Origin of the sequence: Sphingomonas sp., assembly GCF_965200105.1 — a bacterium.
Classification (GTDB): Bacteria; Pseudomonadota; Alphaproteobacteria; order Sphingomonadales; family Sphingomonadaceae; genus Solisphingomonas.
Genome location: NZ_CBDATN010000003.1, coordinates 384732 through 494825, shown reverse-complemented (window position 1 = coordinate 494825; position 110094 = coordinate 384732). Strand labels below are relative to the sequence as shown.

General features: G+C 69.3%; 108 protein-coding genes and 2 tRNA genes (2 of these 110 running past the window's edge). 69 read left to right on the top strand and 41 right to left on the bottom strand.

The window, feature by feature from the left end:
- On the bottom strand, positions 1 to 502 hold the 5' portion of the coding sequence (gene ctrA, locus ACOFKX_RS15240) for a response regulator transcription factor CtrA (protein ID WP_419827921.1). 200 nt of this gene lie to the left of the window's left edge; only the first 502 of its 702 coding nucleotides appear in the window; it begins with the start codon at positions 500 to 502; its stop codon lies off the left edge, out of view.
- A gap of 97 nt (positions 503 to 599) precedes the next feature.
- On the opposite strand from ctrA, the gene ACOFKX_RS15235 reads away from it, so the two are divergent.
- The 4 genes from ACOFKX_RS15235 (at position 600) to ACOFKX_RS15220 (ending at position 3042) form a co-directional block, all read left to right on the top strand.
- A complete protein-coding gene (locus tag ACOFKX_RS15235) occupies positions 600 to 1286 on the top strand; it encodes an RluA family pseudouridine synthase (RefSeq protein WP_419828278.1) in 687 nt (228 codons plus the stop codon).
- Complete coding sequence (gene arfB / locus ACOFKX_RS15230; RefSeq protein ID WP_419827920.1) at positions 1276 to 1686, top strand: alternative ribosome rescue aminoacyl-tRNA hydrolase ArfB; 411 nt, start codon at positions 1276 to 1278, stop codon at positions 1684 to 1686. Before ACOFKX_RS15235 ends, arfB begins: the two co-directional genes overlap by 11 nt.
- Positions 1687 to 1714: 28 nt before the next feature.
- Positions 1715 to 2200 carry a GAF domain-containing protein gene (locus ACOFKX_RS15225; protein ID WP_419827919.1) on the top strand — a complete coding sequence of 162 codons (486 nt, stop codon included), beginning with the start codon at positions 1715 to 1717 and terminating at the stop codon, positions 2198 to 2200.
- Positions 2201 to 2301: 101 nt separating this feature from the next.
- Complete coding sequence (locus tag ACOFKX_RS15220) at positions 2302 to 3042, top strand: RcnB family protein (protein ID WP_419827918.1); 741 nt, start codon at positions 2302 to 2304, stop codon at positions 3040 to 3042.
- Here ACOFKX_RS15220 and ACOFKX_RS15215 read toward each other — a convergent pair.
- Complete coding sequence (locus tag ACOFKX_RS15215; RefSeq protein WP_419827917.1) at positions 2987 to 3820, bottom strand: metallophosphoesterase family protein; 834 nt, start codon at positions 3818 to 3820, stop codon at positions 2987 to 2989. The two genes, ACOFKX_RS15220 and ACOFKX_RS15215, sit on opposite strands and share 56 nt — an antisense overlap.
- Before the next feature lie 36 nt (positions 3821 to 3856).
- Complete coding sequence (locus ACOFKX_RS15210; protein WP_419828277.1) at positions 3857 to 4330, bottom strand: universal stress protein; 474 nt, start codon at positions 4328 to 4330, stop codon at positions 3857 to 3859.
- Between the two features lie 104 nt (positions 4331 to 4434).
- Between ACOFKX_RS15210 and ACOFKX_RS15205 the strand changes: the two genes are divergently transcribed.
- The 33 genes from ACOFKX_RS15205 to ACOFKX_RS15045 all read left to right on the top strand — a co-directional run bounded on the left by ACOFKX_RS15205 (position 4435) and on the right by ACOFKX_RS15045 (position 26522).
- Positions 4435 to 5760, top strand: a complete 1326-nt coding sequence (locus ACOFKX_RS15205; RefSeq protein WP_419827916.1) for a pyruvate dehydrogenase complex dihydrolipoamide acetyltransferase — start codon at positions 4435 to 4437, stop codon at positions 5758 to 5760.
- A gap of 47 nt (positions 5761 to 5807) precedes the next feature.
- Positions 5808 to 6152, top strand: a complete 345-nt coding sequence (locus tag ACOFKX_RS15200; RefSeq protein ID WP_419828276.1) for an acyl-CoA thioesterase — start codon at positions 5808 to 5810, stop codon at positions 6150 to 6152.
- 14 nt (positions 6153 to 6166) lie between these two features.
- Positions 6167 to 7579, top strand: a complete 1413-nt coding sequence (gene lpdA / locus ACOFKX_RS15195; protein ID WP_419827915.1) for a dihydrolipoyl dehydrogenase — start codon at positions 6167 to 6169, stop codon at positions 7577 to 7579.
- A gap of 79 nt (positions 7580 to 7658) precedes the next feature.
- Positions 7659 to 7997 carry a hypothetical protein gene (locus ACOFKX_RS15190; protein ID WP_419827914.1) on the top strand — a complete coding sequence of 113 codons (339 nt, stop codon included), beginning with the start codon at positions 7659 to 7661 and terminating at the stop codon, positions 7995 to 7997.
- Between the two features lie 7 nt (positions 7998 to 8004).
- On the top strand, positions 8005 to 8928 hold the full coding sequence (locus ACOFKX_RS15185) for a cation diffusion facilitator family transporter (RefSeq protein ID WP_419827913.1): 924 nt from the start codon (positions 8005 to 8007) through the stop codon (positions 8926 to 8928).
- A 165-nt stretch (positions 8929 to 9093) separates the two neighbouring features.
- Positions 9094 to 9465 carry a 30S ribosomal protein S12 gene (gene rpsL / locus ACOFKX_RS15180; protein WP_252165652.1) on the top strand — a complete coding sequence of 124 codons (372 nt, stop codon included), beginning with the start codon at positions 9094 to 9096 and terminating at the stop codon, positions 9463 to 9465.
- Between the two features lie 24 nt (positions 9466 to 9489).
- The gene (gene rpsG / locus ACOFKX_RS15175) at positions 9490 to 9960 is read left to right on the top strand and encodes a 30S ribosomal protein S7 (protein WP_419827912.1); all 471 of its coding nucleotides are present in this window, start codon (positions 9490 to 9492) and stop codon (positions 9958 to 9960) included.
- 108 nt (positions 9961 to 10068) lie between these two features.
- Positions 10069 to 12144, top strand: a complete 2076-nt coding sequence (gene fusA / locus ACOFKX_RS15170; protein ID WP_419827911.1) for an elongation factor G — start codon at positions 10069 to 10071, stop codon at positions 12142 to 12144.
- Between the two features lie 93 nt (positions 12145 to 12237).
- Complete coding sequence (gene tuf / locus ACOFKX_RS15165) at positions 12238 to 13428, top strand: elongation factor Tu (protein WP_419827910.1); 1191 nt, start codon at positions 12238 to 12240, stop codon at positions 13426 to 13428.
- A gap of 108 nt (positions 13429 to 13536) precedes the next feature.
- Positions 13537 to 13848, top strand: a complete 312-nt coding sequence (gene rpsJ, locus ACOFKX_RS15160; RefSeq protein ID WP_252165656.1) for a 30S ribosomal protein S10 — start codon at positions 13537 to 13539, stop codon at positions 13846 to 13848.
- A gap of 235 nt (positions 13849 to 14083) precedes the next feature.
- Positions 14084 to 14962, top strand: a complete 879-nt coding sequence (gene rplC, locus ACOFKX_RS15155) for a 50S ribosomal protein L3 (protein WP_419827909.1) — start codon at positions 14084 to 14086, stop codon at positions 14960 to 14962.
- A 3-nt stretch (positions 14963 to 14965) separates the two neighbouring features.
- A complete protein-coding gene (gene rplD, locus ACOFKX_RS15150; RefSeq protein ID WP_419827908.1) occupies positions 14966 to 15592 on the top strand; it encodes a 50S ribosomal protein L4 in 627 nt (208 codons plus the stop codon).
- Complete coding sequence (locus tag ACOFKX_RS15145) at positions 15585 to 15902, top strand: 50S ribosomal protein L23 (RefSeq protein ID WP_419827907.1); 318 nt, start codon at positions 15585 to 15587, stop codon at positions 15900 to 15902. The genes rplD and ACOFKX_RS15145 overlap by 8 nt, the downstream gene beginning before the upstream one ends.
- Before the next feature lies 1 nt (position 15903).
- Entirely contained in the window at positions 15904 to 16740 is an 837-nt protein-coding gene (rplB, locus tag ACOFKX_RS15140; protein ID WP_419827906.1) for a 50S ribosomal protein L2, read from the top strand.
- A 6-nt stretch (positions 16741 to 16746) separates the two neighbouring features.
- Entirely contained in the window at positions 16747 to 17022 is a 276-nt protein-coding gene (gene rpsS, locus ACOFKX_RS15135; protein WP_419827905.1) for a 30S ribosomal protein S19, read from the top strand.
- Positions 17022 to 17399 (top strand): 50S ribosomal protein L22, encoded by a 378-nt coding sequence (gene rplV, locus ACOFKX_RS15130; protein ID WP_419827904.1) that lies wholly within the window; start codon positions 17022 to 17024, stop codon positions 17397 to 17399. The genes rpsS and rplV overlap by 1 nt, the downstream gene beginning before the upstream one ends.
- On the top strand, positions 17399 to 18094 hold the full coding sequence (rpsC, locus tag ACOFKX_RS15125; RefSeq protein ID WP_419827903.1) for a 30S ribosomal protein S3: 696 nt from the start codon (positions 17399 to 17401) through the stop codon (positions 18092 to 18094). Before rplV ends, rpsC begins: the two co-directional genes overlap by 1 nt.
- 58 nt (positions 18095 to 18152) lie before the next feature.
- Positions 18153 to 18590, top strand: coding sequence for a 50S ribosomal protein L16 (gene rplP / locus ACOFKX_RS15120; RefSeq protein ID WP_419827902.1), 438 nt, complete (start codon positions 18153 to 18155; stop codon positions 18588 to 18590).
- A gap of 3 nt (positions 18591 to 18593) precedes the next feature.
- Positions 18594 to 18800: a 50S ribosomal protein L29 gene (gene rpmC / locus ACOFKX_RS15115; protein ID WP_419827901.1), complete on the top strand. Its 207-nt coding sequence runs from the start codon at positions 18594 to 18596 to the stop codon at positions 18798 to 18800.
- A gap of 10 nt (positions 18801 to 18810) precedes the next feature.
- Entirely contained in the window at positions 18811 to 19083 is a 273-nt protein-coding gene (gene rpsQ, locus ACOFKX_RS15110; RefSeq protein ID WP_419827900.1) for a 30S ribosomal protein S17, read from the top strand.
- A 15-nt stretch (positions 19084 to 19098) separates the two neighbouring features.
- Positions 19099 to 19467 (top strand): 50S ribosomal protein L14, encoded by a 369-nt coding sequence (rplN, locus tag ACOFKX_RS15105; RefSeq protein WP_419827899.1) that lies wholly within the window; start codon positions 19099 to 19101, stop codon positions 19465 to 19467.
- Complete coding sequence (gene rplX, locus ACOFKX_RS15100) at positions 19467 to 19781, top strand: 50S ribosomal protein L24 (RefSeq protein ID WP_419827898.1); 315 nt, start codon at positions 19467 to 19469, stop codon at positions 19779 to 19781. Before rplN ends, rplX begins: the two co-directional genes overlap by 1 nt.
- Positions 19774 to 20355, top strand: coding sequence for a 50S ribosomal protein L5 (gene rplE / locus ACOFKX_RS15095; protein ID WP_419827897.1), 582 nt, complete (start codon positions 19774 to 19776; stop codon positions 20353 to 20355). Before rplX ends, rplE begins: the two co-directional genes overlap by 8 nt.
- A 24-nt stretch (positions 20356 to 20379) precedes the next feature.
- Entirely contained in the window at positions 20380 to 20685 is a 306-nt protein-coding gene (gene rpsN / locus ACOFKX_RS15090) for a 30S ribosomal protein S14 (RefSeq protein WP_419827896.1), read from the top strand.
- 9 nt (positions 20686 to 20694) lie between these two features.
- Complete coding sequence (gene rpsH / locus ACOFKX_RS15085; protein ID WP_419827895.1) at positions 20695 to 21090, top strand: 30S ribosomal protein S8; 396 nt, start codon at positions 20695 to 20697, stop codon at positions 21088 to 21090.
- Positions 21090 to 21623, top strand: a complete 534-nt coding sequence (gene rplF, locus ACOFKX_RS15080) for a 50S ribosomal protein L6 (protein WP_419827894.1) — start codon at positions 21090 to 21092, stop codon at positions 21621 to 21623. Before rpsH ends, rplF begins: the two co-directional genes overlap by 1 nt.
- A 1-nt stretch (position 21624) precedes the next feature.
- A complete protein-coding gene (rplR, locus tag ACOFKX_RS15075; RefSeq protein ID WP_419827893.1) occupies positions 21625 to 21978 on the top strand; it encodes a 50S ribosomal protein L18 in 354 nt (117 codons plus the stop codon).
- A gap of 1 nt (position 21979) precedes the next feature.
- Positions 21980 to 22753, top strand: a complete 774-nt coding sequence (gene rpsE, locus ACOFKX_RS15070) for a 30S ribosomal protein S5 (protein ID WP_419827892.1) — start codon at positions 21980 to 21982, stop codon at positions 22751 to 22753.
- Positions 22754 to 22758: 5 nt separating this feature from the next.
- Positions 22759 to 22938 (top strand): 50S ribosomal protein L30, encoded by a 180-nt coding sequence (rpmD, locus tag ACOFKX_RS15065; protein WP_419828275.1) that lies wholly within the window; start codon positions 22759 to 22761, stop codon positions 22936 to 22938.
- 45 nt (positions 22939 to 22983) lie between these two features.
- Positions 22984 to 23517: a 50S ribosomal protein L15 gene (rplO, locus tag ACOFKX_RS15060; protein ID WP_419827891.1), complete on the top strand. Its 534-nt coding sequence runs from the start codon at positions 22984 to 22986 to the stop codon at positions 23515 to 23517.
- 118 nt (positions 23518 to 23635) lie between these two features.
- Positions 23636 to 25006, top strand: a complete 1371-nt coding sequence (secY, locus tag ACOFKX_RS15055) for a preprotein translocase subunit SecY (protein ID WP_419827890.1) — start codon at positions 23636 to 23638, stop codon at positions 25004 to 25006.
- A 30-nt stretch (positions 25007 to 25036) separates the two neighbouring features.
- The gene (locus ACOFKX_RS15050) at positions 25037 to 25687 is read left to right on the top strand and encodes an adenylate kinase (RefSeq protein WP_419827889.1); all 651 of its coding nucleotides are present in this window, start codon (positions 25037 to 25039) and stop codon (positions 25685 to 25687) included.
- A 388-nt stretch (positions 25688 to 26075) separates the two neighbouring features.
- Entirely contained in the window at positions 26076 to 26522 is a 447-nt protein-coding gene (locus ACOFKX_RS15045) for a PilZ domain-containing protein (RefSeq protein WP_419827888.1), read from the top strand.
- Positions 26523 to 26551: 29 nt separating this feature from the next.
- Here the strand turns inward: ACOFKX_RS15045 and ACOFKX_RS15040 are convergent, their stop codons facing one another.
- Positions 26552 to 28000 carry a TolC family outer membrane protein gene (locus ACOFKX_RS15040; RefSeq protein WP_419827887.1) on the bottom strand — a complete coding sequence of 483 codons (1449 nt, stop codon included), beginning with the start codon at positions 27998 to 28000 and terminating at the stop codon, positions 26552 to 26554.
- Between the two features lie 191 nt (positions 28001 to 28191).
- Between ACOFKX_RS15040 and ACOFKX_RS15035 the strand changes: the two genes are divergently transcribed.
- Together ACOFKX_RS15035 and ACOFKX_RS15030 are read left to right on the top strand one after the other, a co-directional pair.
- Positions 28192 to 28956 (top strand): hypothetical protein, encoded by a 765-nt coding sequence (locus ACOFKX_RS15035; protein ID WP_419827886.1) that lies wholly within the window; start codon positions 28192 to 28194, stop codon positions 28954 to 28956.
- Positions 28957 to 29108: 152 nt separating this feature from the next.
- On the top strand, positions 29109 to 29558 hold the full coding sequence (locus ACOFKX_RS15030) for a hypothetical protein (protein WP_419827885.1): 450 nt from the start codon (positions 29109 to 29111) through the stop codon (positions 29556 to 29558).
- An 18-nt stretch (positions 29559 to 29576) separates the two neighbouring features.
- Here ACOFKX_RS15030 and ACOFKX_RS15025 read toward each other — a convergent pair whose 3' ends face one another.
- Positions 29577 to 30341, bottom strand: coding sequence for a class I SAM-dependent methyltransferase (locus ACOFKX_RS15025; protein WP_419827884.1), 765 nt, complete (start codon positions 30339 to 30341; stop codon positions 29577 to 29579).
- Between the two features lie 128 nt (positions 30342 to 30469).
- Between ACOFKX_RS15025 and ACOFKX_RS15020 the strand changes: the two genes are divergently transcribed.
- Positions 30470 to 30970 carry a hypothetical protein gene (locus ACOFKX_RS15020; protein ID WP_419827883.1) on the top strand — a complete coding sequence of 167 codons (501 nt, stop codon included), beginning with the start codon at positions 30470 to 30472 and terminating at the stop codon, positions 30968 to 30970.
- 247 nt (positions 30971 to 31217) lie between these two features.
- On the opposite strand, the gene ACOFKX_RS15015 is transcribed toward ACOFKX_RS15020, so the two are convergent.
- The 3 genes from ACOFKX_RS15015 to ACOFKX_RS15005 all read right to left on the bottom strand — a co-directional run bounded on the left by ACOFKX_RS15015 (position 31218) and on the right by ACOFKX_RS15005 (position 32222).
- Complete coding sequence (locus ACOFKX_RS15015) at positions 31218 to 31493, bottom strand: 3TM-type holin (RefSeq protein ID WP_419827882.1); 276 nt, start codon at positions 31491 to 31493, stop codon at positions 31218 to 31220.
- Positions 31494 to 31495: 2 nt separating this feature from the next.
- Entirely contained in the window at positions 31496 to 32035 is a 540-nt protein-coding gene (locus ACOFKX_RS15010; protein ID WP_419827881.1) for a glycoside hydrolase family 108 protein, read from the bottom strand.
- Positions 32036 to 32145: 110 nt separating this feature from the next.
- Positions 32146 to 32222, bottom strand: a tRNA-Pro gene (locus ACOFKX_RS15005).
- A 122-nt stretch (positions 32223 to 32344) separates the two neighbouring features.
- On the opposite strand from ACOFKX_RS15005, the gene yajC reads away from it, so the two are divergent.
- Genes yajC through ACOFKX_RS14985 form a run of 4 tightly spaced genes read left to right on the top strand, consistent with a single transcriptional unit; the run spans position 32345 to position 35651 of the window.
- Positions 32345 to 32677: a preprotein translocase subunit YajC gene (yajC, locus tag ACOFKX_RS15000; RefSeq protein WP_419827880.1), complete on the top strand. Its 333-nt coding sequence runs from the start codon at positions 32345 to 32347 to the stop codon at positions 32675 to 32677.
- Positions 32678 to 32682: 5 nt separating this feature from the next.
- Positions 32683 to 34278, top strand: coding sequence for a protein translocase subunit SecD (gene secD, locus ACOFKX_RS14995; RefSeq protein ID WP_419827879.1), 1596 nt, complete (start codon positions 32683 to 32685; stop codon positions 34276 to 34278).
- Between the two features lie 13 nt (positions 34279 to 34291).
- Positions 34292 to 35275: a protein translocase subunit SecF gene (gene secF, locus ACOFKX_RS14990; RefSeq protein ID WP_419827878.1), complete on the top strand. Its 984-nt coding sequence runs from the start codon at positions 34292 to 34294 to the stop codon at positions 35273 to 35275.
- A 1-nt stretch (position 35276) separates the two neighbouring features.
- Entirely contained in the window at positions 35277 to 35651 is a 375-nt protein-coding gene (locus ACOFKX_RS14985; protein ID WP_419827877.1) for an Mth938-like domain-containing protein, read from the top strand.
- On the opposite strand, the gene ACOFKX_RS14980 is transcribed toward ACOFKX_RS14985, so the two are convergent.
- Entirely contained in the window at positions 35636 to 36832 is a 1197-nt protein-coding gene (locus ACOFKX_RS14980) for a glycosyltransferase (RefSeq protein ID WP_419827876.1), read from the bottom strand. The two genes, ACOFKX_RS14985 and ACOFKX_RS14980, sit on opposite strands and share 16 nt — an antisense overlap.
- 82 nt (positions 36833 to 36914) lie before the next feature.
- Between ACOFKX_RS14980 and ACOFKX_RS14975 the strand changes: the two genes are divergently transcribed.
- Together ACOFKX_RS14975 and recN are read left to right on the top strand one after the other, a co-directional pair.
- Positions 36915 to 37721, top strand: a complete 807-nt coding sequence (locus ACOFKX_RS14975; RefSeq protein WP_419827875.1) for an outer membrane protein assembly factor BamD — start codon at positions 36915 to 36917, stop codon at positions 37719 to 37721.
- A gap of 43 nt (positions 37722 to 37764) precedes the next feature.
- Positions 37765 to 39423, top strand: coding sequence for a DNA repair protein RecN (gene recN / locus ACOFKX_RS14970; RefSeq protein WP_419827874.1), 1659 nt, complete (start codon positions 37765 to 37767; stop codon positions 39421 to 39423).
- Between the two features lie 3 nt (positions 39424 to 39426).
- Here recN and ACOFKX_RS14965 read toward each other — a convergent pair whose 3' ends face one another.
- The 3 genes from ACOFKX_RS14965 to ACOFKX_RS14955 form a co-directional block, all read right to left on the bottom strand.
- Complete coding sequence (locus ACOFKX_RS14965; RefSeq protein WP_419827873.1) at positions 39427 to 39720, bottom strand: PspC domain-containing protein; 294 nt, start codon at positions 39718 to 39720, stop codon at positions 39427 to 39429.
- 148 nt (positions 39721 to 39868) lie between these two features.
- Entirely contained in the window at positions 39869 to 40846 is a 978-nt protein-coding gene (locus tag ACOFKX_RS14960) for a class I SAM-dependent methyltransferase (protein ID WP_419827872.1), read from the bottom strand.
- Positions 40847 to 40919: 73 nt separating this feature from the next.
- Entirely contained in the window at positions 40920 to 41561 is a 642-nt protein-coding gene (locus tag ACOFKX_RS14955) for a DNA-3-methyladenine glycosylase family protein (RefSeq protein WP_419828274.1), read from the bottom strand.
- An 81-nt stretch (positions 41562 to 41642) separates the two neighbouring features.
- Here ACOFKX_RS14955 and ACOFKX_RS14950 point away from each other — a divergent pair, with 81 nt between their 5' ends.
- Positions 41643 to 41960 carry a 2Fe-2S iron-sulfur cluster-binding protein gene (locus ACOFKX_RS14950; RefSeq protein ID WP_419827871.1) on the top strand — a complete coding sequence of 106 codons (318 nt, stop codon included), beginning with the start codon at positions 41643 to 41645 and terminating at the stop codon, positions 41958 to 41960.
- A 3-nt stretch (positions 41961 to 41963) separates the two neighbouring features.
- Here the strand turns inward: ACOFKX_RS14950 and ACOFKX_RS14945 are convergent, their stop codons facing one another.
- The gene (locus tag ACOFKX_RS14945) at positions 41964 to 42716 is read right to left on the bottom strand and encodes a TrmH family RNA methyltransferase (protein WP_419827870.1); all 753 of its coding nucleotides are present in this window, start codon (positions 42714 to 42716) and stop codon (positions 41964 to 41966) included.
- Between the two features lie 77 nt (positions 42717 to 42793).
- Between ACOFKX_RS14945 and ACOFKX_RS14940 the strand changes: the two genes are divergently transcribed.
- Positions 42794 to 42879: transfer RNA gene (locus ACOFKX_RS14940), tRNA-Tyr, on the top strand.
- A 108-nt stretch (positions 42880 to 42987) separates the two neighbouring features.
- Here the strand turns inward: ACOFKX_RS14940 and ACOFKX_RS14935 are convergent.
- Complete coding sequence (locus ACOFKX_RS14935) at positions 42988 to 43482, bottom strand: hypothetical protein (RefSeq protein WP_419827869.1); 495 nt, start codon at positions 43480 to 43482, stop codon at positions 42988 to 42990.
- Between the two features lie 223 nt (positions 43483 to 43705).
- Between ACOFKX_RS14935 and ACOFKX_RS14930 the strand changes: the two genes are divergently transcribed.
- Entirely contained in the window at positions 43706 to 44107 is a 402-nt protein-coding gene (locus ACOFKX_RS14930; protein ID WP_419827868.1) for an HNH endonuclease, read from the top strand.
- A gap of 954 nt (positions 44108 to 45061) precedes the next feature.
- On the opposite strand, the gene uvrA is transcribed toward ACOFKX_RS14930, so the two are convergent.
- The 6 genes from uvrA to ACOFKX_RS14900 all read right to left on the bottom strand — a co-directional run bounded on the left by uvrA (position 45062) and on the right by ACOFKX_RS14900 (position 55742).
- Positions 45062 to 48010, bottom strand: coding sequence for an excinuclease ABC subunit UvrA (uvrA, locus tag ACOFKX_RS14925; protein WP_419827867.1), 2949 nt, complete (start codon positions 48008 to 48010; stop codon positions 45062 to 45064).
- Between the two features lie 84 nt (positions 48011 to 48094).
- Positions 48095 to 49894: a M10 family metallopeptidase C-terminal domain-containing protein gene (locus tag ACOFKX_RS14920; RefSeq protein ID WP_419827866.1), complete on the bottom strand. Its 1800-nt coding sequence runs from the start codon at positions 49892 to 49894 to the stop codon at positions 48095 to 48097.
- Between the two features lie 120 nt (positions 49895 to 50014).
- The gene (locus tag ACOFKX_RS14915) at positions 50015 to 50728 is read right to left on the bottom strand and encodes a hypothetical protein (protein WP_419827865.1); all 714 of its coding nucleotides are present in this window, start codon (positions 50726 to 50728) and stop codon (positions 50015 to 50017) included.
- Positions 50729 to 50730: 2 nt separating this feature from the next.
- Positions 50731 to 52065: an endo-1,4-beta-xylanase gene (locus ACOFKX_RS14910; RefSeq protein ID WP_419827864.1), complete on the bottom strand. Its 1335-nt coding sequence runs from the start codon at positions 52063 to 52065 to the stop codon at positions 50731 to 50733.
- Between the two features lie 833 nt (positions 52066 to 52898).
- On the bottom strand, positions 52899 to 54719 hold the full coding sequence (locus tag ACOFKX_RS14905) for a DUF885 domain-containing protein (RefSeq protein ID WP_419827863.1): 1821 nt from the start codon (positions 54717 to 54719) through the stop codon (positions 52899 to 52901).
- 93 nt (positions 54720 to 54812) lie between these two features.
- Positions 54813 to 55742 (bottom strand): 2-hydroxyacid dehydrogenase, encoded by a 930-nt coding sequence (locus ACOFKX_RS14900; RefSeq protein WP_419827862.1) that lies wholly within the window; start codon positions 55740 to 55742, stop codon positions 54813 to 54815.
- A gap of 179 nt (positions 55743 to 55921) precedes the next feature.
- On the opposite strand from ACOFKX_RS14900, the gene ACOFKX_RS14895 reads away from it, so the two are divergent.
- From ACOFKX_RS14895 to ACOFKX_RS14885, 3 genes are all read left to right on the top strand, one after another.
- Positions 55922 to 56386: a hypothetical protein gene (locus ACOFKX_RS14895; protein ID WP_419827861.1), complete on the top strand. Its 465-nt coding sequence runs from the start codon at positions 55922 to 55924 to the stop codon at positions 56384 to 56386.
- 66 nt (positions 56387 to 56452) lie between these two features.
- Positions 56453 to 56608, top strand: a complete 156-nt coding sequence (locus ACOFKX_RS14890) for a hypothetical protein (protein WP_419827860.1) — start codon at positions 56453 to 56455, stop codon at positions 56606 to 56608.
- 49 nt (positions 56609 to 56657) lie between these two features.
- Complete coding sequence (locus ACOFKX_RS14885) at positions 56658 to 56918, top strand: hypothetical protein (RefSeq protein ID WP_419827859.1); 261 nt, start codon at positions 56658 to 56660, stop codon at positions 56916 to 56918.
- A gap of 40 nt (positions 56919 to 56958) precedes the next feature.
- On the opposite strand, the gene ACOFKX_RS14880 is transcribed toward ACOFKX_RS14885, so the two are convergent.
- The 3 genes from ACOFKX_RS14880 to ACOFKX_RS14870 form a co-directional block, all read right to left on the bottom strand.
- Positions 56959 to 58299, bottom strand: a complete 1341-nt coding sequence (locus ACOFKX_RS14880; protein ID WP_419827858.1) for an HlyD family type I secretion periplasmic adaptor subunit — start codon at positions 58297 to 58299, stop codon at positions 56959 to 56961.
- Positions 58296 to 60020: a type I secretion system permease/ATPase gene (locus tag ACOFKX_RS14875; protein ID WP_419827857.1), complete on the bottom strand. Its 1725-nt coding sequence runs from the start codon at positions 60018 to 60020 to the stop codon at positions 58296 to 58298. The genes ACOFKX_RS14880 and ACOFKX_RS14875 overlap by 4 nt, the downstream gene beginning before the upstream one ends.
- Positions 60021 to 60121: 101 nt before the next feature.
- Positions 60122 to 65182, bottom strand: a complete 5061-nt coding sequence (locus ACOFKX_RS14870) for a glycoside hydrolase family 113 (RefSeq protein WP_419827856.1) — start codon at positions 65180 to 65182, stop codon at positions 60122 to 60124.
- Positions 65183 to 65435: 253 nt separating this feature from the next.
- Between ACOFKX_RS14870 and ACOFKX_RS14865 the strand changes: the two genes are divergently transcribed.
- Positions 65436 to 65873: a hypothetical protein gene (locus ACOFKX_RS14865; RefSeq protein WP_419827855.1), complete on the top strand. Its 438-nt coding sequence runs from the start codon at positions 65436 to 65438 to the stop codon at positions 65871 to 65873.
- Positions 65874 to 65876: 3 nt separating this feature from the next.
- Entirely contained in the window at positions 65877 to 67610 is a 1734-nt protein-coding gene (locus tag ACOFKX_RS14860; protein ID WP_419827854.1) for an SGNH/GDSL hydrolase family protein, read from the top strand.
- Between the two features lie 11 nt (positions 67611 to 67621).
- On the opposite strand, the gene ACOFKX_RS14855 is transcribed toward ACOFKX_RS14860, so the two are convergent.
- Positions 67622 to 68812: an acyltransferase family protein gene (locus ACOFKX_RS14855; protein WP_419827853.1), complete on the bottom strand. Its 1191-nt coding sequence runs from the start codon at positions 68810 to 68812 to the stop codon at positions 67622 to 67624.
- A gap of 204 nt (positions 68813 to 69016) precedes the next feature.
- Between ACOFKX_RS14855 and ACOFKX_RS14850 the strand changes: the two genes are divergently transcribed.
- Genes ACOFKX_RS14850 through ACOFKX_RS14840 form a run of 3 tightly spaced genes read left to right on the top strand, consistent with a single transcriptional unit; the run spans position 69017 to position 72617 of the window.
- On the top strand, positions 69017 to 70018 hold the full coding sequence (locus tag ACOFKX_RS14850) for an NAD-dependent epimerase/dehydratase family protein (RefSeq protein WP_419827852.1): 1002 nt from the start codon (positions 69017 to 69019) through the stop codon (positions 70016 to 70018).
- A 5-nt stretch (positions 70019 to 70023) separates the two neighbouring features.
- A complete protein-coding gene (locus tag ACOFKX_RS14845) occupies positions 70024 to 71490 on the top strand; it encodes a lipopolysaccharide biosynthesis protein (protein WP_419827851.1) in 1467 nt (488 codons plus the stop codon).
- Positions 71487 to 72617 carry a glycosyltransferase family 4 protein gene (locus tag ACOFKX_RS14840; RefSeq protein WP_419827850.1) on the top strand — a complete coding sequence of 377 codons (1131 nt, stop codon included), beginning with the start codon at positions 71487 to 71489 and terminating at the stop codon, positions 72615 to 72617. Before ACOFKX_RS14845 ends, ACOFKX_RS14840 begins: the two co-directional genes overlap by 4 nt.
- Positions 72618 to 72627: 10 nt before the next feature.
- Here the strand turns inward: ACOFKX_RS14840 and ACOFKX_RS14835 are convergent, their stop codons facing one another.
- The 6 genes from ACOFKX_RS14835 to ACOFKX_RS14810 all read right to left on the bottom strand — a co-directional run bounded on the left by ACOFKX_RS14835 (position 72628) and on the right by ACOFKX_RS14810 (position 80840).
- Positions 72628 to 73830: an endo-1,4-beta-xylanase gene (locus ACOFKX_RS14835; RefSeq protein WP_419827849.1), complete on the bottom strand. Its 1203-nt coding sequence runs from the start codon at positions 73828 to 73830 to the stop codon at positions 72628 to 72630.
- Positions 73831 to 73926: 96 nt separating this feature from the next.
- Positions 73927 to 75081 carry a glycosyltransferase gene (locus ACOFKX_RS14830; RefSeq protein ID WP_419827848.1) on the bottom strand — a complete coding sequence of 385 codons (1155 nt, stop codon included), beginning with the start codon at positions 75079 to 75081 and terminating at the stop codon, positions 73927 to 73929.
- Between the two features lie 4 nt (positions 75082 to 75085).
- Positions 75086 to 76201, bottom strand: a complete 1116-nt coding sequence (locus ACOFKX_RS14825; protein WP_419827847.1) for a glycosyltransferase family 4 protein — start codon at positions 76199 to 76201, stop codon at positions 75086 to 75088.
- A 59-nt stretch (positions 76202 to 76260) separates the two neighbouring features.
- Positions 76261 to 77616, bottom strand: coding sequence for a VpsF family polysaccharide biosynthesis protein (locus tag ACOFKX_RS14820; RefSeq protein ID WP_419827846.1), 1356 nt, complete (start codon positions 77614 to 77616; stop codon positions 76261 to 76263).
- A 13-nt stretch (positions 77617 to 77629) separates the two neighbouring features.
- Positions 77630 to 79735 (bottom strand): acyltransferase family protein, encoded by a 2106-nt coding sequence (locus ACOFKX_RS14815; protein WP_419827845.1) that lies wholly within the window; start codon positions 79733 to 79735, stop codon positions 77630 to 77632.
- Positions 79728 to 80840, bottom strand: coding sequence for an acyltransferase family protein (locus ACOFKX_RS14810; protein ID WP_419827844.1), 1113 nt, complete (start codon positions 80838 to 80840; stop codon positions 79728 to 79730). The genes ACOFKX_RS14815 and ACOFKX_RS14810 overlap by 8 nt, the downstream gene beginning before the upstream one ends.
- A 270-nt stretch (positions 80841 to 81110) precedes the next feature.
- On the opposite strand from ACOFKX_RS14810, the gene ACOFKX_RS14805 reads away from it, so the two are divergent.
- From ACOFKX_RS14805 to ACOFKX_RS14795, 3 genes are all read left to right on the top strand, one after another.
- Complete coding sequence (locus ACOFKX_RS14805) at positions 81111 to 82346, top strand: glycosyltransferase family 4 protein (protein WP_419827843.1); 1236 nt, start codon at positions 81111 to 81113, stop codon at positions 82344 to 82346.
- A gap of 135 nt (positions 82347 to 82481) precedes the next feature.
- Positions 82482 to 83375, top strand: a complete 894-nt coding sequence (locus ACOFKX_RS14800; protein WP_419827842.1) for a WecB/TagA/CpsF family glycosyltransferase — start codon at positions 82482 to 82484, stop codon at positions 83373 to 83375.
- A gap of 104 nt (positions 83376 to 83479) precedes the next feature.
- Entirely contained in the window at positions 83480 to 84751 is a 1272-nt protein-coding gene (locus ACOFKX_RS14795) for an O-antigen ligase family protein (protein WP_419827841.1), read from the top strand.
- Between the two features lie 3 nt (positions 84752 to 84754).
- Here the strand turns inward: ACOFKX_RS14795 and ACOFKX_RS14790 are convergent, their stop codons facing one another.
- Complete coding sequence (locus ACOFKX_RS14790; protein WP_419827840.1) at positions 84755 to 86182, bottom strand: oligosaccharide flippase family protein; 1428 nt, start codon at positions 86180 to 86182, stop codon at positions 84755 to 84757.
- 61 nt (positions 86183 to 86243) lie between these two features.
- Between ACOFKX_RS14790 and ACOFKX_RS14785 the strand changes: the two genes are divergently transcribed.
- Together ACOFKX_RS14785 and ACOFKX_RS14780 are read left to right on the top strand one after the other, a co-directional pair.
- Positions 86244 to 87410 carry a glycosyltransferase family 4 protein gene (locus ACOFKX_RS14785; protein ID WP_419827839.1) on the top strand — a complete coding sequence of 389 codons (1167 nt, stop codon included), beginning with the start codon at positions 86244 to 86246 and terminating at the stop codon, positions 87408 to 87410.
- 2 nt (positions 87411 to 87412) lie between these two features.
- Entirely contained in the window at positions 87413 to 88456 is a 1044-nt protein-coding gene (locus ACOFKX_RS14780) for a glycosyltransferase family 2 protein (protein WP_419827838.1), read from the top strand.
- On the opposite strand, the gene ACOFKX_RS14775 is transcribed toward ACOFKX_RS14780, so the two are convergent.
- On the bottom strand, positions 88440 to 89450 hold the full coding sequence (locus ACOFKX_RS14775) for a glycoside hydrolase family 5 protein (protein ID WP_419827837.1): 1011 nt from the start codon (positions 89448 to 89450) through the stop codon (positions 88440 to 88442). The genes ACOFKX_RS14780 and ACOFKX_RS14775 overlap by 17 nt on opposite strands.
- Positions 89451 to 89623: 173 nt before the next feature.
- On the opposite strand from ACOFKX_RS14775, the gene ACOFKX_RS14770 reads away from it, so the two are divergent.
- The 3 genes from ACOFKX_RS14770 (at position 89624) to ACOFKX_RS14760 (ending at position 92946) form a co-directional block, all read left to right on the top strand.
- The gene (locus tag ACOFKX_RS14770; protein WP_419827836.1) at positions 89624 to 90958 is read left to right on the top strand and encodes an O-antigen ligase family protein; all 1335 of its coding nucleotides are present in this window, start codon (positions 89624 to 89626) and stop codon (positions 90956 to 90958) included.
- A gap of 77 nt (positions 90959 to 91035) precedes the next feature.
- Positions 91036 to 91665, top strand: a complete 630-nt coding sequence (locus tag ACOFKX_RS14765) for a D-sedoheptulose-7-phosphate isomerase (protein ID WP_419827835.1) — start codon at positions 91036 to 91038, stop codon at positions 91663 to 91665.
- A gap of 159 nt (positions 91666 to 91824) precedes the next feature.
- Positions 91825 to 92946: a glycosyltransferase family 4 protein gene (locus tag ACOFKX_RS14760; RefSeq protein ID WP_419827834.1), complete on the top strand. Its 1122-nt coding sequence runs from the start codon at positions 91825 to 91827 to the stop codon at positions 92944 to 92946.
- Here the strand turns inward: ACOFKX_RS14760 and ACOFKX_RS14755 are convergent.
- Positions 92943 to 94307, bottom strand: coding sequence for a hypothetical protein (locus ACOFKX_RS14755; protein WP_419827833.1), 1365 nt, complete (start codon positions 94305 to 94307; stop codon positions 92943 to 92945). The genes ACOFKX_RS14760 and ACOFKX_RS14755 overlap by 4 nt on opposite strands.
- 105 nt (positions 94308 to 94412) lie before the next feature.
- On the opposite strand from ACOFKX_RS14755, the gene ACOFKX_RS14750 reads away from it, so the two are divergent.
- Complete coding sequence (locus tag ACOFKX_RS14750; protein WP_419827832.1) at positions 94413 to 96782, top strand: WD40/YVTN/BNR-like repeat-containing protein; 2370 nt, start codon at positions 94413 to 94415, stop codon at positions 96780 to 96782.
- Positions 96779 to 97687, top strand: a complete 909-nt coding sequence (locus tag ACOFKX_RS14745; protein ID WP_419827831.1) for a glycosyltransferase family 2 protein — start codon at positions 96779 to 96781, stop codon at positions 97685 to 97687. Before ACOFKX_RS14750 ends, ACOFKX_RS14745 begins: the two co-directional genes overlap by 4 nt.
- Here ACOFKX_RS14745 and ACOFKX_RS14740 read toward each other — a convergent pair.
- The 4 genes from ACOFKX_RS14740 to ACOFKX_RS14725 all read right to left on the bottom strand — a co-directional run bounded on the left by ACOFKX_RS14740 (position 97684) and on the right by ACOFKX_RS14725 (position 103059).
- Positions 97684 to 98769: an acyltransferase family protein gene (locus tag ACOFKX_RS14740; RefSeq protein ID WP_419827830.1), complete on the bottom strand. Its 1086-nt coding sequence runs from the start codon at positions 98767 to 98769 to the stop codon at positions 97684 to 97686. The two genes, ACOFKX_RS14745 and ACOFKX_RS14740, sit on opposite strands and share 4 nt — an antisense overlap.
- Before the next feature lie 28 nt (positions 98770 to 98797).
- Positions 98798 to 100930 carry a GumC family protein gene (locus tag ACOFKX_RS14735; protein ID WP_419827829.1) on the bottom strand — a complete coding sequence of 711 codons (2133 nt, stop codon included), beginning with the start codon at positions 100928 to 100930 and terminating at the stop codon, positions 98798 to 98800.
- 40 nt (positions 100931 to 100970) lie between these two features.
- Positions 100971 to 102308, bottom strand: a complete 1338-nt coding sequence (locus ACOFKX_RS14730) for an outer membrane beta-barrel protein (RefSeq protein ID WP_419827828.1) — start codon at positions 102306 to 102308, stop codon at positions 100971 to 100973.
- A 100-nt stretch (positions 102309 to 102408) separates the two neighbouring features.
- Entirely contained in the window at positions 102409 to 103059 is a 651-nt protein-coding gene (locus tag ACOFKX_RS14725; protein WP_419827827.1) for a polysaccharide biosynthesis/export family protein, read from the bottom strand.
- Positions 103060 to 103456: 397 nt separating this feature from the next.
- Between ACOFKX_RS14725 and ACOFKX_RS14720 the strand changes: the two genes are divergently transcribed.
- Positions 103457 to 104251 (top strand): metallophosphoesterase family protein, encoded by a 795-nt coding sequence (locus ACOFKX_RS14720; protein ID WP_419827826.1) that lies wholly within the window; start codon positions 103457 to 103459, stop codon positions 104249 to 104251.
- Positions 104252 to 104287: 36 nt separating this feature from the next.
- Here ACOFKX_RS14720 and ACOFKX_RS14715 read toward each other — a convergent pair whose 3' ends face one another.
- Complete coding sequence (locus ACOFKX_RS14715; protein WP_419827825.1) at positions 104288 to 105691, bottom strand: exopolysaccharide biosynthesis polyprenyl glycosylphosphotransferase; 1404 nt, start codon at positions 105689 to 105691, stop codon at positions 104288 to 104290.
- Positions 105692 to 106237: 546 nt separating this feature from the next.
- Between ACOFKX_RS14715 and ACOFKX_RS14710 the strand changes: the two genes are divergently transcribed.
- Entirely contained in the window at positions 106238 to 107308 is a 1071-nt protein-coding gene (locus ACOFKX_RS14710; RefSeq protein ID WP_419827824.1) for a mannose-1-phosphate guanylyltransferase/mannose-6-phosphate isomerase, read from the top strand.
- Positions 107309 to 107312: 4 nt separating this feature from the next.
- Here the strand turns inward: ACOFKX_RS14710 and ACOFKX_RS14705 are convergent, their stop codons facing one another.
- The 3 genes in view from ACOFKX_RS14705 to ACOFKX_RS14695 are tightly spaced (at most 56 nt apart) and all read right to left on the bottom strand, a layout consistent with a single transcriptional unit that may run on beyond the window.
- Positions 107313 to 108074: a metallophosphoesterase family protein gene (locus ACOFKX_RS14705; protein ID WP_419827823.1), complete on the bottom strand. Its 762-nt coding sequence runs from the start codon at positions 108072 to 108074 to the stop codon at positions 107313 to 107315.
- Between the two features lie 56 nt (positions 108075 to 108130).
- A complete protein-coding gene (locus ACOFKX_RS14700) occupies positions 108131 to 109132 on the bottom strand; it encodes an NAD-dependent epimerase/dehydratase family protein (protein WP_419827822.1) in 1002 nt (333 codons plus the stop codon).
- Positions 109133 to 109167: 35 nt separating this feature from the next.
- Positions 109168 to 110094, bottom strand: the 3' portion of a protein-coding gene (locus tag ACOFKX_RS14695; RefSeq protein WP_419827821.1) for a nucleotide sugar dehydrogenase. 402 nt of this gene lie beyond the right edge of the window; only the last 927 of its 1329 coding nucleotides appear in the window; its start codon lies off the right edge, out of view; its stop codon occupies positions 109168 to 109170.

Sequence of the window (110094 nt, the reverse complement as noted above, 5' to 3'; positions counted from 1 at the left end):
TCGTGCCCTTGCGGAGCGAGAGCAGCTCCAGCATCGCATATTCCTTGCCCGTCAGGTGGACGCGCGCGCCGTCGACCTCAACCGTCTTGGCATCGAGGTTCACCGACAGCTTGCCCGTCTTGATGACCGACTGCGAATGGCCCTTCGAGCGGCGCACGATGGCGTGGATGCGCGCCACCAGTTCGTCGCGGTGGAAGGGCTTGGTGACGTAATCGTCGGCCCCGAAGCCCAGCGCGCGGACCTTGCTGTCCATCTCGCTCACGCCCGACAGGATCAGCACCGGCGTCTGCACCTTGGCGACGCGGAGCTTCTTCAGCACATCGTAGCCGTGCATGTCGGGCAGGTTGAGATCGAGGCAGATGATGTCGTAGTCGTAGAGCTTGCCGAGATCCAAGCCCTCCTCGCCCAGATCGGTGGTGTAGGTGTTGAAACCTTCGGCACCGAGCATGAGCTCGATCGCCTTGGCCGTCGTCGGCTCGTCTTCGATCAGGAGAACGCGCATCGTTCAAAACCCCCTGCCATTCACAGCCGCGAGCCGCAGGCCCACTTCCGGCGTTAACCATGCCAGGAATGACGGGAAAAGGTTAACGGCGGGTAAAATGCGTCGCGAGGCACCGGATTTCGTGTCGCCCCTGCTCGACCGTGTCCTCTACGAGGATGCCGAGGCACTGGTGATCGACAAGCCGGCGGGGTTGCCCGTCGACCGGCCGCGCGACGGCTCCGATGCCGTCGAGATGCGCCTGGAGGAGTTGCGATTCGGTTTCGCGCGCCCGCCGTCGATCGTTCACCGGCTCGATCGCGACACCTCGGGCTGTCTCTTGTTCGCCCGGACCGAGCGCGCGCACCGCCGCTTCGCCGCCGCCTTCGAGGAGGGACTGGTGGAGAAGCGCTACCTCGCGGTCGTCGACGGCGTGCCGCGCGAAGCCGCGGGAGGGATCGAAATGGCCCTGGCCAAACGGTCCTCGCGCGAACAAGGCTGGCGCATGGTCCCGGACGCGCGCGGCAAGCGGGCGGTGACCGACTGGCGGCTGCTCGGCATCGCGAACGGCCGGGCGCTGCTGCTGCTCGCGCCCGCGACCGGGCGCACGCACCAGTTGCGCGTTCACATGGCGAGCGGGCTCATGCTGCCGATCATGGGCGATCCCATCTACGGAGCGGGCGGCGGCACGATGCTGCACGCCTGGAAGCTGACGGTGCCGCGCAGGGGCAAGCCCGTGATCGCCTGCGCCGCGCCGCCGCCGCCGGCCTTCGACGCCTGGCGGGAGTTCGTCGGCGATGCCGGCTGATCCGCCGCTACCGCCCGAGTGGGCGCTGTCCGAACGCTTCCTCGCGGCGACGGGACCGGGCGGGCAGAATGTCAACAAGGTGGCGACCGCGGTCCAGCTCCGCCTCGACGTGCCCGCGCTGGGCCTGCCCGCCTCCGTCATGGCGCGGCTGCGCGCGCTGGCGGGGAGCCGGATGACGGCGGACGGCCAGCTCAGCGTCACCGCGCGCGCGCACCGTACCCGCGAGGCCAATCGCGTCGCGGCGCGCGAGCGGATCGCGAAGCTGCTCGCCGAGGCGCATGTCAGGCCCGAGCGGCGCGTGAAGACACGGCCGACCAAGGCGTCGAACGAGCGGCGGATGCTCTCCAAGGCGACGCGCTCCGACCTGAAGGCGGGCCGCGCCCGGCCGCGCCTCGACTGACGGCGGCGCCGCGCCTATCCCGCCGACGATGTACGACTTCCGCATCGATCCCGCCGCCGACAAGGCGACGCATTGGGACGACCTTCTCTCCGCCGTCCGCGCGGTCGTCGCGGGAGAGCGCGACGCCGTCGCCAACATGGCCAACGTCGCGGCGCTCGCCTGGGAGATGCTGCCCGGTCTGAACTGGGCGGGCTTCTATCGCGTGGTGGATGGCGAGCTGGTGCTCGGCCCGTTCCAGGGCCGCCCGGCCTGCATCCGCATCGCGCTGGGCGCAGGCGTATGCGGCGCGGCGGCGGCTAGCGGCGAGGTGCAGTGCGTGGCGGACGTCCACGCCTTTCCCGGCCACATCGCCTGCGACGCCGCCTCGGCATCCGAGCTGGTGGCGCCGATCGTCGCGAAAGGTCGTGTGATCGCGGTGCTTGATCTCGACAGCCCGTCGAGGGCGCGCTTCGACGAGGAGGACGTCGCGGGCGCGAGACGGCTTGCTGCGCTATTGGCGGACGCGATCGCCTGATCGCGCCCCGAAGTGGGACGCGGGGGCGAACGCCACCCTTTCGCGCCGTCGCATCCTTCCTGTAACGCGCCTGACCGGGGGCGAGGCGAAAAGGACGGACGATGCGCGAGGCGATACTGGCGGCGGCTCTGGCGGCCGCATCGATGGGATCGGCCGCGCAGGCGCAATATGGCGCGCCCGCCGGTACCGCGCCGCAGCCCGGCGGTTGGGGTGCCGGTGGCTGGCAGTCGGGCGGGAACTACGCGCCGCCCGCGAACGCCGGGCCGACGGCCATGACGCCCGCCTATCCGCAGCCAAACGCCACGCAGCCGCCCCTGCCATATGGTGGCTACGGCTCGGGCGCGGCCGCCTACGCGATGCCGAGCAGCGGGATCTACAAGCCGATCCGCGTCGGCAAGAAGCTGCCCGGCGGCTATGCCGACCCGATCTACACCGTGACCGACTGGCGCGCCTACGGGCTGGAGCAGCCCTATCCGGGCACGCGCTGGATCCGCTACTTCGACGACGCGGTGCTCGCCGACGCGCGTGGCCGCGCCATCGCCGTGCGGCCGGTGGCTTGGAACATGGCGCGGCAGCGTCGGCCCGGCCCGCCGCCCGTCGGCATGCAGTCGGCCTGGACCCCGCCCGTCGCCTCCACCCGCATCGAGCGACAAGGCAATACGGTCGTGACGACGCAGGTGATCCCGCCGCCGCACGCCTATCATGGCGGCGGCTACGGCCCGGATTATGGCTGGGGGCCGGGCGTCACCGTCACGCCCTCCATCGTGACGACGACCACGACGACCGTCACGGAGCCGGCGTCGCGCGCCACCCGCCACCGGCGTCGCGCGCATAGGCGCTGACGCGCGCGGCCGCGAAGCCGGCGCCGTCGCTGGTCCACTCGGCCACGGTCACGCGGTTCCGCGCAGTCACCTCGATCAGGTTGAAGCTGTTGGGCAGGCCGCGCCTGCGCCATGAGGTGGCGGTGCCCGCCTGCACGACCATCACGGCCGGATCGATCGAGAGCGCCGGGCCCGCGAACAGAACGCCGTGCGCATGATGATGGCCGGCGAGGACGAGGTGGACGTCGGCACGGCGCACCGCCTTCAGCGCGCGCCGCGCGCCCGACAGCGCGGGCTCCAGTTCTTCCCGCCCGGCGTCGGGCAGCGGCACGAGTGGATGATGCGTGACGAGGATGCGGGTGGCGCCGCGCGGCGTGTCCGCGAAGCGGTCGCCGATCGACCGCACCTGCAAACGCGTCAGCCGCCCGTCCTTCACGGTCAGCCCGTGCGCGGAGGCGAGGCCGAGCACCGCCACCTCGTCGTCGGCGAAGAAGCAGGAACGCTCCCGCACCACGATACGTCGGTAGCGCCGCAGCGGCCAGAACAGTCGCGCGAGCGGCTTGTGCATCGGCACGTCGTGGTTGCCAGGCACCACCAGCACGTGCAACCCAGCCATCTCGAGCGCGGAGAGGAAGGCGTCCGCCGCCACGAACTGCTCGGTTCGCGCCCGCTGGCTGAGATCGCCCGAGACGACGACGAGGTCGGGTCGCTCGGCGATCAGCGTCTCGCGCAGCGCCGCCACCACCGTGGGATCTTCCGCGCCGAAGTGGAGGTCGGAGATATGGGCGATCCGGCGCATCGCCGTCCTACGGACGCGGGCGCGCGGCGGTTCCCGTCAGCTCAGCCGATCCAGCGCGGCGTCGTCCAGGCCGCCGGGCACCACCATCAGCGGGCAGGGCATCTGGCCCGCGTCGGCGGTGAAGTAGTCGACCAGCGGCCCCGGCCCACCGCTGCCCGGCTGCGCGCCCAGCACCAGCGCCGCCGTGGCGGGCCGTTCGGCGAGCGCGGCGCGGATCGCCTTCGCGGGATCGCCCTCGACGACCGTCAGCCGGGGCTGAAGGCCGAGCTCCTCTACGATGTCGCTCGATGCTTGGTGGAGCAGCGCCTCGGCGCCCAGCCGTGCCTCCTCGTCGATCGCGTCCTGTACGCCTGCCCACTGGACGAATTCGGCGGGCTCGACGACGGCCAGCATCTCCAGCGTGCCGCCCGTCTTGTACGCGCGACGGGCGGCGAAACGCAACGCGACGCGCGCCTCTGCGCTTCCGTCGATCACGACCAGATAGGCGCGGGGAGGAAGCGCGTCGTCCATCGCGGAACGCTGCGATATTGTACGGAAACGCGCAAGGCCGCCGCGCTTGACGGCCATGGGGCCGTCGTCGAAATAAGCGCGCCTTCACGGGAGCCGAACTCCAGATGCCGATCGAGCTCAAGATGCCTGCCCTCTCGCCCACGATGGAGGAGGGGACACTCGCCAAGTGGCTGGTGAAGGAGGGCGACGTGGTCGCCTCCGGCGACATCCTCGCCGAGATCGAGACCGACAAGGCGACGATGGAGTTCGAGGCGGTCGACGAGGGAACCATCGCCAGGATCCTCGTCGCGGAAGGCACCGAGAAGGTGAAGGTCGGGCAGGCGATCGCGATTCTCCAGGGCGAAGACGATGCGGTCGGGGCGCAGCCCGAGATCGCCGCCAGCAAGTCCGCCGCTGCCGCGACCGAGGCGACGGCGCCGCCGCCCGAGGAAAAAGGCTATGGCGCCTCTCCCGTCGACGATGCCGGCATCGAGGCGCCCGCGGCCGCGGGGCCTGGCGAACGCGTGAAGGCTAGCCCGCTCGCGCGGCGCGTGGCGGAGAAGGCGGGCGTCGATCTCGGCTCCGTCGAAGGCTCCGGACCCGGCGGTCGGGTCGTGCGCGCCGACGTGGTCGGCGTATCGAGCGGCAAGCCTGCCGCGCCCGAGGCGCCGATGGCTCCGGAGGCCAAGCCTGCCGCCCCGGAGGCGAAGGTGACGCCGCCAGCCACGGCGACCTCCCCGGGCCAGCCGCCCATCCCCGATGCTCCGCACCGGCTTACCAAGCTCACGAGCATGAGGAAGGTGATCGCGCGCCGCCTGACCGAATCCAAGCAGCAGGTGCCGCACATCTACCTGACGGTGGACGTTCGCCTCGACGCGTTGCTCGGTCTGCGCGCCGAGCTCAACAAGGCGCTGGCGGCGCGCGAGGTGAAGCTGTCGGTCAACGATCTGCTCGTGAAGGCGCTGGCCGTGGCGCTGATCGAAGTGCCGGCGTGCAACGTCATGCTGGCGGGCAATCAGCTCGTGACGTTCGAGCGGGCGGACATCTCCGTCGCGGTCTCGATCCCTGGTGGGCTCATCACGCCGGTGCTTACGGGCGCCAACGAGAAGCCGGTGTCGCAGCTCGCCACCGAGATGAAGGCGCTGGCCAGGAGCGCGCGCGAGGGCAAGCTCCAGCCGCACGAGTATCAGGGCGGCACTGCGTCGATCAGCAACATGGGCATGTACGGCATCACGCAGTTCGACGCCGTCATCAACCCGCCGCAAGGCATGATCCTGGCCATCGGTGCCGGCGAGAAGCGGCCGTGGGTGGAGGACGACCGGCTGATCGTGGCCACCGTCATGTCGGCTACCGGCAGCTTCGACCATCGCGCGATCGACGGCGCCGACGGTGCCAGGCTGATGGCGGCATTCAAGCGGCTGGTGGAGGCGCCGCTGGCGCTGCTGGCGTGAGCGAGGGCGCACCGCCGGCGGTCGCGCCGACGGTGCGCGTGATCGCGATGCCGGCGGATACCAACCCCTACGGCGACATCTTCGGCGGCTGGCTCGTGGGGCTGATGGACGCCGCCGCAGGCTCCGTCGCGTCGCGGCACAGCCATGGCCGCGCCGTCACCATCGCGCTCGACGGCATGACGTTTCACCGTCCAGTTTTCGTCGGTGATGAGGTCTCGGTCTACGCGACGCTCGTCGGCACCGCCCGCTCTTCGATGCGGATCGACGTGGAGGCATGGCGGCGCGCGCGTCATGAGGATCTAAGCTACAAGGTGACGGAAGCGCGCTTCACCTTCGTCGCGGTGGGCGAGGACAGGCGGCCGCGCGCCGTGCCTCCGGTCGCGGCAATCTGACGAAGGGAACGAAGATGGCGGACACCTACGATCTCGCGGTGCTGGGTTCGGGCCCAGGCGGTTACGTCGCCGCGATCCGCGCGGCGCAGCTCGGCCTCAAGGTGGTGATCGTCGAGCGCGAGCGGCTGGGCGGCATCTGCCTCAACTGGGGTTGCATCCCGACCAAGGCGCTGCTCCGCACGGCGGAGATCTACCATTATCTGACGCACGCCGGGGCTTATGGGCTCACCGCGGGCGAGACCGGCTTCGATCTGGCCAAGGTTGTCGAGCGGTCACGCAAGGTGGCGGCGCAGCTCAACGCCGGCGTGAAGGGGCTGTGCAAGAAGAACAAGATCGCGGTGGTCGAGGGTGTCGGCATGCTGGTGGCGGCGAACCGGCTAACCGTGAAGCGCGGTGACGAGACGGTGGATATCGAGGCGGGCGACATCATCGTCGCCACCGGCGCCCGCGCCCGCGAGTTGCCCTTCGCTCAGGCGGACGGCGAACGGATCTGGACCTATCGCCACGCGATGACACCCAGGGAAATGCCGGGCGAGCTGCTGGTGATCGGATCGGGCGCGATCGGCATAGAGTTCGCCAGCTTCTACTCCGACATGGGAGCTAAGGTGACGATCATCGAGATGCTCGACCGTATCCTTCCTGTCGAGGATGCCGAGGTGTCGGACTTCATGGCGAAGGCGCTGGCCAAGCAGGGCATGCGCATCCTGACCAAGGCCGGGGTCGAGGCGCTGACGCCGAGTGCCGACGGCGTCGAGGCGGTGCTGAAGCTCGCCGACGGCACGACCGAGACCACGCGCTACAGCCATGCGGTCGTGGCGGTCGGCATCGTGCCCAACTCCGAGGAGATCGGACTGGACGCGCTCGGCGTCGCGACGACCAAGGGCCACATCGACACCGACGCGATGGGTCGCACCAACGTCGAAGGCGTGTGGGCGATCGGCGACGTGACGGCACCGCCCTGGCTCGCGCACAAGGCCAGCCACGAGGGCATGACCACCGCCGAGGCGATCGCCGCCAAGCAGGGCAAAGCCGACGTCCACCCCCATCCGATCGACCGCCGAAACATTCCCGGCTGCACCTATTCGCGCCCGCAGGTCGCCTCCGTCGGCCTGACCGAGCAGCGCGCGCGGCAGGAGGGCCACGAGGTGAAGGTCGGTCGTTTTCCGTTCGTGGGCAATGGCAAGGCGATCGCGCTCGGCGAGCAGGAGGGCTTCGTCAAGACGGTCTTCGACGCCGCCTCGGGCGAGCTCCTCGGCGCGCACATGGTGGGCGCCGAGGTGACCGAGCTGATCGAGGGCTACACGGTCGCCCGGCAGCTCGAGACGACCGAGGCGGACCTGATCGCTACCGTGTTCCCGCATCCGACGCTCAGCGAGATGATGCACGAGAGCGTCCTTTCCGCCCATGGACGCGCGATCCACGTCTAAGCCGGTTCGGAACGACCGACGTCGGGCGGCGTTGCCGCGCCCTTGGAACCTCAGCAGTCATCGCAACGGAGACATGACGATGCGCAAGTCCCTCACGATCCTCGCCGCCTGCGGCCTCGCGCTCGGCGCGGCGGCCTGCGGCAAGCATGACGACAATGGCGGCGGCAACGTCTCCGCCTCCGACAACATGCTCGTCCCCGCCGACGAGAATGCGGCCGATGCCGGCATGAGCAACGACATGGGCGGCAATGTCGGCGCGACCGACAACTCCACCGCGGCGATGGGCAACGACATGGGCGCCGGCACCACCGGCGGCGCAACCGGTGCCGGCGGGATGAGCGGCGGGGCGACCGCCGGCAGCTCGATGGGCGCCGGCGCGGGCGGCACCGGCAGCGGTGCCAGCAGCGGCGGCCAGTGATCGCCCGGTGAGCGACGGCGGAGAGGTGGGCGAGAGCCGCCTCGTCATCTTCGCCGCGCTCGCCGCCAATCTCGGGATCGCGGCCGCCAAGTTCGTGGCGGCCGCGATCACCGGCTCGTCGGCGATGCTGACCGAGGGTTTTCACTCCGTCGTCGACAGCCTCAACCAGATCCTGCTGCTCTACGGACAGCACCGCGCCAAGCGTCCGGCGGACGAGAAGCATCCCGCCGGCTACGGCCGCGAACTCTATTTCTGGAGCTTCGTGGTCGCGATCCTGATCTTCGCCACGGGCGCCGGCCTCTCGGTTTACGAGGGCGTCGTCCATGTCCTCGCTCCCGAGCCGCCGCAGGACGCGACGGTCGCCTACGCCGTGCTCGCCGTTTCCTTCGTGCTGGAGGGCACGAGCTGGTTGACGGCGGTGCGCGCCTTCGGGCGCGGCAAGGGCCGGCAGGGCTGGTGGCAGGCGGTGCACCGCTCCAAGGATCCCGCCGATTTCGTCGTTCTCTTCGAGGATACGGCGGCGTTGGTCGGTCTGCTGTTCGCCGGCATCGGCATTTGGCTGAGCCACGCGACCGGCGACGCGCGGTTCGACGGCTACGCGTCGATCGCGATCGGTGTCGTCCTGGCGGCGGTGGCGGTACTGCTAGGGTGCGAGTCGAAGGGGCTGCTGATCGGCGAGCGGGCGTCGCCCGCACTGATAGCGGCGGTGAGAGCGACGATCTCGGCGCGTCCGGAGGTGACCGGCGTCGGCCATGTACTGACCGTGCACCTCGGCCCCAGGGCGGTATTCGTCGCCGCCGACATCGACTTCGTGGACGCCGTGCCGGTCGGGAGGATCGAGGCGATGATCGCCGACGTCGAGGCCGCGCTCCGTGCAGACTGGCCGGAGATCGACCGACTTTACCTGAAACCGGTCGCCGCGCTCGGTTGACCACGCCCGGGGCGGCCGCTATAGGCCGCGTCTGCCCGAAGGAACCTCCGGGCAGACGCTTGAACATTGCCGGTTGGTGAGAAGGCTCGGGCCTATGTACCCGAGCCTTGTTGCATTTCGGAAACGCCCGTATCCGGCAAAGTAACTGAACAGGTGAAGAGCTTCATGCCGACGATCAACCAGCTGGTCCGCAAGGGCCGCGAACCGCAGAAGGCCAAATCTAAGGTTCCTGCGATGGAGCAGAATCCGCAGAAGCGCGGCGTCTGCACCCGCGTCTACACGACGACGCCGAAGAAGCCGAACTCGGCGCTGCGCAAGGTGGCCAAGGTCCGCCTCACCAACGCGCGCGAAGTCATCAGCTACATCCCCGGCGAGGGGCACAACCTGCAGGAGCACTCCGTGGTGCTGATCCGCGGCGGCCGCGTGCGCGACCTGCCCGGCGTGCGCTACCACGTGCTGCGCGGCGTGCTCGATACGCAGGGCGTGAAGGATCGCCGCCAGTCGCGGTCCAAGTACGGCGCCAAGCGCCCGAAGTAAGCTCCGGCTCGAAAGGTTTCATAGATGTCCCGTCGTCGTCGCCCCGAGAAGCGCGAGATCCTGCCGGACCCCAAGTTCGGCGACGTCACGCTCTCCAAGTTCATGAATTCCGTGATGCTGGACGGCAAGAAGTCCGTTGCGGAAGGCATCATCTACTCCGCGCTGGACGTGATCGAGACGCGCGCCAAGCGCGATCCGATCGGCGTCTTCCACGATGCGCTCAACAATGTGCGCCCGGGTGTCGAGGTACGCAGCCGCCGCGTCGGCGGCGCCACCTACCAGGTGCCCGTCGAGGTCCGCGCAGAGCGTGCGCAGGCACTCGCCATCCGCTGGCTCATCACCGCCGCGCGCGGCCGGTCCGAGCATACGATGGACGCTCGCCTCTCGGCCGAGCTGATGGACGCCGCCAACAACCGTGGCAACGCGGTGAAGAAGCGCGAGGACACGCACCGCATGGCCGAGGCCAACCGCGCCTTCTCGCATTATCGTTGGTAACAGCGGCGTCGTTAGTGTCCGCTGGTAGTCTGGCGCACGTTCCAGCCTGAACCTATATCGTGGGGAGCCGGGCCGACCGGCTCCCCACATCGCTAAGGAAGCTTCGTCATGGCCCGCAGCCATCCGCTCGAGAAGTATCGCAACATCGGCATCATGGCGCACATCGATGCCGGCAAGACGACGACGACGGAGCGCATCCTCTACTACACCGGCAAGTCCTACAAGATCGGCGAGGTCCACGAGGGCACCGCGACGATGGACTGGATGGAGCAGGAGCAGGAGCGCGGAATCACGATCACGTCGGCCGCGACGACCTGCTTCTGGAACGATCACCGCATCAACATCATCGACACGCCCGGCCACGTGGACTTCACCATCGAGGTGGAGCGTTCGCTGCGCGTGCTCGACGGCGCGGTCGCCTGCTTCGATGGCGTGGCGGGCGTGGAGCCCCAGTCCGAGACGGTGTGGCGGCAGGCCGAGAAGTATCGCGTGCCGCGCATGTGCTTCGTCAACAAGCTCGATCGCACCGGTGCGAACTTCGAGCGCTGCGTCGAGATGATCAAGGATCGTCTCGGCGCGCGCCCGCTCGTTCTTTACTTGCCCATCGGCATCGAGGGCGGCTTCAAGGGCCTGGTCGATCTTGTTGAGAACCGCGCGATCATCTGGTTGGAGGAATCGCTCGGCGCGAAGTTCGAGTATCAGGATATTCCGGCCGATCTCGCCGATGCCGCCGAAGCCGCGCGCGCCGAGCTGATCGAGGCCGCCGTCGAGCAGGACGACGCCGCGATGGAGGCCTTCTTCGAAGGCACCGAGCCCGCCGCCGAGGAGCTCAAGAAGCTCATCCGCAAGGGCACGCTCAACTTCTCGTTCGTGCCGGTGCTGTGCGGCTCGGCGTTCAAGAACAAGGGCGTGCAGCCGCTGCTCGACGCGGTGGTGGATTACCTGCCGTCGCCGCTCGACATCCCCCCGGTGGAGGGCCTGAAGCTCGACGGCACGACGACGGACAGCCGGCCGGCCACCGACGAAGCGCCGATGTCGGCGCTGGCGTTCAAGATCATGAACGATCCGTTCGTCGGTACGCTCACCTTCGCGCGCATCTATTCGGGCAAGATGGATGCGGCCACGACAGTAATGAACTCGGTCAAGGACAAGAAGGAGAAGGTCGGCCGCATGCTGCTGATGCATGCCAACAGCCGCGAGGACATCCAGGAAGCCTATGCCGGCGACATCGTCGCGCTCGCGGGCCTCAAGGACACGACCACCGGCGACACGCTGTGCGCTCAGAACGCCCCGATCATCTTGGAGCGGATGGAGTTCCCCGATCCGGTGATCGAGGTGGCAGTGGAGCCCAAGACCAAGGCCGACCAGGAGAAGATGGGCACCGCCCTCAATCGCCTGGCGCGCGAGGATCCGTCGTTCCGCGTGACGTCCGACGCCGAGAGCGGCCAGACGATCATCAAGGGAATGGGGGAGCTTCACCTCGAGATCCTGGTCGATCGCATGAAGCGCGAGTTCAAGGTCGAGGCCAATGTCGGCGCGCCGCAGGTCGCGTATCGTGAGTCGCTCGCGAAGGCGGTTGACGTCGACTATACGCACAAGAAGCAGTCGGGCGGATCGGGCCAGTTCGGCCGCATCAAGATCACGCTGACGCCTGGCGAGCGCGGTCAGGGTTTCGTGTTCGACGACCAGGTGAAGGGCGGCAACGTCCCGCGCGAGTATATCCCCTCGGTCGAGAAGGGTCTTCGCGAGACCGCCGAGACGGGATCGATGATCGGCTTCCCGATTATCGACTTTACCGCGACGCTGACGGACGGCGCCTATCATGACGTCGACTCCTCCGCGCTGGCGTTCGAGATCACCGCGCGCGGCGCGATGCGCGAGGGTGCGCAGAAGGCGGGCATCAAGCTGCTCGAGCCGATCATGAAGGTCGAAGTGGTGACGCCGGAGGATTATCTCGGCGACGTCATCGGCGACATGAACTCGCGTCGCGGTCAGATCCAGGGTACCGACAGCCGGGGCAACGCCCAGGTTGTCGAGGCGATGGTGCCGCTCGCCAACATGTTCGGCTACGTCAACCAGCTGCGCTCCTTCACTCAGGGTCGCGCGCAATATTCGATGCAGTTCTCGCATTATGACGAGGTGCCGTCGAACGTTGCCGAAGAGGTGAAGGCCAAGCTGGCGTAAGGCTGGCGTAACCCGGAAACATGGGCTAGGGGCCACGCCGTTTCGGACGTGGCTCCTAAGAGTCCCCGATGCGAACCCAGAGAAGGTAGGAACATGGCGAAGGCGAAATTCGAGCGGAACAAGCCGCATTGTAACATCGGCACGATCGGTCACGTCGATCACGGCAAGACCTCGCTAACCGCCGCCATCACGAAGGTGCTGGCCGAGACGACGGGCGGCACCGCCGTCGATTTCGCCAACATCGACAAGGCGCCCGAAGAGCGGGAGCGCGGCATCACGATCTCGACCGCGCACGTCGAGTATGAGACGACCGCGCGCCACTATGCGCACGTCGATTGCCCAGGCCACGCCGATTATGTGAAGAACATGATCACCGGCGCCGCGCAGATGGACGGCGCGATCCTGGTCGTGTCGGCCACCGACGGTCCGATGCCGCAGACCCGCGAGCACATCCTGCTGGCCCGTCAGGTCGGCGTGCCGCAGCTTGTGGTGTTCATGAACAAGGTCGATCTCGTCGACGACCCCGAGATCCTCGAACTCGTCGAGCTTGAGATCCGCGAATTGTTGTCGAAGTACGAGTTCGATGGCGACAACATCCCCGTCATCCAGGGGTCGGCGACCGCCGCGCTCGACGGTTCGAAGCCTGAGATCGGTCAGGAGGCTGTGCTCAAGCTGATGGCGGCGGTCGACGAGTTCATCCCGCAGCCAGAGCGTCCGCTCGACCGTCCGTTCCTGATGCCGATCGAGGACGTGTTCTCGATTTCGGGTCGCGGCACGGTCGTCACCGGCCGCGTCGAGACCGGTCAGGTCAAGGTCGGCGAGGAAGTCGAGATCGTCGGCATCAAGGACACCCGCAAGACCACCGTCACGGGCGTCGAGATGTTCCGCAAGCTGCTCGACTCGGGCCAGGCGGGCGACAATATCGGCGCGCTGATCCGTGGCGTCGGGCGCGAGGAGGTCGAGCGTGGGCAGGTTCTCTGCAAGCCCGGCTCGATCAAGCCGCACACCGAGTTCTCGGCGGAGGTCTACGTCCTCTCCAAGGACGAGGGTGGTCGTCACACGCCGTTCTTCGCCAACTATCGTCCGCAGTTCTACTTCCGCACGACGGACGTGACGGGCGAGGTCCAGCTTCCCGAGGGCACCGAGATGGTGATGCCCGGCGACAACGTGTCGCTCGGCATCAAGCTGATCGCGCCGATCGCAATGGATCCCGGCCAGCGCTTCTCGATCCGCGAGGGCGGCCGCACGGTCGGCTCGGGCGTCGTCTCGGCGATCTCGAAGTAAGATTGCGTTTGCTCGGAGCGGCCGGTCCCGGTAAGGGGCCGGCCGCTTCTTTTTGCTCCCAGTATCGCCCACGAGGGCAGGGGCCGGCTCTTTCATATCGGTGGGACCATGGACACGCAGAATATTCGCATTCGCCTGAAGGGCTTCGACCATCGGGTGCTTGATCAGGCGACCGGTGAGATCGCCGACACCGCGCGGCGCACCGGCGCGCTCATCCGTGGCCCCATCCCGCTGCCCACGCACATCGACAAGTTCACGGTCAACCGCGGCCCGCATATCGACAAGAAGTCGCGTGAGCAGTTCGAGGTACGCACCTACAAGCGCCTGCTCGACATCGTGCAGCCCACCCCGCAGACGGTGGACGCGCTGATGAAGCTCGATCTCGCGGCGGGTGTTGCGGTGGAGATCAAGCTGGCGTAAGGAGCCGTCCTCCGCGACGCAGATGATTCATTTACGTCGTTTTCCCGCTCGAGGCGGGATGCCCTTCGGGGCTCAGGGATACCGGTCAGTTCGCTGGCGACCATGGTCCCCGCCGATCGCAGCGATGCGAGAACAAGCCCGGGCGGGGGCTATCGAACATGGGCGGAGGTCTGCGGCGACGCAGGCCTTTTTCGTTGGCACGCTCCCCTGCGGGAGCCTCTGTTGGGAGACGGCGATGCGCACTGGCGTGATCGCGAAGAAGATGGGGATGACCCGGCTGTTCCAGGAGGATGGTCGCCACGTGCCCGTCACCGTCCTGCAGCTCGACGGTCTCCAGGTGATCTCGCGCCGTGAGACTGCGCGTGACGGCTACACCGCCGTGCAACTCGGTGCCGGTTCTGCCAAGGTCAAGAACCTCTCCAAGCCCGAGCGTGGCCATTTCGGCAAGGCCGAGGTCGAGCCCAAGGCGATCCTCGCCGAGTTCCGTGTGACCGAGGACAATCTCCTCGATGTCGGTGCCGAACTCTCCGCCGATCACTTCGTCGCGGGCCAGCTCGTCGACATTCGCGGGCGCACGCAGGGCAAAGGCTTCCAGGGCGGCATGAAGCGCTGGGGCTTCGGCGGTCTGCGCGCCACGCACGGTGTGTCGGTATCGCACCGGTCGCTGGGTTCAACCGGTCAGCGTCAGGATCCGGGCAAGGTCTTCAAGAACAAGAAGATGGCCGGCCACATGGGTGACCGGAACCGCACTCAGCAGAATCTAGAGATTGTCCGCACCGACGCGGAGCGCGGCTTGCTGTTCGTGCGCGGCTCGGTGCCGGGCTCGAAGGGTGGCTGGCTGTTCGTCACCGACGCGGTGAAGGTCAAGATGCCTGAGGGCGTGCCGTTTCCGGCCGCGTTGAAGGTGCGCAACGCGCCCGAGATCGAGCACGCGCCGGCAGGGCTGGTCGATGACGCGGCGGTTCATGAGATCCCGGCGCTGCCGAGCGCGGAGGAGGTGGCTGCTGGGGCTGCCGCTGCCGATGCAGCCGGCGCTGGTCAGGTCGATCCGGACGCGCCGGAGACAGACGCGACCGATCAGATCGGCACGTCCGACGCGAACAAGGAAGGCTGAGCCATGAAGGTCGAGGTCAAGACGCTCGCCGCCGCTGCTGCCGGCGAGATCGAGCTTTCGGACGCGGTGTTCGGCGTAGAGCCTCGCGCCGACATCCTCCACCGGGTCGTCACCTGGCAGCTCGAAAAGCGCCGCGGCACCGCGCGCCCGACGCGTGAGCGTGCGGACGTCGCACGGTCGGGCAAGAAGCTCGGCCGGCAGAAGGGCGGCGGCACGGCGCGTCACGGCGATCGCCGCGCCCCCGTGTTCATCGGCGGCGGCAAGGCGCACGGCGCCCGGCTGCGGGACTTCAATCCGTCGCTCAACAAGAAGGTGCGCGCGTTGGGGCTGAAGATGGCGCTTTCCTCCAAGGTGCGCGACGGCAAGCTGATCGTGCTCGACGCGCTCGACGTGGACGGCGGCAAGACCAAGGCACTGGCGGGCCAGTTTGCAGGTCTAGGCGCCGGTACCAAGACGCTGGTGATCGATGGCGCGGCGCTCAACGTCAGTTTCGCGCACGCGTCGGCCAACCTGCGCGGCGTTAATCTGCTGCCGGCTGTGGGCGCCAACGTCTACGACATCCTCAACCACGACATGCTGGTGCTGACGCGCGCGGCCGTCGAGACGCTGGAGGCACGCTTCCATGGCTAAAAAGCAGGCGGGAGCGGTCGATCTGCGTCACTACGACGTGATAGTCGGACCGCACATCACCGAAAAGTCTACGCTCGTCTCCGAGCATAATGCGGTCGTCTTCAAGGTCGCGAAGGATGCGACGAAGCCCGCGATCAAGGCGGCGGTCGAGGCGCTGTTCGACGTTCAGGTCACGGCGGTCAACACGCTGACGCAGAAGGGCAAGACCAAGCGGTGGAAGGGAGCGCCCTACACGCGCTCCGACGTCAAGAAGGCGATCGTGACGTTGGCTGCCGGCCAGTCGATCGACATCACGGAAGGGGTGCGCTGAGATGGCGCTCAAGCATTACAACCCCACCTCGCCGGCGCGGCGCGGGCTCATCCTCGTCGATCGCTCGGCGCTTTGGAAGGGGAAGCCCGTCAAGGCGCTGACCGAAGGCCTGCGCAAGTCGGGCGGACGCAACAACCAGGGCCACGCGACCGCGCGCGGCATCGGCGGCGGGCACAAGCAGAAGTACCGCACGATCGACTTCAAGCGCCGCAAGTGGGACCAGCCCGCCACCGTCGAGCGGCTAGAATATGATCCCAACCGCTCGGCCTTCATCGCGCTGGTGAAGTATGAGGATGGCGAGGTCGCCTATGTTCTGGCGCCGCAGCGTCTCGGCGTCGGCGACAGCATCGTCTCCGGCCGCAAGACCGACGTGAAGCCGGGCAATGCGATGGAGATCGGGCAGGCGCCGGTCGGCACCATCGTCCACAATGTCGAGATGAAGCCGGGCAAGGGCGGCCAGATCGCGCGCGCGGCGGGCACCTACGTGCAAATCGTCGGGCGCGACCGCGGCATGGTGATCGTGCGGCTGAACTCGGGCGAGCAGCGCTTCATCCACGCCACATGCATGGCTACGGTGGGTGCGGTATCCAACCCGGACAACGGAAACACCAATCTCGCCAAGGCCGGGCGCAATCGCTGGCTCGGCTATCGTCCGCTCACGCGCGGCGTCGCCAAGAACCCGGTCGACCACCCGCACGGCGGCGGCGAGGGCCGCACCTCGGGCGGCCGCCACCCGGTGACGCCGTGGGGCAAGCCGACTAAGGGCGCCAAGACCCGGCACAACAAGGCGACGGACAAGATGATCATCCGCAGCCGCCACGCGAAGAAGAAGAGGTAAGCCGGTATGGCTCGTTCCGTCTGGAAGGGTCCGTTCGTGGACCTCAGCCTGCTCCGCAAGGCGCAGACCGCCCAGGACGCGTCCACGCGCGCGCCGATCAAGACCTGGTCGCGTCGCTCGACGATCCTGCCCGATTTCGTCGGATTGACCTTCAGCCTCTACAACGGGCGGAAGTTCGTGCCGATCACGGTCAACGAAGATATGGTCGGCCACAAGCTCGGTGAGTTCGCGCCGACGCGCTACTTTCCCGGCCACGCCGCGGACAAGAAGGGTAAGCGCTGATGAGCAAGCCCGCATCCCCGCGCAAGGTCGGCGACAAGGAAGCGCTGGCTGTCGCCACCTCGGTGCGCGGGTCTCCCTACAAGCTCAACCTGGTGGCCGGGCTGATCCGCAACCGCAAGGCGTCCGAAGCGCTGTCCATCCTCCAGTTCTCCAAGAAGGCGATGGCGGTGGACGTGCGCAAGTGCCTCCAGTCGGCGATTGCCAACGCTGAGAACAACCATAATCTCGACGTCGACGCGCTCGTCGTGAAGGAGGCGTCAGTGGGCAAGGGGCTGGTAATGAAGCGTTTCGCCACGCGTGCCCGCGGCCGTTCCGCGCGGATCGTCAAGCCCTTCGCGCGGATGCGCATCGTCGTGCGCGAGCAGGAGGCCAAATAATGGGTCATAAATCCAACCCGATCGGGATGCGGCTCCAGATCAACCGCACCTGGGACAGCCGCTGGTACGCCGAAGGCGCGAACTACGGAAAGATGCTGCTGGAGGATCTCCGTATCCGTCAGCACATCTTCAAGTCTTTGCCGCAGGCCGCAATCTCGAAGGTGGTAATCGAGCGTCCAGCCAAGCTGTGCCGCATCTCGGTCTATGCTGCGCGCCCCGGCGTCATCATCGGCAAGAAGGGCGCCGACATCGAGAAGCTTCGCCGCACGATCGGCAAGATGACGGCGGCAGACGTTTCGCTCAACATCGTCGAGATCCGCAAGCCCGAGGTCGACAGCAAGCTCGTCGCGCAATCGGTGGCCGACCAGCTCGAGCGCCGTGTCGCGTTCCGCCGCGCCATGAAGCGCGCGGTGCAGTCGGCGCTGCGTCTCGGTGCGGAGGGCATCCGGATCACCTGCGCAGGGCGTCTCGGCGGTGCAGAAATTGCGCGCGTCGAGTGGTATCGGGAGGGCCGCGTGCCGCTCCACACGCTGCGCGCCAACATCGACTATGCAGAGGCCGAGGCGCATACCGCCTATGGCGTGTGCGGCGTAAAGGTGTGGATCTTCAAGGGCGAGATCCTCGGCCACGATCCGCTGGCGCAGGATCGCATCATGATGGAAGCGCAGACCTCGGGGGTGCGGCCGGCGCGCTGAGTTCCTAGATGGGCTCAGCCTTATCGGCCGTACTCACGGTGCTTGAAGGTTAGAACAGATGCTGCAACCGAAGCGTACCAAGTTCCGCAAGGCACATAAGGGCCGTATCCACGGCGATGCGAAGGGTGGAACCCAGCTCAACCAGGGCGCCTACGGCCTCAAGGCCGTTGAACCCGATCGGATCACCGCGCGTCAGATCGAGGCGGCGCGCCGTGCGATCACCCGCCACATCAAGCGCCAGGGCCGGCTTCATATCCGCATCTTCCCGGACGTGCCGGTCTCCTCCAAGCCGGCGGAAGTCCGCATGGGTTCGGGCAAGGGCGCGCCCGAGTTCTGGGTCGCCCGCGTGAAGCCCGGCCGCATCTTGTTCGAACTCGAAGGTGTCGCCGGTCCGCTCGCGGCGCAGGCGTTCAGCCGTGCCGCCGAGAAGCTGCCGATCAAGACGCGCGTGGTAGCGCGCCTGGGCGACACCAGCCATCTCGGCGCGGAGGGCTAAGCCATGGCCAAGCGTAACGACGACGTCCGCGCCGCAACCGACGATCAGCTCCAGACGCAGCTCGGCGACCTGAAGCGCGAGCAGTTCAACCTGCGCTTCCAGGCGGCCACCGGCCAGCTTGAGAAGCCCGCCCGCGTAAAGGAGGTCCGCCGGACCATCGCGCGCATCAAGACCGCCCAGGTGGCTCGCGCCGCTGCGGCCAAAGCCTGAGGAGGATCACATGCCGAAGCGCGTGCTGACCGGAACGGTGGTCTCCGACAAGACCGACAAGACGGTGGTGGTCTCGGTCGAGCGGCGGGTGAAGCACCCGCTGTACGGCAAGATCATCAAGCGGTCGAAGAAGTATCACGCCCACGACGAGGCGAACGAGTACCGCACCGGCGAGACCGTGCGCATCGAGGAATGTGCGCCGATCTCCAAGCTCAAGACCTTCAAGGCGATTGAGCGCGTCGGCGCGAAGCTCGAGCAGCCCATCCCCACCGACGTGGCCTGAGAGGAGGGCTGAACCATGATCCAGATGCAGTCCAACCTCGACGTCGCCGACAATTCGGGCGCCAAGCGCGTGCAGTGCATCAAGGTGCTCGGCGGCTCCAAGCGGCGCTTCGCAACCGTAGGCGACATCATCGTCGTCTCGGTCAAGGAAGCGGCGCCGCGCGGCAAGGTGAAGAAGGGCGACGTCCATCGCGCCGTGATCGTCCGCACCGCCAAGGACATCCATCGTCCCGACGGTTCGACGATCCGCTTCGACGGCAACGCCGCCGTGCTGGTGAACAAGAACGAGGAGCCGATCGGCACCCGAATCTTCGGGCCGGTAGTTCGCGAGCTTCGCGCCAAGAACCACATGAAGATCATCAGCCTAGCGCCCGAGGTGCTGTAATGAGCGCGCTCAAGATCAAGAAGGGCGATCAGGTCGTGGTCCTGTCCGGCAAGGACAAGGGCAAGACCGGCACCGTCACCAAGTGCAGTCCCAAGGAAGGCAAGGTGATCGTCGGCGGTGTCAATCTCGCCACCCGTCATCGCAAGCCGACTCAGGCCAACCCGCAGGGCGGGCTGGAGCGGATCGAGGCACCGCTGCACGTCAGCAAGGTCGCTATCGCCGTCGACGGCAAGCCGTCGCGCGTCCGCTTCGAGGTTCGCGACGGAAAGAAAATCCGCGTCGCGGTAAAGTCTGGGGAGGCCATCGATGGCTGATTACACGCCGCGCCTGCGCGCGAAGTACGACGCCGAGATCGTCAAGGCGATGACCGACAAGTTCGGCTATAAGAACGCGCTTGAAGTACCCCGCCTTGAGAAGATCGTGCTTAACATGGGTGTCGGCGACGCCACCCAGGACAAGAAGCGCGTTGATCAGGCGGCGGCGGAGATGGAGTTGATCGCCGGCCAGAAGCCGGTCGTGACGAAGGCCAAGAAGTCGATCGCGCAGTTCAAGCTGCGCGAGGGTATGCCGATCGGCTGCAAGGTGACGCTGCGCCGCGAGCGGATGTACGAGTTCCTCGACCGGTTCGTGACGATCGCGCTGCCGCGTGTGCGCGACTTCCGGGGTCTCAACCCCAGGTCGTTCGATGGGCGCGGCAACTACGCGACAGGCCTCAAGGAGCAGCTGATCTTTCCGGAGATCAGCTACGACAAGGTCGATCGCATTCGCGGCATGGACGTGATCGTCGCGACCACCGCCAAGACCGACGATGAGGCCCGCGAGCTGCTGCGCCTGTTCGGCTTCCCCTTCCCGCAGGAAGAGGCGAACGAGCAGAAGCAAGCGGCGTGACGGTAGAGAAGAGAGCTTAAGTCCATGGCGAAACTGAGTTCGATCTTGAAGAACGAGCGGCGCAGGAAGCTCGTCGCGAAGACGGCCCCCAAGTACGCGAAGCTGAAGGCTATCGCGGCCGACAAGGGCGTCGACGACGGCGAGCGGCTCATCGCGCGGCTGAAGATGGCGGAGCTGCCGCGCAACGGCAATCCGACGCGTATCCGCAATCGCTGCGAGCTGACCGGGCGTCCGCGCGGCTACTATCGAAAGTTCAAGCTCGCACGCGTGATGCTGCGCGATCTCGCCAACAAGGGGATGATCCCCGGCGTGACCAAGTCGAGCTGGTAAGGGCATAGCATGGCGATCAACGATCCGCTGGGTGACCTGCTCACCCGCATCCGCAACGGCCAGCGCGCGCGCAAGGACTCGGTCTTGTCGCCGATGTCCAAGCTCCGCACCCGCGTGCTCGACGTGCTCCAGCGCGAGGGCTACATTCGCGGCTATTCCGAGGAAGCGCTCAACGAGCACCCCGGCATCCGCATCGAACTGAAGTATTTCGAGGGTCAGCCCGCGATCCAGCATGTCGCGCGCGTGTCCAGGCCGGGGCGTCGGGTCTATTCGGGCTCTAAGGAGTTGCCGGTGATCCGCAACGGGCTCGGCATCACCATCGTATCCACGCCTCGCGGCGTTCTCTCCGACGCGGAAGCGCGCGAGCAGAATGTCGGCGGCGAGGTTCTCGCGGAGGTCTTCTGATGAGCCGTATCGGCAAGAAGCCGGTTCCCGTGCCGGCGGGCGTCACCGCCTCGATCCAGGGGCGCGAGCTGTCGGTCAAGGGGCCGAAGGGCACGCTGACCATGAGCCTGACCGACGAGATCTCCTACGCGGTAGAGGAGGGTGGCGTTTCGGTGCAGCCCGCCAACGACGGGCGTCGCGCGCGCGCGTTCTGGGGAATGCAGCGCACGCTGGTGCAGAACCTGGTCACCGGCGTGACGGAGGGGTTCACCAAGCAGCTCCTGATCACCGGCGTCGGCTATCGCGCCGCCGTGCAGGGCAAGAACCTCAAGCTGCAGCTCGGCTACAGCCACGATGTCGACTTCACGATCCCAGAGGGGATCACGATCGCGACGCCCGATCCCACCACGGTGAACATCACCGGGATCGACAAGCAGCAGGTCGGCCAGGTCGCCGCCGAGATCCGCCGCTGGCGCAAGCCCGAGCCGTACAAGGGCAAGGGCATCAAGTACGCGGGCGAGTTCATCTTCCGCAAGGAAGGGAAGAAGAAGTAAGATGGCCAAGCTCACCGTCTTCGCCAAGCGCCGCCAGCGCGTGCGCACGGCGCTCCGCGCCAAGGGCGGCAGTCGCCCGCGCCTGTCGATCCACCGCTCGGGCCGGCACATTTACGCGCAGATCATCGATGACGCCGCCGGACGCACTGTTGCTTCTGCCTCGACGCTCGACAAGGATGTCCGCGGCTCGTCGGGCGCAGGCGTTTCGGGTGCGACCGCAGTCGGACAGCGGGTGGCCGAGCGCGCCAAGGCAGCTGGCGTCTCCGCCGTGGTGTTCGATCGCGGTGGCTTCCTCTTCCACGGGCGCGTCAAGGCGCTTGCCGACGCCGCCCGCGAGGGCGGTCTGGAGTTCTGATATGGCTGACGAAGTGCAGAACGCGGCGCCCGGCGCCGAGCAGAGCGCGGTGGGCACCGAGGGCACCGTTCCGCAGCAGCGCGACGAACGTGGCCCAGGTGGACCCGGCGGTGGCCCGGGCGGTCCCGGCGGGCGTGGCCCCCGCGGCGGTCGCGGGCGCGGCGGTGGCGACAATCGCGGGCGTGGCGGGCGCGACAATCGCGGCGGCCGGCGTGACAATCGTGGCGGCGACGACGGCGGCGAGGAGTTTGTCGAGAAGCTCGTCCACATCAATCGCGTCTCCAAGACGGTGAAGGGCGGCAAGCGCTTCGGCTTCGCGGCGCTGGTCGTCGTCGGCGACGGCAAGGGTCGTGTCGGGTTCGGCAAGGGAAAGGCGCGCGAGGTGCCCGAGGCGATCTCCAAGGGCACGGCGGCCGCCAAGAAGGCGATGATCCGCGTGCCGCTGAAGGACGGGCGCACGCTGCACCACGACGGTGCCGGGCACTTCGGCGCGGGGCAGGTTTATGTCCGGTCGGCGCCGCAGGGCACCGGCATCATCGCGGGCGGCCCGATGCGTGCGATCTTCGAATCGCTTGGCGTCCACGACGTGGTCACCAAGTCGACGGGCACGCAGAACCCCTACAACATGATTCGCGCTACCTTCGAGGCGTTGCGGGAACAGACCAGCCCCAAGTCGGTAGCGGCGCGGCGCGGCAAGCGCATCGCTGACCTGCTCGGCCGCGGCGGAACGGACGTTGCCGAGGCACAGGCCGACGCGGCGGCGATCGCGGAGTAAGCATGATGGCAACGATCAAGATCACGCAGACCGGATCGCCGATCCGCCGCACGCAGGATCAGCGCGCGACGCTGATCGGGCTCGGCCTCAACAAGATGCACCGCACGCGCGAGCTGGAGGACACTCCCGAGGTGCGCGGCATGATCCGCAAGGTGCATCACATGGTGACCGTGAGCGAGGGCTGACGCCCCGCCCGAGTTGCGCGACATAAGCGAAAGCGAGTGCAGACGATGGCTTACGAACTCAACGACATCCGCGACAACGAGGGCGCGCGCCACCGCAGGATGCGGGTCGGCCGTGGCATCGGCTCGGGCAAGGGCAAGACCGCCGGGCGCGGCCAGAAGGGCCAGAAGAGCCGCGAGGGCGTCTCGATCAAGGGCTTCGAAGGCGGGCAGATGCCGCTTCACATGCGGCTGCCCAAGCGCGGCTTCAACAATCCGTTCGCCAAGGACCATGCCGAGGTGAACCTCGGCCAGATCCAGAAGCTGGTCGATGCGGGCACGCTGTCGGCTGATGGCACGGTCGACCACGTCGCGCTGAAGGCGGCGGGTGTCGCGCGCGGCGGCAAAGATGGCGTGCGGCTGCTCGCCAAGGGCGCGCTGACCGCCAAGCTCTCCTTCCGCGTCGCCGGCGCCAGTGCCGCCGCTAAGGCCGCCGTCGAAGCGGCGGGCGGATCGATCGAGGTGATAGAGGTCGTGCCGGCGGCCGAGAAGGCCGCGGCCAAGAAGAACAGCGTTCGCGACGCGAGGCGCAAGGCCGGCTGATCGTGGCGCCGATCTGCCGTATCGGACTTAGACAAGCGCGATAGCGGCTTATATGGGTAACGGCGGGCGCGGCGAGGGTCGCTCCCGCCGTTCCTGTTTTCGAGGGCATACACGCACGATGGCAACTGCCGCCAACCAGATGGCCGCCGGCCTGAGCCTGTCCAAGTTCGGCCAGGCGACCGAGCTCAAGAAGCGGCTATGGTTCACCGTCGGCGCGTTGATCGTGTTCCGCCTGCTTTCGTTCGTGCCGCTGCCAGGCATCGATCCGCGTGCGCTTAATTCGCTGTTCCAAAAGACCAATGGCGGTGTGCTCGACTTCTTCAACACCTTCTCCGGCGGCTCGCTGCATCGCATGAGCCTGATCGCGCTCGGCGTCATGCCCTACATCACCGCGTCGATCGTGGTGCAGCTCGCCACCTCGCTGTCTCCCCAGCTAGAGGCGATCAAGAAGGAGGGCGAGAGCGGGCGCAAGAAGCTCAACCAGTATACGCGGTACCTGACCGTGCTGCTCACCGCGATCCAGGGCTACTTCATCTCGGTGGGGCTGGAGAGCTGGGGCGCCTCTTCCGGGATCGCGGCCGTCGTCGTCCCCGGCCTCATCTTCCGCGTGACGACCGTGATCTCGCTGATCGGCGGCACCATGTTCCTGATGTGGCTGGGCGAGCAGATCACTTCGCGTGGTGTCGGCAACGGCGTGTCGCTCATCATCATGGCGGGCATTGTAAGCCAGCTCCCGGTTGTCATCGGCAATCTGTTCGAGAGCGGACGCACCGGCTCGATCTCGCCGCTGGTCATCGTAGCCGTGCTGGCGCTTGCTTTCGCGCTGATCGCGGGCATCTGCTTCATGGAGCGCGCGGTCCGTAAGGTGCTGATCCAGTATCCGAAGCGCCAGACCGCGCGCGGCATGATGCAGGGCGACAAGAGCTACCTGCCGCTCAAGATCAACACGTCGGGCGTGATCCCGCCGATTTTCGCCTCCTCGCTGCTGCTGATGCCGCTGACGGTGGCGCAGTTCGCGGGCAACCGGGTGCAGGGGCAGGGCCGCTTCTCCGATTTCCTGATCGGCATGACGACGGCGCTCCAGCACGGCTCTCCGCTCTACATGACGCTCTACGCGGTCGGCATCGTGTTCTTCTGCTTCTTCTACACGGCCGTGGTATTCAATCCGGAGGAGACGGCGGACAATCTGAAGCGCCACGGCGGCTTCATTCCCGGCATCCGGCCGGGCCGGGCGACAGGCGACTATCTCGATTACGTGCTGACGCGCGTCACCGTCATCGGTGCGATCTACCTAGCCTTCATCTGCTTGGTGCCCGAATTCATTGTGAAGGCCTTCAACGTGCCGTCGATGGCGCTGGGCGGCACCAGCCTGCTCATCGTCGTCAACGTGACAATGGACACTGTGACGCAGATCCAGAGCCACCTGCTCGCGCACCAATATGGCGACCTCATCAAGAAGGCGAAGCTGAAGGGCGCGCGACGGGGCTGAGCGATGGCGCGCGCGGAGAGGGAGACGGCGTTGAACATCATCCTGCTGGGGCCGCCGGGGGCGGGCAAGGGCACCCAGGCGAGCCGCCTCGTTGCCGAGCGTGGAATGGTCCAGCTCTCGACTGGCGACATGCTCCGCGCCGCCGTCAAGGCCAGAACGTCGGTGGGCTTGGAGGCAAAGGCGGTGATGGACGCGGGCGGCCTCGTCTCCGACGCGATCGTCTCGGCACTGATCGGGGAGCGTCTTGATGATCCCGCCGCGCTCGGCGGCGCGATCTTCGACGGTTATCCCCGGACGCAGCCGCAGGCCGAGGCGCTCGACCTGCTGCTTGCCGAGCGCGGCCAGCAGCTCGATGGGGTGATCGAACTCTGCGTCGACGAGGATGCGCTGGTCGAGCGGATCGTCGGGCGCTTCACGTGCGCGGCGTGCGGCGAGGGGTATCACGAGACCTTCAAACGCCCCCGTGTCGAGGGCACCTGCGACGTTTGCGGCTCCCACGAGTTCAAGCGGCGTCCCGACGACAACGAGGAGACGGTGCGCACCCGCATGGCCGAGTACCGCGCCAAGACCGCTCCGATCCTGCCCTACTACGAGGCGCGCGGTCTCGTTGCGCGCGTCGACGGCATGGCGGACATCGGCGATGTCGGCGAGGCTATCGACGCCGTACTGGACGGCAGCTGATCGCTCGCCCGGTGCTGGAGCATGTCCGGTCGGCGACCCGAAGACCGGCGCGATCGCGCGCTTGACGCCGAGCGCGCATGGCGAAGCCGCACCGTGGGCGGCGCCTCTTGCGCGGTGATGACCGCCTAAAGAGCGACATCGACGACCGACGGGCGGATATCAGCCTTGCAGACGAGCTCGAGGCCGTCGCTGCCGGGCTCAAAGCCGAACGGCAAGCTGGGTGGAGCCTGCCTCGCACCACCGCCGACTGCTGCCGCCCGGCGCGGCAGGCAGGGCGGACGAGCGGCGTCGTGAGCCGTGCGTTAACCAGGTCCGGTGCAGAAGGTGCAACCGGAATAAGGGCATAGCGGCAATCGTCCACGGCACTCTTTTGCGGAACCCGACGGTCATGGCCACGCGTCTCAAGGAACTCGACAGGCCCGCGATGCGCGAGGAGCGTCAGTCCGTTCGGATGTGGGCGCTCGTCGACTATGGCGATGTGAGCGAGAACGCCGTCGTCCGCGATCTCTCCGCCACGGGCTTTGGGATCGAGACCGCGCGCGTGCTGCCGGAGGGCGCCGCCATCGCGGTAACGATCGGCGCGTCGGCGCCGCTCGCCGCCATCGTCGTCCACGCGAGCGACGACCGCTACGGATGTCGCCTCGCGGACCCGCTCGACGCGGCGATGCTCGACGCGTTGACGCGCGACGGGCCGTTCGCCTCGGCGCGTCCGACGCCGGCGCCTGCGCCGCAGGTGGCGAGCTATCCGCGCGGCGTCCGCGCCGGCGCGATCGCGGGCGCGGCGATCGCCTGCTGGACCGTGGTGCTCGGCCTCGGCTTCGCCATCTTCGCCTGACATCTCTCCGCGATCGGCGGTGCCGCCCGCTAGCGGCTGCTATCGTCGGCGATCGGCGGCACAGGCCCGTAGACCGGCTTTGCGAGCCCCGCCTTCGCGGCGCGCGCACCGGGCAGATCGAGCAGCGCGCGCCGCGCGGCGCGGGCATTGGCTTCGGCATCGTAGCGAGCGGTGGCGGCGTCGGGTGCGAGATGCGCGAGATCGGCAATCCCCATCGATGCCAGCAGCCGCGCACCCGCGACTAAGGCGTCGTGCCGCGCCGCCGCCAGCCCTTCGCGCGCGTTCAGCAACTCCAGTTCGGCGTTGAGCACGTCGAGCAACTGCCGGAAGCCCGCCTTGTTCTCGGTCCTCACGCCGGTCAGCGCGGAGGTATCCGCCTCCACCGCGCGCTCGCCCGCCTCGATCGAGCGGAGCGCGGCACGATAGTCGGCATAGTCGGCGCGGACGTCGGTGACGACCTGCCGTTCCACCTCCACCTGCTGGTCGAGCGCCTGCGCGACCGCGTCATTGGCGGCGCGCACGCGGGCCGAGACGATGCCGCCCTGGTAGAGCGGTAGGGTAAAGGAAGCGCCGACCTGGTTGGCGTTGCCGCTGGTGTCGCCATAGCCGGCGAAGCGATCCTTGTACGCGTAGTAGCTGCTGGTGCCGGTAAGCGACAGCGTCGGCAGCCCGGCGCCGCGCGCGCCGGCGGCATCGTAGCGGGCGGCGCGGATCGCGCCCGCCGCCGCCTCCAGCGCGGGATTGTCGGCGAGCGCCACGCGCTCGGCGTCGTCAGCGTCGGCGGGCAGGCTGGGGAGGGGGGGCACCGCCGCGAGCGGCCCCGGTGCGAGCCCGGTCACGCGCCGGAAATCGAGCTCGCTGCGCGCCAGCCGCGCCTCCACGGTGGCGAGCGCGCCGCGCGCGATCTCCAGCCGGGCCTGAGACTGCGAGACGTCGGTGCGGGTGAGGTCGCCCTCGCGCTGGCGGGTGGCGCTGGAGCGCATGTCGCCGTCCAGCGCGTCCACGTTGGCGCGGTTGTGCGCCAGCACCTCGCGGTCGCGCAGCACGTCGGCATAGGCGGTGATCGCCGCGACCATCAGGTCGCCTTCGGCCGCACGCAAATCGCCTCGGCCCGTCGCGGAGCGCGCGTCGGCGGCGCGGATGGCGTTGCGCACGCGGCCGCCCTGGTAGATCGGCACGTTCAGGTTGGCGCCTGCGTTGACCGCCTGGTTGTAGCCGTTGACCGCGCGCAGTCCGCCGATGCCGCGCACGTAGGTGGCGGAGAGATCCGCCTGCGGCCGCCCGCCGGCGCGCGCGATCGCGGCCTGCTCGTCCGTGGCGCGGAGCGAAGCGCGCTGGGCGTTGAGCGTCGGATTGTTCGCGTAGGTCGCCGCGAGCGCGTCCGCGAGCGTGGTAGCGCCGGCGGGAGCCGTGACGATCGCGCAGCCAGCGGTGAGGAGGAATCGCGCGCGCGCACGACGATCGGTCTCGAACTTCACTGACGCACCCCACGGTACCGAGGATCGGTGTGGCGGGATGCTCTAGGAGTAAGCGGTAACCGGCGCGTTAAGCCTGTCCGCGTCGTCTCCTGTCCCGAAATGGGAGGAGTAGGGATGGTCCGCTTCTTCCTGAGCGAGTGTTCCGTGGCATGGCACTCGTGCGGGGCTGGCCCCGATCAAGGAGCTGACGGGTGCGTCTGCCGGCACTGGCCCGAGGTTTCTGCGCTGTTGCCGGCCACGCTCCCGCCGTGCGCCGCTTCAAGGGACCGACGCACGATATCACCACCTGCCGACGATGCGGCACGTCGCTCGTTCGGCGTCCTGGCGGCAAGTGGATGCTGCCGCCGCGCGGCACATGCGTCGTGTGGCGGCCGGTCGACGACGCGGCCGAGCGCACGGGGCCGAAGGCTGCCGAGCATACGCGGCCGCAGCTCGCCGCCGAGCCGGAGTCGGTCGAGGCGACGCCCGCACCGGATCGGGAGGTCCATATGCCGATCGCGCCCGTCGCGCCGTCGCCGCTGCCGTCCAGGCCCGTCGCGACAGCCGAGCACGGGTCTCTTGTTTACTTCACGCTCGTGGTGCGCGGCTTCGGCACGGTGGAGCCCGACTATGCCGTCACCATGGCCGCGCCGATGCTGCCGTCGATTGGCAGCTACGTTTCGATCCAGCGCCCGGATCGTGCCCGTCCCTACGGCGAGGACCTCCTCGTGCAGGAGGTCTGGTGGCGCTGCGTGCACGAGGAGACGCGACGAGACGGGCCGACTGCGGCCACCGGGCAGGTCGAGACGATCTTCGTCGAGTGCGATCCCGCGCTCGGACCCTATTCGAGCGACAATTGGCGGTTGAAGTGCGAGGCGGCGCGCACGCGCGGCATCGCCGTCCACGAGATGCGGATCGGGCGGGCCGGGGGGCTGCGTGCCGAGGCACTGTTGCCCGCGACGCCGCTGCACTGGTGACGCGCGCCCGCTGGCGGGCCGCCGGCGCTCATGGCAGCCGTTGAACGCGCCGGTGGGGCTCGCTCGCGGTGCCGGGGACCCGTCGCTCAAGTTCGCGTGCGGCCTGTCGTTAACGGTGCGGTGCCAGGCGCCGCAGCACGGGGGACCGGGTCTTGCTTCTCGAACTCGCGACGACCTACCACGATCTCGCCTCGAAGCTGCTCAACTGGACGGGCATGTCCGATCGGGCGATGCACGTCCATGTCGGACTCGGCCTCTACGTCTTGGCGCAACTCGCGCTGCGGCCCCGCCGCGGGTCCTTCGACGCATTGGTGCCGGTGATTGCCGCCGAGCTCGCCAACGAGGCAGTGGATCGGCTGTATTTCGGTGCCTGGCGGTGGGACGACACGCTGGGTGATATCGCTGCGACGCTGGCCTGGCCGCTCGTGCTGATGCTGGTCGGTCGCGTCCGGCGCTGGCGCTGGGCGGCGCGCCGTAACGAGACGGGCGAGCGGTTGCTGCGCGAGGTCGGCGGCCGCCACCTCCGCCTCGTCCACCGTCCGCAGCTGGAGGCTGCCCCCGCGACGGAGGAGAGCTATCCGCAGATGGTCGCGGCCGGCTGACAGTTCGCCGCCGTCCGCTTAGGAGGCCCTTGCCGGCCGCCGCGCCACGATGAGTTGCGATACGCCGAAGCGGCGGAAGAAGGGCAGACGCTCGGCCGTCGCCGAAATCCAGCGCGCGACGGGCACGATCCGCGCTACCCAGCCAGGCCTGTCGCCGCTGATGTTCTCGAAGGTCTGCCACACGTAGGAGTGCGATGCCGTCTCGAACCCGTGGCGCTCGACCATACGGCGGAGTTCCAGCGGCCAATAGTTGCGCGACCAATAGTCGACGAAGCGCGCGCCGATCGCCACCGGCACCCAGGGCAGCAGGAAGGTGCGCAGGAAGCCCGAATTGCGCCCCGTCTTCTTCGACAGCACGCCGTGCGTCTCGAAGGGATGGTAGCGGTTGGGCGAGAACAGGATCAGCGTGCCGCCGGGCTTGAGCACGCGGAAGAGCTCGTCCAGCGCGCGATGGTCGTCCGGCACATGCTCCAGCACCTCGTTGAGCAGCACGGCATCGAAACGGGCGTCGGGGAAATCCAATCCCGCCAGATCGCCGCGACGAACGCGCGGATCGCCGGGGTGGGAGGCCTGCCACTCCGCCACCTTTGCCTCGACATACTCGATGCCCTCTGCCTCGGCGCCGAGTTCGGCCATCGCGAGGACATACTCTCCCGCTCCGCAGCCGGCGTCGAGCACGCGCGCGCCCGGCAGGCGCACCGCGCGCGACACGATCTCCACGCGCTTGCGCAGGTTGAGCGGCTTGGCGGTGTCGGTGCCGCCGACGGCGATGCTGCTTTCCATGGATCTCGTCCCCCGCGTCGCGGCCGACCTTCCCAGAGCGTCCGCCGCGCGTCCAGTGCGCTTTGGTGCCGGCGTGCCGGGCCGGGTCGGTTGTTTCCTCCGCGGGCCGGTTTTGCTATTGCTAGCCCATGACTCCGCCCTCCGCCCGCCTGCTGCTCGTCGCACTGCTGCTGACCGGCGGCTGCTCACGGAACGACAGCGGAACCGTCACCGCGTTCGGTGGCGGCCGCTCCGACGAGGATCAGGCCGCGCCCGAGCGGCCGAACCCGTGCCGCCTGTTCACCGCCAAGGATATCGGGCTCGTCACCACGCTCGACGTGGGCGAGGGCAAGCGCATCGAGACGAACGGCTGCCGCTGGCCCGCGAAGTCCGGCAAGGGCCGAGCCATCGTCCGCGAGATGAGCGTCGCCGACGCGCGCGACTATCCCCGGCCGCCGGGTGCCACGTCGCTTCCGGAGGTCGGTCGCGACGGCTTCGTCGCCAAGAGCGCGTGGGGCTGGCGTGCGGGCACAACGGTTGGCGGCACCTTCGCCTATGTCGAGTTGTCCGGCGACGGAGTGGACGACACGACGGCGGCCGAGCTGCTCAAGGAGACGACGGAGCGGATTGCGGCGGTGCCGAGGGGCTGAGCGCGGCGCGCGAGGCGGCAAGGCGCCTAACGGCCCGAGACGACGCCCGGCAGGCTTTCGGAAACGCCGCGGCGGGCCGATGACCGTGTTGCCGCCGATGTCACGTCCGGGCGGATGACGGACCGACCGCCAAGCCGCCCCGTCGCCGATCGCCACCGGCTGGTGAAGTCGAGGCCGTCCGTGCTAACCGATCCTGGGCGAGCGATGGCGCTTGGCGACGAGGAACGGCGCGTGGAGCCGCCCACCTTTACCGCCCCTTCTTCCCCCACTCGCGCATCACTGTATAGCCGAGATAGCCCGTGCCGAAGAGCGCGTAGAGCGGCTCCGGGATGGCGGCGAGATAGGCGGCGATTGCGCGCGTCATGGCGGCGGCGGCGGCCGGGCGCACCGCCGCGATCGCCGCCATCGGAAAGGCGCCGAGCAGCAGCGCATACATGACGTAGAGGAAAGCCGGGCGCGCGCGGCTGGTGAAACGGTCGGCCGACACGGTCTCGGCGTCGAGCGGGGAGGAGGATGCGGCCATGCTCAGCCGACCCGGTTGGCGAGCCAGCCGTACAGGAACGCCTCGTTCGCGGGCCGCTTCTCCGCCAGCGCCATGTAGCGTTCGCCCTGAAGCGCATCGAGTGCGCGGACCAGCACTGTCTCGCCCGCAGGTCCGCGCACGCGTAGGAAGGCGCGCAGCGCCGCGATCGCGGCGTCGTCGATCGCGCCCGACGCGGCGATATCGGGATAGTCGGAGGCGGCGCGGTTGAGTGCGTTGAGCGCGCGGCGCAGGAAGCCCGCCGCCGCCGCCGGACCCATGTTGACGCCGGTGTCGAACAGCTCACCGGCCACCTCGGGCGCCAGCTCCGCGACCCGGCCGAGCCCCGGCCGCACCCAATAGTCGGCGTGATAAATGCGCGCTGCCAGCTCTCGCGGCAGCCGAGCCATGTCGCCGTGCCAGCCATGCGCGGCGGCGGCGGCGCGGGTGATGCCGTAGCGGGTCGGGCCGCCGCGATCGTCGGAGCGGGCGACGTAGCCGCCCTCGCGCGCGATCAGCTCGTCGATGAAGTGGGTGGGGTCCATGGCGCCTGCTCCCGTTGGCAAGCTGGTGCATATAACCATGGAGGTTCATGTAGGAAAACGCTTTTTTCCTCAAGCGACCCACCGGCCGCCCTCCCGCCGATGCGGAAGGCTGGTCGGGGCGACAGGATTCGAACCTGCGACCCCCAGACCCCCAGTCTGATGCGCTACCAGGCTGCGCTACGCCCCGATCCAGGCGGCGGCCCCTAGCCAAGCGGGGCGGGCTTGGCAAGCCGACGGGGGGCGTGATAGTCGCGCCGGCTCTTGAGGGCCGCCGCTTGGCAAGCCCGCCAGCCGGGCCCAAAGCAACCCATGTTCTCGTCTCCCGCCCTCGCGCAGACCGCCGGCGCTTCTCCCGGCTCGGGCCTCGCCGCCTTTTCCAGCTTCATCCCCATCGTGCTGATGGTGGCGATCTTCTATTTTCTGCTGATCCGCCCGCAGCAGACGCGGATGAAGCAGCACCGCGTCATGCTCGATGCGCTCAAGAGGGGCGATACCGTCGTCACCGGCGGCGGCACGATCGGCCGGGTGACGCGGGTCGACGGCGAGGAGGCGGAGGTGGAGATCGCGAACGGCGTGCGCGTCCGCGTCGTCAAGTCGACGCTCACCGAGGTGCGCGGCCCCGCCAAGCCCGCCAACGACTGACGCAGATGGGCCTGCTGGATTTCCCGCGCTGGAAGGTCGTGCTGATCTGGGGGGCACTGCTCCTCGGCGTTCTGTTCGCGGTTCCCAGCTTGACGCCCGACGCGACCGCCCGCCAGCTCGGTCTCGCGCACATGCCGCGCGTCAACCTGGGTCTCGATCTCGCCGGCGGCAGCCACATCCTGCTGGAGGCGGACACCGCCGACGTCGCGCGCACGCGGATCACGTCGATGGAGGATACGATCCGCGACTCGATGCGCGGCATGAGCCCGGCCATCGAGATCGGCGACATTTCGACGGCGAACGGCGCACTCTCCTTCTTCGTGCGCGATGCGGCGCGGGTGGACGCGGCGGTGGAGAAGATCCGCACGCTGACGGCGCCCGTCGGCTCTACGGGCACGCGTGACTGGGACGTGCGCGTCGTCGATTCGTCGCGCATCGTGATGACGCCGACGCAAGGGGGCATCGCCCAGTTCGTCGATCAGGCGATGGAGGGCGCGACCGACATCGTCAGGAAGCGCATCGACGCGCTCGGCACCAAGGAGCCGACGATTGTTCGACAGGGATCGGACCGCATCCTCGTCGAGGTGCCGGGCGAGCAGAACCCCGCGGCCTTGAAGGCGCTGATCGGCAAGACCGCCAAGCTGGAGTTCAAGCTGGTCGACGTCGGCGCCGATCCCGCCAAGGTGGCGGCGGGGCAGGCGCCGATCGGCGACCAGATCCTCAAGACCGTGGGCGGCGGCGCCATCGCCGTGCAGCGCCGCGCGATCATCACCGGCACCGATCTCGCCACCGCACGGCAGGATTACCAGCCGCAGACCAACGAGCCGGTGGTCGACATCACCTTCGGCACGCGCGGCGCCCGCGCCTTCGCCGAGGTGACGCAGCAGAATGTCGGCAAACCGTTCGCGATCATCCTCGACAATGTCGTGCTCTCCTCCCCGCGCATCAACGAGCCGATCCTTGGCGGCTCGGCGCAGGTGAGCGGCAGCTTCACCGTCGACAGCGCGCAGCAGCTCGCCATCTCGCTGCAGTCGGGCGCGCTGCCGATCGCGCTCAAGACGGTGGAGGAGCGCACCGTCGGGCCTGGGCTGGGCGCAGATTCGATCCATGCCGGCGTGGTGGCGAGCGTGATCGCGGTGGTGGCGATCGTCGCCTTCATGCTGCTCACCTACGGCCGCTTCGGCGTCTACGCGAACCTCGCCGTGATCCTGAACGTGTTCGTGATCCTCGGCGCGATGGCGCTGCTGAACGCCACACTGACGCTACCCGGCATCGCCGGCTTCGTGCTGACGATCGGCACGGCGGTGGACGCCAACGTGCTCATCAACGAGCGCATCCGCGAGGAGCGGCGGCGGGGCCGGGGCATCATCCAGTCGGTGGAGCTGGGCTACAAGGAGGCGTCACGCACCATCTTCGAGGCCAACGTGACGCACGCCATATCGGGCATCGTCATGCTGCTCTTGGGCTCCGGCCCGGTGAAGGGTTTCGCGGTGGTGCTGCTGCTCGGCATCGCGACTTCGGTGTTCACCGCCGTCCTGTTCACGCGGATGCTGGTGGCGGGGTGGCTCCGCGCCAAGCGCCCGACCGCGATCCACATCTGAGGCCCTGCCAGCCATGCGCCTGCTGAAGCTCGTTCCCGACAACACCAACATCGGCTTCGTGCGCCTGCGCGGCATCGCGTTCGCGCTGACGCTGCTGCTGTCGATCGCGGCCGTCGGCCTCGTCGCGGTGCGCGGGCTCAATCTCGGCGTCGATTTCGTCGGCGGGCTGATGATCGAGGCCAAGTTCCCGGGCGCCGCGCCGCTTGATCAGGTGCGCAGCAAGGTCGACGGGCTGGGCGTCGGCGATGCCGGCATCCAGTCGTTCGGCGATCCCTCGACCATCTCGATCCGGCTACCGCTGCCGCGCTCGTCCGACGAGGGCGCCAACAACGCGCTCGTCGCCAAGGTGGAGGGGGCGCTCAGCCGCCAGTTCCCCGGTGTCCGCTACAACCGCGTCGAGACCGTCTCGGGCAAGGTCTCGGGCGAGCTCATCTGGCGCGGCATCGCGGCAGTCGTCGCGGCGGTCACGCTGATCGCCATCTGGGGCATCTTCCGGTTCGAGTGGCAGTTCGGCGTCTCCACCTTCGTCGCGATCTTTCACGACGTGCTGATGACGCTTGGCTTCTTCGCGCTGACCGGGCTGGAGTTCGATCTCAACATCGTCGCCGCCGTGCTCACCATCGTCGGCTACTCGATCAACGACAAGATCGTGATCGACGATCGCATCCGTGAGAATTTGCGCAAATACCGCCAGATGCCGATCGGCGAGCTGATCGACCTTTCCGTCAACGAGACGCTGCCGCGCACCGTGATGACGTCGCTCACCATCCTGCTCGCGCTCGTCTCGCTGCTGCTGTTCGGCGGCCACGTGCTGCGCGGCTTCACCAGCGCGATGATCCTGGGCGTGATCGTCGGCACCTACTCGTCGATCTACGTCTCGTCGTCGCTGCTGATCTCGCTGGGGCTCGATCGCTCGCGCTTCAAGCAGGTCGCCGCCGCTACCGACGCGCGCAAGACGGCGCGCGCCAACGCCGAGCGGATCGGGCCGAGGAAGTAGGGTGCCCACCTTCGTTCCGGAGGAGGCGGTGGGCGGCCCCGTGCTTCAGGGGATCGCAAACGGCGGCTTCCGCGTCGATGGCATTGTCCACCTGCGCGGCGTGCTGCTGACGCCGTCGCGTGCGGTAGAGTGGGAGCCACCCGCGTTCGAGGCGCTTGACGAGCTCGAACTGGCCGCGATCCTTGATCCCAAGCCGGAGTTCCTGCTGCTCGGCACCGGCGCGTCGTACCGCCGCCCGCCTGCCCCGCTCGTCGCGGCGCTGGACGCGCGCGGCATCGGCATCGAGGCGATGGACAGCCGCGCCGCCGCCCGCGCCTGGGTGATCGTGCGCGGCGAGGATCGCGCGGTCGCGGCGGCGCTCTACGCGCTGGCCTGACGCCGCGCCTCCACGATCCCGCTCAGCACCTCGAAGAGCTGCCGGGCGTTCGCCTCCCAGGTGAAGCGCAGCGCCGTCTCGCGCACCACGCCCGCCGGAAAGCGGGCGGTCAGAACCTCACGCATGGCATCCGCGATCGCCGCCGGATCGCGCGGCACGATGCGCCCCGCCTCCGGCCGGTCGATCAGCTCGGCGGCACCGCCCGCGTCGCTGGCGATGACGGGCGTGCCGCACGCGATCGCCTCCACCCACGCGTTGGCGAGGCCCTCGGACACCGAGACCAGCACGGCCGCGTCGGCGGCGGCGACGTAGGGCGTGAGCTCGGCCTGCGCGACACGGCCGAGCAGACGGACCCGGTCGCCGAGCCCCAGCCCGTCGGCGAGCGCGCGCAGCCGGTCGCGCTCGGCGCCTTCGCCCGCGATCATCAGCGTGCCTCGCGGCAGCATCGCCAGCGCCTCGATCGCCAGGTGGTGCGCCTTGCGCGGGATCAGCGCGCCGACCGCGACGAATAGTGGACCCGAGAGGCCGAGCGCCGCTTTCGCCGCCTCGCGGTCCGGAGCGGGGCGAAAGCGATCGAGATCGACGCCGGTATAGTGCACGTCGATGCGATCGGCCGGCATTCCCAGCGCCACCATGTCGGCCTTGAGCGCGGCGCTCACCGTCAACATCGCGTCCGCGTGGCGTGCGGCGGCGCGCACCTGACGCCTCGTCGTCCGCCGCGTGCCCCAGAAATGGATGTCGGCGCCGCGCGACTTGACCGACACCGGTACGCCCAGCCTGCGGCCGAGCGCCACCGCCGCCGGGCCGTCCGGCCAGAAGAAGTCCGCGTCGATCACGTCGAAGGGGAATCGCCGGCGGATGTCGCGCAGCACGGGCAGCAGCGCCGCCGCCAGCAGGTGCGGGCTCGCCCAGCCGACGCCCGGCACCACCGCGAAGCGCGGCCGATGGACGGTGAGCGCGCGCCACGTCTCCCGCTCCGGTAGCCTCGCCAGTGCCGCCCAGCGCGGGTGCAGCCCGCCGACGAGCGGCGGGATACCGAGCGGGGCGACCACCTCGACCTCGACGTCGCCGCGCGCCGCCAGTTCGATCGTCTGGCGCTCGATGAACACGCCGAAGTTCGGCCGCACCGCGTCCGGGAACAGCGTGGAGAGGGTGAGCACGCGCAGCATCGCCACGCTCATGCCACGCGCGGGTTAACGGCGCATCCTTCCCCCACCGTCCGCCGCTTCCCCCGCGCGTGCGCACCCGCTAAGGGTGCCGGCCATGCGCCGCCTCGCTTGCTCTCCGCTCCTCGTCGCCGGTCTCGCGGCCGCGTTCCTGACGCCGGTCGCCGGCTGCGCGAGCCGGGGCGGAAAGAAGCCCAATGACCAGCGCTACATCGCGCGCGACGTCGACACGCTCTACAGCCTGGCGACCGACGCGCTCGACAAGCGGAACTACAAGCTCGCCGCCCAGCTCTTCGACGAGGTGGAGCGGCAGCATCCCTACTCGATCTGGGCCCGCCGCGCCGAGCTGATGAGCGCGTACAGCTACTATCTCGGGCGCGACTATTCGAGCTCGATCAAGTCGGCGCAGCGCTTCCTGTCGATCCATCCAGGCAACCGCGACGCGCCTTATGCCTATTACCTGATCGCGGTGGATTATTACGAGCAGATCAACGACGTCACGCGCGACCAGAAGGTCACGCAGTCGGCGCTCGACGCGCTGGGCGAGCTGGTGCGCCGCTATCCCGACACCAAGTATGCCGCCGACGCGAAGCTCAAGATCGACCTCGTCAACGACCATCTCGCCGGCAAGGAGATGGAGATCGGGCGCTTCTACCAGCGGCGCGGGCAGTGGCTCGCCTCGGTGATCCGCTTCCGCGTCGTGATCGACCAGTACCAGACCACCACCCACGTGCCCGAGGCGCTGGAGCGGCTGGTCGAGAGCAACCTGGCGCTCGGCGTGCCGGCGGAGGCGGAGAAGGCGGCCGCCGTGCTCGGCGCCAACTACCCGGGCTCCAAATGGTATGAGCGCGCCTACGATCTGATGACCAAGCGTGCGCCGCGCTACCTCGACAAGAAGGCGTAGTGCGGCCGTTCCCGCCGGCCCAACGATCCCCTAGATAGCGGCGATGCTGACGAGGCTCGCCATCCGCGACGTCGTGCTGATCGAGGCGCTGGAACTTGATTTCGCGAGCGGCCTCGCGACGCTCACCGGCGAGACAGGGGCGGGCAAGTCGATCCTGCTCGATGCGCTCGGCCTCGCGCTCGGCGCGCGCGCCGATAGCGGCCTTGTGCGGCCGGGCGCCGCGCAGGCCGTCGTGACGGCTAGTTTCGAGGCGGAGGACGCGCGGCTGGCGACGATCCTCGACGAGGCCGGGATCGAGCGCGAGCCCGGCGAGCCGCTGATCGTGCGCCGCATCGTGAAGGCCGATGGCGGCAGCCGCGCGGCGGTGAACGACCAGCCGGTCTCGGCCGCGCTGCTCCGCGAACTCGGCGCGGGGCTCGTCGAGATCCACGGCCAGCACGATGATCGCGGACTGCTCAACCGGCAGGGTCACCGTCGCCTGCTCGACGCGTTCGGCCGGGTCGACGCGGGGCTGGCGGCGACAGCCTACGCGGCGTGGCGCGAGGCCGAACAGGCGCTGTCGGAGGCGGAGGCGGGGCTCGCGACGGCGGACGCCGATCGCGAGTGGCTGGAACATGCCACGGCCGAGCTGACGACGCTCGGCGCGGAGGAGGGTGAGGAGGAGGCGCTCGCCGACGAGCGATCGCGGATGCAGAAGGGCGCGCGGGTTGTCGACGATCTCGCGACGGTGTCGAAGCATCTCGACGGATCGGACGGCGCGCTCGCCGGGCTGCGCCAGGCCGCTCGCCGGCTCGATCGCATCGCGCCCGAGCATGAGGGGCTGGGCCTTGCGCTCGCCGCCCTTGACCGCGCGGTCATCGAGGCGTCCGAGGCCGAGGACGCGCTGGCGGCGGCGGCGGCAACGCTCGCCTTCGATCCGGCGCGGTTGGACGCGATCGAGACACGGCTGTTCGACCTGCGCGGGATCGCGCGCAAGCACCGCGTCCAGCCCGACGCGCTGCCCGCGCTCGCTGCCGACCTCGTGGCCCGGCTGGCGCAGATCGAGGACGGCGCGACGGGCATCGCTGCGCTGACCCACGCCGCCGCCAAAACGCGTGGTGCCTATGAAGCGGCATCGGATGCGCTGACGGCGGCACGCCAAGCCGCCGCGACGCGGCTCGACGCGGCGGTGGCGGCGGAGCTCGCCCCGCTCAAGCTCGACGCCGCGCGCTTCCGCACCGCGCTGGAGCCGGCACCCGAGGCGCAGTGGGGACCGGAGGGGCGCGACCGCGTCGAGTTCCTGATCTCCACCAATCCGGGTGCGCCATTCGCGCCGCTGACCAAGATCGCGAGCGGCGGCGAGCTGTCGCGCTTCATCCTGGCGCTGAAGGTGGCGCTGGCGGAAGCCGGGGGGGCGCGCACGATGATCTTCGACGAGATCGATCGCGGCGTCGGGGGCGCGGTCGCCTCCGCCATCGGCGAGCGGCTGGCGCGGCTCTCGGCAGGCGCGCAGCTCCTCGTCGTCACGCACAGCCCGCAGGTCGCGGCGCGCGCCGATCGCCATTTCCTGATCGCCAAGGCGCATGACGGGCTCGTCACGCGCACCGGCGTGCAGGCGCTCGACGACAGCGCGCGCGGGGAGGAGATCGCGCGGATGCTGTCGGGCGCCACCGTCACCGACGAGGCACGCGCGCAGGCCCGCCGCCTGCTCGCCGCCGCCTGAGGCTCAGGCCGCCTCGAGCATCCGCTCGGGCTCCGGCTGCGGTGCCGCGGGTGCCGGCAAGACGACGACAGCGGCGGTCGCGCGGCGGCGTGCCGGGAACATCACTCGGCTCAGCAGCACGACCGCGCCGGCGGCGACATAGAAGCCGAACACGATCATCGGCACGAACAGCAGGCCGGTCGCCAGCCCCACGCGCAGGATGTCGGGGTTAAAGCCGAAATCCTCGCCGATCGCGGCGCAGATGCCGATAAGGCTGTCCTTCTGTCCGGTTGCGGTAGCTTGCGCGGCTTGCGTCATCGCTGGTACTCCGTGGGAGAGCGGCTCAGGCCGCCTCGACCACCCTTATCAAGCAGCTATCGTGCCAGACGGCTTAACGTAGTCTTACCGAGGAAAACGCGACGGCCCGCGGGTGGCTTCCACCGACACTTGGCGGAATGTGCCAAGCTCAGGCCGCGCGGCGAAAGAGATAATAGCCGCGATCGGGCCGCAGCGTCGCCTTCGCCGCCATCGTGCCGAGCTGCTTCAGCGAGCCGAGAAGTCGCTTAGGCGAGGTCATGTCCACCGACACCGTCCCAAGCCGCACGCGGCTGGCGAGCGCCAAGCCGTTGTGCTCGCCCAGCCAGCGCATCGTCGTCGCCGAGTAGGCGTTGAGATGCTCCAGCGGCTGGATCGAGATGAAGGCGTCGTCATCGCGCCCCATCCGCTCGCCTTGCGCCGCTCGGCGATAGGGGGATACGGCGGGCAACCCCCGCGAGCGCAGCAACTCCCCCGCGCGCCCGCGCGCCGGCACCGCGGCCTTGAGCAGGTGCCGCGTGGCGCGCGCCAGCCGCGCGAAGTCGCGTCCCGGCTCGATCAGATGCTCCATCACCTGCTCGGTATGGACGATGTCGAACTGCATCGCGTCGATGTCGGCGTCGTCGATCACCTCGATGCCCAGCGAGCGGGCGAGTTGTCGCTTCTCCTCGCCGATCTCGGTCGCGTAGACCGTGGCGCCGAGCCCACGTGCCACCCGCGCCCAGCGCCCGAAGCCGAGCCCGTAGTCGAGCACCGTGATGTCGGCGATCGGCTTGCCAGTCAGCCGGAACAGGTGCGCGAACTCGCCCGCGACCTTGTCGACGCTGTCCCGCGTCACCATCGCGCGCTCGATCGCCGCGACACGCTCGTGCTGCGTCATTTCGGTGTAGATGCGCGCGAGCAGCGCATCGTCGGGCACCAGCCGCTGGAACAGCAGGTCGCAGCGCGGGCAGTGGACGACCTCGTACGCCTCGTCGCCGAACAGCGACCAGTCGACGAAGCCCTGATCGGCATAATGACTGTCCAGGAAGCCGCGTACCGGGTCGCCGCGATACGGCGCCTCGTACACCGCCTCGAAGCCGGTCTCCCCGCAGACCGGGCACGCCTGCCGAGCGACGAAGTGCGACATGGCGTTTCTCCCTGAGCGTCGCCGCTATGGCCGTCGGTCGTCAGCCGGACAAGGCCGTTCACCCGCCCCGGTCCTAGAGTGGGACCGCGTCCGTCTTGCGCGCCGTCGACCAGGCATAGTGGTGCCAGGCGAAGATCGCCGCCGCGCCGCGATGCGGGCGCCAGGCTTCCGCCAGCGCGCGCGTCGCCTTCTCGTCGGGGCGGGCGGTCAGCCCCATGATCCGCCCCACCTCGATCTGCACCGCGAGATCGCCCGCCGGCCAGACGTCCGCCCGTCCTTCCGCGAACAGCAGGTAGATCTCCGCCGACCAGCGCCCGATGCCCTTGATGCGGACGAGCTCCGCGATCGCCGCCTCGTCGTCCTCCGGCAGCCGCGCCAAGTCTAGCTCTCCCGACGCGACCAGCCCGGCGAGGCTGCGCGCGTAGCCCATCTTCTGTCGCGAGAGACCGCAGGCGCGCAGCCGCTCGTCGCTGGCACCCGCGAGCAGCGCGGGATCGGCGACGTCGCCGAGCATCGCTTCCAGCCGCCCGAACACCGCCTGCGCGGAGGCGACGCTCACCTGCTGGCCGACGATCGTGCGCAGCAGCGTCGCGTAGCCGCGCGGCGAGATGCGCGGGGCGGGCGCGCCGGCGCGCTCCACGCCGCGCGCGAAGGCGGGCTCCCGTTCCGTGAGCGCCGCCATCGCCCCCGCGAGCTGTTCCGCGCCGAGCCCCACTATCCGCCATCCCGTCTTGTATTGCCGCCGATGCTCCCCCATAGCCCGCGCCTTCGACGAGGTCATGTACCAGAGGATAAGATGCCGAAGCTGATCGTCACAACGCGCGAGGGCGAGACCCGCGAGATCGATGCCGATGCGGGCCTGAGCGTCATGGAGGCGATCCGCGACGATGGCATCGACGAACTGCTGGCGCTGTGCGGCGGCTGCTGCTCCTGCGCGACCTGCCACGTCTACGTCGATCCGACCTTCGTCGATCGGCTGCCGAAGATGAGCGACGACGAGAGCGATCTGCTCGACAGTTCCGAGCATCGCAACGAGACGTCGCGCCTGTCCTGCCAGCTCTCACTCAGCGACGAGCTCGACGGCCTCAAGGTCACGGTTGCGCCCGAGGACTAGGGCTCAGCCTCGCGTCGCTGCCGCGTAGAGCGCGATGGCGGCGGCGTTCGAGACGTTCAGGCTCTCCACGCGCGCGCTGATCGGCAGGCGCGCAAGAGTATCGCAGTGCCCGGCCACGTTCTGGCGCAGGCCCTCGCCCTCGGCGCCGAGCACGATCGCCAGTCGGCCGGGCACCATCGCCTCGCCGAGCGTCGCGCCCGCCTGGCCGGCAAGCCCGACGCGCCAGTAGCCCGCCGCGGCCATCTCCTCCAGCGCGCGCGCGAGATTGACGACGCGCACCCACGGCACCGCCTCCAGCGCGCCCGACGCGGCGCGCGCCAGGGCGCCCGATTCGGGCGGCGCGTGGCGATCCTGCGTCACGAGGCCGACCGCGTCGAAGGCGGCGGCGGAGCGCAGGATGGCGCCGACATTGTGCGGATCGGTCACCTGATCGAGCACCACGATCGGGCGCCGCTCGCCGCCCGCCTCCGCCGCCTCGAACAGTTCGTCCAGCCAGCGATCGGGCAGCGCATCGGTATCGAGCACCAGCCCCTGGTGCGGCGCGTCGGCGGGCACCAGTCGCGCGAGGTCCGTCACGTCGGCATAGGCGACGGGCAGCAGCGACGGCGCGAGCGCCAGCGCGTGCGCCGCCTCGCGCGTCGCCCACAGCTTGGCGGGGCGGCGCTCCGGATTGGCGAGCGCGGCGGTGACGGCGTGGCGACCCCACAGCCGGATACGGCCCTGTGGGGCGGCGGACGGGCGATGGCCTCTGCGCATGGCCGCGCTTTTCCACGGCCTCGCGTTGACAGGCAAGCCTCCATCCCGCAGAGAGCCGCCTCGCTCAGGCGAGCCCTGGAGGGGTGGCCGAGTGGTTAAAGGCAGCAGACTGTAAATCTGCCCGTGCAAGCGTACGCTGGTTCGAATCCAGCCCCCTCCACCAGCCGCTCGATCCGCACCAACCACTCGCCGACGGCCGATGCGGCGCCGACGGCGGGCGGCCGACGCGAGCCGACACGGGCGGAGGCGAGACCGGCTACCGCCGCCGTGCTCAGCGAGCGGTGTTGGAGATCGAATTGCCCGCGCGCTCGACCGCGTCGCCGGTCGCCGAGGCGGCGTTGGAGGCGGCATCGCCGGCGCGATCGAGCGAGGGCGCCGCCGCATCGCCCGCATTGTCGGCGGCGTTCCCCGCCGCGTCGAGATTGGCGGCGCTGTCATTGTACGCGGAGTTCGCGGTCGACGACGCCGCGTCCTGCGTCTTCTGACTGCACGCCCCGAGCGCGAGCGCGGGAACCGAGACGAGCGCGAGCAGCGACAGGCGGGACATGAACGATCTCCTGATCCGATACGCCCGCTCAACGAGCGGGGTGGGGGAGGGTTGCGGGCGCGGGGCGGGGCGGACGATCAGCGTGGGATCGGTGATGCGGATGCTGTCGGCGACGTCGAGGTCGGGTATGCCCTTGGGGAAGTTGAGGGGGATGCGGAGGTGCGAGAAGTTGTCGTGCATCTGGCCGAGCGCGATGCGGCGGCGAATCTCGTTGCACATGATGGGCAGCGTGCAGATTTAGCGGAGCTAAATCAGACGAACCGCTGCCCGCCCGGCCGGCGCCGAGAGCGCCGTATGACGACGCGGGATTTACTCCCGCGTCGGGCCCGCGTTATATCGGCGGTGGCGGTCTTGCCTCGATAGCCGCCTCCGCCGGAGCGAAACGCAAGATGGGCTGCTGCCGCGGGGTTGGTGGTCATCCTGACACCCGAAAACCACCATCATGATCGACGAGTCCGACGCGGAGCAACAAGCGCGGATCAAGCAGGCGGAGATCGATACCGCCTGGACCAATCGCGAAAGTCCCATACCGACGGTTCTACGGCGTAGGGAATGGCTGGCTTACCACCTGCGCAGACAGAATGACCTTTGCTTTTACTGTGCGGTGAAGATGGAAGCAGGCGCCTTGCTGACGCGGCCGACGCTGGATCATTGCATACCCCGCTCGCGCGGCGGCGAGGATAGCCGCGAGAACACCGTTGCCGCGTGCATCCTGTGCAACATCGCGAAAGGCGACATGATGCCTGACGAGGTGAGAAGCCTTCTGCCGGTCGCGCGAGTTCGGGTCCTCAATCGATTGGACAAGCGAGCGGAGTGGCGGAGAGACCGCCCGCGACGGCTATGATGCTAGGGTAAGCAGCGCGGCGCGGCGGCCGATTTCGTTGCACATGGGCGGGCAGCGTGCAGATTTAGCGGAGCTAAATCAAGCGAAGCGCGGCGCGCCCGGCCGGCGGCGCCGAGAGCGCCGTCCGACGACGCGGGATCTATTCCCGCATCAAGCTCCGACCTCTGAAGCGGTTAGCTAAAGGGGGGTAGGAACTTACCCTTATTGTCTTCTGTGAAAAAATCCAGACTCTCAGTTGTTATTCCACTCACAAGAAACATATTGTGGAAGAGCGCTGCATATATAGCAGTCGTATGTTCAGGTATGACATTCCAGCGTATGACAAGCTGATCGTGTAGTAACTTCGCTGATCTCTGAGGAAGGGTGATTCTTTCGAGAAGTTTTAACGCATCAGTCGAAACTCGGCCAGCTAACAGGTCGACGTTGGTATGAGACCATGAAGTCACACCGCCGGTACGAGATAGCGGCTGTCCAAAAATCATGTAGTGTAGAACAAGCATTAACTTCCGGCAAAAAAAACAAGTAAAATGCTCGATCCAGAACTCAGGATCAATTATAACTACGGGATATTGCGAGAGTGATAAACCAGGTTCTCGAGGAATACCATGTTTTTTTGAGCATGGAGCGTTTTTGATTAGCGCTTGGTAACATCTTTGAGATCACGTTTGGAAATTCAGCATTTATCGAGACGAGAAGATCTTGGTAGTCTGATCGATCTATCGCCTCCGACTCACCATGAAGGAAAAGTGCCATAAGCTTCTCGGATTTCCCGGGAGCGCGGTTGCACTGTTCGCATGCCGGTAACACAAAACCCTCAGGCCATTGGCGATTTCTGAAAAAAACTCTTCCTGGCTGGTGATCTTCGGTGGTTGCTTGACGGGCACCGGCGCAAAAAGCGCAGACGGGATTCTTTGCGAAAAATAGGGTTCGCCGAAGTTTTCTATCTCCCACGCTTCACTCCGCCGCCACCCTCTCACCCGTCGCCGCCGCCGGCGCCCCCAGCAACGGCGCCAGATATCGCCCCGTGTAGCTGCGCGGCTCCTTCACCACCGTCTCCGGCGTGCCCACCGCCACGATCTCGCCGCCCTTGTCGCCGCCTTCCGGGCCCAGGTCGACGATCCAGTCGGCGGTCTTGATGACCTCCAGGTTGTGCTCGATCACCACCACGGTGTTGCCCTGCTCGACGAGCGCGTGGAGCACCTCCAGCAGCTTGCGGACGTCCTCGAAATGAAGGCCGGTGGTGGGCTCGTCGAGGATGTACAGCGTGTTGCCGGTAGCGCGGCGCGACAGCTCCTTGGCGAGCTTCACGCGCTGCGCCTCGCCGCCCGACAGCGTGGTCGCCTGCTGGCCGACCTTGATGTAGCCCAGCCCCACCTCGACCAGCATCGCCATCTTGTCGCGGATCCCGGGCACCGCCTTGAAGAACTCGACGGCGTCCTCGCACGTCATGTCGAGCACGTCGGCGATCGACTTGCCCTTGAACGTCACCTCCAGCGTCTCGCGATTGTAGCGGCGGCCGTGGCACACGTCGCAGGTGACGTAGACGTCGGGCAGGAAGTGCATCTCGATCTTGATGAGCCCGTCGCCGCTGCACGCCTCGCAGCGCCCGCCCTTGACGTTGAACGAGAAGCGGCCGGGCTTGTAGCCGCGCGCCAGCGCCTCGGGCAGGCCTGCGAACCAGTCGCGGATCTGGGTGAAGGCGCCGGTGTAGGTGGCGGGGTTGGAGCGCGGGGTGCGGCCGATCGGCGACTGATCGATGTCGATCACCTTGTCGAGATGCTGGAGGCCCTCGATCTTCTCGTGGTGGCCGGCCTGCATCCGCGCGCCGTTGAGCGTGCGCGCGGCGGTGGCGAACAGCGTGTCGATGGTGAAGGTGGACTTGCCCGATCCGCTGACGCCGGTGATGCAGGCGAAGGTGCCGAGCGGGATCGAGGCCGACACGTTCTTGAGATTGTTCGCGCGCGCGCCGCTGATCGTCAGCTTGCGGCCCGATCCCTTGCGGCGCCGGGCCGGCACCGAGACGGCGCGGCGGCCGGAGAGATAGTCCCCCGTCACGCTGTCCGGATGCGCCAGGATATCGGCGAGCGTGCCTTCCGCGATGATCGCGCCGCCGTGGACGCCCGCGCCCGGCCCCATGTCGACGATATGGTCGGCGGTGCGGATCGCGTCCTCGTCATGCTCGACGACGATCACGGTGTTGCCGAGATCGCGCAGCCGTCGCAGCGTGACAAGCAGCCGGTCGTTGTCGCGCTGGTGCAGCCCGATCGAGGGCTCGTCGAGCACGTAGAGCACGCCCGACAGCCCCGATCCGATCTGGCTGGCGAGGCGGATGCGCTGGCTCTCCCCGCCCGACAGCGTGCCCGAGGTGCGATCGAGGTTGAGATAATCGAGCCCGACATTGTCGAGGAAGCCCAGCCGCTCGACGATCTCCTTCAGGATACGCTCGGCGATCTGGCGCTGCTGGTCGGATAGATGCTCCGGCATTTCGCGGAAGAACTTCAGCGCCGGGCCCACCGCGCGGCGCGACGCGATCGAGATGTCCTCGCCGGCGATCTTCACCGCGCGCGCCTCCGGCTTCAGCCGCGCGCCGTCGCACACCTCGCAGGGGCGGGCGGACTGGTACTTCGCCAGCTCCTCACGCATCCACGCGCTCTCGGTCTGGAGCATCCGGCGTTCGAGGTTGCCGATTACGCCCTCGAACGGCTTCTTGACCTCGTAGCTCTTCTTGCCGTCGATGAACTTGAGCGTGACGGCGCGGCCCTTGGAGCCGGTGAGGATCAGCGCCTGCTGCTCGGGCGCGAGCTGGTTCCACGGCGTCGCGAGATCGAACGCCGCGTCGCGCGACAGGCTGGCCAGCACCTGCATGTAATAGGGAGAGGGCGGGTTGCTCTTCGCCCACGGCACCACTGCGCCTTGCTTGATCGACAGGTTCTGGTTGGGGACGACCAAGTCCGGATCGAAATACAGCTTCTCGCCCAGCCCGTCGCACGCCGGACACGCCCCCTGCGGCGCGTTGAACGAGAAGAGGCGCGGCTCAATCTCGGGGATGGTGAAGCCGGAGACGGGGCAGGCGAACTTCTCGGAGAAGGTGATGCGCTCGGCGACGCCGGCGGGCAGCTCGACGCCCTTCATCTTCTTGGACGGAGCGGCTGCGGCGTCGGGGGCGTCGCCCAGCACGTCGACATAGGCCATGCCCTCGGCGAGCTTGAGCGCCTGCTCGAAGCTGTCGGCCAGCCGGGTGGCGAGGTTGGCGGCATCCTCGCCCCGGCGTACCACCAGCCGGTCGACGATGACGTCGATGTCGTGCTTGTACTTCTTGTCGAGCGCGGGCGCGTCCTCGATCTCGTGGACGGTGCCGTCGATGCGGACGCGGCCGTAGCCGGCCTTCTGCCACTCGGCCAATTCCTTGCGGTACTCGCCCTTGCGCCCGCGCACGACGGGCGCGCACAGCAGGAAGCGCGTGCCGTCGGGCAGCGCCAGCACGCGGTCGACCATCTGACTGACGGTCTGCGCCGCGATCGGGAGGCCGGTGGCGGGCGAGTAGGGCACGCCGACGCGCGCCCACAGCAGGCGCATATAGTCGTAGATCTCGGTGACGGTCGCCACCGTCGAGCGCGGGTTGCGCGAGGTCGTCTTCTGCTCGATCGAGATGGCGGGCGAGAGCCCCTCGATATGATCGACGTCGGGCTTCTGCATCAGCTCCAGGAATTGGCGCGCATAGGCGGAGAGCGACTCCACGTAGCGGCGCTGCCCCTCGGCGTAGATGGTGTCGAAGGCGAGGCTGGACTTGCCCGATCCGCTAAGCCCGGTGATGACGATCAGCTTGTCGCGCGGCAGATCGAGCGACACGTCCTTGAGGTTGTGCTCGCGCGCGCCGCGGACGGAGATGTGGGTCAGGCTCATGGGCGGGTTCTATATCCGTTCTCTGGTGCGGGGCCAGAGGCGGAGATAGGAGGACCGGCGGCGGGCCGCCAGCACGGGGCGCCTTCAGTACGAGGTGGAGAGGCTGGCCTGCGTGAAGTCTCCGGCCGAGACATGGTCGATCCGCACCGCCGAATCGACCACCTCGCCGCGAAAGTCGTTGCCCCAGAACAGGTAGGTGTCGGAGCCGACCTGCACGGCGGCCGCCTCCAACAAGCCGGCGTGGCCCGATATCAGCGCCTGCGCGTCGGCGCGCGCGTCGGCGACCGTCGAGAAGACGGTGCCGTTCGCATCGTGCAGCAGCGTGAGGGACTTGCCGCCGATGTTGATCCGATCCGCTCCGGGCATGAAATCGGTGATCTCGTCGATGTAGCCGGCGAGCGCTCCCGGGCGATCCACCGGTGACTGGGAGAACAGGAAGGAGTCGCTGCCCGGCCCGCCCGTCATGATCGCGAAGCCGCTCTGGGCGCGGATGTGATCGTCGCCCGCGTCTCCGGAGACGACGTTGTTGCCGTCGAACAACTCGATGCTGTCGTTGCCCTGTCCGCCGAAGATGACGTTGTTGCCGGTATGGACCTCGATATAGTCCTCGCCGAGATTGCCGTTGATGTGATTGTTGCCGTTGCTCGCGATGATGCGATCGCGGCCCGCGCCGCCGTACAGGCGGTTGTCGCCGGAGGCGGCGGTGATGATGTCGTCGCCGGCATTGCCGTTGACGTAATCATTGCCGCCGCCCGTCTGGATGTCGTCGCCGCCGTCGGTGGAGCCTTGCACCGACATGCTGGTGTTGCCGTAGATGTGATCGTTGCCCGTGCCGCCGACAAGCGTGTCGGCGGCGCTGCCGCCCATGACGACGTCGCTGTTCGCGTTGGCGCTCAGCCGGTCGCCGCCGCTGCCGCCGATCACCGTATCGATCCGCGTGCCATAGGCGATCCCGAGATTCTGGTAGTAGGTGCCGACACTGTTGAGCGTGCCATCGACCAGCGACACAGTCGAGCCGACCGAGAAGCCCGACAGATCCAGCGTGTTGTTCGATCCGCCGTCCCAGATGGTGATGTAAGGCGTCGTGTTGACCGAGAAGTCGTAGAAGGCCGCGGTGTCGCCCTGGATGTTGGAATGGAAGCCGAACACCTGGCCCCCCGACGAGAGAGGGGAGCTGGCAGGCAGTCCGTAAAGGCGCTGCGCCGCCGCGACATCCAGCAGCATCGGCGTCGTCGGATAGATCCTGACAGAACTGACGTCGTGATAGGACATGATCGAGTAGAGGCGGCTGTCATACCCGCCGTTCACGGCGTAATCGTCGGTCGTGCGGCCGTCTTCGTCATACGCGCCGGCATGACCGAGGCCGATGGCGTGGCCGATCTCGTGCTCCAGCGTCATCCACGGATAGCCGCCATAGGCGGAGGCGCTGCCGCCGATCGGGCCGAAGCCGGCGACGGACGTGTCGATCGCCACGGCGGCCTTGATCGCGGTGCCCAGCGTGGCGGAGCCCTCGGCGCCTGGATAGAGGCGGTTGATGCCGCCGGACGCGGTGCCGTCATGCGCGCGAGTGAGCGTGAGTTGCGCCGATGTCGCGCCCGCCTCGACGAAGCTGATGTTGGCCACGTCGGACCACAGGTGCATCGCCGTGGCGAACGCCTGCTTCTCGGCGGCGGACCAGTTGGAGGCCGCGGCGAAGGCGTAGCTGACGGTGGCACCGGCGCCGGCGCTCGCCGGACCCCACTTGGCCTGGTAGCTGAAGGTCGAGTAGGTGGCCGGCGTGTCGCCGTTCCAGCTCGCGAAAGCCTGCGACGCCACCGTGCCCTGCCCGGTCACGCCCGAGATGTAAGTGATCTCGTTCGCCTGATCTGCCGTCGGATCGCTCATCGCCCGTCCCCCTCGCGCGCGGATCGGCATGATCTAGCGCAGTTTCGCGGGCATTAACATGGCAGGAACTTTCTTTAGCGAAGTGCCCGCCGCCACGACGGAAGGCGGCGGGCATGCTCGTTAGGCCTTGCGCAGGTACAGGCCGACGCCGTCGACGCCGGTGCTGTACGCCATCGTCGGCGCGGTGCCGGGCAGCGCCGCGTAGGGGAAGGCGGCGGCGACGTAGCGCGGGTTGTTGGTGAACGGATCGAGCCCGTCTCCCACCGGCACCGCGCCGCTGACGGCGGCGCCGGCGCGCATCAGCGTCGGCATGGTCGCCACGCCCTTCAGCACGCACGCCAGCCACCAGATGCCCGGATCGAAATATTGGAGCGAGGCGAGCGTGATTGTCTTGTTGCCGGTGCCGCTGTCCAGCGCGATCTCGCCGAGATCGGCCTTGCGCGCGGCGGGCAGCCCCGTGCTCTGATCGTGCCGGTAGATACCCAGCCGCGCGGCGGCGCCCGCCGAGCCGACGACGGTGCAGCGGATGCCGATGCCGTCCACCACCATCTTCTGCTGGAAGGTCATGGGGAACATCACCAGCGTGTCGGCGGCGCACTGGGTCGCGCTCCACGAGCTGATGTAATCGGGCGTGCGGAGCTGGTGGCTGCCCCATGGCCGCGCGTTGCCGTTGACGCGCACCCAGAGCGCCGCGCCGGTCGTGGCGTCGGTGCACTCCCACAGCACGCCGTCGGTCTTGTGCCACCAGGTGGAGCCCACCGCATAGCCCTGCGAGCTGTCGTTGGCGCCAGCCGGATCGGTGGTGGCGGAGAGGTTGTTCTTGATGTCGGCCATGATCAGATCTCCAGGAGGGCGTTGCGGATGGCGGTGAGCTGCGGCTTGGGCTGGTAGGCGGCGTCGTAAGGGCAGGGGCGCTCGCCGGCGGGCTCGCCGAAGGCGGCGGTCCACGCGTTGTAGCCATCGTCGAGCGTCCACGAGACGAGCTGGCCGCCGCCCGACGACACGATGAAGGGCAGCGCCACGTCGAGGAACGCCTTCACCATGTCGGCGCTGATCCGGTCATACTCGAGGATCGAGTATTCGCTGGGATAGCGCGTGTCCTTGGGCACGTAGGACGAGCCTGTGTGGGTATCGAGCTCGCCGACGATCAGCTTCAGACCGTCCGTGACGGTCAGGTTCCGGTAGAAAGTCCGCAGGTTGACGGCGCTGAACGCCAGCCTGTTCTGCAGGTGGCCCTGCGAGTTATAGCCGTCGACGGGGGCGCCAGCGTCGCGCGCCTGCTGGATGCCGGCGCGGACATTGGCGCCGTAGGTGAGGAAGGTGCCGCTGCCCTGCTGCTCCGACAGGTCGTTGCACCAGTAGATGTCGATGCCGGGCAGTCGGCTGCGCAGGCGGCTGAGCGCGAACACGCAGGGCGTGAGGTAATCATCGATTGTGGCGGTGGCGGCGGTGCGCCCCGCCAGCGTCGCGACGGCGGTGTTCCAGGGATTGGTGCGCCAGCCGCCGGGATTGACGTTGGACGAGGTGAACACCTCGTTGATGCCGTCGATATTGGTGATGATGTCGGTGTAGGGCGTCAGCACCGAGGCGAGGAAGTCGATCCGTGCCGAGAGCAGCGTCTGCCAGCGGCTCGGGTCCTGCTGGAGCGCCCGGTCGATCCAGGTGCCGATATCGCGCTTGGGGTAGAAGGCGCAGTGCGCGCGCACCAGCTTGCCGCGCGATCGCGCGTCCGACAGGAAGTTGTTGATCGCGCCGGAGTTGAAGGTGCCGTCGGCCGGGTTGAAGTTGTCGGGCATCATCACGGATCCCGGCACGAACAGGTCGACGTTGGCGGAGATCCAGTCCTTGCGCGTGGCGTAGCCGGTGGGCCCGGGGGCGTTCATCGCGGCGTCGCCCTGGATCGTGGTGCCGTACAGCATCCCCTTGCCGGCGACGAGATCCTTGAGCGGCAGCGGATCGGTATCCGCCGTGTCGCGCCCGACGCGCCGGTTGCCGGACGCGTCGCGTAGCGTGTTCGCGGCCGTGTCGGTCAGCGCGCCATAGGGGATCGGCGGGATCGCGCTCGTCGGCGCGAAGGTGGTGCGGCTCGGTGGTCGTTTGGCGACGGTCGCGAAACCGATCGTTCCGGCCGTGCCGTCGGGTATGTCGAACCCGCTATTCGGTAAGTACATGGTCCAGGCTCCTCCATGCGAGCGTCGCGCAGCCGAAGCGGTCGACGGCGAGGAGCTAGAGCAGGGTGGAAAGCTGTAGGACAGAACAAAGTTGGTACATCGTGGAAGTCACGGCGACACGGCGGTAAATCGCCAGCGACCGCAGATCCAATTCCAACAACGCTCCTCGAGCCGGGCAATCGGCGACGACGCGAGTCGTGCAGGTCGTGCTTCTCGCCCGTGCTTGCTTCCGACTTGTCGCCGCTGAGGGGAGAATGCGGTGCGCGCGCCGTTCGCCGGCGAGATGCTCCGCGCTGGGGAGCGAAGCTGACGCCAGCGCGGGTGGAGGAGGTGTCGGGTCTCTCAGGCGGCTGTCGCCTGCTGAACGAACAGCAGCGCGTCGCGGTGCGGTAAGCTGTCGGGCAGTGCGATCGCGGCAGCGAGCGTCACGATGTCGCGCATCCGGGAGGCGCGACGATGGCGCCCAGGCGATCGCCGCCGCCCAGCCGAGATCGGGCATCATGTGGCGTGCCACCGCCGCCGCCGACGCCGTGGTGACGCCGATCGCGACGAGCACCAGCCCGTCGATCGGGATCCATCGCGCCTTCAGGTCGCGTGACGAGGTGTCGTAGGCGGCGTAGAGCAGCACCGGCGCCACGAACAGCGCCAGCGCCAGCGCCGGGTCGATGGCAAGCTTCGGGTCGGCGGTGGCGGAGGTGAGCGCCAGCCCCGCGCCCGCCAGCGCCAGCAGCGCGGGTTAGGGCACGCCGATGCGCGCCGCGAGCGCGTTGAGCACCAGCACCGCCACCAGCATCGCGCGGATCGCCTCGAACAGGATCATGCGGAACGCCCGATCACGTTGTCCGCGCCGCGCTCCAGGCCTCGTTCTCCTGGCGCAGGATGTCGAGCGGCACGCGGCCGAGGCCGAGCACCGCCTCGTGCCAGTCGGGCAGCGAGAAGCGTTGGCCCATATTGGCTTTCGCCTGCTCGCGCAGGCCGGTGAACACCGAGTGGCCGATCTTGTAGGAGCAGGCCTGCCCCGGCGTCACGCAATAGCGTTCCACCTCGCGCGCCGCGAAGCCCAACGCCTCGCCCTCCTGCTCGACGAAGTAGGCGACTGCCTTCTCGCGCCCCCAGCGATAATGGTGGATGCCGGTGTCCACCACGCAGCGGTTCGCCCGGAAGAGCTGGAACTTGAGGTAGCCGAGCCGCCCGAGCGGATCGTCGTCGTACATGCCGATCTCGTCGGCGAGCTGCTCGGCGTAGAGCGCCCAGCCCTCGGCATAGCCCGAGAAGCCGCCAGTCTTGCGGATGCGCGGCAGATCGGTGTTGGACAGCGCGAGCCCGCCCTCGAACTGATGGCCGGGCAGGCCCTCGTGGTAGACGGTGGTGGCGAGGCAGAACTTCGGCCATTCCGCCGCATCCCGCAGGTTGAAGTAAACGAGCCCCGGTCGCGATCCGTCGAGCGCGGGCGATTGCGAAAAGGCCGACGCCGCGCCGGCCTCGGTCTGCGGCGGCACCCGGCGCACCTCGAACTGGTACTGCGGAATGCGCTTGAAGGCGGTCGGCAGCTTGGCGCGGATCGCGTCCAGCTTGGCGTTGCAGTAGGCGATCGCCTGAGCCTTTCCGGCATCGGTGTTCGGGTAGAGCTGCGCCGGATTCTTGTAGAGCGCCGCCATCCGCTTGCCGATGCCGCCCTTGGTCATGCCCTGTCGGCGAAGCTCGGCGTCGAGGCGGGAGGAGATCGCGCGCGCCTCGTCGAGCCCGAAGCGGTGCACGTCCTCGGGCGACCGGCTGTCGGTGGTGGTGGTGCGGAGCGCCACCGAGTAGAAATCCTCGCCCTGGCGGAGCCGCCACAGGCCGGCGTCGTGCGTCGCCTTGGCGCGCAGTGACTGGATCTCGGCGATTTGCCGATCGATCGCGGGCAGCACCTCGCGCTCGTAGATTGTGGTCGCGCGCGCGCCGTACGTGTCGCCCAGTCCCTTCGCGGTCGCGCGCCTTGCAAGCGAGGTGACGACCAGCGCCTGCGATGCCGGCACGCGCAGCTTCGCCATCTGCGCCAGCGTCAGGTCCAGGATGAAATCGGGCGGCACCACGCCCACGCCCTCGTCGTGGCGCATCCGCGCCGTCTCGGCATCGAGCTGGGTCGCGAAGGCGGAGAGGCGGGAGAGATAGGCGTCGGCATCGGCCGCGGTCGCGATCGGGTGCTTGGTATCGAGGAAGTCAGGCACCGACTGGTAGGCGCCGGTCTGCTGGCTGACGACGTACGGGCTGGGGCCGTAGCCCGAGCCGCCGAAATCGAAACGCTGCACGTCCGCCGCCGAACGCCGCGTGTAGAGGACGACGTCGTAATCCAGTCGATCGGCCGGCGAGAGCGTCGCGCGATCGATGGTGCCGAGCCGGGCGAGCTCGCGCTGCGTCTCGGCACGCTGCGCTGCGCGGCCGGCGTCCGAGAGGTCGGTGAGCCTAGCGCGCAGGTCGGCGTCGGCGCCCTTGTCGAGCCCGAGCTGGGTCGCGCTCTCGGGCCGGCGGCGCAGCCCCGCCTCGAAAAAGCCGTCGAGCAGCTTCGCGAGCGTGGGCGAGCGGCCGGCGGGCGGGGGCGCGGCGATTACCGGCATCGTGGCCGAGACGGCGCTCGCGCCGGAGGCGAGCAGGAAGGCGCGGCGATCGAGCATCAGGCTTACTCCCACGGGGTACGCTGTCGGCGACTTGTCCCCCTTGTGGCCGATGGCCGCAAGGCTGGCCGCTCGATGAGGTCGGCGCCGGCGCTAATCCACCGCCCCGGGCAGCGGACCGCCCGCGAAGAAGGCGTCCAGGTTGGCGAGGAGCTGCGCCGCCATCTCGGCCACGGCGGCGTCGGTCGCGCCGGCGGTGTGCGGGGTGAGCACGCAGCGCGGCACGTCCCGCCAGCGCTCCGCCGGCGTCGGCTCCCGCGCGAACACGTCGAGCGCCGCGCCGCCCAGCGTGCCGTCGCGCAGCGCGGCGATCAGCGCGTCCTCGTCGACGAGGCTGCCGCGCGCGACGTTGACGAGCAGGCCTCGCGGGCCGAGCGCGGCGATCACCTCCGCCGAGACCAGCCCGCGATTGCCGTCGTGCGCGCGTGCCGCGACGACGAGGATGTCGCTCGCCTCCGCCAGCGCGAGCAGGCTGTCGGCGCGCGGCCAGCACGCCTCCGGGCGCGGCTTCGGCCCCCACCATGCCACCTCCATGCGCATCGCGTCCGCCCGCCGCGCCACCGCCTCGCCGATCGCGCCCAGCCCGACGATGCCGATCCGCGCGCCGTTCAGCGAGCGCGTGACCGTCTTGGCGTCGGCGCGCCAGCCGCCGCCGCGCACCGCCACGTCGCCTTCCACGATCCGCCGCCGCTCCGCGAGGACGAGTCCGATGGCGTGATCCGCCACATCCTCCTGGTTGGTGCCGACGGCGTGGCTGACGGCGAGCCCGCGCGATCTCGCCCAGCCGAGATCGATGCCGTCGTAGCCGACGGTGAAGCAGGCGATGAGGCCGAGCGCGGGCATCGCTTCCGCCGCCGCCCTGTCGACCACGAACTCGCCCGCCACCACGATCGCGCGTGCCTCCCCCGCCCGTGTGGCGTCGTCCGCCTGCCAGAGCGCGATCGGATCGTAGCGTGGGGCGAGCAGCGGAACGAGGCCGGCGAGATGCGGTTGGGCGATGGCGACGACGGGGCGGGCGGACATGATGCCGTCATGTCCCGTGCGAACCGAAGCGGTCAACGCCTGCTCACGCTGTGCTACGACTACCGGTGGCGCGGTTTCCCCGCCGAAGGCGCGACCGACGAGTTCCCGCGCCGGTCCCGCCACCACGGCTTCATCCCGCCGTCATGATCCGGAAAGGTCGCGCCCGGCACGCCCGGCCCATGGCTTCGCCCCTTCCCGTCGCGAGCTGCCTGCTCGCCCTGCTGCTCTCGGCAACGGAGGCCATGGCGGGGACTTCCGTCCAGAATACTCGCAACCCGCTCCCGATCGTGGTGCCGGACCAGCCCTACGTGAAGCCGCCCTTCTCGACCGAACCCTCGTCCGGGCCTTCGCTTCCCGGCGCAAGTACCGGCCCGAGCGCTCCGGCGGCGGAGGAACTCGCCGACACCACCCAGGCCATCCTGAGCGCGTGCAATCTCCAGGGTTGGCAGGTGCGGCTCGAGCCCGACGTGAGCGGCGGCAGCATCACGCATGTCGAACTCTCGCCGACCCTCGACGAAGGAACGGTGGACTGTGTGCGCGGCGTGATCGGCGGCCATGACTTCGAGACGGACATGCCCGTCGGCGCGGCCGATGCGACGACGGACAGGCCGGCCGTGCCGCCGTCCAATCCGCCCGGCGGGTGATCGTCCCCCTCGCTTGTCATCTTCGCGTCACGACGCGTCCATCCACGGAGCGCCAGGACCAAGCCCATGTTGCGCAAGATCAACTGCCTGCTTGGCCGCCACGAGCCTCGCAAGTCGGCCGCCACGCTGGACCGCGGCGTGTATCGTTGCTCCTGCCGCTACTGCGGCAAGCCCCTCGTCAACGCGCACGGCCAGTGGGAGGCGGAGCCGCGACGCGGTTGATAAGGCTTGCATTTCCCGCTTATTAAGCACGAGCGGCTATCGTCGTCGCATGACCGGAAACGCATCGTCCTGCGCGGAACTCCTCGCCTACGCGCTCGATAAGAACCTTGGCGTCAAGGTCCGCGTCTCGCGTGAGCCGACGCTGGCGGTGGAGTTGCGCATCGTGCTCGACGGCGAGCCCTGCACCTGGTGCGAGCCGATCGGCGGGCAGGATGTCGCCGCTGCGATCGACCGCGTGTCGCTGACCGCGATGCGCGTGGTGGATTCGCTGATCGCTGCTGATCGCCGGCGCGCGCGCCGCGCCGCCTGAGCGGTTCCGCCGGCCGCGCGTGGCCGGCGCGGCGTCCCCCTCAGCGTTCCGACAGCGCGGGCCGCAGCCGCTCGGTGAGCGGCGCCAGCCAATATTGCAGCGCGGTGCGCGGCCGCAGCACCACCGCCACGTCCATCGGCGTGCCCGGCCGGACGCCGCCGTCGATACCGCCCAACCTCCCGGCGCGGTCGAGCTCGCGGCGTGGCACCGAGACGGTAGCGGTGTAGTAGCTGCGCCCGGTCTTCTCGTCGGTGACGCTGTCCGCCGAGACGCGCGAGACGGTGCCGGCGAGCGGCTCCAGCCCGGTGCCGCGGATGCCCGAGAGCCGGACCTTGGCGGGCTGGCCGGCGTGGAGATCGCCCGCGTCCGCCACCGAGACCTGCGCCTCGACCTGGAGCGCGCCCGCGTCGGGCACGATCTCCATCAGCTTCTGCCCCGCCGCCGCGAAACCACCGACGGTGTTGGACTGGAGGCCGATGACGGTGCCGGATACGGGCGCGCGCGCCGCCGACCGGGCAAGCTGCTCGCGCGCCGCCTTCCATTGGGGCAGCAGTGAATCGAGTTCGGTCTGCGCGGAACGCAGGCGATCGGCATTGTCGCGCTGGCGCTGCTCGGAAAGCTGCATGATCTGGAGCCTGACCTCGCCCGCCGAGCCGCCCAGCCTTGCGATCTCCGAGCGCGTGGCGCCGATGTCGCCGTCGATCGAGGCGGCGGAGCGCTGGAGCGCCAGCACGCGCGACTTGGTGGCATAGCCTTGGCGGTAGAGATCCTGAACGGATGCCAGCTCGTCCTGGTTGAGCGCGGCCTGTCGACCGTTGGAGCTCTGGCGCTCGCGGTTGCCGCCGATCTGGTCTCGGGTCTGGGCGATGCGGGTGCGCAGCACCGCGCTCTCGGCGGCGAGCAGCCCGCGCTGACCGGCGAGGTTCGCTTCCTCGCTGGCGATCGCGCGCGCGGCATCGGCACGCTCGTCCGGATCGAGCGCGGCCCACTCGGCAGGCGCCGCGATGTGACGCCGTCCCGCCTGCTCGGCGCGGATGCGCGCGATCTCGGCCTGGAGGCCGATCACGCGGCTGGCGAGCGAGCGCTCCTGCGCCACCGTCTCGGTGGTGGCGAAGCCGACGAGGAGCTGGCCCTTGCGGACATGATCGCCCTCATGAACGGCGAGCGAGGTGACGATGCCGCCCGCCGCCGTCTGCACCGCCTGGCGGTTGCCCGCGACGCGCACGACGCCACCCAGGTGCACGGCGGCATCGAGCCGCGCCACGGCGGACCAGCCGACGAAGCCGATCGCGAACAGGCCGACGATGGCGCCGCCGATCGCGATCTCGCGGCGGGGATCGGCGAAGGTGGCGGGGGCGTAGGGTGCGAGCGTGGCGGTCATGCGGTCACCGGGTTGTGGGAGACGGGGGCGAGCGCGGGCAGCGCGTCGGCGAGCGTGGAGAGCCGGTCAATGCGGCCGTCGCGCACGACGAGCAGCTTGTCGGCGGCGGCGAGCATGTCGGTGCTGTGCGTCGCGAACAGCACGGTGGCCTTGCGCTGCCGCAGCCGGCCGAGCGTCTTGAGGAACGCCTGCTGCGCGTTGACGTCGAGGTGGGCGGTGGGCTCGTCGAGCACGATCACCGCCGGGTCGCCGAACAGCGCGCGCGCGATCGCCACCCGCTGCGTCTGGCCCGCCGACAGCCCGGTGCCGCCGACGCCGATGCGCGTGTCGTAGCCGTGGGGCAGGCGCAGGATCATCTCGTGCGCGCCGATGCCTTCCGCTGCCGCGATGACGGCGGCGTCGAGATCGAAGCCCGCCTCCTCCTCGCCCAGCATGCCGCGGAAGCGCGAGATATTCTCCTTCACGGTGCCGGGGAACATGATGAAGTTCTGCGGCAGGTAGCCGAGATGGCGGGCAAGCTCCTCGGGCTCCCAGTCGGCGATCGAGGCGCCATCGATGCGCACCTGCCCGCGTGCCGGCGGCGATGCGCCGACCAGCGCGCGCAGCAGCGTGGACTTGCCGGCGCCGCTCATGCCGACGACGCCGATCACCTCGCCGGGCTCGATCGTGAAGCTCGCATCCGCGATCGCCACGCGCTCGCCCACTGGCGACACGACCGTCAGATGCTCCACCGACAGGCGGCCGGCGGGGGCGGGCAGGCGGGTGTGGTCGCGCGGGACCTCGCCGGAGTGCAGCGCGGAGAGCTTCTGGTAGGCGGTGCGCGATTGGAGCAGCGTCTTCCAGCTCGCCGCGACCAGCTCGATCGGCGCCAGCGCGCGGCTGAGCAGCAGCGAGGCGGCGAAGATCGAGCCGCCCGACACCGAGCCTTCGGTGACGAGCACCGCGCCGAGCGCCAGCGCCCCCGACTGCAGCGCCAGCCGGATGAACTTGGCGAGGTGGCTGTGGCGATTGCTGCCGAACGCCGCCTCGTTCTGGAGGCGCGACACCTCGGCGCGATCGCCGAGCTGGAGCCGGGCGAGCGCGCGCGTCAGGCCCAGCGCGCGCACCTCGGCGGCGTAGGCGGTGATCTGGCCGGCGCGCGCGTTGGCGATGGCTGCGGCCTCGCCGGCTTGCCTCACCGGCCGCTCGATCGCGCGCTCGCTGCCCCAGGCGAGCAGCAGCATGACGATCGAGGCGGCGACCGACAGGACGCCGAGCGCGGGGTGGAGCAGGAACGCCGCGATGATGTAGATCGGCGTCCACGGCAGGTCGAACAGCGCGGCCGCCGCCGTGCCCGCGACGCCGGCGCGCAACGTATCGAGGTCACGCATCGCGGCGGCGCGTTCGAGCTGGCTGAGGCCGGGCCTGGCGGAGATCAGGCGCAGCGTGGGCTCGGCCAGCGCCTCGTCCAGCCGCGCGCCGGCGCGCACCAGCAGCCGGGCGCGCAGCCAGCCGAGCGCCGACAGCGTCGCCAGCGCGGCGAGGCCGACGAGGCTCAGCACCGCCAGCGTCACCAGCCCGCCCGTCGGCACCACCCGGTCGTAGACCTGGAGCATGTAGAGCGAGGGCGCGAGGTAAAGCAGGTTGGCAACCGCGCTGAACACCGCCGCCGCGACGAAGTGCGGCCGGCAGAGTTCGAGCGCCTCGCGCACCGGGTTGCGGCGGATGGGGCCTGCGGTCATGCGCGTCCTTGCGAGCTACCCGGGCGCTTCCAAAGCGCGCCCGGGCAGCGTCATGACGGCAAATGCTGAAGCCGCGGTAAACCACCGCGGCTCCGGCCGGTTCAGAGCACGAAGTCGGTGGCGGCGAGCGCCACGCCCTTGTTCATCACGCGCAGGAAGTAGTCGCCCTTGCCGTCGCCGTCGGTGTCCAGGTTCACGAAGGTGGTGTCCTGGTACTGCGTCAGCCACATCGCGCCGGCGACGTGATCGTTGCCGTTGGCGTGCCAGGTAAAGGCCTGGTCGCCGCCCGCGAGCTTGTTGGCGTCAATCCCCGACAGGTCGATCTTATCGCCCTGCGCGTGGTTGAAGTCGGCGATCGTCACGGTCTGCGTCGATCCGTTGGCGGTGCCGAGATCGCCTTCCAGGAAGGCGAACTTGTCGGCGCCCAGCCCGCCGGTCAGCGTATCCGCGCCGCCGCCGCCGCGCAGCACGTCGTTACCGTTGCCGCCGGTGATGAGGTTGGCGAGCGCGTTGCCGATCAGCGTCGCGTTGCCGCTTCCCGCGAACTCCAGCTTCTCGACATTGTCGGCTAGCGTATAGCTGGCGAGCGTGGTCTTCACCGTGTCGGTGCCCTCGTTCGCCGCCTCGACCACCCTGTCGCCCACCGCGTCGACGTAATAGGTATCGTTGTCGGTGCCGCCGATCATGGTGTCGTTGCCGGTGCCGCCGTCGATCGTGTCGTGGCCCGCGCCGCCCACCAGCGTGTCGTTGCCGGCCAAGCCGTAGAGCTTGTCGCCGCCGGTGCCGCCGGTGATCACGTTGTCGAGCGCGTTGCCCGTCATCGTCGCACCGCTGGTGCCGGTGAAGGTGAGGTTCTCGACGTTATTGGCCAGCGTGTAGGTGAGCAGCCCGGTCTTGATCGTGTCGAGGCCGCCATTGGCATCCTCCCTCACCACGTCGGTGAGCGAGGAAACGACGTAGGTGTCGTCGCCCGCGCCGCCGACCAGCGTGTCGTTGCCGCCGACGCTGGTGAGCAGGTCGTTGCCCGCGCCGCCGGTGATGACGTTGGCCGAGTAGTTGCCGGTCAGCGTCGCGTCGCCCGCGCCCACGAAGGTGAGGTTCTCGAGCCCCGCGGCCAGCGTGTAGGTGGCGAGCGTGGTCTTCACCGTGTCGGTGCCCTTGCCCGCATCCTCAACGACGACGTCGCCGATCGAGTCGATGAAGTAGATGTCGTCGCCGGCGCCGCCCTTCATGACGTCGGCTCCGGTGCCGCCGTCGAGCAGGTCGTTGCCGTTTCCGCCGACCAGCGTGTCGTCGCCCGCGCCGCCGTAGAGGTTGCCGCCGGTCGCCCCCGCCGTGACGACGTTGTCGAGCTGGTTGCCCGTCAGCGTCGCGGTGCCGGTGCCCGTGTAGGTGAGGTTCTCGGCATTGGCGGCGAGCGTGTAGGCGAGCAGCGTCGTCTTCACCGTGTCGGTGCCGGCACCCGCCGCCTCGATCACCACGTCGCCGGCGCCATCCACGATGTAGACGTCGTTGCCGGCGCCGCCGTCGAGCGTGTCCTGGCCGACGCCGCCGTCCAGCGTGTCGTCGCCCGCGCCGGCCTGGAGCAGGTCGTTGCCAGTGCCGCCGTCGAACACGTCGTTGCCGCCGCCGCCGACCAGCGTGTCGTTGCCGGCCATGCCGAACAGCTTGTCGTTGCCCGCGCCGCCGGTGACGATGTTGTCGAGCTCGTTGCCGTTCAGCGTCGCGTTGGCGGTGCCCGTGTAGGCGAGGTTCTCGACATTGGCGCCCAGCGTGTAGGTGCCGTAGGCGGTGCGGATCGTATCGTTGCCGCCGTTCGCCGCCTCGACCACCTTGTCGGCCAGCGAGGTCACGACGTAGGTGTCGTTCCCGGCCCCGCCCGTCAGCGTGTCGTTGCCGCCGACGCTCGTCAGCGTGTCGTTGCCCGCGCCGCCGGTGATGAGGTTGGCGAGCGTGTTGCCGGTGAGCGCCGCCTCGCCGTTGCCAATATAGGTGAGGTTCTCGACGTTGCTGGCGAGCGTGGTGTTGGCGGACGTGGTGAGCACCGTGTCTGTGCCCTTGCCCTGCGCCTCCACCACCTGGTCGCCGGCGGAGTCGACGACGTAGGTGTCGTTGCCGGCACCGCCCTGCATCACGTCGTCGCCGGTGCCGCCGTCCAGCCGGTCGTCGCCATTGCCGCCGTTCAGCGTGTCGTTGCCCGCCCCGCCGGACAGCGTGCCGCCGAGCGCGCCGGCGGTGATGACGTTGTCCGACGCGTTGCCGGTGAGCGTGGCGACGCCCGTGCCGGTGTAGACCAGGTTCTCGACGTTGGCCGCGAGCGTGTAGGTGGCGAGCGACGTCTTCACCGTGTCGAGGCCGCCGTTCGCCGCCTCGACGATCGCGCCGCCGGGGGCGTCCACGATGTAGAGGTCGTCGCCCGCGCCGCCGGCCAGCGTGTCGTGCCCGGCGCCGCCGTTCAGCGTGTCGTTGCCCGATCCTCCGGTGAGGATGTTGTCGAGTTCATTGCCCGTCAGCGTCGCGTTGGCGGTGCCGGTGTAGGTGAGGTTCTCGACGTTGGCGTCGAGCTTGTAGGTGGAAAGGCTCGTCAGGATCGTGTCGTTGCCCTGGCCGGCCAGTTCCGTCACCACGTCGCCGGTGGCATCGACGACGTAGGTGTCGTTGCCGAGGCCGCCTGCTATCGTGTCGATGCCCGTGCCGCCGTCGAGCCGGTCGTTGCCGGCGCCGCCGGTCAGCAGGTTGGCGAGCTCGTTGCCGATCAGCGTCGCGTCGCCGGTGCCGACGAAGGTGAGGTTCTCGACGTTGGCGGCGAGCGAGGTAGCGCCAAGCGTCGTCTTCACCGTGTCGGTGCCGCCGCCCGCCGCCTCGATCACCGTGTCGCCGGCGGCATCGACGAGGTAGGTGTCGTTGCCGGCGCCGCCCTCCATGCGATCGTTGCCGGTGCCGCCGTCCAAGGTGTCGTTGCCGCCGCCGCCGATCAGCGTGTCGTTACCGGCCATGCCCTTCAGCACGTCGTCGCTCGAACCGCCGGTGATGATGTTGTCGAGCGCGTTGCCGATGAGCGTGGTCGCGCCGACGCCCACGAAGGTGAGGCCGTGGCTTACGGCGTCGAGCGTATAGTTGGCGAGTGTGGTGCGGATCGTGTCGGCGAGCGTCAGGCCGAAGTCCGCCGGCGTCAGCGAGGTGAGCGTGACGCCCGAGAGCGTCAGCGTCTCGCCGTTGGCCATGTGGAGCATGGTGTCGCTGCCCGACTGGGTGGCGATCGCCTTCACCTTCTCGAAGCTGTCGAGCCCGTAGCCGTTGAGGTGGATCACGTCGCTGCCCGGCGTGAACGCCTGGATGGTATCCGATCCATTGCCGGCGGAGACCGTAAAGGCATCCTTGCCATCGCCGCCGATCAGCAGGTCGTTGCCGCCCTTGCCGTCGATCGAGTCGCCGCCGCCATTGCCGGCGATGACGTTGGCGTTGGCGTCGCCGGTCAGCACGTCGGCGAATTGAGAGCCGATCAGGTTCTCGATGCCGGTCAGCGTGTCGCGGCCGGCGCCGACCGTATCCTGCGCCGCCCCCTGCTTGCCGAGATCGACCGCGACGCCGCCGAGCGCGCTTGCATAGGTGACGGTGTCGCTGCCCTCGCCGCCGTTCAGCGTGTCGTTGCCCGAGAGCGCGCCCCCCATGATGTCGGCGCGGCTGGCGAGATCGAAGCCGAGCTGCCCGTTGGACTTGAGCGAGAACGTGCCCGGATATTTCGCGTTGGTGGCGAGGCTCTGGTCGAGCGTGGTGCCGTTGACGACCACCTTCTGGATGAAGAGGTTCCGGTCCTCCCCGTTGGCGTTGTAGTCGTTGGCGAAGGCGAGCGCGACCGCGCTCGGCGAGGTGCCGGCGGGAATGTCGAAGGTGAAGGCGTGCGAGGCGCCGTCGGCGGCCACCGTCGTGGTGGCGATCACCTTGCCGTTCACCAGCACATTCATGATCGGCGCGACGCCCGCCGCCGCGGTGCCCGAGGCGTAGACCGTCATCGTGCCGGTGGGCTGCGCACCGCCGCCGTCGCCGTCGAGCAGGTCGTTGCCGCGTCCGCCCGCCAGCAGGTCGGCGCCGGCACCGCCGCGCAGCACGTCGTCGCCCGATCCGCCGGTCAGCGTCTCGTTGGCGACGGTGCCGCTCACCGTCTTGCCGGCGGTCGCGTTGTTGGCGCCCGAGAACCACTGCTCGATCACGGGCAAGGCGGCCGAGCCGGCGAGGTGGTACTTGCCGCCCGTCCACTTCATGTCGGTGCTCGTCCAGTCGAAGGCGTTTACGCCCGAGAACCAGCTCGATTCACCCGCGAACGCCTTGAACAGCCCTTGGTAGAGCGTCGCCTGCTCGGCATCGTCGAAGTTCATGTTGACCGAGAAATCGCCGGGGTGCGTGCCGGCGCCGTCGACGTTGCGGTAGCCGATCTCGCCGAACTCGATCGGCTTGCCGTACTTCTCCGACAGCGACTTGTAGAAGTCGATCGGCGACATCGAGTCAAACTTGTTGGCCATCCACTCGTCAGTTGGGATGGTGTTCCACGCCTTGACGACGTCGTCGACGGTCGGCGTCGTGCTGGTGGCGACGGCGACATAGGCGTCCGTCGAGATGACGTCGAGCTTGTCCCAGAAGGGCACGTCGCCGGTGGTGTTGGGGCCGGCCTGGTAGGTGAGCTTGCCCGAATAGACTGCACGCACCTGCGCGATCAGGTCGTTCCAGTAGCCGGTGGTGGAGGCGTTGAGCACGCCGTCCATCTCGGTACCGAGCGACAGCATCTCGGCGCCGTGCGCCTGCGCCGTCTTGGCATAGTCGACGATCAGCGCGGTATAGTTCTTGAACCACTGCGCGATGTCGGTCGGCACGATCTTCGAGCGATCGGTGGCGATCGGCAGGTCGAGGTGCGGGGTGATCGTGACCTTGAGGCCGGCGGCGTGGGCGTTGTCGATGACGGTGCCCAGCACCGACAGGTCGGTGGTGCGCGGCTGATCGATGAAGCTGTTCGACGTCAGCGCCGACTGGAAGTTGCGGCCGACGATCGAGACGGTGTTCGCACCCGTCGCGGCCAGCGCCTTGAGCTGGTTGGTGGTCTCGGCACTGGCAAAGTTGTCGTTGCCGCTGTTGAAGACGATTCCCTGGGTGTCGAATAGCTGAGTCATCGTAATACTCTCGTGGCTCGCTCCGTGGTCTGTCTTAAGGTGAGATCAATAGCGCATCTCCACCAGAAAAGGTGAAGCGCGACTTTACCTCGACAACGGCTTTTCAGTTAGCGGCACGGTAGGGTTATCGACGTCTTGACCCTAGCCGGACCGACGCACCCGTCCGCCTTGCGAACCGATCTGGAAAAAACGCTTTCCTACACGTTGCGCGTCTGCCAAGCAGAACGAACCGGAAACGAACAAGGAGTCGGCCATGTCAACCGCGCCCGTCATCCGCGCGCCCGCGGGCTACGTGCCCGAGCACGCCGTCAGCTTCGCCGCGCAGGACGGCAGCGCCACCGTCGTCGATCGCGGCCACCCGCTTCCCACCGTGGCGACGCTCGGTGCCGCCGGATCGACCCCGCTCGCGGGCAGCGCCTCCGCCTCGACGGTCGCCGGGCCGTTCGCGCCCGATCTCGGCCGCGCGATCTGGCTGACGCTCGCCGGCGTCTGGACGGGCACCGTCCGGTTGCTCCGTTCGGTCGACGGCGGCGCGACCAAGCTGCCGCTCACCTTCGGCGACGGATCGGCGCGCGCCACCTTCACCGTCAACGCGCAGGCGCCCGTCGCGGAGGAGAGCGTGGCGGTGGCGAGCTACTGGCTCGACGTCGCGCTCTCCTCCGGCACCGTCACCTACCGGCTGGAGCAGTAAGCCATGGACATCGTCGCACAGGACATGGCGCAGCAGGCCCGCTCCGCCTCCGCGAAGGCGCTCGCCGCCGCCGGCCAGACCGCCCGCGTCTCGCGCGGGTTGCAACCCGTCGGCAACAACGCCGCGCTTTCCACCAACGCGTCCGCGTCGACCAGCACCAAATATCAGAGCCGCATGGTGCTCTACTGCCCCAAGGGCGCGGACAGCATCAGCCTGGTGTTCGGCGGCGTCTTCTCCTCCACCAACTCGGAGAGCGACATCAGCGTCGCCGCGCCGATGAACCTGAGCTACGCGGTGGTGCCCGGGCCCTGGGACGCCGCGAAGAGCTACGTGCCCGGCGATCAGGTATCCTGGTATCCGGTGGCGGCCACCGGCAACAACCCGCTCTACACCTGCGTCACCGCCAACACGAACTCGATGCCGCGCCCCGGCAACGCGGCGTGGGCGGCGGCGCCGGCGGTGGCGCCGATCCCCATCACGGTGGAGGGCCAGCAGCTCTGCGGGTTGACCGCGCAGACCACGGCGGGCGGCACCGCCGTCACTAAGGGCTGGTTCCAGACCGATCCGTTCGTGCCGCAGGGCGCCACCGGCCCCTGCTATGTCGAGATCCGCGCCTTCGTGGCGACGGCGGGCACGGGCAACTACGCGCTGAACTACGGCCAGCCCTTCGCCAGCGGCAGCTACCTCAATCAGGGCAGCAGCGTCGCCGATCTCACCGCGTCGGGCAACGGATCGGTCAACGCCGCGCCGGGATCGTGCCTCCGCCCGCTGCTGGCGCTGGGGACGCCCGCGATCAAGGACGACGCGCGCGCCGTCGCGATCGTCTCGGACAGCATCGGCACCGGGCAGATGGGCTACGGCCTGTCGGGCACCTATACGTTCGCGAGCGGCGGCAGCGGATACACGAGCGACGACATCGGCCGCGTGCTGACGAGCCCCGATACCGGCGCGACCGCCGGCGCAGTCGGCGCGCCCGCCCGCTTCGTCATCACCAACGTCGCGTCGGGCGCGGTGACGGGCATCCGCATGATCCATTCCGGCAGCTACACCAACGTGGCGAGCAACCCCGCGCAGACGCTGCCCGGCGCCACCCAGACGCTGGTCGGGCAGACGGCGGGGTCGGGGGTGCAGATCAGCGGAGTCAGCTTCGTCACAGGCGCGATGGACGGCGGCGATCGCGGCTACGCGCAGGGCTTCCTGCAACGCGCGCTTTCGGGCGCGGGGATGCGCTGGGCGGGCTTCACCTCGCCCGGTGACGGCATCTGCAACTGGCAGGCGCGCTGCTATGGCCGGCTCGCCTATCTCGCCAAGTCGGGCTGCACGAGCGCGATCATCGCCATCGGCATCAACGACGTGACCGGCGGCAAGACGGCGGCGCAGATGCAGGCGGCGTACTTGCAGCTCGCGCGCCAGTTGAAGGGTGTCGGCTTCTCGGGGCTGTACCTCACGACGATGATGCCGGGCACGTCGAGCAGCGACGGCTTCGCGACGCTGGCGGGGCAGACGGTGGCCGGGTATGACGCGGTGCGCCAGTCGGTGAACGCCTGGGCCCGCGGCGTGCCGGCGCCGTTCGACGGCTGCATCGACGTTGCCGCCGCGATGGAGGCGGGCACCACCGGCAAGTGGGTGGCGAACGGCACGCCCGGCTACGCGACGATCGACGGCAAGCACCCGACCGAGAGCGGCCATCTGCTGGCGGCGGCGGCGGTGACGCAGGCGTTGCCGAAGCTGGTGTGAACTGGTGCGCCTCAGGCGGAGACGGTCGCCGGGCCGCGCCTGCCGACGCGGCCCGCGCGGACGGCGACCGGCGCCGTCCGGGGCGAACGCCGGAGCCGCGCGGGGCTCGCCGCCGGGCGCGCGATCTCCGGCACCGCGCGTTCGGGGCGCCGCGTCGTCAATCGTGCGAGCGTCTTGCGGAGCGGCCGGTCGTAGAGGCGATCGAGCAGAACCGCCGCGACCGCGAGCCCGCCGAGCAGCGCCAGCGCGCGCAGGATCACGGGCAGGTGCAAGCCCTCCGCGATCGGCGTCGCGAGGTCGATCAGCGGCCGGTGGATGGCGTAGACGGGGTAGGAGATCAGCCCCAGCCACTCCGCCGCGCGGGTCTCGCCCGCCACCGGCCGGCTCGTCGCGCCGAACGCCACGAGGAGCGGCGAGCCGATCAGCGCGAACGCCGTATCGTAGACCGGCCGCCACCCCCCGGGCACCGGCGCCGCGAGTGCCGCGACGACCAGAGCGAGCAGGATCGGCAGCGGCAGCGCCGGCAGATGCCAGCCGCCGCGATGGATCAGGATGCCCATGGCGAAGGCATAAAGCATCCTCGCCATACCGCCGGACAGGGTGGCGGTCGTCGCGCCGAGGTCGAGCGTGCCGGCGTGGAAGGCGGCGAGGATCAGGAACGGCACCGCCGCCGCCGCCACCGCGATCAGGCGCGCGCGCGTGAGGTACGCGAAGCAGAGGCCGAAGGCCGCGTTCACCATCAATTCGAGGAAGAGCGACCAGCTCGGCGCGTTGAGCGGGAAGAGATTGCCCGCTCCCCCGGCGAGCGCGCCCGGCAGGAAGGCGAGCTGGAGCGTCGCCGCGATCGACAGCGAGGCGAGCGGCATCGCGTGCGGATTGTGCGTGGCGACCAGCATGAGCTGGTGGACGAGCCCGAGCGCCACGCCCAGCGCGTAGAGCGGCCAGAACCGCAGGGCGCGCATCAGCAGGAAGCGACCGCCGGGCAGCCCGTCCGCCAGCCGCCGGTCATAGGCGTGCGCGATGACGAAGCCGCTCAGCGCGAAGAACAGGTCCACCGCGAGATAGCCGCCCGGCACCCACTGACCGGCGAGCATCCGCGAGGCGTGCAGCACCACCACCATCAACGCCGCCACGCCGCGCATCGCGTCGAGCGCCGGAAAGCGATCGTCCCACGTCGCCGTCGCATCCTGCCGCATCGCCATCCTCCCATGCTGCGCCGCGGCATGAAGGCGACGCCTCGTCGTCCAGCGCGCCGACGGGGCGATCGATCCGGCTCGCAGGACCGGGTGCCCCGAACGAGAACGGATTCAGCGCTCCGCCGACGCGATCGGGCGCCGAGCGGCGCCGTGCGGGCTTGCCGGCGACCTTCGCTTCCGCAACAAGCGCGCGGCGGATACGGGGACATCATGGCACATCTCGTCACTGGCGCGGCCGGCTTCATCGGGGCGCATGTCGCCCGCCACCTGCTCGCGCGCGGCGAGGCGGTGATCGGCATCGACGATCTCAACCCCTATTATCCCGTCAAGCTCAAGCATGATCGGCTCGCCGACGTCGCGGCGTCGCCCGGCGGCGATCGCTTCCGCTTCGCGCAGCTCGACTTCGCCGATCACGAGGCGCTGGACGCCGCGATCGACGGCGACGAGATCGACAGCGTCGTGCATCTCGGCGCGCAGGCGGGCGTGCGCTACAGCCTGGAGAATCCGCGCGCCTATGTGCGCTCGAACCTTACCGGGCACCTGAACCTGCTGGAGGTCGGGCGGCAGCGCCGCGTGCGGCACCTCGTCTATGCGTCGTCCTCCTCGGTCTACGGCGCCAACGTGTCGCTGCCGTTCCGGGTGGAGGATCGCGTCGACTACCCCGTTTCGCTCTACGCCGCGACCAAGCGCGCCGACGAGCTGATGAGCGAGACCTACGCGCATCTCTACCGGCTGCCGCAGACCGGCCTGCGCTTCTTCACGGTGTACGGCCCGTGGGGCCGGCCGGACATGGCGCCGTGGCTGTTCACCTCCGCGATCCTGGAGGGGCGGCCGATCAAGGTGTTCAACGGCGGCAAGATGATGCGCGATTTCACCTTCATCGACGACATCGTCGCCGGCGTGATCGCGGCCGTCGACAATCCGCCCCCCGATGACGGCGAGGAGAAGGCGGGCGGCAGCAAATCCCCCCACCGGCTCTACAACATCGGCAACAACCGCGCCGAGAAGCTCGACGACTTCATCGCCGCCATCGAGGCGGCGTGCGGGCGCGAGGCGGTGCGCGACTATCAGCCGATGCAGCCCGGCGACGTGCCCGCCACCTACGCCGACGTGACGGCGATCAGCGCCGATCTTGGCTACGCGCCGACGACGCCGATCTCGGTGGGCATCCCCAAGTTCGTCGACTGGTATCGCGGCTACACGGCCGCCTGACGGCGATGCTGCTCCGCCAGACCCTGCTCTATTTGCCCGCGCAGATCCTGGCGCCGGCGGTGCAGTTCGCCTCGATCCTGATCTGGGCGCACCTGCTGGCGCCTGCCGATCTTGGCACCGTCACGCTGCTCGTCGCCACGCAGGACGTCTGCTACTCGGCCTTCTTCGGCTGGTGGGGCCTCTACACGCTGCGCTTCATCGCGGGCTACGTCGATCCGGCCGCGCGGCTGACCTACCTGCGCACGGAGACAGCGGCGGTGATCCTGTCGGCGATCGTGGAGGCGGCGGTGGTGCTGCCGCTCGTCCGCTGGGGCTTCGGCGCGGTGATGACGCCGGGGCTCCTGGCATTGGCGGTGGCCTTCCTCATCAGCCGCTCGATCAACTACTACAACGCCGATCGCGCGCGGGCCGAGGCGCGCGTCACGCTCTACAGCCTGGTGCAGGTGGTGGGGCCGGTGATCGGCTTCCTGTTCGGGCTGCTGTGCATCTGGAAGTTCGGGCCGACGCCCGGCGCGGTGCTGGCGGGTTTCCTGGCCGCGCAGATGATCGGCGTCGGCATGGCGGTGGTGCAGTCGGACTTCCTGCACCGCATAGGCCGCCCCTCGACGGCGATCCTCAAGCAGGCGATCTCGTTCGGCGGCGTGCAGACCTCCTCGCAGCTCCTCGCCATCTTGGCGATCAACGCCCCGCGCTTTATCGTTAGCCACCTGCTGGGCCTCGCCGCCGTGGGCATGTTCTCGGTGGGCTACAGCCTCGGCATCCGCGCCTCTTCCTTCGCTGTCACGCTGGTGACGGCAGGGGCATACCCGCTCGTCGTCAAGAAGATGCAGATGGAGGGTAAGGAGGCGGCGTTCGCGCAATTGTCCAAGAACATGGTGCTGGTGGCGCTGGTGGTGGCGCCCGTCGCCTTCGGGCTGCTGGCGGTCAATCGATCGGTGGTGAACATCCTCGTCGCCGAACGCTATCGCGACGTGACGCTGACGGTGCTTCCGCTCGCCACGATGGGCGGGCTGTTCCGCTATCTGCGCGCGCACACCTCGGACCAGGTGTTCCTGCTGAGCCTCAAGCCGCAGTTCGGGACGATCATCGCGGCGTGCGACATCGTCGTCGCGGTCGCCTCCACCTTCATCGGCATCCGGCTGTTCGGCGTGCCGGGCGCGGCGCTCGGCCCGATGGTGTCGGGACTCGCCACCTTCACGCTGAGCTTTCTGCTCTCGCGCACCGTGTTCGGCTATCGCGCGCCGTTCGCCGCCTTCGCGCGGATCGTCGCGGCGGCGGTGGCGATGTGCGCGGCCGTATACGCCCTGCCGGTAGCGCGCCACGCCCCGATGCTGGTCGCCTATGTGGCGCTCGGCGGCGCCATCTACGTCGGGCTGGTGCTGCTGGCGATGCCCAGGGAGGCCAAGGCGCTGCTGTCGCTCAGGTCGAAGCTCGGCGGCCGCTTCGCGCGCAAGGCGGGAGCGGGCGCGTGAAGATCCTGATGCTGACGAGCGAGTTCCCGCCCTTCCGCGGCGGCATCTCCACCTACGCGCGCGAGCTCGCCGAGGCGGCCGCGGGGCGGGGGCACGAGGTGACGGTGGCGGCACCGGCCTATGGTGGCGACCGGACGGGGGAGGACGGCGCGTTGCCGTTCCGCGTCCTCCGCTTTCCCGGCGGCGCCAACACGCCGCGCGCGATCCTCGACAAGATCCGCTGGACCCGCCGGCTCGCGCGCCGCGAGCGGTTCGACGTCGTCCATGCCATCGATTGGCCCTTCTTCCTGCCGCTGGCGCTCTCCCGCTACCGGCGGAAGGCGCGCGCGCTGCTCACCTTCCACGGCACCGAGGTGAACATGATGCGCCGCCGCTCGCGCGCGGTGCTGCTCAAGGCGGTGCGGTTCTGGAGCGGGTGGGCGACATCCGTCACCAACAGCCGCTTCACCGCCGAGCACCTGCTCCGCACCTTTCCCGAGCTGGATGCCGCGACGGTGCGCGCGGTGCCGCTCGGCGTCCGCCCGCCGGAAGGCGCCGCGCCCGATCGCGAGAGCGCGCGCGCCGCGCTCGGGGTAGGGGCGGACGACGTGCTGATGATGACGCTCGGCCGCGTCGTCGAGCGCAAGGGGCATCATGTGCTGGCGGACGCGCTGCGGCTGCTGCCGCAGGAGGTGAAGGCCAGGCTCGTCTGGCACGTCGTCGGCCCGGAAAACGACGCCGCTTACGCCGCGCGGATCAAGGCGGCGGCGGCGGAGACGGGCGTCCGCGCCACCTTCGCGGGCGGGCTGCCGGGGCCGGAGGTGGAGCGCGTGTTCGCTGCCGCCGACCTCTTCTGCCTGCCCGCAGTCTGGGGCCGCAACGGCGAATTCGAGGGCTTCGGGCTCGTCTATGTCGAGGCCGGCTTGCGCGGCGTGCCGGCGATCGGCACCCGGCTCGGCGGGATACCCGACGCGGTGGTGGACGGCGAGACCGGCCTGCTCGTGCCCACCGACGACACGGCGGCGCTGGCGGACGCGATCGCGCGCTTCGTCGAGCAGCCGGAGTTGCGCCGCCGCATGGGCGCCGCCGCGCGCCGCTACGCCGAGGGCATGACCTGGGCGCGCGTGGCCGAACTCACCTACGCCTGAACCGCCAGGCTTACAGGATCGAGTAGCGGCCCGGCCCCCGTGCGCGGCCGATCGCATCGACCACTACGTCCCACAACGGCTTCTTGCCATAGCCCTCGTCGAGCAGCGTCGGCCGTTGCGGCACGCCGTCCGAGCGGCCGCGCTTGGGATCCTTGACAAGCCAATTGTAGCGATCGGTCAGCCCCCAGGCGATCACGCCTTCGCAGCGCGGCTGCGCGAGGCAGACGTCGAGGAAGTCGCGCGTCAGCACCGCGATGTCGGCGTCGCGCGTGCCGGGATTGCCGGGGAACGCGGTGTCGTTGACGTCGAGTTCGGTGACCATGAAGCTCACGTCCATCCGCGCCAGCGCCCGGAAGAAGTCGTCGAGGCCGTTCTGGTTGATCGGGTTGCCCGATTGCAGGTGGCCCTCGATGCCCACCGAGCGGAGCGGCACGCCGCGTCCCTTCAGCCGCTGCACGAGCGCCAGCAGGTTCTGGAGCGTGCGCGGCTGGCCGTCGCCCTGCGACTCGACGAGGTTCTGGTTGATCGCGAGCGGGGTGCGCGGATCGATCTCGTGCGCGGTCTGGAAGGCGAGGTCGATATAATGCTCGCCGAGCTTCTGGTGCCACGCATAGGGCCGCACGCCGCGCGAGTTCAGCGGCTCGTTGGCGACGTTCCACTGGATGAACTGGCCACGATAGCGCGTGACGAGCTGCGAGACGTGATCCTGGAGGAGCTCCGCCGCCTGATCGGCGGTGCCGGCGATGATCTTGGGCGGCAGCCAGTCGGGCAGACCCGCCCAGTCGAGCAGCGCGTGGCCCCGGATCGCCTTGCCGCCGCTGCGCGCCAGCGCGCACACCGTGTCGGCGTTGGCGAAATTGTACGGCCTGTCCGGCTGCGCCTGGAGCTCGTGCCACTGGAAGGCGGAGGCGTGGACGAAGGTGTTGCAGGCGCGCAGGTTGGTCGCGCGATACAGCGGGTCGCTGCGCAGCGGCTGAACGCTGATCGCGCTGCCGAACACCAGCCCCCTCGATGCTGCGAGCGCGGCCGGGTTGAGATCGCCGACGCGCGCGCGCAATGCCGCGAGGTTGCCGAGCGGTGCCGAAGCCGGGATCGGCAGGTCGCTGGCGTGGAGCGCGCCGCGCGTGACGGACGCGACCGCGCAAGTGGAGACGGCGAGGCCCAGCAGGTCCCGGCGGTTGAGGCCGCCCGTCGTGGCGCGATCGTCGTCCATGTCAGCCCTCCGCTTGCCGGCCGATGCGCTAGCCCGATCGGCGCCGCAGGGCCAGAGCGCAGCGACGGGCTTGCACCGATGTAATCCGGCGGAAGGTCAGTGCCGGCGGTCCAAAGCCGCCTCGATCACCTGCCAGTAGCGATCGGTCGCCGCCTTTACGCTATACTCGTCGGCGCGGCTCGGTCCGGCGGCGGCGAGCGTCTCGGCCCGCGCGGGCTCGCTGACCATCGCAATCGCGCGCGCCATCGCGTCCACGTCGTTGGGCGGCACGAGGATGCCGTAGCGCCCCTCGTGGAGGCCGGGCACGTCCTGCCGACGCATGTCGGCCAGGATCTCGGATGGGCCGGAGGCGCAGTTAGCCATCGCTGCCGGCACGCCCAGCGCGAGCGCCTCGACGAGGCCGTTGGGGAAGCCCTCACCGTTCGATGCGCTGAGATAGCAGGCGGCGCCGGCAACGATAGGATAGGGGTTGGCGACGAAGCCGGGCATGACGACGCGATCGCTCAAGCCGTGCCCGGCGACCCGTGCCTCGATCCGCGCACGCTCCGGCCCTTGTCCGAGGATGACGAGCGATAGGTCGCTGCCGCTCGCCGCCAGCGCGTCGACGAGCAGCCCGACATTCTTGCTGGGCGCGAGCCGGGCGACCGCGACCGCATAGCGACCGGCGACCGGCGGCGTCGCCGGCTCGCGCGCCAGCGCGCGGATGCGGGCCGCATCGACCGGGTTGGCAATCGTGACGATCCGGCGCTCGGCGACCCCGAACGCATCGGCAAGATCCTCCGCAATGCCGGCGGAGGGCGCCACCACGCGCGCGGCGCGCGGGTAGGTGGCGCGGATCAGTCCCTTGGCGACCCGTCCCGACGGGCCGGGCTTGAAGTGGCCGGTGGTGTTGGCACGCTCGCTGATGATCCCGGGATGGCGGTGCAGCAGCGAGGCGATCGTCGTCGCGATGTTGGCGCGGGTGAGGAAGGAGAGGGAAAGGTCGGGCTTCCAGCGGCGCGCCAGCCGCTCCACCTGCCCGATCGAGCGCGGCAGGCTCATGCGGCCGTCGAGCTGGTGCACCTCCAGCCAGTCGGGCACCGGATAATGGCGCGGTTCCTGGTCGATCAGCGCCAGCGCCATGTCGAAGCGGTCGCGCCGATCCTCGGAGGCGGCGATCAGCGAGGTCATCACGCGCTCGGCGCCGCCGCCGGCGAGCGAGTTGATGACGAAGAGGACGCGGCGGCGGCTGCCGGCCGTGGCGCTGGTCACGCGATCAGGCCAGGATCTTCTCGTAAACCGCCAGCGTCTTCTGCGCGACGATCGGCCAACTCATGAAGCGCTTGCGATCGGCGCGGAATCGTTCGGGCTCGGCGAGCGCGCGCTCCATCGCTTCGGCGATCGCCTCCGGGCTTTCGGGATCGAAGAAGATTGCGTCGTCGAGTCCGAAATCGCGGTTCTCTGGAATGCCCGAGAGGATAATCGGGCAATCGCGACTGATCGCCTCCAGCACCGCGTTCGAGCTGCCCTCGTGGACCGATCCGTTCACGAACAATGCGCAGCGGTGGTACAGCCCCTCCAGCCGCTGACGCGTGCAGCGGCCGAGCAGCACGATGCGGTCGTCGAGGAGCGGTGGGAGCGCGTCGACATAGGCGGTCTCCTCCAGCCCGCCCGCGATCAGCAGGCGGTGGCGACAGCCCGTCCGGTCGCAGAAGATGCGGAAGCCCTCGATAATGCGGGCGACGTTCTTCTGCGCGGTGACGCGCCCGACCGCGAGCACGAAGGGTGCCTGCTCCTCGGGCGGCGTGGCGGAAAGATGCGAGAGCGGCGCGGGCTCGTCGACGGCGTTGGCGATGAGGTGGACGTTGTCGCGGATGCCGCTCTTCGCAAGCCGGTCGGCGAGCGCGGGGGCGACCGCGATCACCGCGTCGGCGAAGCGCGTTTGATACTCGGCGAGGCGGAAGCCCATCCGCCCGATCGGCCCCCATTTGTCGACGACATAGTCGGCCGAGCCGTAGCGGACGACGACGTGCGCGCCCATCAGCTTGTAGGCCCAGAGGAACAAGGAGGCACCAAGCCCCTGGAGGTGGACGACGTCGGGCTTGATCGCGCGCGCGGTCGAGATCGCGTACAGATAGTAGAAGAGCTTGTCGGTCTTGAGCAGCCGCCTGTTAGGCGCGGGCATCAGCTCGACGCCGCGATAGCTATCGCCCTTCAGCTTGTCCTTGAGGCCGAGCAGGATGACGCGATAGCCCGCGCCCGCGATCAGCGGGAACAGCATCTCGGCGTTCTTCTCGGCGCCGCCCTCGACATCCGGGATGCCGCGCGCGCCGACCACCATGACGGTGGGGATCGCGCCCGATCGCGGACGCCGCCGATTGCGCGCAGCCATCGTCTCTCCCCCGGCCCCGCCGATCCCCGTCCCGGTCCTATGGCCGAAGTCGCCGGGTCTCACAAGCGAGCGGCCGGGCGCTCGCTCGACGGCACGCGCGCTTCCTCCTGCGCGGCGACCGGTTCGTCCCATAGGCGGGGCTGGCGCGCCGGCGCGGGCCCTGCCTCGCTGAGCTGCGACCAGATGTCGGGCGCCTCCCGCCGCCCCGCGCGCGCGGGCATCAGCCGGCGCTGCGACAGCGCGAGCATCATCATCAGCGCCTGCGCGATGAGCAGCGACTTGGAGCCCAGCGACAGCGAGCCGGCGGTGACGATCAGGAAGTAGATCATCATGTAGAAGGCGGAGCGATCGAGCGTGCGCATGATGCTGTAGAGGAGCAGCGGCAGCGCCACCATCATCGGCAGCACCGCGACGATGCCGTACGTCATGATGAGCGCGATCCAACACAGCTCGATGCCGAGCGGACTGTGGAAGAAGGTCTGTACGATCTGGCGGCGATTGGCGTCCATGCCGAACAGCCAGTCGTGCGTGTTGAGGAAGCCCAGCATCTGATAGGCCGAATTGCGCGTCTCGGAACTCTTATAGTCGTTGGAGAAGCGGTCGATCGTCGCGTCCACGAAGTCGAGCGGCAGGAAGACTAACGCCAGCCCGGCGCCAGCGATGATCAGCGGCAGCATCCGCTGGATCGCCCCGACCTTGCGCTCCGCGCCTTCCTGGCGGACCCAGATCGCGCTGAAGATCACCATCGCCACGGAAAAGACCATCGCCGAGCGCCCGCCGAACGCGAACATGGCGATCCCGTGCAGGCCCATTTCCGGCAGGCGCCACACGACGGGCACCTTGCTCCTCCGCGCGGACGCCAGGTGAACGATCATCAGGCCGGTGAGCAGCGAGGCGTTGAGCGGATGGCCGAAGAAGGCGGTGGCGCGCGGATCGCCGATCCCTTCGGCAAGAGAAGGGAAGAAGTGGGTGCCGCGCACGCGCTCCACCAGCCCCATCGTCGAATTGACGGCGAAGAAGATGCGGATCGCCACCCCTATGCGATCGAGCTCGGGCGAGGAAAAAGCCTGGAGCGTCAGCAGCAGGACCGCCGGCAGCACCCAGGTGATGATCGCGGCGGATAGCTCGCCGCCGGTGATGCCGGTCGCCGCGATGAAGCTGGCGCGGAACACCAGGAGGATGCCGGCGGCGAGATAGAAAAGGTACAGCTTGTTGGCGAGCAGCCGCGCGTAGACCGAGGGCACCGACAGCACGCCCGCGATCGCCACCAGCAGCAGGATGAAGAAGGCCGGATGCAGCTTGGTGATCGCGTTGCCGCTGACGATGCTCCAGCCCAGCACGGCGAGCACGTTGAAGCTCAGCACGAACAGCATCGCGCAGCCGATCACGGTCAGCGTCTTCAGCAGGCGTAGCATGCGGCCTCCGGCATCAGTGCGCGTCCGTTCCTAGCACGGGCGCGGCGGCGCGTCCTATCGTGCTCGGCGCCGTGCCGGCGAGGGCGGCGTCGAGATAGCCGAACTCGGGCCGCGTCACGACGGAGGCGCGCAGGTGGTGCGTGTCCTTGTAGATGTAGGCGCGCCCGGCGAACACCGGGCAGCGCCCGCCGGGACAGCGGAAAGCGAGCGGATCGAGCACCTCCGCGCCGCTCAGCTGCGCCGCCGCGATCAGGCGCGAGCGCACCCACGCGGTACGGCGTACGAACTCCTCGCGCGAGACCGGCGGCTCCGCCACTGCCGACGCCGACTGGAAGGTGCGGCGGTAGAGGAGCGCGGGCGAGACATGGTCGGGCGTGGCGTCGGGCAGCACGATCGTCACCGCCGCGCCGCCCCCGCGAAGCCGGCGGAGCCGCTCGGCGAAATCATCGAAGGCACGCTCCGTCGCCGCGTCCGTCTCGCCTTGAGGCAGGGCACGGCAGCCGCTCCAGCCGATGCGGCAGAGCGCGCCCGGAGACGCGCCGCCCGGCGCGTCGAAGTAGAGCGCCCAGGCGGCGAGGATCATCACGCGCGGGAAGTGTTCGCGTTCCACGGCGTCGAACGCGGCGTTAGCGAAGCGGCGGCACTGGTCGCGCGACGAGGTCCAGTCGAGATCGGGTAGGGGCGGGCAGCCCTGCTGGCGGTAAAGCGTGATCTCCAGCCTGCTCGTCTCCGCCAGGCGGGCGAGGCGCGGGAGCATCTGCTCGGCGTGCGAGTCGCCGACGATCGCCACGCGCGTGGCATGCCCCCGGCCGATCGTGCAGCGTCGGCCGGTGGCGAAGCGCACGCCGCCTTCGCACGGTGCCATGCCGAGCCAGTCGCCCGGCGCGGCGCGATAATCGGCGAGGCGGGCGCGCACGTCGGCCGGCAGGTGCCGGGCGCGGAGCGTCTCCAGCCCGTTGGTCTTGATGCCGATCGCGGCGACCGCCACGACGATCGCGAAGACGGCGCCGAACGCCGCCCATTGGCGCCGCGTGCCGTCGCCCTCGCCGAAAAAGGCGCGCCGCAGTCCCGTCTCCGCGAACCGGTAGGAGAGGAAGCCGAGCAGCACGCTCGCCGCCACACCGCCCGCGATCACCGGCGCGCTACGCTCGATCCCCCAGTAGCTGAGCGCGACGACGAGCGGCCAGTGCCACAGGTAGATCGAGTAGGACCAGGTGCCGAGCGGCTGCAGCGCCGGCAGCCGGGTCCAGCGTGCGTCGGCGAGGCCCGCCGCCAGGATCGCCGTCGTGCCCGCCACGGGCACTGCCACCCACATGGAGGGCCAGGGCAGCGCACCGTCGAACAGGAAGATGCTCGCTGCTACGGCGGCGGAGCCCAGACCTAGCAGCGCGCGCGGCGCGATGCGGCCGGCCACGCGGGCGCCTGCGAAGGCCAGCCAGCCGCCCGCCAGCATCTCCCACGCGCGCGTCGGAAACAGGAAGAAGGCGTATTGTTGGTAGCTGAGCGAGCGCGCCGACACCCAGCAGGTGACGGCGAGCGCCACGAGGCAGGCGACCCCGGCCGCCGCCGCGCGCCGGCGCCACAGCCACCGCCACCGCGAGGCGACGACGAGGAGGACGGGGTAGAGGAGGTAGAACTGCCACTCGACGGACAGGGTCCAGGTGTGGAGCAGCCAATTGGTCTCCGCCCCTTGCGCGAAATAGCCGGACTGCGTCGCGTAAAGCATGTTGGAGACGAACAGCAGCGAGGCGAGCGCGGACTGGCAGGCCGCCTTGGCGGTGATCGGATCCAGGATCGCCAGCGCGACCGCGAGCAGCAGCACCGAGAGCGCCACCAGCGCCGGCACGATCCGCCGCGTGCGCGCAGCGTAGAAGCCTACGATCGAGAAGCGGCCCGCCTCGATGCCGCGCTCGACGATCTGCGTCATCAACAGGCCCGAGATCACCAGGAAGATGTCGACCCCGACGAAGCCGCCGCCGAAGCCGCCGACGCCGAAGTGGAAGAGCACCACGGACATCGCGGCGATGGCGCGCAAGGCGTTGATGTCCGCACGGAAGCGACGACCGGTGGCGGGCCGCGCGCGCGTCGGCGCGGCGTCGATCGCGGTGATGTCAGACATGGGCGGGGACCGATGCCGGGCGCGTGGCGGCCCGCAACCAGGCGAGCAGCGGCCGCTCGACAACGAGGTGGAGCAGGAGCGCCGCCGCCACCGCCACGATCGACAGGAGGACGAGCAGCGCCGTGGGCGGCAGGGCTGGCAGGCGCTGGAGGAGGCGGATCGCCAGCGATCCGGTCGGCCCGTGCGTGAGGTAGAGGAGGTAGGACGCGCCGGCGAGATCGCGGACCATGGCGGTCTCCAGTCGCGGTCGCAGGCGATCCATCGAGGCGAGGCCGAGCAGCAGCAGCGCCGCCGCGCCCGTGTACAGCAGCGGCCCCCGCCACGGGCCGAGCGGCAGCAGGTCGGGATCGAGCGGTCCGCCGATCCGCCACTCCAGCGCGAGCAGGCCCGCGAACAGCGCCGCCCCCACGATCGCCGCCGCGCGCGTGAGGCCGAGCGGACGGAGCGGCGGCGCGGCGGCGATCAGCATGCCGATTCCGAAGCCGAGATTGTGGACGTCGAGCAGCGCGTCGCCGAACGGCGGCAGGGCGGTGCCCAGCGCCGCCCTCGCCGCGACGGCCACCTGCCAGCCCGCCAGCACCGCGACGCCCAGCCGTCGGTCGACGATCAGCGTCGCGAACAGAGCGTAGAAGATCGCCTCGCGGATCAGCGTCCAGGTGACTCCCAGCACCATCGGACCGCTATGAGGTATCAGCAGCATGTCGAGCGCGAGCGTGCCGAAACCGGTATCGCCGTTGGTCGTGGCACCGGGCGCCAGCGCGCGCAGCGTTCCCCAGGCGGCGAGGATCAGCCACAGCATGGGCAGGACGCGGATCGCGCGCTTCTCGGCGAAAGCATGCACGCGGCCGGGTCGTCCAACGTCGCGGCGATGGACGTGGAAGATGATGAAGCCCGACAGCACGAAGAAATACTCGACGCCGGCGTGGCCGCCGCGCAGCGTCATCGCGAGCGGCTGCCCGCCCGTGAACTTGGCCACCATGAAGCTGTAATGGAACAGCATCACCAGCGCGGCAGCGACGAAACGGCCGCCATCGAGCGACGGAAGCGCGGTGGACCGTACGGCTGCGAAGGGCCGTGTCGCGCCGCGCGGATCGCCTCGGTCCATCGTGCGCGCTCCTCCGCGGTCCGGCGGTGGTCCGCCCGGTCCGATGGCGCGGGCGATAGCCGATCGTGTTGCGCTGCGACAAGCCACCCTGCGAATGCGGGCTTCCCGCGCCGGGACGCACCCGCGTGCCTGAGAACCGTCGCGTGTCGCAATATTCCCGTGTTCTCGTGAAACGAGGTTGCGCTTCGCGGGGACGCGCGCCAACACCGTGCCGTCTGGGAACCCACGCGAGAGATTGTGCCGCTGCGCTACACGAAGGGAGCATCGCCGATGCGCCTGGTCTGCATCCACGGCTTCGATCCCCGCGGGCCGAAGGTGGGTGGGATCGAGACGCACGTCCGACAGCTGCTCCGCCGCCATCCGCCGGACATGCGCGCGCTCATCATCGGAGTCGACGACTTCGGCGATCTCGAGCTCGGACGGATGCACGCGATCACCTTCGCAGGCCGCGAGTTCGATTTCGTGCCGGTGCTGCACGTGCCCAGCGCGGAACAGACCGACGCCGCCTCGTCCGTCGCGCAGTCGCTGACGTTCCGCTTCGCGATGGCGCTGCTGCGCTGGCTGCCGAGGCTGCGCGGACTGGTCGGCGGAGGGCCGATCGCCGCCGAGATCGAGCGCTTCGAATATGCGCCGATCGCGCGCGCGCTTGGCTGCCCGTTCGTGCTCGTGGCGCACAACGAGGGCGATCCGCGCACCGACAAGATGGATTCGATCCTGTCGCGCCACTGGTACGTCAACAGCGCGGCGGAGTGGATCGCGGTGAACCTCGCCGCGCACGTGTTCGGCGTCACCCGGCGCATCCGCGATCGCCTGGCCACGCGCTTCCCGCGCCGCGCCGACGATATCGAGGTGCTGACGGTCGCGGTCGACACCGCCGTGTTCAAGCCGACGCCATTCGATCTTTCGTCGGGCAAGCTCAAGCTCGTCTACGCCGGGCGCCTCGACGAGTTCAAGGATCCGCGGCTCATGTTCCGCGTCGTGCGGCGCGTGCACGAGGCGCTGAACGGCGCCGTCGAGTTTCATTTCTGCGGCAGCGCCGATCCGCACCGCTTCGCCGAGTTCGCCGCGATCGAACCTTACACGGTGCGCCACGGCCCGCTCACGTCCGACGGCGTCGCCGCCGTGATGCGCGAGGCGCACATCGGCATTCTCGTCTCGCACTGGGAGGGGATGCCCTGCTTCCTGCTCGAACTGCTCGCCAGCGGGCGGCCGTTCGCGGGACTGCGTCTTCCGCAATATGACCAGGTGGTCGAGCACGGCGTCAGCGGACGGATGGTGGATCGGGTGGACGATCCCGGTACTTGCGAAGCGGCGGTGCTCGGCGTCGTCCTCGATCAGTGGGCGGACATCGTCGAGGGGCGTGCCAATCCGGGACAGATTCACGGGAAGATCCTGCCCTGGTCGGTCGACAATCAGCTCGGCCGCCTGTTCAACGTTCTTCGCAAGATCGCGTTCGCGGGCCGCTCGCCCGTGCCCGCCTCTCCTGTGACGAACCAAGGTGATTGATCCGAAAAGGACGTCATCCTCCAAGGACGTCTAGGCACCTGCGGCTAGAGGGGCGCGTCGGCGCCTCGACGCCACCGGCGTTGCGAGTGCGAACGGACGGGTGGGGGCGATGGCGAGGCTGGCAAGACCGAAACGATGCCTGTCGCCTTGTCGCCGCGCGCGGACCCGTGCCACGCGTCGGGCGAGCCGCGGCTGATGGCCTCGCCGACGCTCCCGCCCTTCGCCGATGCGTCTAGGAGGTCCGGCGAGATCCGCCTGCTCGGCTACCGCCTTCATCCAATGACCGGAGACGAGGTGGTCGGCGAGATCGCCGAAGCGGTCGCGAGTGGGCGGCGGCTCATCATGGCCAACGTGAACGCGCACGCCATGGCGACGATGTTCGACAACCCGCCGATGAGCCGCCTGCTCGAGCAGCCCGACGCCAAGGTGATGATCGACAGCATGCCGATGCTGTTCGCGGCGAAGCTCGCCGGCCACCGGCTGCCGCGCGCCAAGCGGACGACGTCGCTCGACTTCTACGACACCATGTTCCGGCGCGGCGCGGCGGCGGGCTGGCGCTTCGGCTTCGTCGGCGCGACGCCGGAGACGCTGCGCAAGGGCTTGGTCGTGCTGCGCGAACGCTACCCTGCTTTGGATATCGACGGCCGCGACGGCTATTTCGACATCCACGACGATGCGCCGGGCTCCGCCCAGTCCGAGATCGTCGCGTGGCTGAACGAGCGATCCCACGATGTCGTGATCGTCGGCATGGGGATGCCGCGGCAGGAAGAGTGGATCGAGCGCACGCAGCATCGCGTCGGCACACGCGTCTTCCTCTCGGCCGGCGCCTATCTCGACTATCAGGCGGGCGCGCAGCGCGTCTCGCCACGCTGGCTGGGGCAGGTGGGGCTGGAATGGGTGTACCGGCTCGCGCTGTCGCCGCGCCGGCTGAGCTACCGCTACCTGATCGAACCCTGCCTGCTCCTCGTCAGGCTGGTGACGCGGCCGCACCCGCAGACCCGATCGCGGGCGCCGGACGGCCGCGACTAGGCTTGCCGACACCGCCTGTTCCGGGCGATGAGAGCGCGGGTGGGACCGGGGCGTTCAGCGATCGGACGGCTGGCCTCCGCCGGCGCGAGCGGGGAGAGAGGCCGATGAGCAGGATGAAGGCCGATCAGCGATCGCGCGGCGGAACGTTCCCGGCGCTCCTCGCGATCCTGCTATGTTCCTGCCTCGTCGTGCAAGCGGCGACCTTCTTCGACGTGCTGGTGCCGGGCATCAACCGCGTCGCGATCGGCGGCGAGGCGGCGGTGCTCGCCTGGTATGGCTATCGCGCCGCAATGGAGGATCGCTGGAGCGTGCTGCTGCTCGGCGGCGCGCTGATCGGCTACATGCTCTTCTCGGTCGCCTACTTCTCCTACGTGTCGGGCGCGCGGCCCAACTACAACATCGTCTTCTCCTATCTCACCATCGTGCTGTTCGTACCTTTTGCCCTGTACGAGAACACGTTCCGGTCTCTGGTGCAGATCCTGGTCGGCGTCACGACGGTGTACCTGCTGATCTACGTCGTCGGGCACGATCAGATCCTGGCGTCCGCGTCGGGCGTCGGTCTGGGCGTGCTGACCGGCAACGCGACGCGCAGCACGCGGCTGTTCCTGGCGCTGCCCTTCGCGTCCTTCATCGGCTTCTACGCGCTCCGCGCGCGCACCCAGAACCTCGTGATCCGGATCGCGTTGTTCGCCCTCAGCACCGCGGCGATCTGGATCAGCGGCTCGCGTACGTTCCAGATCCTCTACGCGCTGGTGGCGGGGCTGGCGCTGCTGCGGGCGATCAACGGCTTCACGCGGTGGGTGATGTTCCTGGCGGTAATGGCGGTCGCCGGGCTGTTGCTGTTCGGCCTGTACCAGGAGGGCTGGAACCCCTTCAACGCAATGAGCTGGGACGATTCGGCCTACGCGCGCGCACTGGAGTATCGCACCGCCGTCGAGACGATCCGCCAGCATTGGCTTGGCGGCATCGGCCTGGCGGGTGATTTCGACGCGATGCAGCACTTCCTGCGGACAGAGAAGTACAAGCCGCTCTACCCGACCGACCTGGGCGTGCTCGGTCCGTTCCTGCTGTTCGGGCTGCCGGGGCTGATCGCGTTCGTGCTCGTAGTGTATTTCTGCATCGTCTCCGAGATCCGCCACCGGCGGACGGGCGAGACGGCCGCGCTGCGGCTGAACGCGATCCTGTGCGGCGTCTACTGCATCCTCAGCCCCACCGTGATGCTGGAGCCGGGATCGGCGTTCCTCGCCATGCTGATCGCGCTCCGCCTGCGCTCCGTCACCGATCAGGCGCCGCCGCCCGATTCGGCAGTGGAGACGCAGCGGCCCGATCCTTCCGCCGCCTCGCTCGCCGGCTTCCGCGTCCCCTTCGACGTCTGAGCGTCACGCGCGCCGGCGGCGGACCCGGAGTTCGGCGATCAGCGGGTGCCGCGTCGCCATGAGCGCGGCCACCCACAGCCCGCCGCCCGCCGCCACCGACGCGAGGACGAGCGGCAGCGGCGTCGCCGCCGACCAGCCGCGCCACACCATCAGCGCCGCCGCCGGCGCGCACGCGACGAGCGTCAGCAGCGCGCTCCGCGCGTAGATCGGCCAGAAATCCGCGGTGCGCGTGCCGGTCATGCGATCGAGGTGCGGGCGGTAGAGCGCGAGCGCGAAGAGCGCGTCCGCCACCCGCGCCGCCGCGGCCGCCTCCAGGCTGACGAGGCAGCCGCCCACGAAGGCGGCGAGCGCCAGCAGACTGCGTATGAACTCGATCCGCGTCTGCGCGCGCAACTCGCCGGTGGCGGCGAACAGCTCCCACGTCATGGTGATCGCCACCTGCACCAACGAGGAGAGCGCGAGCAGCGCCAGCGGCGCCGCGGCGGGCACCCAGCGCGGCCCGTAGATCATCTGCACGAAGGGTGGCGCCAGCACCGCCAGCCCCGCGAACACGGGCCACAGCAGCGCCGTCACGATCTCGACGGTCTGAAGGTAGCGCGGCCGCAACGACGCGCCGCCGCGATGCAGGCCGGCGAAATCGACGAGCATCACGCGCCCGACGAGCAGGTGGATGTTGGTCCACAGCAGCCCGTTCAGGCTGCTCGCCCGGCTAAACAGGCCGAGCGCGGGCAAGCCGAGGAACCGCGCCAGCACCAGTTCGGACAGCCGCGTCGAGGCTTGGTTGATCCCCGTCACCGCCAGCATCTGGAAGCCGAACTCCGCGACGCGACGCCACGCGCTGAAGCCGACCCGCAGGCTGGCGTGGCGGAAGCCCAGCAAGTTGATGGCGATGGCCGCGACGAGGCCGGTCGCCCACTGCGCGTAGGCGGCGCTCATATAGCCGAAACCTTGAGTGACGAGCCACATCGTCGCCACCGCCCCCGCGACGCTGCCCGCCGTCGTCGCCACCGCGATCTCGCGGAAGCGGCCGTGCCGCTCGAGGATGGCGGAGGGCAGGAAGGCGAAGATCGCGAACAGCGGCACCACGGCGACCGCGCGCAGCACGCGTCCGACGCCGGGATCGCCGAGCCAGCGCCCGCCCGCCGCGCTGATCGCGAGGAGTGCTGCGGCGAGCAGCAGCGAGATCAGCGCGTTGACGGTGAAGGCGGTGGCGGAGACCTCGTCGGTCAGCTCCTCCTCGCGCACGATCAGCGCCTGCAGGCCCAGCGTCTGGATCAGCGCCAGCACCCCCGCCACCGCCAGCGCGGCGGCGTAGATTCCGGCCTCGCGCAACGAGAGATGGCGGGCGAGCACCACCGACGCCGCGAATTGCAGCGTGAAGGACAGCAACTGTGCCGCGCCGAGCCAGGCGAGCGATCGCTTGACGTCCATCCTGCCCCCGTGCCGTCCGCGCTTCGTTGCGCCGCAATACGGCTTTGGCTAGCACTTGCCCATGCGCAAGCGACGGCCGGACGGGGGAGTGCGCCTGACCCTCTACTCGCCCGCGTCGCGCGGCGGGGCGGGCTGGTACGTCGCCTCGCTCGCGCAGGCGCTGGCCGACGCGGGCGCGGACGTCCACCTGATCGCGCCGCGCCTGGTGCCCGAGGAGCGCGAGCCCGCCGGCGCCACCCTCTCGCGCCACGTCCTAATCGCGGGCAAGGGCGGGCTCGCGCCGCTGCCGGTCAAGGTGGCGCGCACCGCGTGGCGGATCGGATCGACCTTCCCGGCGCTGTTCGGCGGGCGGCGGCGATCGCGCGAGATCCTCGTCACCATGTTCGACTGGCTGCCCGTGCTCGTCGCGCAGATGCTGTGGATTCGGCTGCTGGGCGGCCGGCTTACCTTCGTCGTCCACGACGCGACGCCGCACGCCTACGCGCTGCCCCGCCGGCTGCGGCGGGTGGAGGAGGCGCTGCTCAGGCTCTCCTATCGGTTGCCGCACCGGATCGTCTCGATGACGGAGACGCTGCGCGAGGAGCTGGCGGAGGTGTACGGGCGTAGCGTGCGCAGCACCGTCATCCCGCTCGGCGCGTTCGACGACGGCGTTCCGGGCGAGATGCCGGGCAATGGGACGGTGCTCGTCTTCGGGATGCTCCGGCGCAACAAGCGCATCCTCGAATCGATCGACGCCATGCGCCTGGTGACGGAAGAGCTACCCGGCGTCCGCATGGTCATCGCGGGCGCGCCTCACGCCGAGGATCCCGGCTACTGGCGCGAGTGCGAGGCGGCGCTGGCGGGGCTGGAGGACGTGATCCGCACCGAGATCGGCTTCGTGCCAGAGGAGCGGTTGCGCGAGCTGCTGGCGGAGAGCGACGCGATGCTGCTCCCTTACGAGGATTTCAACTCGCAGTCGGCGGTGGCGGTGCTCGCCGCCTTCTCCGAGCGGGTGGTGGTGGCGACGGAGGCGGGCGGCATCGCCGAGTTGGTTCGCGCCGGCATGCCGACGGTGCCGATCGCGCGTCCGCCGACGGTGGCGGCGATCGCCGACGCGCTACGCGCCTTTGCCGCGTTGCCCGTGGACGAGCGGCGGCGGATGGGGCGCGAGGCGCGCGCCGCGCTGGTCGATCATCTGTCGTGGGAGCGCATCGGCGGCGCTTTCGTCGAGCTGATCGCGGAGCGCTGAGCATGGCGTCGACGATCATCGTCCTCGTTAACTGGAACGGCTGGCGCGACACCGTCGAATGTCTCGAATCACTGCTGCGGCTCGACGACGAGAAGTTCGCGGTCGTGATCGTCGACAACGGCTCGGCCGACGGATCGGCGGACGCGATCGCAGCGTGGGCGGCGGCGCCCGCGCCCGAGAGACCGGATGCGCTGGCGTGGGCGGCGCTGCCCGCCACGCGGCGGACGGCACCTACCTTCCGCCGAATCGGGCCGGACGCGACGCTCGGCGACGAGCGCGTCACGCTCGTCGAGGCGGGCGTCAATCTCGGCTTCGCGGGGGCCTGTAATCTCGGAATGCGACTCGCGCTCGGCCGCGCGGCGACGCGCTTCGTCTGGCTGCTCAACAACGACACGATCGTGCGCCCCGACGCGCTGTCGCGGCTCGTCGGCCACATGGCGGCGCATCCCGATCACGCGATCGTCGGCGCGACGCTGCTCTACTATCATGCGCCCGCGACCGTGCAGGGGCTGGCGGGATGGCTCCGCCCGTCGCGCGCGCTCGCCGGCCATGTCGGCTTCGGCGGCGCGGCGGACGCGCTGCCACAGGCGGCGCGGGTGGAGGCGGAGATGGCCTATGTCATGGGCGCCTCGATGTTCGTCCGCCGCGTCTGCATCGAGGCAACGGGTGGCATGAGCGAGGAATATTTCCTCTATTACGAGGAGCCTGATTGGGCACGCCGCTTGCCGGCGGGAATGCGTCAGGGCGTGTGCCTCGACGCTGTCGTTTGGCACAAGGAAGGCGGCTCGATCGGCACCAGCAGCCTATCGCGGCCGAGCGACACCAGTCTCTATTACTATGCGCGCGGCACGCTGCGCTTCTATTGGAAGCACCAGCGGCGGTACGCAGGCGTGGCGCTCGGTCGCATCCTCTACGATGGCGTACGCTACGTGGCGAAGGGGGATGGCCGGGCGGCGGCGGTGACGGCGCGCGTACTCGTCGATGCGGTGTCGGGGCGACGGCGGCGCGGGCCTTACGGTTCGGCGGAGTTCAACGCTTCTTCGTGATAACGGCGAGCTGCGGGCGATCGACCCAGTTATTGCCCTTCGCCGGTTGCACCGAGAGGTCGTAGCGGTCGAGCCAGTCGCCGCCCGTCCAGTAGGCCCAGCCGGTGAGCACGTCCCCGTCTTTGGCCACCGCGTTCAGGAAGGTATCGAGCACGGGCAGCCACTTGGGATCGCTCTTGGGTACGCCGAACTCGCCGATATGGCCCTTGTAGCCATGCTCGCGCAGCCAGGCGACGAACGGCGCGATGCGCTGCACGCCGATCTCCACCGCGACGCCGTTCTTGTCGAAGCTCTCGGTATATTGACCGCTGGTGTTGGCGTCGAAATAGACGTGGGCGGAGTAGATCAGCCGTTTTGCCGGATCGTGGATGGCGAGCGCCCCGTTCGAATCCTTCCAGCGCCCCGCGCCCGACCAGTTGTCGCCCTCGACGTAGATCGATGTCGTCCTGTCCACCGCACGAATCGCGTCCACCGCCTGCTGCGCCGCCGTCGGCCAGGCCTGCGGGCTCGGCATGTCGTGCGGCTCGTTCATCAGGTCGTAGCCCGCGAAGCGGCCCTTGTACCGGGCCGCGAACGGCTTCCAGAAGGCGGCGAGCGCCTGCGTCGGCAGCTCCTTCGAGCCGAGCGCGTGGCCGTCCTTGCGGCCATATTCGTGGAGATCGGGGATGAAGCGGAGGTGGAGCGCGTCGCCGCGCGCGAGCAGCGCGTCCAGCTCCTTGAGCTTGGCCTCGTCGAGCGGGCCGCCGGCGGTCGGTTGGAGCCGATCCCAGTTCATCGGCAGGCGGAATATGTTGAAGCCCTTCGACGCGAAGTAGCGCAGCGTCCGCTCCGTCGGCAGCACATACTCCTTGTCGAGGATGCGGCCCGGCGACTCGTTGCCCGACAGGTTGAGCTCCGCCCGCGGCGCCGGTGCCGGGCGCGAGGGCGCGGCGGCGTGGCAGGCGGGCGTGGCCACGAGCGCGAGGGCGGAGAGGCCGGCGAGAAGACGCAGCACGACGATCCTTTTGCGTGTCGGTCGCACCATTCTCGACCGATCCCGCGATGTCGAGTGCAAAGCGGGACGGTGCGCGTGTCGCGGATCGTTGATCGACCGGGACGCGCGTCGTACCAACCACGCGCGGAGTCCGGATCACCGGCGCACCGCCGACGAGAGAGGTTCCCCGCGCGATGCAGCCCGGCCGTGCCACCGCCCGCTCCTTCGCCGCGCCGCCGCGCGAGGGGCCGATGCTCTTCGCGCTGGCGGTGATGATGGCCATGGTGGTCCTGGCGCCGCTGATGACCACCAGCGACTTGCCCTTCACCGGAGAGGGCAATCCCGTCCGCCAGGGCATCTATGTCGCGATCGCGCTGCTCGTGGTCTGGGCGTCGCGGCCGTTGGAGGCGCCGCGCCGGCTGCTCGCGGCACCGCTGCCGCTGGTGATCGCGCTCGGCTATTGCTGGCTGAGCCTCGCCTGGTCGATCGCGCCCGGCGTCGCGCTCCGCCGGCTGGTGCTGACCTGCGTCATCGCATGGACGATCTGCGGCGCCGTGCGGCAGCTCGGCTTCGAGAAGCCGGTGAACCTGTTACGCGTCGTGCTGGTCGTAGCGCTGGTGGTCAACTTCATCGCGGTGTTCGGCTTCCCGGCCACCGGCATCCACCAGTTCAACGAGGGCGGCGACAAGACGCTGATCGGCGACTGGCGCGGCATCATGATGCAGAAGAACTTCGCGGGCGCGCTGTGCGCGGTGACAATCCTGATGTTCCTGTTCGACGCGCGTGCCGTCCCCAAGCCGCTGCGCATCGGCGTGGTGGTCGCATCGCTGGGCTTCCTGATCGAGACGGGCTCCAAGACGTCGCTCGGCATGGGGTTGGCCGCGGCGGGCGCCGGCATTCTCTATCTTCGCTATCACGCGCGCTACCGCGTGGCGGTGATCTCGGCGGTGCTGATCGTCGGGCTCGCGGGATCGCTCGCCGTCAACATCTTCGTCGATCCGGTGCGCAAGACGCTGAACGATCCGCACGCGTTCACCGGACGCACGCAGATCTGGGATACGCTCGCCCGCTACTCCGCCGATCACGGCCTGTTGGGCGCAGGCTACGAGTCCTTCTGGAACATCGGGCCATCCAGCCCGATCTATCAGTATGGCACCGATTGGGTGCTGCACCTGACCGCCGGGCACAACGGCTTCATGGACCTGCTCGTCCAGATCGGCCTGCCCGGGCTGGTGCTGGTGATCGCTATGGTGGTGGTGTGGCCGCTCGTTCGCCTGCTCGGCAGCCGCCAAGCCCAAGGTCAACGCGGCGCGCTCACGCTCGCGCTGCTCGCCTTCTGTGTCGGCCACAACATGACCGAGTCGAGCATGCTCGAGCGCGATGTGATCGTCGAGGTGTTCCTGATGTTCGCCATCGCTTTCGTGTGGGTGCTGAGCGCGACGCCGGCGACCTCCGTGCCGTTCAGCTTCGCCGACCTGCGCGACGTGCGCGATCGTGTCGGCCGGCGTCCTAGTCCGGCACGATCCTGAGGTGCTGCGGCGCAGCGCGGTTGCGTTCGCGCCGCCCGTTGGGCACATCCTTGCCGCAGAATTCCATGAGGTGCCGATTGTCGATTCCTGATCCGCGACACCGCAATGACCTGTTCGATCGCTCCTCGATAGGCGCCTATCTCGACGGGTACGCCGTGCGGCTGGGCGAGGTGCTCGGCGCCGTCGATCGCGGCGCGCTCGCGCGCGCGGCGGAGATGATCGAGGCCGCCGCCGCCGCCGACCACCGCGTCTTCTCGGTTGGCAACGGCGGGTCGGCGGCGATCGCCGACCATCTCTGCTGCGACTGGACGAAGGGCACGCACGTCTCCGGCCATCCGGTCATCGATGCCACCTCGCTCACCGCCAACGGCGCGCTCTACTCCGCGCTCGCCAACGATTTCGGCTTCGACATCGCCTTCGCGCGGCACCTCGACATCGTCGGGCGCGCGGGCGACGTGCTGATCGCGATCTCGTCGTCGGGCAACAGCCCCAACATCATCGCCGCCGTGGAGAAGGCCCGCGATCGCGGCATGGGCACGGTGGGTCTGAGCGGCTTCGACGGCGGGCGCCTGAAGGAAGTCGCCGACGTTGCGATCCACGTCGACGCGCGCAACTACGGCATCGTCGAGGACGCGCACCAGAGCGTCATGCACATCATCGCCCAGTATATCGCCTGCCATCGCGACGCGGCCGGCCCCAGGGCGTAGCCGCACGAGCGGACCCCTCCGAAACGCGAGACTTGGACTGCGCTCTGATCTATGCTCCCTCACGAGCGCGCGGGACCGGGGGCCTGCCGGATCGCGTGTGGGGGGCGGCGCGGTGTGCGAACCGATGGGAACGACGGTGATCGAGCACGAGCGTCCGCGTTGCGGAAGGGCTGGCAGGCGGCGGGCACGACGGGCGGCGCGATGCACCTCCTGATCCTCGGCGGCTCGTCCGATCATCCCGGCGGCGTCGAGGCGTTCTGCGAGCGATCGCGGCTGGCGCTGCTCCGCCGCTCGCCCGATTGGCGGATCACTCGGCTGCCTACCAATACCGCCTATCTCGCGCCGCGTGGCCTGCGCCGCTTCGCCGCCGGGCTGACGGCGCTCCGCCGCTATCGTCACGAGAAGCCCGACTGCGTCTGGCTGCAATATGTCAACCTGCCCGATCTTGCCTACTTGGTCGCCGCCAAGGCGCTGGGGATGCGCGTGATGGTGACGCCGCATCTCGGCGCCAACTGGCGATCGCAGACCAATCGCGCGCTGCGCGCCGCGAGCGAGTATGCGTTGAGCCTGGCGGATCGGCTGGCGTTGATCTCGCGTACGCAGGAGGGCGAGATCGCGCTCCACGATCGGCCGCCGCGATCGCTGATTCGCAACTTCCTGCCCGCCGAGATCCTGGGCGCGGCGGCCCCCGACCCCGCGGAGCGGCCGGCGGCGTTGCAGCTCATCCACTCGGGCCGCTTATCGGAGGGGAAGGGCAGCTTCCTGGTCGTCGAGGTCTGCGCGAAGCTGCGCGACGCGGGCGTGCCCTTCCACGCGCGGATCACGGGCGGCGCCGATCGCGACATCTATGATCGCCTGGCCGCGCTGATCGAGCGCCACGGGCTGCACGGCCAAGTGGAGGTGCTCGGCCGCGTGCCGGAAGAGGAGCTGCTCGGCCACTTGCGTGGCGCCGACGTGCTCGTCCACCTCTCCAGCATCGATTCCTATCCGCTGATCGTGCTGGAGGCGATGGCCTGCTCCACACTGCCGGTATGCATGGAGCTCGCCGGCGCGCGCGACCAGATCGAGACCTATGGCGGCCACGTCGTCGGCATCGCAACGCCGGCGGAGGAGACGGCGGCATGGCTCGCCGCGCAGGATATTGGCGAACTTCGTCGGCGTGGGCGCGAGGCTGCCACCCGCGTTCGCATCGACTATGACTGGGATGCGTGCGCGGGTGCGCTGGAGGCGGCTCTGCGCGCCTGCGTCGAGCGCGACGGGCGCGACATGGTGCCGGCTTAGCGCAGGTCCGGCGGACGGCCGATCGTCTCGTCGGCGCCGATCGGGAGCATGGGCGCGCTCTCCGCGATGGTCGCGGCATCGGCGGCGGCCGGGTCCGGCGACGTCACGCGCGCGTCCGCTAGCCAGCGACGCGAGCGCCGCCAGATGAACAGCGCGAACAGCAGCTCGCCGCCCAGGATGCCGAGGATCGAGAGCACCGGGCCGCCCGCCAGGATCAGCGCCAGCACCGCCGCCACCGATACGCCGGACGACCAGGCGCTCGCCATCGCCAGCGGGCGGAAGGCACCGCCCGCCTGCATCAGCGCGTTATCAGGCGTGCGCGCCAGCCGCACGATCGCCACCGCCATCCACAGCGCGGTGGCGATCGTCAGGGTGTGGAGATCGTAGCTCCGCGGATAGAGCGCGTGCGGCGCGCGCCAGAGCAGCAGGACGATCCCCAGTCCGATCGCGCTCCATGTCGCGACCAGCACCCACCGGAACAGCCGCACCGCCGCCAGCGCCGCGTCGAAGCGGCCGGCGCCGATCTCGCGTGCCATCTGCGCGCGCTCGAACTCGGTAAGCGCGTTCACCGCCACGTTGATCGGCCGGATCGCGAGCTGGCTCGCCGCCACCGGCGCGAAGGCGGTGGGCCCGAGCAGGAGCGTCACGAGATAGGCGTGCGAGTTGGCGGTCGCCTCCGTCGTCAGCACGCCGAACAGCGACCAGCGCGCGTGATCGCGCCACACCGGGCGGTAGGCGCGCGCGACGCGCGGCGAGGCGCGCAGGAATTGATCGGCGAGGTAGGTGCGTCCGAACGGCAGCAGCCCCGCCGCCGTGCCCGCCAGCAGCGCCGCGTAGGCGGGCACCGCCGATGTCGGCCCGGCGAGCGCGACGACGGCGGTGCCCGCGAGCAGAACGAGCGCGTAGGCGAGGTCGGAGGCGGTGGTGCGGAACGGCCGCCCGCAGGCGTAAGCATGCGCGCGGGCGAGCCAGCGCAGCAGGTTGGTCGCCGCATAGCCCGCGAACAGCAGCGCGCCCGTCGTCCCGTCGCCGAGCGCCAGCGCCATCGCCAGCGCGACGCCGAAGCCGACGATCGCGCCGACGAGGCTGACCGTCAGCACCGAGCGTACCGGTTCGGCGCGCGCGTCTCCGCCCGCGCCCGCGAGCAGGATCGGCAGCGGCGCGCAGAACAGCGCGCTCCACACGCCGGTGCTGAGCTGCGAGGCGACGAGCAGGAAGGAGAAGCGCCCGAAGGCGGAAGGCGCGACGTGGCGGAGCAGCACGAAACTCAGCGCGAACTGCGCCCCGGCCGATCCGAACGGGCCGACTATCGCCAGCGAATAGCGCAGCAGCCGGGTGGGGAGCGGAAAGATGCGGGGCATGAACTCGCCGACGGTGCTACGAGCTGCGGTGTAGTCGCTTCGCCCGCGATTGCGAGCGGCAAGGCGGGCATTGCCTGCGCGACCGGGCTGTGAGAGGTCGCGGGGATGGACGGTGCGGCACTTCGGTCTCTCGTGGCGCGGCTCGGCCGGTGGGGGCGTTGGCCGGCGCTCGGGCTGCTCGTGGCGGTCGTCGCGGCGCTGGTGCTGGTGCGCCCCGAGGCGGGCGGCGGCGTGCCGCCGGCGGCGGCGGGGGCGGGGCTCCCGGTGGCGGGCGAGACCTACCTGTGGAAGCCGGTGGCGATCGGGGCGGGCGGCTTCGTCACCGGCCTCTCCCTGAGCCGCGACGGGCGCACGCGCGTGATCCGCACCGACGTCGGCGGCGCCTATCTATGGGACGAGGGCCGCGCGCGCTGGACGCCGCTGTTCACCGCCGCCTCGGTGCCGGCGGGCGATCGCGCGATCGTGCGCGGCGGCTTCGGCGCATGGGAGGCGGTGGTCGCGCCCGGTGAGGCGGAGCGGCTGTACCTCGCTATCAAGGGGCGCTTCTTCCGATCGGACGATCGCGGCCGCCATTGGCGCGAGCCCGGCGGCGGCGCGCCGTTCCCTCTGGCGCTCGACGCCAACGGCCCCGCCCGCCTGTCTGGCCCCTTCGTGGCGGTGGCCCCGGACGATCCGGACCGGCTGCTGCTCGGCACGCCCAAGGACGGGCTGTGGCGCTCGGCCGACGGCGGCGTGCACTGGGAGCGGGCGGCGGAGGTGCCGGCCTCCGCCACCGGCGCGGGAATCGTGGTGGGGTTCGTCGCGGCACCCGGTGGGCGCGTCCGCGCGCTCGCCGCGCCGGCCGGGCATGGCGTGTACCTTGAGGATGCGAGCGGGCGCTTCGCGCCGCTGCCTGCGCGTGGAGCGGCGCCGAAGACGATCGCGCGCATCGCGCAGGCGCCGAACGGCGAGCTCTTCGCGGTCGAGACCGACGCGCAGAAGGCCTGGCGCTATCGCGGCGGCACGTGGAGCGAACTCGCCGCCGCCGGGCTGCCGCAGGCGCGCTTCGCCGGCGTCGCCGCCGATCCACACGGGCGGACGATCTACGTCACCGATGCGGGCGGCAAGGCGTGGTGCTCGGCCGACGGCGGCGACCGCTTCGCGCCCGTTGGACGATCGCAGCAGGTGGAGGAGGGCGGACCCGGCTATCTCCGCGCCAACAACGGCGGCTACTTCGCCTCAGGCCAGATCCTGTTCGATCCCGTCGTCGCCAACCGGTTGTGGGTGGCCGCCGGCGTCGGGCCGTATCGCGCCGAGACGGGCGGCGGCTGCGTCCGGCTCGACTGGACGACGCAGGTGCGAGGTCTCGAGGAGGTCGTTGCCAATGACGCGACGCAGCCGCCGGGCGGCGCGCCGCTGTTCGCCGGTTGGGACTTCGGCATCCACCGCAAGCCCGATCTCGACGCTTTCTCGACGAGCTACGGTCCCAAGATGCGCAGCCTGATCGCGGCGCAGCAGGTGGAGTGGAGCGGCGGCCACCCCCGCTTCCTCGTCACCAACGCGTCCGATACGCGCATGGATTGCTGCTCCGAGGATGGCGAGAGCGTGCTTGCCGGCTGGAGCGACGACGAGGGCGTCTCGTGGCGCCGCTTCGCGAGCCTGCCGACGCCGCCGTCCACGAAGCCGACCGATCCGTGGCGGATGGCGTTCGGTACGATCGCGGTCGCCGCCGGCGACGTGGATGACATCGTCTGGGAGCCCGCGTTCAACCGCGCGCCCTTCTTCACCCAAGATCGTGGCGCTCACTGGACGAAGGTGACGCTGCCCGGCGAGGTGGGGCCGCTCACCGGCTCCTATCCCGACTACTATAACGGCCGGAAGACGCTGGCCGCCGATCGCGTCGCGCCGCGCACCTTCTATCTCGTGCATAGCGGCGAGGGGGCGAACGCTGCGCTGGCCGGGCTGTGGCGTTCGCAGGACGGCGGGCAGCACTGGACGCGCCTGTTCGCGGGCCACATCGCGCCCTATGACGGCGGGCCGGCACGGCTGCGGGCGATGCCCGGGCAGGCGGGGCGGCTGTTCTTCACCTCGGGGGTCAGTTGGGGGCCGGACACGCGGTTGCGGCGCTCCGACGATGGCGGTGCGCGCTGGCGGGCGCTGGACGGCGTCGATCAGGTCGACGACGTCGCGTTCGGCAAGGCCGCTCGGGGGAAGCGGGAACTGGCCATCTACATCTCGGGCCGGGTGGGTGGCCACTACGGCATCTGGCGATCGGTGGACGACGCGGCCACGTGGCAGCGCGTGGCGGACTTGCCTGCCGGCAGGCTCGATCAGCCGAGCGTCGTCGAAGCGGACAAGGACGTGTTCGGCCGCGTCTATGTCGGCTACAGCGGCACCGGCTGGCTGACCGGCGCGCCCGAACGCTGCCCGGCCGCGTCGCCGCGTCCCGGCGACGATCGCGCCTGCGCCGCCGTCGAGCCTTCGGTACGGCCATGAGCGCGCCACGCGTCAGCGTCGTCATCGCCACCTGGCGGCGGCCGGATCGGATCGCGCGCGCCGTTGAGACCGCGCTCGCGCAGACGATCCGCGATATCGAGGTGATCGTCGCCGTCGAGCGCGACGATCCACAGACGCTGGCCGCGCTGGCGGCGATCGGCGATCCCCGCGTTCGCCACGTCGTCAACACTGAGAAGCGCGGGCCGGGAGTGGCGCGCGACACCGGAGCGCGCGCGGCGCTGGCCGAGTGGGTCGCCTTCCTCGACGACGACGACGATTGGCTACCCGCAAAGCTGGAGAAGCAGCTCGCGGCGGCGGACGGGCGGGGCGACGTGATCGTGATGACGCAGTCGCGCGTGCTGTGGCCGGGCGGCAGCTTCGTGCGGCCCGTCGCCCCCTACGATCCCACGCAGCCGATCGACGAGTGGCTGTTCGATCGGCGGAGCTGGTTCGGCGGCGGCGATGCCATGCTCCAGACCTCGTCGCTGATGATGCCCCGCCGGCTGTTCGACACGCTGGGCTTCGGCACCGCCCAGCATGAGGAGTGGGAGCTCGCGATCCGCGCGGTGAAGCAGCATGGCTACCGCCTCGTCACCGTCGCCGAGCCGTTGGTGAACTATGTCGCGGGCAATCGCTATCCCTGGGCGGGTTCGGTGCGCTGGGCGGAAGCGATGCGCGACGTGGCGAGCGCCCGCGCGCTCTCGGGCTTCCTGCTGACGGTGGTGCCGCAGGGCATCCGGTCGCCGGGGCGCACGCGCGCCTTCCTGTCGCTGCTCCGCGCCGCGCGGCGGGACGGCCGGCCTACGCCCAAGCAGCTCTTCGCCTGGGCGTTGATCTGGGCGGTGCCGCACGGCGCCCGCTATCGGCTGCGCGCCGCGCTCGGGCGCTTGCGCGGACGCCGCTAGAGCGGGACGGGCACGGATGGATCGGCGGCGCGCCGGCCGCGCAGCAGGCGCAGCAGCGGCTTCTCCGCGAGCCGATGCGCCGCGATCCCGCTGGCGATCGCCGCACCCGCGATCAGGACGAACAGCAGCGCCGGCGGTAGCGCGGCGACCGCCCCGCGATGACGGCTGAGCAGGATGCACAGCACCGAGATTACCGCCGAGTGGACGAGGTACAGCGCGTAGGAGGCATCGCCGAGCAGCAGGAGCGCGGCGGGGAAGCGCCGCCGCATCCGCCGCTCGGCCAGCACGGCGCCGAGCAGAAGCAGTGCCGAGGCCAGCGTGAGCGTGATCACGTCGCCGGGGTGCGGCTGCGCCTCGCCCGGCGACGGCGCGATGCGGCCGGCGAGCGCCAGTGCTAGGAACGCCGCGACGCCCAGGCCAAGCAGCGGCATCCCGGCGGCGGGCGGCAGCCGCCGCGACGACCACCATGCCGCGAAGCCCGCCAGAAATCCCAGGTTCCACACTCCGATCAGGCTGACCTCATAGTCGTGCCAGACGAAGGCGTTGGCGATCACCAGCGCGAACCACGCCGCCATCGCGACGAGCCCCGCGGCGCGATGGACGATCAGCACCGCGAACAGCGCGTAGAAGCCGACCTCGTAGACGAGCGTCCAGGCGACTTTGAGCGGCAGGCTCGGCACGGCGAGGAACTGAACGAGCGTATAGGCGGTGGCGAGATTGGTGGGCGCGGTCGAGAACTTGACGGGCGCGAGCCCGGCGAGCGAGGCCGCGATGAACGCCGTCAGGAACAGCCAGTAGACCGGGTAGACGCGCGAGAAGCGGCGCCAGGCGTAGCGGCCGAGGCGCTGTGGCCGGCCGACATCTTTCGCGTGCGCGTGGCAGATGATGAAGCCCGACAGCACGAAGAAGACGAGGACGCCCGTCCATCCCCAGGCGGTGAGCGGCAGCAGCACGCCGAGATCGCCCAGTGCATACTGAGTCATGATAAGCGCCGAGTGGTAGAGTGCTACCACCAGCGCCGCCAACCCGCGCAGCACCTGTACGGAGTCCAGCCGTCCGGCGGCGGCCGGGTCGCGCGCCATGGTCACGACCGCCGCCGCCGTCGGTTCGTCAGGCGGCCTGATAGTAGGCCGAATATTTCTTCGAGTAATAGAGGCTGCCGATCGCCTCCGCCGAGCTGTCGACCATCGTGAAGATGACGCCGACCGGGTTGGCGCCGTCGTTGCGCAGCAGGCCGATCGCCTGGCTGATCGCGTCGGCCGGCGTCGCGTCCCACTTCACGCACACCGCGGTCGCGTCGGCGAGCACGGCGAGGAAGCGCCCGTCGGCGAGGCCGATCAGCGGCGGCAGGTCGAGCACGATCTGCTCATAGCGCTCGCGCAGCAGCGCGATCAGCCGCTCCATCGCGCCGCCGCCGAACAGGTCCTCGGAGCTGAAATAGGGTTGACTGACGAGCAGGTGATCGAGCTTGGGCACGTCGCCGGGATTGATGACCTGCTCGAGCGTCGCCTCGCCGTGAAGCAGCTCGACGATGCCCGGCCCCTTGGGCGGCTCGTTGACCAGAAGGCGCATCTGCGCGCGGCGCACGTCGCATTCGAGCAGCAGCGTCTTGGCGTTGTTGATCGCCAGCGTGCGCGCGAAGGCGAGCGCGGTCGTCGTCTTGCCCTCGCTGGGCAGCGCGGAGGTGATCGCGATCACCTGCTTCGATCGCGCGGAGCGCACGCCGAGGATCGCGGCGCGCGCGATGCGCAGCGACTCGGAGAACAGCGACGTCGGCTTGTCGAGCAGCACGTCCGACGGCGAGGTCGAGCGCGGCAGCTTGGGCACGGCGGCGAGCACCGGCATGCCGAGCTTGGCGCGCACCTCGTCGGTGGTGCGCAGGCCCGCCACCATCAGCTCCTGAACCGCGATCGTCGCGGCGCCGGCGCCCAGCGCGAGCAGAAGCATCGCCGCGATCAGCAGCGGCTTGTTGGGCGATGTCGGCGCGGAGAGCGGCCGCGCGCGCTCGATGATCTCGGCCGATGTGATGTTGTTCTTGGCGGCCTCGATGCTGTTCAGCGACAGGCCGGACATGCGATCATACGCCGCGCGCTTGGCCTTGGACTCGCGATCCAGGCTGTCGGCGAGCACGGCGTTGCGCGTGTCGGAGGACTGCTGCACTTCCAGACGCGACATCGACGATCGCAGGCTGGCGACGCTGGCGTCGGCGGCGGACGCCGCCGCACGCAGCGAACCGACGATGCGTCGCGCCTCGGCGTCGATCTGCTTGTCGAGCTGCGAGAGCTGATCGTGGACGCGAATGCTCTCGGGATGCTTGTCGCCGTAGCGCGCCTGCACCTCCTCCACGCTGCGCTGGACCTCTGAGCGCTGGCGGCGGAGATCGCCAATCACCGACGAGCCGAGCACCTCGGACACCGAATCGATGCCGCCGCTGGCGATCTGCGCGCTGGCGGCGGAGAGCTTGGCGTGAGCGGCGGCCGCGTCGGCCTGGGCGGTGGCGAGCTGCGAGGCGAGCGGCGCGATCTGCTGGTCGGTGATCGAGCCGACGCTGTTGCCCGCGGAGTCCTGAACAATGCCGGCTTTCGCGCGATACTGCGCAGCCGCGGCGTCTGCGGTGCTCACCTGCCGGCCGAGGGCGTCGAGCCGCTGCTGGAACCACTGCGCCTGCTTCTGCGCGGTGCCGCTGCTCGATCCCGCCTTTGTCGACACATAGGCGTCGGCGAAGGCGTTAGCGATCGCGGCAGCCTTTTGCGCGCTGGGATCGGTGAAGCTGATGTCCAGGATGTAGGTGAGGCGCTCGCGGCTCACCGCCATCTTGCGCAGGAGCTGATCGGCTACCGCTCCGGCCTTCTGGTCGGCGTTCATCGGCGGAGTGCCGGGCTCGCCAAGGCCCTGGGTGAACTCGGGATCGGCGGTGAGGTTGAGCGCGCGGACGACGGCGAGCGCGGTGTCCTTGGAATTGACCAGCGAGACCTCGGTCTCGATCGCCTCGGGGGCGAGCGTGTCCGAATTGTTCTTGGCGCTGTCCGCCGCCGCCAGCGGGTTGCGGTTGGGATCGATCTGGACGCGCGCGGTGGACGTGTATTTGGGCGTGATCATCGAGATCCCGACCAAGCCCAACGCGAATACGAGGATCGAGACGGCGGTGAGCATCTTCCAGCGCCGCAGAACCGTGTCGCGGACAACGGCTATGATGTCGGCGAGCCGGCCCTCGGCGCCGTCCTGCTCATGGGTGATTTCCATCGCTCGTCGTTCCTAGCTGGGGCTCTTCGGGAGCCGATGCTCAAATCTGCACATACACGCCTACCTGACCGGCAACCTCGGTGAAGTTGCGGCCGGCGAAGCCGCTGGACGTCTGGTGACCGTAGGACAGGTTGCCCTTCAACCCGTAACGCCGCGTCGCGAGATACTGCGCGCCGCCGACGATGCGGAAATTGTCGCGGTGAGCGCTGGCGAGCTGCCTGTAGTCGATCCGGCCATACTCGCCCTCCAGGTTGAGGAGCAGGTTCACGAGCAGCTCGTGATCGACGCGCAGCCCGATGCGGCTGTCGAAGTAAGCGGCGTTGGCCCCGATGCCTGAATCCTCCAGGAAGCGTCGCAGCCGCAGTGTGACCGTCGTGAGATCAGACGGGAAATATTCGAGCTTGCCCTCGACCGATGGCCCGGAGACGGTCTTGTACAGCGGACTGTCGTAGTTGCGGCGCACGTAGCCGACCGCGACGGTGCCGCGCAGGAAGCTCGCGAGATCGAAGTTGACGCCGCCGACCAGGCGGACGCCCTTTGAATCGCGATTGGCGACGCCGGGCGCGAGCTCGTGCGTGTAGTCGATGTCGCTGTAGGTGCCCTGCGCGTAAACCGACACGCTGGGCGTGAAGGCATACTCCGCCTGGCCGGTGAAGCGGACGATGTGGCGGTTGCGGTTCGACTGGTCGACGCCGGTGTCGTCGTTGAAGTCGATGTTGCTGAAGGACAACGTGGTGCGGTCCACCGCGACCTGTCCGCGAAACTGCCCCGCCTGATATTCGCCGCGCGCCGAGAGGAAGCTCGTCAGGTAGTTGGAGAGCACCGCCGCCGTGGCGTCGTTGCTGCCGGCGTACGGCGACTCGAATTGGCGCCCGACGCTCGCCTGGCCCGTGAAGTTGAGCTCGTCGTTGACGTCGAAGCGGCCGGCGGTGCCGAGATCCCACTCGGTCTGGTTGCGCGGCGAGTTGCTGAAGTAGCGCTGAAGGTCGACGTCACCGTTGAACTGCAGCGCGTGCCGCGACCAGTCCGAGATCATGCGGGCGCGCGGCGTGAGTTCGACGAAGCCGTCGCCGCGCCGGTCGTCGTTGGCAAGATAGACGTTGCTGGTCGCGCCGATGCCGGCGTCCAGGCGCGGATAGAGGTTGAAGCTGGAGATCGGGATGCCGGTCGGATCGAAGTCCGGCCGCGCCTTCTCCACGACGCCGACGTTGCGCCCCCGGTCGAATCCGGCTGGAATGGCGGGCTGAACGAGGCTGGTGTCGTTGTAGAGGAACTGTGCGGTCTGCACCGAGGTGAGCGGCTGAGTGCTCTGCGCCGATGCGCCGTGCGAACAGCAGGCGAAGACCGATGCGCCCGCGAGCGCGGCGCGCAGGCGCAAGCGTGCGGCGACTCGAGGCGCCGTGCCGCTGACGCGTGCGTCGTGCCGGCGTTTGCTGAAACCTGCCATTGCCACCCCCTGCGAACTCCGCCGCCTGTGCTTAGAAGTATCGTTCGCCGATCCGAATCGTGTCGCCGGGCAGGATGCGCATGTCGGGCGTCAGCTTGAACCGCTCTTCCTGGCCCTGCCCAGCGCGCCGGATGAAGACGTTTCGCCGATCGGAGCGCGGGGTGTAGCCCTGCGCGGTCGCGATCGCGTTGAACACCGTCAGCCCCACGGCATAGGGATATTGGCCGGGCATCTTCACCTCGCCCAGGATGAAGAAGGGCCGGTAAGTTGTCACCTCGGCGCTCACCTGCGGGTTGCGCAGGTAGCCGGCGCCCAGGGCGGATTGGACGGCAGCGGCGATGTCGCCCGGCCGCTTGCCCCGCGCGGGCACGTTGCCGATCAGCGGCAGCGAGAGCTGGCCGTCGGCGCCGACCGCGAAGTCGCCCGACAGCGTCGGCTCGTTGAAGACGGTGATGCGTATCTTGTCGCCGGTGCCGAGCTGATAGTCCTCGATCTGGGCGGGTTGCGTCGAGTAGCGATCATCATCGCCGGCAACGACGCCACCCGCATCGGCCGCGGCGGCGACAGGAGACGCTCGGTTCGCCGGCGCAGCCGCGGCTGGCGCCTGCGGGGAAGACTGCGCCGACGTCGCCGACGGCAAGGCGACCGCCGCGCCGACGATCAGAAGAAGCGCCTTTACCACTGATGGTCCCCGCGTCGTTGCTGCACCTGCACGCATGTCCTATGGCGCTTCCGTTACCCGTACAAGGGTTCGTCGGCACGCTCTTCCCGCTTCGCGACAGCCCCTCCGTCGGCGAGGATGCTCGCATGTTCGGCTCGGGTCCGCTCTCTGCGTCGCCGCCCACGGTGCGGAATGAGGGAGGCAGCCGACGCTCGCAAGCGGCGCCGCAAGTTTCTCGCGAAAGCCGAGGCGACGATAAGCTTGCGATTGCGCATATTGCATCGCAGCATAGATTGCTGGACCCTCCTTGTCATCCGCTCGTTGACAGCGGTTGGCCAAGCCGGAGGTTCAGCCGTCGTTAGGATTGGCACGGTTAGGTATCGATGATTCCGCGGTTGCGGAAGGCAGGAGTTTGGTTGTGGCGAGCGAACGCGGTCTGGCTACCGGCGGTCCCTCTGTGGATCGGGACGAACGCATCTACGTGATCGGCGACATTCACGGCCGTTATGACCTCCTACGCGACATCCTGGACAAGGTGGAGGATCACTCGAACGCTCTACCGCCCGTCTCCTCCATCCACATCGTCCTCCTCGGCGACATGGTCGATCGCGGACCGGATGCGGCTAGCATCCTGCGCTTCCTCTACAACGTCCAACAGCGCTCCGACCGAATCATCGTGCTGCTCGGCAACCACGAGGAGATGATGCTGAAGGCGCTGGACGGCCAACCCGAGATGGTGCGCGCGTGGCTCCGCATCGGCGGCGACGCCACCATGCGCAGCTTCGGCATAGAACCCGACGATTTCGACGGCGACGTGCGCGCGATCGCCGCTCAGTTCCGCTCCGCCGTGCCGAAAGAGTGGGTGGAGTGGCTGCGCCGCCTGCCGCTCACCGCGCGATCGGGCGACTATTTCTTCTGCCATGCCGGCATCCGTCCGGGCACCGCGATCAAGCGACAGACGCGTTCCGACCTGCTGTGGATCCGCGACGAGTTCCTGTACGACGACACGGATCACGAGGCGATGGTCGTACACGGCCACAGCATCTCGGCCGACGTCGAGATGAAGACCAACCGCATCGGCATCGATACCGGCGCCTACCGCACCGGCGTGCTGACCGCGCTCTACCTGGAGGGCACGCGCCGCGCGATCCTGGCCACCGCAGGCGAGGTCAGCACCGCGTCCCCGCAGTTGGACGACGCCGACCTCGCCTGAGCGCGCGAGGTCGACCGACCTAGGATAGGCGCCTCGTCAGTAGGCGTTCTTGTGGAGCATCACCTTGAACGTCGACAGCAGGATCTTGATGTCGCGCCAGAAGGTCCAGCCGTTCAGATAGTCCAAGTCGGCCTGCAATCGGTTGACGAGGTCCGACTGGATGTGCGTCGCGCCACGGAAGCCGCGCACCTGGGCGAGGCCGGTGATGCCGGGCTTGCTGGCGTGGCGGTGCCAATAACGCTGGTCCACCTCCCAGAACAGCTTGTCGCCCGCAAGCGAGCCGAGCGCGTGCGGGCGCGGGCCGACGATGCTCATGTCGCCGCGCAGCACGTTGAGGATCTGCGGCAGCTCGTCGATGCTGGTGGCGCGGATGATGCGGCCGACGCGGGTGATGCGCGGATCGCCGCGTAGCGTCGACTGATTGCCTGCCGTGTCGCACAGGTCCGCGCGCATCGAACGGAACTTGTACATGCTGAACAGCCGGTTGCCGCGCCCGAGCCGGGGCTGCACGAAGAAGATCGGGCCGGTGCTCTCCAGCCTGACGGCGAGCGCCACCACGCACATCAGCGGCGCCAGGAAAAGCAGCGCCAGCCCTGCCAGCGATAGGTCGAGCGCCCGCTTGATCGCCCGGTTGCGCGTGTCGAGCGGGCCCAGCGAGACGAGCAGCGTCGGCGCGCCCGCGAAGCTGGAGGCACCGAGCGTTCCCATCTCTGCAAGTTCGCCGCTGACGATTTCGCCGCGTACGCTGGTGCCCTTGAGCACGGCGGCCCACGCGGCGCGCCGCTCGTCAGGGCAGGCGACGATCACGCGATCGGCGCGCTGGAGGAGACGGCCGACGCGATCGAGCGCGACGGGATCGTTGATGTCGGGGCGCAAGCTGAGCGTCTGCGCGTCGAAGACGATGCCGTGGTGCCCGATGGGTGCTGCCACCTCGTCGCGAATCACCACCTCGGTCAGCGGTTCGCCACCAAGCATGTGGCTGGTCCAACGATGCACCACCCAGCGCTGCGCCACCAGCGCCACCGCCGAAAGGATGACGCCATAGGTGAACACCTCGCGCGACAGTCGCGCGCTGGCGTGAAGGTAGAAGCTGATGAACAGCACCGCGAGCACGGCCCAGCCGAGCGCCATTAGCGCGCGCTCGGCCGTCTGCCGCCAGCGCTGGAAGAAATCGACGCCATAAATGCCGTTCTGCACGGCGATCGCGACGAACAGCGGCAGCAGCACCGCGACCGCGTTGAGCCCGGGGGCGGCGAGCGCGTCGCCGAACTTAGCGAGATTGCCGACGATGAAGGAAGCGGCGATCGCCAAGCAATCGATGACGAGCAGGACCGCGTAGATCCGGACCCGGAACATATGCTTGTTTCCGGGCAACGCGCCACGCAGATCCGCCAGCGGCAGGGCACCCAAACGAGCTTTCGGACCGATCTCCAGGTTCATCGCCTGTCCTCAAGCCGGATTGTGATTGAAGCCTTATCCCCTTTCCGGAACAAGGCCCAGCCTTTTGTGCGACGCACAATGTCGCGTTGAGGGACGAATTACAGGATCGACGTGACTGCCCGATGAAGGAACGCACGGGGCGCATACGGAAGGCATATGCGCCGCTGCCGGTCAGAACAGCGCGAGTGCCGCGGTGATGATGGTGGCCCACAGGAGCAGCGATGCCGCCGCTGCCGTCAACATTCCTAGCGACGCAGCGATGCCATCGCCATCCGCGCCGGCAGACCGTGACACGACGCCCGAATGATAGTGATGCAATGGCCCCTCCATCGATTTGTATCGTTTATGGACAGGCTTAAGTCGCAGCCGTCGCCTGTCAACCATTGGTTCATCAACCGCGAAAGGTAGTCACTGACTGTCGCGCGCGTAAGATTGCTGGTTCGCAAATGGCTGGCAGAGGACAATGGCCGGGTAAGCCGTTGGTACGGCCGGTCCGCTGCCCAGCCGCCGTGCTTGTCGCCCGCGCCGTTCGCGCTAAGGGGAGGCATGGTCGAGCGTCGCGTCGTCACTCCTGTGATCCTCTCGGGTGGTTCGGGGACGCGGCTCTGGCCGCTGTCGCGTAGCGCGCGTCCCAAGCAGCTCCTCGCGCTGACCGCTCCGGAGACGATGCTTCAGCTCACTGCGTCGCGGACCGCGGGCGATGTGCGGTTCGGGCCGCCGGTCGTCGTCGCCAACGCCGCGCACGCCGACGAGATCGAGGCGCAACTCGCCGCCGTCGGCGTCCGCGAGGCGACCATCATCCTGGAACCGGCCGCGCGCAACACGGCGCCCGCGATCGCGCTCGCCGCCTATGCCGCTGCGGCGGACGACCTGCTGCTCGTGATGCCGAGCGATCATGTGATCGCCGACGTGCCTGCCTTCCTCGCCGCGATCGAGCGTGCGCGGCCCGCGGTGGAGCAGGGCTGGCTAGCCACCTTCGGCATCCGCGCGATCGCGGCGGAGACGGGCTACGGCTATATTCGTCGGGGCGACGCGATCGGCGAGGGCATCTACGCGGTCGAGCGCTTCGTCGAGAAGCCGGACATCGAGACCGCCCGTGCCTATGTCGCCGACGGTCGGCACGACTGGAACGGCGGCATCTTCCTGTTCACCGCCGCCGCCTTCATCGCGGCGGTGGAGGCGAACGCGCCGGCGATCGCGCGCGCCGCGCGGGCGGCCGTGTCCGACGCTCGGCGCGACGGTCGGCGGCTCCACCCCGAAGCGCACGCGTTCGGCGCCTCGCCGTCCGACTCGATCGACTATGCCGTCATGGAGAAGGCGGATCGCGTCGCCGTGATCCCGGTCGAGATGGGCTGGTCCGATGTCGGGAGCTGGGACGCGCTTCACGCGCTCGGCCCGCGCGACGACGCCGGCAACGCGCATCAAGGCGAGGTGATGGCGATCGACACCAAGGGCTGCCTGATCCGCTCGGACGGGCCGCTCGTCGCCGCGATCGGCGTGACGGACCTGATTGTCATCGCCACGGCGGACGCCGTGCTGGTCATGCCGCGCGGCGACAGCCAGGACGTCAAGCGCGCGGTGGACGAGCTGAGGAGGCTGAGGCCGCTGACGCTCTGACGCGTCAGGCGGCGAGCGGCGCGCTCTCCAGGAACCAGCGCTCGCGGTGCTCCAGCCCGACCGCGCTCAGCCGCCCGCTCTTATACGCGCCGGTGTCAAGGCCCAGGCGATTGTCGCGATCGTCGATCGCGCCGCCGACGGTATGGCCGTGCACGATCAGCGCGCCATGTTCGCGACGCGAACCAAGGAAGGGCGTACGGATCCAGAGCTGGTCCTGCGGCGCCTGTTCGTCGAGTGGCACGCCGGGGCGGACGCCGGCGTGGACGAAGTAATAGTCGCCGACCCAGTGGCTGAGCGGCAGCGCCTCCAGCCACTGGCGACGGACTTCGCCGACGGCGGCTCGGCCGGCCAGGATGATCGCGGCGGCATCGCCCGTTTCCAGCACGTCGGCGGCGACGCCGAAGCTCGCCAGCGTCTCGATGCCACCCTGCCTCAGCCACATGCGCGCGGCGCTCGCATCGCCGGCGAAGGCATCGAGCATCGCCGCCTCGTGATTGCCCATCAGGCACACGAGGTCGGCCCAGGGTAGCCCCGCCATCAGAAGGTTCATCACGCCGGCCGATCCGGGGCCGCGATCGACGATGTCGCCGAGGAAGACGATGAGCGGCCGCTCGGGCCCGCGCGCGCGGCTGTCCTCCTCGATCCGGCCGAGCAGGTCGGTGAGGAGATCGAGCCGGCCGTGGATGTCGCCGATCGCGTAGGCGCGGCGGCCGGGCGGCATCTCGCGCACGGTGCGGGAGCGGGGAGGGAAGATGGCGTGCAGCATGATCTTCCGGCTGCAACGCCGCAGCGCGTGGCGCGATCCGCTACGCGTCAGCCATCTCAGCCGAGACGGTGGTAGTCGCGATACCATTCCACGAAACGCGGGACGCCGACGTCGATGGTGGTGGTGGGCTCGAAGCCGAGATCGCGCTGGATCGCCGTGATGTCGGCGTAGGTGGCGGGCACGTCGCCGGGCTGCATCGGCTGATAGTCGCGCACGGCCTCGCGCCCGCAGGCCGCCTCGATCAGGTCGATCATGTCGCCCAGCCGCTCCGACCGGTGATTGCCGATATTGTAGACCGCGTGGGGTGAGACGCTGCCGCCCGCCTTCTCCGCGCCGTCGTCGGCGGGTGGATGATCGAGGCAGGCGATCACGCCCGCGACGATGTCGTCGATATAGGTGAAGTCGCGCCGCATCTCGCCGTGGTTGAAGACGCGGATCGGGCGACCTTCCAGGATCGCCTGGGTGAAGATCCACATCGCCATGTCGGGCCGGCCCCATGGTCCGTAGACGGTGAAGAAGCGTAGGCCGGTCTGCGGCAGGCGGTAGAGATGCGCGTAGGTCTCGCTCATCAGCTCGTCCGCCTTCTTGGTGGCGGCGTAGAGCGAGATCGGCCTGTCGACGCGATCCTCGACGCGGAACGGCATCTCGGTGTTGCCGCCGTAGACCGACGAGGAGGAGGCGTAGACAAGATGGCCCGAGCGATGGTGCCGCGCGACCTCCAGCAGGTTGAGGTGGCCGGAGAGGTTGGCGCGCACATAGGCCCGCGGATTGTCGATCGAGTAGCGCACGCCGGCCTGCGCGCCGAGGTGAACGATGCGATCGAACGCGTGGGGCGCGAGCGCCGCGTCCAAGGCGGCGTCCTCGGCGAAATCGACCTGCTCGAAGGCGAAGCGATCGCCGCCCTCGCGCGCGAGCAGCGCCACCCGATCCCGCTTCAGCGCGACCGGGTAATAGTCGTTGAGGCTGTCGATGCCGACGACGCGGTCGCCGCGCGCGAGCAGCGCACGCGCGACACTCATACCGATGAAGCCGGCGGCGCCGGTGACGAGGATGTCCATGTCTCAATCCTTTCGGGGCCGGGCGACCGACGCGGTCAGAGCGTCCAGTAGTCCACCGCCGGAGGATCGGCACGCAGGCCGAGCGCGTTCTTGACGTCGGCGAGGAGCCCGCCGTCGGCCACGAGCCCGGAGATGGCGTCGCGGCCGAGCGCGAGATACTCCGCGTGCGGCACGGTCAGCGCGACGAGGTCGTAGCGGCGATCGAAGGCGTCGCCGTCGAGCGCGATGCCATATTCGTGCACCGCCTCGGCGGCATCTGCGAGCGGATCGTGGACCGTGACGTCGTGGCCCAGCCACTTCAGCCGCTCGATCACGTCGACCACGCGCGAGTTGCGGAGATCGGGCACGTCCTGCTTGAAGGTGAGGCCGAGCACCAGCGCGCTGCCCGCCTTCGCGCCGCGCCTGGTGTGCATCGAGTCGGCGAGGCGGATACCGGCGGCGTCGTTGGCGTTGCGGCCCGCTAGGATCACCTGCGGCGCCACGCCAACCGACTGCGCGCAGTGTGCGAGGTAATAGGGATCGACTCCGATGCAGTGGCCGCCGACGAGGCCGGGCTCGAACGGTAGGAAGTTCCACTTGGTGCGCGCGGCGGCGAGCACGTCCCAGATCGACAGATCCAGCCGCCCGAAGATGCGCGCGATCTCGTTCATGAAGGCGATGTTGATGTCGCGCTGCGCGTTCTCGATCACCTTGGCCGCCTCGGCGGCCTTGATCGAGGCGGCGCGGAAGGTGCCGCCTGTCGTCACCGCTTCGTAGAGGGTGGCGATGCGATCGGTTACGGCCGGCGTCTGGCCGGCGACGACCTTGACGATGCGATCGACGGTATGCTCGCGGTCGCCCGGGTTGATGCGCTCCGGCGAGTAGCCGAGGAAGAAGTCCCTCCCGCAGACGAGGCCGGATGCACGCTCCAGCTCCTGCGCGCAGATCCCCTCCGTGACGCCGGGATAAACCGTGCTCTCGTA

What these genes read in the sequence shown, in the direction of transcription:
- ACOFKX_RS14815 (WP_419827845.1), bottom strand. Translation starts at nt 79,735, where the DNA reads ATGTCTGACATCACCGCGATCGACGCCGCGCCGACGCGCGCGCGGCCC.
- rpsN (WP_419827896.1), top strand. Translation starts at nt 20,380, where the DNA reads ATGGCGAAACTGAGTTCGATCTTGAAGAACGAGCGGCGCAGGAAGCTC.
- ACOFKX_RS15045 (WP_419827888.1), top strand. Translation starts at nt 26,076, where the DNA reads ATGGCCACGCGTCTCAAGGAACTCGACAGGCCCGCGATGCGCGAGGAG.
- ACOFKX_RS14900 (WP_419827862.1), bottom strand. Translation starts at nt 55,742, where the DNA reads ATGTCCGCCCGCCCCGTCGTCGCCATCGCCCAACCGCATCTCGCCGGC.
- ACOFKX_RS15145 (WP_419827907.1), top strand. Translation starts at nt 15,585, where the DNA reads ATGGCTAAAAAGCAGGCGGGAGCGGTCGATCTGCGTCACTACGACGTG.
- ACOFKX_RS15010 (WP_419827881.1), bottom strand. Translation starts at nt 32,035, where the DNA reads ATGGACCCCACCCACTTCATCGACGAGCTGATCGCGCGCGAGGGCGGC.
- ACOFKX_RS14890 (WP_419827860.1), top strand. Translation starts at nt 56,453, where the DNA reads ATGTTGCGCAAGATCAACTGCCTGCTTGGCCGCCACGAGCCTCGCAAG.
- rplC (WP_419827909.1), top strand. Translation starts at nt 14,084, where the DNA reads ATGCGCACTGGCGTGATCGCGAAGAAGATGGGGATGACCCGGCTGTTC.
- ACOFKX_RS14960 (WP_419827872.1), bottom strand. Translation starts at nt 40,846, where the DNA reads ATGTCGCACTTCGTCGCTCGGCAGGCGTGCCCGGTCTGCGGGGAGACC.
- ACOFKX_RS14980 (WP_419827876.1), bottom strand. Translation starts at nt 36,832, where the DNA reads ATGAGCGTGGCGATGCTGCGCGTGCTCACCCTCTCCACGCTGTTCCCG.
- ACOFKX_RS15015 (WP_419827882.1), bottom strand. Translation starts at nt 31,493, where the DNA reads ATGGCCGCATCCTCCTCCCCGCTCGACGCCGAGACCGTGTCGGCCGAC.
- ACOFKX_RS14735 (WP_419827829.1), bottom strand. Translation starts at nt 100,930, where the DNA reads ATGGAAATCACCCATGAGCAGGACGGCGCCGAGGGCCGGCTCGCCGAC.
- ACOFKX_RS14855 (WP_419827853.1), bottom strand. Translation starts at nt 68,812, where the DNA reads ATGGCGATGCGGCAGGATGCGACGGCGACGTGGGACGATCGCTTTCCG.
- arfB (WP_419827920.1), top strand. Translation starts at nt 1,276, where the DNA reads ATGCCGGCTGATCCGCCGCTACCGCCCGAGTGGGCGCTGTCCGAACGC.
- lpdA (WP_419827915.1), top strand. Translation starts at nt 6,167, where the DNA reads ATGGCGGACACCTACGATCTCGCGGTGCTGGGTTCGGGCCCAGGCGGT.
- uvrA (WP_419827867.1), bottom strand. Translation starts at nt 48,010, where the DNA reads ATGAGCCTGACCCACATCTCCGTCCGCGGCGCGCGCGAGCACAACCTC.
- rplV (WP_419827904.1), top strand. Translation starts at nt 17,022, where the DNA reads ATGAGCAAGCCCGCATCCCCGCGCAAGGTCGGCGACAAGGAAGCGCTG.
- ACOFKX_RS14945 (WP_419827870.1), bottom strand. Translation starts at nt 42,716, where the DNA reads ATGCGCAGAGGCCATCGCCCGTCCGCCGCCCCACAGGGCCGTATCCGG.
- ACOFKX_RS14920 (WP_419827866.1), bottom strand. Translation starts at nt 49,894, where the DNA reads ATGAGCGATCCGACGGCAGATCAGGCGAACGAGATCACTTACATCTCG.
- ACOFKX_RS14790 (WP_419827840.1), bottom strand. Translation starts at nt 86,182, where the DNA reads ATGGACGTCAAGCGATCGCTCGCCTGGCTCGGCGCGGCACAGTTGCTG.
- ACOFKX_RS14805 (WP_419827843.1), top strand. Translation starts at nt 81,111, where the DNA reads ATGCGCCTGGTCTGCATCCACGGCTTCGATCCCCGCGGGCCGAAGGTG.
- ACOFKX_RS14710 (WP_419827824.1), top strand. Translation starts at nt 106,238, where the DNA reads ATGGTCGAGCGTCGCGTCGTCACTCCTGTGATCCTCTCGGGTGGTTCG.
- rpsS (WP_419827905.1), top strand. Translation starts at nt 16,747, where the DNA reads ATGGCTCGTTCCGTCTGGAAGGGTCCGTTCGTGGACCTCAGCCTGCTC.
- ACOFKX_RS14905 (WP_419827863.1), bottom strand. Translation starts at nt 54,719, where the DNA reads ATGCTCGATCGCCGCGCCTTCCTGCTCGCCTCCGGCGCGAGCGCCGTC.
- rpmC (WP_419827901.1), top strand. Translation starts at nt 18,594, where the DNA reads ATGGCCAAGCGTAACGACGACGTCCGCGCCGCAACCGACGATCAGCTC.
- ACOFKX_RS14880 (WP_419827858.1), bottom strand. Translation starts at nt 58,299, where the DNA reads ATGACCGCCACGCTCGCACCCTACGCCCCCGCCACCTTCGCCGATCCC.
- ACOFKX_RS14785 (WP_419827839.1), top strand. Translation starts at nt 86,244, where the DNA reads ATGCGCAAGCGACGGCCGGACGGGGGAGTGCGCCTGACCCTCTACTCG.
- rpsH (WP_419827895.1), top strand. Translation starts at nt 20,695, where the DNA reads ATGGCGATCAACGATCCGCTGGGTGACCTGCTCACCCGCATCCGCAAC.
- ACOFKX_RS14705 (WP_419827823.1), bottom strand. Translation starts at nt 108,074, where the DNA reads ATGCTGCACGCCATCTTCCCTCCCCGCTCCCGCACCGTGCGCGAGATG.
- ACOFKX_RS14740 (WP_419827830.1), bottom strand. Translation starts at nt 98,769, where the DNA reads ATGGCGCGCGACCCGGCCGCCGCCGGACGGCTGGACTCCGTACAGGTG.
- ACOFKX_RS14975 (WP_419827875.1), top strand. Translation starts at nt 36,915, where the DNA reads ATGCGCCGCCTCGCTTGCTCTCCGCTCCTCGTCGCCGGTCTCGCGGCC.
- secY (WP_419827890.1), top strand. Translation starts at nt 23,636, where the DNA reads ATGGCAACTGCCGCCAACCAGATGGCCGCCGGCCTGAGCCTGTCCAAG.
- ACOFKX_RS14825 (WP_419827847.1), bottom strand. Translation starts at nt 76,201, where the DNA reads ATGGCTGCGCGCAATCGGCGGCGTCCGCGATCGGGCGCGATCCCCACC.
- rpmD (WP_419828275.1), top strand. Translation starts at nt 22,759, where the DNA reads ATGGCAACGATCAAGATCACGCAGACCGGATCGCCGATCCGCCGCACG.
- ACOFKX_RS14795 (WP_419827841.1), top strand. Translation starts at nt 83,480, where the DNA reads ATGAGCAGGATGAAGGCCGATCAGCGATCGCGCGGCGGAACGTTCCCG.
- ACOFKX_RS15220 (WP_419827918.1), top strand. Translation starts at nt 2,302, where the DNA reads ATGCGCGAGGCGATACTGGCGGCGGCTCTGGCGGCCGCATCGATGGGA.
- ACOFKX_RS14965 (WP_419827873.1), bottom strand. Translation starts at nt 39,720, where the DNA reads ATGACGCAAGCCGCGCAAGCTACCGCAACCGGACAGAAGGACAGCCTT.
- ACOFKX_RS14835 (WP_419827849.1), bottom strand. Translation starts at nt 73,830, where the DNA reads ATGGACGACGATCGCGCCACGACGGGCGGCCTCAACCGCCGGGACCTG.
- ACOFKX_RS15020 (WP_419827883.1), top strand. Translation starts at nt 30,470, where the DNA reads ATGACTCCGCCCTCCGCCCGCCTGCTGCTCGTCGCACTGCTGCTGACC.
- ACOFKX_RS14750 (WP_419827832.1), top strand. Translation starts at nt 94,413, where the DNA reads ATGGACGGTGCGGCACTTCGGTCTCTCGTGGCGCGGCTCGGCCGGTGG.
- ACOFKX_RS14930 (WP_419827868.1), top strand. Translation starts at nt 43,706, where the DNA reads ATGATCGACGAGTCCGACGCGGAGCAACAAGCGCGGATCAAGCAGGCG.
- ACOFKX_RS14715 (WP_419827825.1), bottom strand. Translation starts at nt 105,691, where the DNA reads ATGAACCTGGAGATCGGTCCGAAAGCTCGTTTGGGTGCCCTGCCGCTG.
- ACOFKX_RS14950 (WP_419827871.1), top strand. Translation starts at nt 41,643, where the DNA reads ATGCCGAAGCTGATCGTCACAACGCGCGAGGGCGAGACCCGCGAGATC.
- ACOFKX_RS14810 (WP_419827844.1), bottom strand. Translation starts at nt 80,840, where the DNA reads ATGGACCGAGGCGATCCGCGCGGCGCGACACGGCCCTTCGCAGCCGTA.
- ACOFKX_RS14780 (WP_419827838.1), top strand. Translation starts at nt 87,413, where the DNA reads ATGGCGTCGACGATCATCGTCCTCGTTAACTGGAACGGCTGGCGCGAC.
- ACOFKX_RS14860 (WP_419827854.1), top strand. Translation starts at nt 65,877, where the DNA reads ATGGACATCGTCGCACAGGACATGGCGCAGCAGGCCCGCTCCGCCTCC.
- secF (WP_419827878.1), top strand. Translation starts at nt 34,292, where the DNA reads ATGCGCCTGCTGAAGCTCGTTCCCGACAACACCAACATCGGCTTCGTG.
- rpsJ (WP_252165656.1), top strand. Translation starts at nt 13,537, where the DNA reads ATGGACACGCAGAATATTCGCATTCGCCTGAAGGGCTTCGACCATCGG.
- rplF (WP_419827894.1), top strand. Translation starts at nt 21,090, where the DNA reads ATGAGCCGTATCGGCAAGAAGCCGGTTCCCGTGCCGGCGGGCGTCACC.
- rplR (WP_419827893.1), top strand. Translation starts at nt 21,625, where the DNA reads ATGGCCAAGCTCACCGTCTTCGCCAAGCGCCGCCAGCGCGTGCGCACG.
- rpsG (WP_419827912.1), top strand. Translation starts at nt 9,490, where the DNA reads ATGTCCCGTCGTCGTCGCCCCGAGAAGCGCGAGATCCTGCCGGACCCC.
- rplD (WP_419827908.1), top strand. Translation starts at nt 14,966, where the DNA reads ATGAAGGTCGAGGTCAAGACGCTCGCCGCCGCTGCTGCCGGCGAGATC.
- ACOFKX_RS14915 (WP_419827865.1), bottom strand. Translation starts at nt 50,728, where the DNA reads ATGGCCGACATCAAGAACAACCTCTCCGCCACCACCGATCCGGCTGGC.
- rplP (WP_419827902.1), top strand. Translation starts at nt 18,153, where the DNA reads ATGCTGCAACCGAAGCGTACCAAGTTCCGCAAGGCACATAAGGGCCGT.
- ACOFKX_RS14910 (WP_419827864.1), bottom strand. Translation starts at nt 52,065, where the DNA reads ATGTACTTACCGAATAGCGGGTTCGACATACCCGACGGCACGGCCGGA.
- ACOFKX_RS15210 (WP_419828277.1), bottom strand. Translation starts at nt 4,330, where the DNA reads ATGGACGACGCGCTTCCTCCCCGCGCCTATCTGGTCGTGATCGACGGA.
- ACOFKX_RS14820 (WP_419827846.1), bottom strand. Translation starts at nt 77,616, where the DNA reads ATGCTACGCCTGCTGAAGACGCTGACCGTGATCGGCTGCGCGATGCTG.
- secD (WP_419827879.1), top strand. Translation starts at nt 32,683, where the DNA reads ATGGGCCTGCTGGATTTCCCGCGCTGGAAGGTCGTGCTGATCTGGGGG.
- ACOFKX_RS14755 (WP_419827833.1), bottom strand. Translation starts at nt 94,307, where the DNA reads ATGCCCCGCATCTTTCCGCTCCCCACCCGGCTGCTGCGCTATTCGCTG.
- tuf (WP_419827910.1), top strand. Translation starts at nt 12,238, where the DNA reads ATGGCGAAGGCGAAATTCGAGCGGAACAAGCCGCATTGTAACATCGGC.
- ACOFKX_RS15190 (WP_419827914.1), top strand. Translation starts at nt 7,659, where the DNA reads ATGCGCAAGTCCCTCACGATCCTCGCCGCCTGCGGCCTCGCGCTCGGC.
- ACOFKX_RS14865 (WP_419827855.1), top strand. Translation starts at nt 65,436, where the DNA reads ATGTCAACCGCGCCCGTCATCCGCGCGCCCGCGGGCTACGTGCCCGAG.
- rpsL (WP_252165652.1), top strand. Translation starts at nt 9,094, where the DNA reads ATGCCGACGATCAACCAGCTGGTCCGCAAGGGCCGCGAACCGCAGAAG.
- rplE (WP_419827897.1), top strand. Translation starts at nt 19,774, where the DNA reads ATGGCTGATTACACGCCGCGCCTGCGCGCGAAGTACGACGCCGAGATC.
- ACOFKX_RS14935 (WP_419827869.1), bottom strand. Translation starts at nt 43,482, where the DNA reads ATGTGCAACGAGATTCGCCGCCGCATCGCGCTCGGCCAGATGCACGAC.
- ACOFKX_RS15235 (WP_419828278.1), top strand. Translation starts at nt 600, where the DNA reads ATGCGTCGCGAGGCACCGGATTTCGTGTCGCCCCTGCTCGACCGTGTC.
- yajC (WP_419827880.1), top strand. Translation starts at nt 32,345, where the DNA reads ATGTTCTCGTCTCCCGCCCTCGCGCAGACCGCCGGCGCTTCTCCCGGC.
- recN (WP_419827874.1), top strand. Translation starts at nt 37,765, where the DNA reads ATGCTGACGAGGCTCGCCATCCGCGACGTCGTGCTGATCGAGGCGCTG.
- ACOFKX_RS14845 (WP_419827851.1), top strand. Translation starts at nt 70,024, where the DNA reads ATGCTGCTCCGCCAGACCCTGCTCTATTTGCCCGCGCAGATCCTGGCG.
- ACOFKX_RS14850 (WP_419827852.1), top strand. Translation starts at nt 69,017, where the DNA reads ATGGCACATCTCGTCACTGGCGCGGCCGGCTTCATCGGGGCGCATGTC.
- ACOFKX_RS15200 (WP_419828276.1), top strand. Translation starts at nt 5,808, where the DNA reads ATGCCGGCGGATACCAACCCCTACGGCGACATCTTCGGCGGCTGGCTC.
- rpsQ (WP_419827900.1), top strand. Translation starts at nt 18,811, where the DNA reads ATGCCGAAGCGCGTGCTGACCGGAACGGTGGTCTCCGACAAGACCGAC.
- ACOFKX_RS14800 (WP_419827842.1), top strand. Translation starts at nt 82,482, where the DNA reads ATGCCTGTCGCCTTGTCGCCGCGCGCGGACCCGTGCCACGCGTCGGGC.
- ACOFKX_RS14885 (WP_419827859.1), top strand. Translation starts at nt 56,658, where the DNA reads ATGACCGGAAACGCATCGTCCTGCGCGGAACTCCTCGCCTACGCGCTC.
- fusA (WP_419827911.1), top strand. Translation starts at nt 10,069, where the DNA reads ATGGCCCGCAGCCATCCGCTCGAGAAGTATCGCAACATCGGCATCATG.
- rpsE (WP_419827892.1), top strand. Translation starts at nt 21,980, where the DNA reads ATGGCTGACGAAGTGCAGAACGCGGCGCCCGGCGCCGAGCAGAGCGCG.
- ACOFKX_RS15205 (WP_419827916.1), top strand. Translation starts at nt 4,435, where the DNA reads ATGCCGATCGAGCTCAAGATGCCTGCCCTCTCGCCCACGATGGAGGAG.
- rplO (WP_419827891.1), top strand. Translation starts at nt 22,984, where the DNA reads ATGGCTTACGAACTCAACGACATCCGCGACAACGAGGGCGCGCGCCAC.
- ACOFKX_RS14870 (WP_419827856.1), bottom strand. Translation starts at nt 65,182, where the DNA reads ATGACTCAGCTATTCGACACCCAGGGAATCGTCTTCAACAGCGGCAAC.
- ACOFKX_RS14745 (WP_419827831.1), top strand. Translation starts at nt 96,779, where the DNA reads ATGAGCGCGCCACGCGTCAGCGTCGTCATCGCCACCTGGCGGCGGCCG.
- ACOFKX_RS14875 (WP_419827857.1), bottom strand. Translation starts at nt 60,020, where the DNA reads ATGACCGCAGGCCCCATCCGCCGCAACCCGGTGCGCGAGGCGCTCGAA.
- rplX (WP_419827898.1), top strand. Translation starts at nt 19,467, where the DNA reads ATGAGCGCGCTCAAGATCAAGAAGGGCGATCAGGTCGTGGTCCTGTCC.
- ACOFKX_RS15215 (WP_419827917.1), bottom strand. Translation starts at nt 3,820, where the DNA reads ATGCGCCGGATCGCCCATATCTCCGACCTCCACTTCGGCGCGGAAGAT.
- ACOFKX_RS15025 (WP_419827884.1), bottom strand. Translation starts at nt 30,341, where the DNA reads ATGGAAAGCAGCATCGCCGTCGGCGGCACCGACACCGCCAAGCCGCTC.
- rplN (WP_419827899.1), top strand. Translation starts at nt 19,099, where the DNA reads ATGATCCAGATGCAGTCCAACCTCGACGTCGCCGACAATTCGGGCGCC.
- ACOFKX_RS15225 (WP_419827919.1), top strand. Translation starts at nt 1,715, where the DNA reads ATGTACGACTTCCGCATCGATCCCGCCGCCGACAAGGCGACGCATTGG.
- rplB (WP_419827906.1), top strand. Translation starts at nt 15,904, where the DNA reads ATGGCGCTCAAGCATTACAACCCCACCTCGCCGGCGCGGCGCGGGCTC.
- ACOFKX_RS14700 (WP_419827822.1), bottom strand. Translation starts at nt 109,132, where the DNA reads ATGGACATCCTCGTCACCGGCGCCGCCGGCTTCATCGGTATGAGTGTC.
- ACOFKX_RS14895 (WP_419827861.1), top strand. Translation starts at nt 55,922, where the DNA reads ATGGCTTCGCCCCTTCCCGTCGCGAGCTGCCTGCTCGCCCTGCTGCTC.
- ACOFKX_RS14770 (WP_419827836.1), top strand. Translation starts at nt 89,624, where the DNA reads ATGCAGCCCGGCCGTGCCACCGCCCGCTCCTTCGCCGCGCCGCCGCGC.
- rpsC (WP_419827903.1), top strand. Translation starts at nt 17,399, where the DNA reads ATGGGTCATAAATCCAACCCGATCGGGATGCGGCTCCAGATCAACCGC.